The 115,343-nt window shown below is 54.7% G+C and carries 110 protein-coding genes and 1 pseudogene (1 of these 111 only partly in view); 65 read left to right on the plus strand and 46 right to left on the minus strand.

The annotated features are described in order from the left end of the window. The first annotated feature begins 61 nt into the window (after positions 1–61). Positions 62–604: an ECP biosynthesis operon DNA-binding transcriptional regulator EcpR gene (gene ecpR / locus KO1_RS04175; RefSeq protein ID WP_004099323.1), complete on the plus strand. Its 543-nt coding sequence runs from the start codon at positions 62–64 to the stop codon at positions 602–604. 191 nt (positions 605–795) lie between these two features. Here the strand turns inward: ecpR and KO1_RS04180 are convergent, their stop codons facing one another. The 4 genes from KO1_RS04180 to KO1_RS04195 are packed head-to-tail and all read right to left on the minus strand — an operon-like array spanning position 796 to position 3,859. Then, entirely contained in the window at positions 796–1,479 is a 684-nt protein-coding gene (locus KO1_RS04180; RefSeq protein WP_004099324.1) for an amino acid ABC transporter permease, read from the minus strand. Further along, positions 1,469–2,221: an amino acid ABC transporter permease gene (locus KO1_RS04185; RefSeq protein ID WP_004099326.1), complete on the minus strand. Its 753-nt coding sequence runs from the start codon at positions 2,219–2,221 to the stop codon at positions 1,469–1,471. Before KO1_RS04185 ends, KO1_RS04180 begins: the two co-directional genes overlap by 11 nt. Beyond that, entirely contained in the window at positions 2,218–3,036 is an 819-nt protein-coding gene (locus KO1_RS04190; RefSeq protein WP_024273814.1) for an amino acid ABC transporter ATP-binding protein, read from the minus strand. The genes KO1_RS04185 and KO1_RS04190 overlap by 4 nt, the downstream gene beginning before the upstream one ends. 13 nt (positions 3,037–3,049) lie before the next feature. Further along, a complete protein-coding gene (locus KO1_RS04195; RefSeq protein WP_004099328.1) occupies positions 3,050–3,859 on the minus strand; it encodes an ABC transporter substrate-binding protein in 810 nt (269 codons plus the stop codon). A 790-nt stretch (positions 3,860–4,649) separates the two neighbouring features. On the opposite strand from KO1_RS04195, the gene KO1_RS28010 reads away from it, so the two are divergent. Further along, positions 4,650–4,826: a hypothetical protein gene (locus KO1_RS28010; RefSeq protein WP_004099329.1), complete on the plus strand. Its 177-nt coding sequence runs from the start codon at positions 4,650–4,652 to the stop codon at positions 4,824–4,826. A gap of 107 nt (positions 4,827–4,933) precedes the next feature. On the opposite strand, the gene KO1_RS04200 is transcribed toward KO1_RS28010, so the two are convergent. The 5 genes from KO1_RS04200 to KO1_RS04220 form a co-directional block, all read right to left on the minus strand. Next, positions 4,934–5,629 (minus strand): ABC transporter ATP-binding protein, encoded by a 696-nt coding sequence (locus tag KO1_RS04200; protein ID WP_004099330.1) that lies wholly within the window; start codon positions 5,627–5,629, stop codon positions 4,934–4,936. Then, positions 5,622–6,404 (minus strand): ABC transporter ATP-binding protein, encoded by a 783-nt coding sequence (locus tag KO1_RS04205; protein WP_004099331.1) that lies wholly within the window; start codon positions 6,402–6,404, stop codon positions 5,622–5,624. The genes KO1_RS04200 and KO1_RS04205 overlap by 8 nt, the downstream gene beginning before the upstream one ends. After that, entirely contained in the window at positions 6,391–7,440 is a 1,050-nt protein-coding gene (locus KO1_RS04210; protein WP_017146540.1) for a branched-chain amino acid ABC transporter permease, read from the minus strand. Before KO1_RS04210 ends, KO1_RS04205 begins: the two co-directional genes overlap by 14 nt. After that, complete coding sequence (locus KO1_RS04215) at positions 7,440–8,339, minus strand: branched-chain amino acid ABC transporter permease (protein ID WP_016808619.1); 900 nt, start codon at positions 8,337–8,339, stop codon at positions 7,440–7,442. Before KO1_RS04215 ends, KO1_RS04210 begins: the two co-directional genes overlap by 1 nt. Before the next feature lie 153 nt (positions 8,340–8,492). Continuing rightward, complete coding sequence (locus tag KO1_RS04220; RefSeq protein WP_026055932.1) at positions 8,493–9,599, minus strand: ABC transporter substrate-binding protein; 1,107 nt, start codon at positions 9,597–9,599, stop codon at positions 8,493–8,495. A gap of 180 nt (positions 9,600–9,779) precedes the next feature. Between KO1_RS04220 and KO1_RS28685 the strand changes: the two are divergent. Then, positions 9,780–9,860, plus strand: a pseudogene (locus tag KO1_RS28685) (hypothetical protein); the annotation flags it as partial. 259 nt (positions 9,861–10,119) lie between these two features. Here the strand turns inward: KO1_RS28685 and eutC are convergent. From eutC to KO1_RS04240, 4 genes are all read right to left on the minus strand, one after another. Then, positions 10,120–10,896, minus strand: coding sequence for an ethanolamine ammonia-lyase subunit EutC (gene eutC / locus KO1_RS04225; RefSeq protein WP_049593469.1), 777 nt, complete (start codon positions 10,894–10,896; stop codon positions 10,120–10,122). Further along, the gene (locus KO1_RS04230) at positions 10,893–12,281 is read right to left on the minus strand and encodes an ethanolamine ammonia-lyase subunit EutB (protein WP_049593468.1); all 1,389 of its coding nucleotides are present in this window, start codon (positions 12,279–12,281) and stop codon (positions 10,893–10,895) included. The genes eutC and KO1_RS04230 overlap by 4 nt, the downstream gene beginning before the upstream one ends. 11 nt (positions 12,282–12,292) lie before the next feature. Beyond that, entirely contained in the window at positions 12,293–13,672 is a 1,380-nt protein-coding gene (gene eat / locus KO1_RS04235; protein WP_004099338.1) for an ethanolamine permease, read from the minus strand. A gap of 368 nt (positions 13,673–14,040) precedes the next feature. After that, positions 14,041–15,423, minus strand: a complete 1,383-nt coding sequence (locus KO1_RS04240; protein WP_004110925.1) for a glycoside hydrolase family 28 protein — start codon at positions 15,421–15,423, stop codon at positions 14,041–14,043. Positions 15,424–15,652: 229 nt separating this feature from the next. Here KO1_RS04240 and mmuP point away from each other — a divergent pair, with 229 nt between their 5' ends. After that, positions 15,653–17,059 carry an S-methylmethionine permease gene (gene mmuP, locus KO1_RS04245; RefSeq protein ID WP_024273818.1) on the plus strand — a complete coding sequence of 469 codons (1,407 nt, stop codon included), beginning with the start codon at positions 15,653–15,655 and terminating at the stop codon, positions 17,057–17,059. After that, the gene (mmuM, locus tag KO1_RS04250; RefSeq protein WP_024273819.1) at positions 17,046–17,978 is read left to right on the plus strand and encodes a homocysteine S-methyltransferase; all 933 of its coding nucleotides are present in this window, start codon (positions 17,046–17,048) and stop codon (positions 17,976–17,978) included. The genes mmuP and mmuM overlap by 14 nt, the downstream gene beginning before the upstream one ends. Positions 17,979–18,067: 89 nt before the next feature. Here the strand turns inward: mmuM and fbpC are convergent, their stop codons facing one another. From fbpC to KO1_RS04280, 6 genes are all read right to left on the minus strand, one after another. After that, complete coding sequence (gene fbpC, locus KO1_RS04255; protein WP_004099343.1) at positions 18,068–19,114, minus strand: ferric ABC transporter ATP-binding protein; 1,047 nt, start codon at positions 19,112–19,114, stop codon at positions 18,068–18,070. An 11-nt stretch (positions 19,115–19,125) separates the two neighbouring features. Continuing rightward, a complete protein-coding gene (locus tag KO1_RS04260) occupies positions 19,126–21,204 on the minus strand; it encodes an ABC transporter permease (protein WP_004099344.1) in 2,079 nt (692 codons plus the stop codon). Positions 21,205–21,273: 69 nt separating this feature from the next. Next, positions 21,274–22,305 (minus strand): ABC transporter substrate-binding protein, encoded by a 1,032-nt coding sequence (locus KO1_RS04265; protein WP_004099345.1) that lies wholly within the window; start codon positions 22,303–22,305, stop codon positions 21,274–21,276. After that, positions 22,305–23,624 (minus strand): MFS transporter family glucose-6-phosphate receptor UhpC, encoded by a 1,320-nt coding sequence (gene uhpC, locus KO1_RS04270; RefSeq protein ID WP_224226429.1) that lies wholly within the window; start codon positions 23,622–23,624, stop codon positions 22,305–22,307. The genes KO1_RS04265 and uhpC overlap by 1 nt, the downstream gene beginning before the upstream one ends. 60 nt (positions 23,625–23,684) lie before the next feature. Beyond that, a complete protein-coding gene (locus KO1_RS04275) occupies positions 23,685–25,226 on the minus strand; it encodes an MASE1 domain-containing sensor histidine kinase (protein WP_004099347.1) in 1,542 nt (513 codons plus the stop codon). Beyond that, positions 25,226–25,855, minus strand: a complete 630-nt coding sequence (locus tag KO1_RS04280; protein ID WP_004099348.1) for a response regulator transcription factor — start codon at positions 25,853–25,855, stop codon at positions 25,226–25,228. The genes KO1_RS04275 and KO1_RS04280 overlap by 1 nt, the downstream gene beginning before the upstream one ends. A 341-nt stretch (positions 25,856–26,196) precedes the next feature. Between KO1_RS04280 and tauA the strand changes: the two genes are divergently transcribed. Genes tauA through tauD form a run of 4 tightly spaced genes read left to right on the plus strand, consistent with a single transcriptional unit; the run spans position 26,197 to position 29,610 of the window. Beyond that, positions 26,197–27,159 carry a taurine ABC transporter substrate-binding protein gene (gene tauA / locus KO1_RS04285; RefSeq protein ID WP_004099349.1) on the plus strand — a complete coding sequence of 321 codons (963 nt, stop codon included), beginning with the start codon at positions 26,197–26,199 and terminating at the stop codon, positions 27,157–27,159. Positions 27,160–27,170: 11 nt separating this feature from the next. Then, the gene (gene tauB / locus KO1_RS04290) at positions 27,171–27,938 is read left to right on the plus strand and encodes a taurine ABC transporter ATP-binding subunit (protein WP_016808629.1); all 768 of its coding nucleotides are present in this window, start codon (positions 27,171–27,173) and stop codon (positions 27,936–27,938) included. Then, entirely contained in the window at positions 27,935–28,762 is an 828-nt protein-coding gene (gene tauC / locus KO1_RS04295; protein WP_004099351.1) for a taurine ABC transporter permease TauC, read from the plus strand. Before tauB ends, tauC begins: the two co-directional genes overlap by 4 nt. Then, complete coding sequence (gene tauD / locus KO1_RS04300) at positions 28,759–29,610, plus strand: taurine dioxygenase (protein ID WP_004099353.1); 852 nt, start codon at positions 28,759–28,761, stop codon at positions 29,608–29,610. The genes tauC and tauD overlap by 4 nt, the downstream gene beginning before the upstream one ends. A 233-nt stretch (positions 29,611–29,843) precedes the next feature. Here the strand turns inward: tauD and olsF are convergent, their stop codons facing one another. Further along, entirely contained in the window at positions 29,844–31,562 is a 1,719-nt protein-coding gene (gene olsF / locus KO1_RS04305) for a bifunctional ornithine lipid synthase OlsF (RefSeq protein WP_016808631.1), read from the minus strand. Positions 31,563–31,805: 243 nt separating this feature from the next. On the opposite strand from olsF, the gene KO1_RS04310 reads away from it, so the two are divergent. Continuing rightward, positions 31,806–32,297, plus strand: a complete 492-nt coding sequence (locus tag KO1_RS04310; RefSeq protein WP_004099357.1) for an REP-associated tyrosine transposase — start codon at positions 31,806–31,808, stop codon at positions 32,295–32,297. A gap of 112 nt (positions 32,298–32,409) precedes the next feature. On the opposite strand, the gene hemB is transcribed toward KO1_RS04310, so the two are convergent. Both hemB and ampH read right to left on the minus strand, forming a co-directional pair. Next, a complete protein-coding gene (gene hemB, locus KO1_RS04315; protein WP_004099358.1) occupies positions 32,410–33,384 on the minus strand; it encodes a porphobilinogen synthase in 975 nt (324 codons plus the stop codon). A 106-nt stretch (positions 33,385–33,490) separates the two neighbouring features. Next, entirely contained in the window at positions 33,491–34,651 is a 1,161-nt protein-coding gene (gene ampH / locus KO1_RS04320; protein ID WP_016808633.1) for a D-alanyl-D-alanine-carboxypeptidase/endopeptidase AmpH, read from the minus strand. Between the two features lie 221 nt (positions 34,652–34,872). Between ampH and KO1_RS04325 the strand changes: the two genes are divergently transcribed. The 3 genes from KO1_RS04325 (at position 34,873) to KO1_RS04335 (ending at position 37,848) form a co-directional block, all read left to right on the plus strand. Beyond that, on the plus strand, positions 34,873–35,385 hold the full coding sequence (locus KO1_RS04325; RefSeq protein WP_162098351.1) for an isochorismatase family protein: 513 nt from the start codon (positions 34,873–34,875) through the stop codon (positions 35,383–35,385). Positions 35,386–35,502: 117 nt separating this feature from the next. Next, positions 35,503–36,723, plus strand: a complete 1,221-nt coding sequence (gene sbmA / locus KO1_RS04330; protein WP_004099371.1) for a peptide antibiotic transporter SbmA — start codon at positions 35,503–35,505, stop codon at positions 36,721–36,723. An 18-nt stretch (positions 36,724–36,741) separates the two neighbouring features. Beyond that, positions 36,742–37,848: a DUF1615 domain-containing protein gene (locus KO1_RS04335; RefSeq protein ID WP_004099373.1), complete on the plus strand. Its 1,107-nt coding sequence runs from the start codon at positions 36,742–36,744 to the stop codon at positions 37,846–37,848. Here the strand turns inward: KO1_RS04335 and KO1_RS04340 are convergent. Continuing rightward, positions 37,845–38,147 (minus strand): DUF2755 family protein, encoded by a 303-nt coding sequence (locus tag KO1_RS04340; RefSeq protein ID WP_004099375.1) that lies wholly within the window; start codon positions 38,145–38,147, stop codon positions 37,845–37,847. The genes KO1_RS04335 and KO1_RS04340 overlap by 4 nt on opposite strands. Before the next feature lie 256 nt (positions 38,148–38,403). On the opposite strand from KO1_RS04340, the gene KO1_RS04345 reads away from it, so the two are divergent. Then, the gene (locus KO1_RS04345) at positions 38,404–38,607 is read left to right on the plus strand and encodes a DUF2754 family protein (RefSeq protein ID WP_004132489.1); all 204 of its coding nucleotides are present in this window, start codon (positions 38,404–38,406) and stop codon (positions 38,605–38,607) included. A 158-nt stretch (positions 38,608–38,765) separates the two neighbouring features. Here the strand turns inward: KO1_RS04345 and ddlA are convergent, their stop codons facing one another. Next, the gene (gene ddlA / locus KO1_RS04350) at positions 38,766–39,863 is read right to left on the minus strand and encodes a D-alanine--D-alanine ligase (protein WP_004110961.1); all 1,098 of its coding nucleotides are present in this window, start codon (positions 39,861–39,863) and stop codon (positions 38,766–38,768) included. A 101-nt stretch (positions 39,864–39,964) separates the two neighbouring features. Here ddlA and KO1_RS04355 point away from each other — a divergent pair, with 101 nt between their 5' ends. From KO1_RS04355 to psiF, 8 genes are all read left to right on the plus strand, one after another. Continuing rightward, positions 39,965–40,648, plus strand: a complete 684-nt coding sequence (locus KO1_RS04355; RefSeq protein WP_004099380.1) for an extensin-like domain-containing protein — start codon at positions 39,965–39,967, stop codon at positions 40,646–40,648. Positions 40,649–40,817: 169 nt separating this feature from the next. Further along, positions 40,818–42,017: a multidrug efflux MFS transporter gene (locus KO1_RS04360; RefSeq protein WP_004099381.1), complete on the plus strand. Its 1,200-nt coding sequence runs from the start codon at positions 40,818–40,820 to the stop codon at positions 42,015–42,017. 178 nt (positions 42,018–42,195) lie between these two features. Then, positions 42,196–42,960: a gluconate 5-dehydrogenase gene (gene idnO / locus KO1_RS04365; protein WP_004099382.1), complete on the plus strand. Its 765-nt coding sequence runs from the start codon at positions 42,196–42,198 to the stop codon at positions 42,958–42,960. Positions 42,961–43,056: 96 nt separating this feature from the next. Next, complete coding sequence (locus KO1_RS04370) at positions 43,057–44,346, plus strand: MFS transporter (RefSeq protein ID WP_004110963.1); 1,290 nt, start codon at positions 43,057–43,059, stop codon at positions 44,344–44,346. A 66-nt stretch (positions 44,347–44,412) separates the two neighbouring features. Then, the gene (gene idnR / locus KO1_RS04375) at positions 44,413–45,405 is read left to right on the plus strand and encodes a DNA-binding transcriptional regulator IdnR (protein WP_004099384.1); all 993 of its coding nucleotides are present in this window, start codon (positions 44,413–44,415) and stop codon (positions 45,403–45,405) included. A 229-nt stretch (positions 45,406–45,634) separates the two neighbouring features. Then, the gene (iraP, locus tag KO1_RS04380) at positions 45,635–45,895 is read left to right on the plus strand and encodes an anti-adapter protein IraP (protein ID WP_004099385.1); all 261 of its coding nucleotides are present in this window, start codon (positions 45,635–45,637) and stop codon (positions 45,893–45,895) included. 88 nt (positions 45,896–45,983) lie between these two features. Continuing rightward, positions 45,984–47,414 carry an alkaline phosphatase gene (phoA, locus tag KO1_RS04385; RefSeq protein WP_024273826.1) on the plus strand — a complete coding sequence of 477 codons (1,431 nt, stop codon included), beginning with the start codon at positions 45,984–45,986 and terminating at the stop codon, positions 47,412–47,414. A 90-nt stretch (positions 47,415–47,504) separates the two neighbouring features. Continuing rightward, positions 47,505–47,825: a phosphate starvation-inducible protein PsiF gene (gene psiF / locus KO1_RS04390; RefSeq protein ID WP_004099387.1), complete on the plus strand. Its 321-nt coding sequence runs from the start codon at positions 47,505–47,507 to the stop codon at positions 47,823–47,825. 46 nt (positions 47,826–47,871) lie between these two features. Here the strand turns inward: psiF and proC are convergent, their stop codons facing one another. Next, positions 47,872–48,681, minus strand: a complete 810-nt coding sequence (gene proC, locus KO1_RS04395; protein WP_004099389.1) for a pyrroline-5-carboxylate reductase — start codon at positions 48,679–48,681, stop codon at positions 47,872–47,874. A gap of 115 nt (positions 48,682–48,796) precedes the next feature. Between proC and KO1_RS04400 the strand changes: the two genes are divergently transcribed. Beyond that, entirely contained in the window at positions 48,797–49,255 is a 459-nt protein-coding gene (locus tag KO1_RS04400; protein ID WP_004099390.1) for a YaiI/YqxD family protein, read from the plus strand. On the opposite strand, the gene KO1_RS04405 is transcribed toward KO1_RS04400, so the two are convergent. Beyond that, positions 49,252–49,950, minus strand: a complete 699-nt coding sequence (locus KO1_RS04405) for a DUF2076 domain-containing protein (RefSeq protein WP_004099391.1) — start codon at positions 49,948–49,950, stop codon at positions 49,252–49,254. The genes KO1_RS04400 and KO1_RS04405 overlap by 4 nt on opposite strands. A 334-nt stretch (positions 49,951–50,284) precedes the next feature. Here KO1_RS04405 and aroL point away from each other — a divergent pair, with 334 nt between their 5' ends. From aroL to ppnP, 4 genes are all read left to right on the plus strand, one after another. After that, the gene (gene aroL, locus KO1_RS04410) at positions 50,285–50,812 is read left to right on the plus strand and encodes a shikimate kinase AroL (protein ID WP_023329350.1); all 528 of its coding nucleotides are present in this window, start codon (positions 50,285–50,287) and stop codon (positions 50,810–50,812) included. Between the two features lie 71 nt (positions 50,813–50,883). Further along, entirely contained in the window at positions 50,884–51,075 is a 192-nt protein-coding gene (gene yaiA / locus KO1_RS04415) for a protein YaiA (RefSeq protein WP_004099393.1), read from the plus strand. Between the two features lie 254 nt (positions 51,076–51,329). After that, positions 51,330–52,010, plus strand: coding sequence for an AroM family protein (locus KO1_RS04420; protein ID WP_168421984.1), 681 nt, complete (start codon positions 51,330–51,332; stop codon positions 52,008–52,010). Positions 52,011–52,097: 87 nt separating this feature from the next. Further along, positions 52,098–52,382, plus strand: coding sequence for a pyrimidine/purine nucleoside phosphorylase (ppnP, locus tag KO1_RS04425; RefSeq protein ID WP_004099395.1), 285 nt, complete (start codon positions 52,098–52,100; stop codon positions 52,380–52,382). A 42-nt stretch (positions 52,383–52,424) separates the two neighbouring features. On the opposite strand, the gene rdgC is transcribed toward ppnP, so the two are convergent. Further along, positions 52,425–53,336: a recombination-associated protein RdgC gene (rdgC, locus tag KO1_RS04430; protein ID WP_004099396.1), complete on the minus strand. Its 912-nt coding sequence runs from the start codon at positions 53,334–53,336 to the stop codon at positions 52,425–52,427. Positions 53,337–53,426: 90 nt separating this feature from the next. Between rdgC and mak the strand changes: the two genes are divergently transcribed. Then, the gene (gene mak / locus KO1_RS04435; RefSeq protein ID WP_016808638.1) at positions 53,427–54,332 is read left to right on the plus strand and encodes a fructokinase; all 906 of its coding nucleotides are present in this window, start codon (positions 53,427–53,429) and stop codon (positions 54,330–54,332) included. Positions 54,333–54,380: 48 nt separating this feature from the next. On the opposite strand, the gene KO1_RS04440 is transcribed toward mak, so the two are convergent. The 3 genes from KO1_RS04440 to sbcD form a co-directional block, all read right to left on the minus strand. Then, the gene (locus KO1_RS04440) at positions 54,381–54,743 is read right to left on the minus strand and encodes a TIR domain-containing protein (RefSeq protein ID WP_004110968.1); all 363 of its coding nucleotides are present in this window, start codon (positions 54,741–54,743) and stop codon (positions 54,381–54,383) included. Positions 54,744–55,030: 287 nt separating this feature from the next. Further along, a complete protein-coding gene (gene sbcC / locus KO1_RS04445; RefSeq protein ID WP_049095920.1) occupies positions 55,031–58,165 on the minus strand; it encodes an exonuclease subunit SbcC in 3,135 nt (1,044 codons plus the stop codon). Further along, on the minus strand, positions 58,162–59,364 hold the full coding sequence (gene sbcD / locus KO1_RS04450; protein ID WP_017146527.1) for an exonuclease subunit SbcD: 1,203 nt from the start codon (positions 59,362–59,364) through the stop codon (positions 58,162–58,164). The genes sbcC and sbcD overlap by 4 nt, the downstream gene beginning before the upstream one ends. A 304-nt stretch (positions 59,365–59,668) precedes the next feature. Between sbcD and phoB the strand changes: the two genes are divergently transcribed. From phoB to malZ, 5 genes are all read left to right on the plus strand, one after another. Continuing rightward, positions 59,669–60,358 carry a phosphate response regulator transcription factor PhoB gene (gene phoB / locus KO1_RS04455; RefSeq protein WP_004099401.1) on the plus strand — a complete coding sequence of 230 codons (690 nt, stop codon included), beginning with the start codon at positions 59,669–59,671 and terminating at the stop codon, positions 60,356–60,358. Positions 60,359–60,379: 21 nt separating this feature from the next. After that, entirely contained in the window at positions 60,380–61,669 is a 1,290-nt protein-coding gene (phoR, locus tag KO1_RS04460; RefSeq protein WP_016808643.1) for a phosphate regulon sensor histidine kinase PhoR, read from the plus strand. A 418-nt stretch (positions 61,670–62,087) separates the two neighbouring features. Continuing rightward, entirely contained in the window at positions 62,088–63,407 is a 1,320-nt protein-coding gene (brnQ, locus tag KO1_RS04465; protein WP_004099403.1) for a branched-chain amino acid transporter carrier protein BrnQ, read from the plus strand. Between the two features lie 123 nt (positions 63,408–63,530). After that, positions 63,531–64,901, plus strand: coding sequence for a proline-specific permease ProY (gene proY / locus KO1_RS04470; RefSeq protein ID WP_023320421.1), 1,371 nt, complete (start codon positions 63,531–63,533; stop codon positions 64,899–64,901). Between the two features lie 153 nt (positions 64,902–65,054). Beyond that, positions 65,055–66,872, plus strand: coding sequence for a maltodextrin glucosidase (gene malZ, locus KO1_RS04475; RefSeq protein ID WP_064406844.1), 1,818 nt, complete (start codon positions 65,055–65,057; stop codon positions 66,870–66,872). Here malZ and KO1_RS04480 read toward each other — a convergent pair. After that, positions 66,869–67,771 carry a LysR family transcriptional regulator gene (locus KO1_RS04480; protein ID WP_004099406.1) on the minus strand — a complete coding sequence of 301 codons (903 nt, stop codon included), beginning with the start codon at positions 67,769–67,771 and terminating at the stop codon, positions 66,869–66,871. The two genes, malZ and KO1_RS04480, sit on opposite strands and share 4 nt — an antisense overlap. A 291-nt stretch (positions 67,772–68,062) precedes the next feature. On the opposite strand from KO1_RS04480, the gene KO1_RS04485 reads away from it, so the two are divergent. The 3 genes from KO1_RS04485 (at position 68,063) to KO1_RS04495 (ending at position 71,327) form a co-directional block, all read left to right on the plus strand. Then, the gene (locus KO1_RS04485; protein ID WP_004099407.1) at positions 68,063–68,704 is read left to right on the plus strand and encodes a hydrolase; all 642 of its coding nucleotides are present in this window, start codon (positions 68,063–68,065) and stop codon (positions 68,702–68,704) included. Positions 68,705–68,888: 184 nt separating this feature from the next. Then, on the plus strand, positions 68,889–69,434 hold the full coding sequence (locus tag KO1_RS04490; RefSeq protein WP_004099408.1) for an antibiotic biosynthesis monooxygenase: 546 nt from the start codon (positions 68,889–68,891) through the stop codon (positions 69,432–69,434). Between the two features lie 24 nt (positions 69,435–69,458). Then, a complete protein-coding gene (locus KO1_RS04495; protein WP_004099409.1) occupies positions 69,459–71,327 on the plus strand; it encodes an amidohydrolase in 1,869 nt (622 codons plus the stop codon). A 74-nt stretch (positions 71,328–71,401) separates the two neighbouring features. Here the strand turns inward: KO1_RS04495 and fba are convergent, their stop codons facing one another. The 7 genes from fba to acpH all read right to left on the minus strand — a co-directional run bounded on the left by fba (position 71,402) and on the right by acpH (position 77,284). Beyond that, a complete protein-coding gene (fba, locus tag KO1_RS04500; RefSeq protein WP_024273829.1) occupies positions 71,402–72,262 on the minus strand; it encodes a class II fructose-1,6-bisphosphate aldolase in 861 nt (286 codons plus the stop codon). Between the two features lie 29 nt (positions 72,263–72,291). Next, positions 72,292–73,254, minus strand: coding sequence for a carbohydrate kinase family protein (locus tag KO1_RS04505; RefSeq protein WP_004099413.1), 963 nt, complete (start codon positions 73,252–73,254; stop codon positions 72,292–72,294). A gap of 68 nt (positions 73,255–73,322) precedes the next feature. Continuing rightward, positions 73,323–74,714: a PTS ascorbate transporter subunit IIC gene (gene ulaA / locus KO1_RS04510; RefSeq protein ID WP_004099414.1), complete on the minus strand. Its 1,392-nt coding sequence runs from the start codon at positions 74,712–74,714 to the stop codon at positions 73,323–73,325. Between the two features lie 20 nt (positions 74,715–74,734). Further along, positions 74,735–75,022 (minus strand): PTS sugar transporter subunit IIB, encoded by a 288-nt coding sequence (locus tag KO1_RS04515; protein ID WP_004099415.1) that lies wholly within the window; start codon positions 75,020–75,022, stop codon positions 74,735–74,737. 5 nt (positions 75,023–75,027) lie between these two features. After that, positions 75,028–75,471 carry a PTS sugar transporter subunit IIA gene (locus KO1_RS04520; protein ID WP_004099417.1) on the minus strand — a complete coding sequence of 148 codons (444 nt, stop codon included), beginning with the start codon at positions 75,469–75,471 and terminating at the stop codon, positions 75,028–75,030. Between the two features lie 458 nt (positions 75,472–75,929). Beyond that, the gene (locus tag KO1_RS04525) at positions 75,930–76,532 is read right to left on the minus strand and encodes a peroxiredoxin (RefSeq protein ID WP_004099418.1); all 603 of its coding nucleotides are present in this window, start codon (positions 76,530–76,532) and stop codon (positions 75,930–75,932) included. Between the two features lie 170 nt (positions 76,533–76,702). Continuing rightward, entirely contained in the window at positions 76,703–77,284 is a 582-nt protein-coding gene (acpH, locus tag KO1_RS04530; protein ID WP_004099419.1) for an ACP phosphodiesterase, read from the minus strand. Positions 77,285–77,542: 258 nt separating this feature from the next. On the opposite strand from acpH, the gene queA reads away from it, so the two are divergent. The 8 genes from queA (at position 77,543) to KO1_RS04570 (ending at position 85,785) form a co-directional block, all read left to right on the plus strand. Continuing rightward, positions 77,543–78,607: a tRNA preQ1(34) S-adenosylmethionine ribosyltransferase-isomerase QueA gene (queA, locus tag KO1_RS04535; RefSeq protein ID WP_004099420.1), complete on the plus strand. Its 1,065-nt coding sequence runs from the start codon at positions 77,543–77,545 to the stop codon at positions 78,605–78,607. 196 nt (positions 78,608–78,803) lie between these two features. Then, the gene (gene tgt / locus KO1_RS04540; protein ID WP_004099421.1) at positions 78,804–79,931 is read left to right on the plus strand and encodes a tRNA guanosine(34) transglycosylase Tgt; all 1,128 of its coding nucleotides are present in this window, start codon (positions 78,804–78,806) and stop codon (positions 79,929–79,931) included. A 22-nt stretch (positions 79,932–79,953) separates the two neighbouring features. Next, positions 79,954–80,286: a preprotein translocase subunit YajC gene (yajC, locus tag KO1_RS04545; protein WP_004099423.1), complete on the plus strand. Its 333-nt coding sequence runs from the start codon at positions 79,954–79,956 to the stop codon at positions 80,284–80,286. Between the two features lie 27 nt (positions 80,287–80,313). Continuing rightward, positions 80,314–82,161: a protein translocase subunit SecD gene (gene secD / locus KO1_RS04550; RefSeq protein ID WP_071530320.1), complete on the plus strand. Its 1,848-nt coding sequence runs from the start codon at positions 80,314–80,316 to the stop codon at positions 82,159–82,161. A 10-nt stretch (positions 82,162–82,171) separates the two neighbouring features. Further along, the gene (secF, locus tag KO1_RS04555) at positions 82,172–83,143 is read left to right on the plus strand and encodes a protein translocase subunit SecF (RefSeq protein WP_004099428.1); all 972 of its coding nucleotides are present in this window, start codon (positions 82,172–82,174) and stop codon (positions 83,141–83,143) included. 116 nt (positions 83,144–83,259) lie between these two features. After that, a complete protein-coding gene (locus tag KO1_RS04560; RefSeq protein WP_023320428.1) occupies positions 83,260–84,651 on the plus strand; it encodes a M24 family metallopeptidase in 1,392 nt (463 codons plus the stop codon). 64 nt (positions 84,652–84,715) lie between these two features. Continuing rightward, positions 84,716–85,081 carry a VOC family protein gene (locus tag KO1_RS04565; RefSeq protein WP_004099432.1) on the plus strand — a complete coding sequence of 122 codons (366 nt, stop codon included), beginning with the start codon at positions 84,716–84,718 and terminating at the stop codon, positions 85,079–85,081. 14 nt (positions 85,082–85,095) lie between these two features. After that, positions 85,096–85,785 (plus strand): helix-turn-helix transcriptional regulator, encoded by a 690-nt coding sequence (locus KO1_RS04570; RefSeq protein WP_004099434.1) that lies wholly within the window; start codon positions 85,096–85,098, stop codon positions 85,783–85,785. Between the two features lie 43 nt (positions 85,786–85,828). On the opposite strand, the gene KO1_RS04575 is transcribed toward KO1_RS04570, so the two are convergent. Together KO1_RS04575 and KO1_RS04580 are read right to left on the minus strand one after the other, a co-directional pair. Further along, entirely contained in the window at positions 85,829–86,713 is an 885-nt protein-coding gene (locus tag KO1_RS04575; RefSeq protein WP_004099436.1) for a nucleoside-specific channel-forming protein Tsx, read from the minus strand. A gap of 296 nt (positions 86,714–87,009) precedes the next feature. Continuing rightward, a complete protein-coding gene (locus KO1_RS04580; RefSeq protein WP_004099446.1) occupies positions 87,010–87,552 on the minus strand; it encodes a SadB/YajI family lipoprotein in 543 nt (180 codons plus the stop codon). A 147-nt stretch (positions 87,553–87,699) separates the two neighbouring features. On the opposite strand from KO1_RS04580, the gene nrdR reads away from it, so the two are divergent. From nrdR to pgpA, 6 genes are all read left to right on the plus strand, one after another. Then, positions 87,700–88,149 (plus strand): transcriptional regulator NrdR, encoded by a 450-nt coding sequence (gene nrdR / locus KO1_RS04585; protein WP_004099449.1) that lies wholly within the window; start codon positions 87,700–87,702, stop codon positions 88,147–88,149. 3 nt (positions 88,150–88,152) lie between these two features. Beyond that, positions 88,153–89,256 carry a bifunctional diaminohydroxyphosphoribosylaminopyrimidine deaminase/5-amino-6-(5-phosphoribosylamino)uracil reductase RibD gene (gene ribD / locus KO1_RS04590; RefSeq protein ID WP_064406845.1) on the plus strand — a complete coding sequence of 368 codons (1,104 nt, stop codon included), beginning with the start codon at positions 88,153–88,155 and terminating at the stop codon, positions 89,254–89,256. Between the two features lie 93 nt (positions 89,257–89,349). Beyond that, a complete protein-coding gene (ribH, locus tag KO1_RS04595) occupies positions 89,350–89,820 on the plus strand; it encodes a 6,7-dimethyl-8-ribityllumazine synthase (protein WP_003021575.1) in 471 nt (156 codons plus the stop codon). Between the two features lie 19 nt (positions 89,821–89,839). Next, positions 89,840–90,259, plus strand: a complete 420-nt coding sequence (nusB, locus tag KO1_RS04600) for a transcription antitermination factor NusB (protein ID WP_004099457.1) — start codon at positions 89,840–89,842, stop codon at positions 90,257–90,259. Positions 90,260–90,333: 74 nt separating this feature from the next. After that, complete coding sequence (gene thiL, locus KO1_RS04605) at positions 90,334–91,308, plus strand: thiamine-phosphate kinase (RefSeq protein WP_004099460.1); 975 nt, start codon at positions 90,334–90,336, stop codon at positions 91,306–91,308. Further along, positions 91,289–91,804: a phosphatidylglycerophosphatase A gene (pgpA, locus tag KO1_RS04610; protein ID WP_004099462.1), complete on the plus strand. Its 516-nt coding sequence runs from the start codon at positions 91,289–91,291 to the stop codon at positions 91,802–91,804. Before thiL ends, pgpA begins: the two co-directional genes overlap by 20 nt. 386 nt (positions 91,805–92,190) lie before the next feature. Here the strand turns inward: pgpA and KO1_RS04615 are convergent, their stop codons facing one another. The 4 genes from KO1_RS04615 to xseB are packed head-to-tail and all read right to left on the minus strand — an operon-like array spanning position 92,191 to position 96,248. After that, on the minus strand, positions 92,191–93,165 hold the full coding sequence (locus tag KO1_RS04615; protein ID WP_004110982.1) for an aldo/keto reductase: 975 nt from the start codon (positions 93,163–93,165) through the stop codon (positions 92,191–92,193). A gap of 59 nt (positions 93,166–93,224) precedes the next feature. After that, positions 93,225–95,087: a 1-deoxy-D-xylulose-5-phosphate synthase gene (dxs, locus tag KO1_RS04620; RefSeq protein WP_004099465.1), complete on the minus strand. Its 1,863-nt coding sequence runs from the start codon at positions 95,085–95,087 to the stop codon at positions 93,225–93,227. A gap of 18 nt (positions 95,088–95,105) precedes the next feature. Continuing rightward, positions 95,106–96,005: a (2E,6E)-farnesyl diphosphate synthase gene (gene ispA / locus KO1_RS04625; RefSeq protein WP_004099466.1), complete on the minus strand. Its 900-nt coding sequence runs from the start codon at positions 96,003–96,005 to the stop codon at positions 95,106–95,108. Beyond that, positions 96,006–96,248, minus strand: a complete 243-nt coding sequence (xseB, locus tag KO1_RS04630; protein ID WP_004099468.1) for an exodeoxyribonuclease VII small subunit — start codon at positions 96,246–96,248, stop codon at positions 96,006–96,008. It lies immediately after the preceding gene. A 198-nt stretch (positions 96,249–96,446) separates the two neighbouring features. On the opposite strand from xseB, the gene thiI reads away from it, so the two are divergent. Then, the gene (gene thiI, locus KO1_RS04635) at positions 96,447–97,895 is read left to right on the plus strand and encodes a tRNA uracil 4-sulfurtransferase ThiI (RefSeq protein WP_024273832.1); all 1,449 of its coding nucleotides are present in this window, start codon (positions 96,447–96,449) and stop codon (positions 97,893–97,895) included. 23 nt (positions 97,896–97,918) lie between these two features. After that, entirely contained in the window at positions 97,919–98,551 is a 633-nt protein-coding gene (locus KO1_RS04640; protein ID WP_004099473.1) for a hypothetical protein, read from the plus strand. 29 nt (positions 98,552–98,580) lie between these two features. Here KO1_RS04640 and yajL read toward each other — a convergent pair whose 3' ends face one another. Together yajL and panE are read right to left on the minus strand one after the other, a co-directional pair. Further along, positions 98,581–99,174 carry a protein deglycase YajL gene (yajL, locus tag KO1_RS04645; RefSeq protein WP_004099475.1) on the minus strand — a complete coding sequence of 198 codons (594 nt, stop codon included), beginning with the start codon at positions 99,172–99,174 and terminating at the stop codon, positions 98,581–98,583. Beyond that, complete coding sequence (panE, locus tag KO1_RS04650) at positions 99,137–100,048, minus strand: 2-dehydropantoate 2-reductase (protein ID WP_017146517.1); 912 nt, start codon at positions 100,046–100,048, stop codon at positions 99,137–99,139. The genes yajL and panE overlap by 38 nt, the downstream gene beginning before the upstream one ends. A 142-nt stretch (positions 100,049–100,190) precedes the next feature. Here panE and KO1_RS04655 point away from each other — a divergent pair, with 142 nt between their 5' ends. From KO1_RS04655 to KO1_RS04715, 13 genes are all read left to right on the plus strand, one after another. Next, positions 100,191–100,682, plus strand: a complete 492-nt coding sequence (locus tag KO1_RS04655; RefSeq protein ID WP_004099480.1) for a YajQ family cyclic di-GMP-binding protein — start codon at positions 100,191–100,193, stop codon at positions 100,680–100,682. A gap of 1,248 nt (positions 100,683–101,930) precedes the next feature. Beyond that, positions 101,931–104,588, plus strand: a complete 2,658-nt coding sequence (locus tag KO1_RS04665) for a two-partner secretion domain-containing protein (protein WP_064406846.1) — start codon at positions 101,931–101,933, stop codon at positions 104,586–104,588. 64 nt (positions 104,589–104,652) lie between these two features. After that, positions 104,653–106,299, plus strand: coding sequence for a ShlB/FhaC/HecB family hemolysin secretion/activation protein (locus tag KO1_RS04670; protein WP_024273835.1), 1,647 nt, complete (start codon positions 104,653–104,655; stop codon positions 106,297–106,299). A gap of 18 nt (positions 106,300–106,317) precedes the next feature. Then, complete coding sequence (gene acpS / locus KO1_RS26845; RefSeq protein WP_004099485.1) at positions 106,318–106,686, plus strand: holo-ACP synthase; 369 nt, start codon at positions 106,318–106,320, stop codon at positions 106,684–106,686. A gap of 18 nt (positions 106,687–106,704) precedes the next feature. Continuing rightward, positions 106,705–107,460, plus strand: a complete 756-nt coding sequence (locus KO1_RS04675; RefSeq protein WP_004110989.1) for a 3-oxoacyl-ACP reductase family protein — start codon at positions 106,705–106,707, stop codon at positions 107,458–107,460. A gap of 3 nt (positions 107,461–107,463) precedes the next feature. Beyond that, positions 107,464–108,012 (plus strand): hotdog family protein, encoded by a 549-nt coding sequence (locus KO1_RS04680; protein WP_024273836.1) that lies wholly within the window; start codon positions 107,464–107,466, stop codon positions 108,010–108,012. 19 nt (positions 108,013–108,031) lie between these two features. Beyond that, entirely contained in the window at positions 108,032–108,313 is a 282-nt protein-coding gene (locus tag KO1_RS04685; RefSeq protein ID WP_004099489.1) for an acyl carrier protein, read from the plus strand. A gap of 31 nt (positions 108,314–108,344) precedes the next feature. Further along, on the plus strand, positions 108,345–109,505 hold the full coding sequence (locus KO1_RS04690) for an aminomethyl transferase family protein (RefSeq protein ID WP_004099490.1): 1,161 nt from the start codon (positions 108,345–108,347) through the stop codon (positions 109,503–109,505). 81 nt (positions 109,506–109,586) lie between these two features. Further along, positions 109,587–112,148: a beta-ketoacyl-[acyl-carrier-protein] synthase family protein gene (locus tag KO1_RS04695; protein WP_073971796.1), complete on the plus strand. Its 2,562-nt coding sequence runs from the start codon at positions 109,587–109,589 to the stop codon at positions 112,146–112,148. Positions 112,149–112,152: 4 nt separating this feature from the next. Beyond that, positions 112,153–113,373, plus strand: coding sequence for a beta-ketoacyl synthase N-terminal-like domain-containing protein (locus KO1_RS04700; protein WP_024273838.1), 1,221 nt, complete (start codon positions 112,153–112,155; stop codon positions 113,371–113,373). After that, a complete protein-coding gene (locus tag KO1_RS04705) occupies positions 113,374–114,336 on the plus strand; it encodes a hypothetical protein (protein WP_004099493.1) in 963 nt (320 codons plus the stop codon). It begins immediately after the preceding gene. A 76-nt stretch (positions 114,337–114,412) separates the two neighbouring features. Further along, complete coding sequence (locus KO1_RS04710; RefSeq protein ID WP_373332936.1) at positions 114,413–115,057, plus strand: ABC transporter ATP-binding protein; 645 nt, start codon at positions 114,413–114,415, stop codon at positions 115,055–115,057. After that, positions 115,041–115,343, plus strand: partial view of a hypothetical protein gene (locus KO1_RS04715; RefSeq protein WP_016808669.1) — the 5' end (the start) only. It continues 342 nt past the right edge of the window; 303 of the gene's 645 nt are visible here — the first part of the coding sequence; the start codon lies at positions 115,041–115,043; its stop codon lies beyond the right edge, outside the window. The genes KO1_RS04710 and KO1_RS04715 overlap by 17 nt, the downstream gene beginning before the upstream one ends.

The raw sequence follows: 115,343 nt of genomic DNA on the forward strand, positions 1-115,343 counted from the left end.
CTTCCTTTGTACTCTTCCCGTTAAGGAAAGCGGCAAATCATGGATGAGGAGCGCGTGATATATGGACTATCTCACTGATTTACGGTCATGTATCTGGCCGAGAGAAGATCGCTACTTTGTTGACGGATTATCCACGATTATTTTTGATATCCGCGATTTGATCTACCCATCTCTGGATGAACTACGCGACGGGTTTATGTTTATTAATATTAGCCCTAAATTTATGAGCCACTTTATCAGCCATGAACACCAATGGCTGAAAATCGCCGAGAAAAAACAGGTGATATTAATTGCCGCAACCAGGCTGGAGGCGCTGGCCAATTACTGGTATTTCAATAGTCAGGCCAGAGGCGTGGTTTATACGGAATCCTTATACGCTATTCGCCATGAGCTGACCCGAGCCATAAACGGTCGTTTTCGCCGCAGTGATATAAAAAAAGGAAAAATGACCCGTAAAGAGATGCAAATCATTGGTCATCTTGCGCAGGGGATACAGCCGAAATCTATTGCCAAAATTGAGAACTGCAGCGTCAAAACGGTTTATACCCATCAGCGTAACGCGGAGGTGAAACTGGATTTTAAAATAAATAAATTAGCCATCTGAGATTTAAGCTCGGCGGGTCGTTTATCCCTTCGCCGGGCGAGCGTAAATGTTATGGGTCGTAAATAATATATTATATAAATCAATATATTACCTGAAATAGTATCAAGCAACCTTGCTCCGGCGCAGAAGAGACGCGTTGCTCAGGAAACGCAGCGTGGCGCGATAATCCTTCACCGCGCCACGGCCGATGGCTACCCGGTCGCTCTCCCATATCGGCGATTCGCCAGCAGACTCAGTCCGCAGCACAGCAGATAGTAAACCGCGCCGGTAAAAACAAAAATCGCCAGCGGGTAGATCTGCACCCGGTTATTGACCTGCCCGGCGACGGTAGTCAGCTCCGGTACATTGACGATAAAGGCCAGCGAGGTGTCTTTGAGCAGGCCGATAAATATCCCAACCAGCGACGGCTGAACGTTACGCAGGGCCTGCGGTAGCAGGATCAGGCGCAGCGTTTGCCCGGGAGCGAAACCCTGGGTCAGCGCTGCTTCGTATTGCCCACGGGGTAGCGATTGCAGGCCCGCCAGCACTGAATGCATCACCGAGGCGGCGGTAAACCACGCCAGCGCCACCGTGACGGTGACCGCGCCCGGGAGATCGCTGCCGGTGAGCATAGGAAGCAGATACCACAGCCAGAAAATCACGAAGATCAGCGGGATGCCGCGAATAATTTCCGCCCACAGAAATAGCAGCCGCCGCACGATCCCTTCGTAGCGCCAGGCGATAGCTGCCAGCAGAACGCCGCCCGGCAGCGCCAGCGCGGCGGCGCCGATAGCCATCAGCAGCGTCAGCACCACGCCGCCGGGGATACCGTCCGCCAGCCGCCCCCACAGCAGATAATCGAGGTTATCAACGATGACCGCCAGATTAGCGTTCATAACCGGCTCTCCTTTGCTGAGCTCTTCCCGGACCGAGACGCGTCAGCGCCACGCCCATCAGCACCCCAAGCGCCAGATACAGCGCGGTGCCGACGGCAAACGCCTCCAGCGCATGCGCGTTGTAGCTCTCGATTTGCCGCACCTGATAGGTCAGTTCGGCAAAGCCGATACCGCTCGCCAGCGAAGAGAGCTTCATCAGGTTGAGATACTGGCCGATAATCGGCTGCCAGGCGTTAGCCAGCCCCTGCGGCAGCAGAATGTGGCGCAGCTCCTGCCAGGGCGTAAACCCCTGCGACAGCGCTGCTTCCCGCTGACCGTGGCTAACGGCGCGCAGCCCGGAGGCGATCTCTTCAATCAGAAACGCCGAGGTAAAGACCCCGAGTCCCCACATTGAGCAGAGAAACTCCGGCGTCAGCCACCAGACGTTGCCCGGAAGAATCGACCAGCTGCGATCGTCATTAATAAAATCCCGCGCCCCCAGCGGCAGCAGATTCCAGGCGGCAAAATACCAGAACAGCAGCTGGACCAGCAGCGGCGTATTGCGGAACAGTGAAACCCAGGCCGCCACCAGCCAACGGCCGGGCCTGCCGCCCCCGAGACGCAGTGCCAGCAGCAGGATGGCCAGCACGGTCGCCAGAACCATCCCGGCGATGCTGACCCAGACGGTGGTGAGAAAACCGGAGATGATCCATTGCAGCGGCTGCCCGCTCAGCACGCCATGCCAGTCGAGATGCGGGATCACGCCTCACTCTCCTGGTGCAGCGGATCGAGCACCTTTTGCAGGAAACGGCGGGTGCGGGCGTGCTGCGGCCGGGCAAAAAACTCGGCCGGTGGCGCGACTTCGAGAATATCGCCGCCGTCGATAAACACCACCCGGTCAGCAATCTCGCGGGCGAACTGCATCTCATGCGTCACCACCACCATGGTGATCCCGCTATGGGCGAGGTTTTTCATGACCTGCAGTACTTCGCCGATCATCTCCGGATCGAGCGCCGACGTGGGTTCATCGAACAGAATAATCTGCGGCGAGGAGGCGAGGGCGCGGGCAATCGCCACCCTCTGCTGCTGGCCCCCCGAGAGCTGGGCCGGCATCTGCCGGGCTTTATCCGCAAGGCCGACCTGGTTGAGCAGCGCCAGCGAGCGTTCGCGGGCGGCGCTTTTGCCCCAGCCGTGAACGCGTTCCAGCGCGAGGGTGATATTCTCCTGCGCCGTCAGGTGGGCATAGAGATTAAACTGCTGAAAAACAAAGCCGACCCGGCTGCGCAGCTGGCGCAGAGCGCTGCCGGTGAGCTGCGCTGTCGGTTTACCGTCGATCAGTATTTCGCCGCCGCTGAGTGATTCAAGCTGGTTGATCAGACGGATCAGGGTTGATTTGCCCGATCCCGAAGGGCCGAGGATCGCCACCACTTCGCCGGGTTCAACCTGTAAGTTAACGCCGTTCAGCACCAGATGGTCGCCGTAGCTTTTGGCAACATCGCGAAACTCAATGCTGGCGCGCTGCAGATGCGAAAAATCCGCGGACGATGCCGCGGAGCGTGAAAATAGAGCCGATAACATCATCTTTCTCTGCTTATTTCGCTTCGATAGTAAAGGCGCGCGGCTGCGGGGTTTTGGTGCTCGGGCCAAACCAGACGTCGTAAATTTTGGCCGCCTCACCGGATTTCTCCAGCTTGACCAGCTCGTCATTGACCGCTTTCAGCAGGGCCGGTTCGCCTTTCTTCACGCCGACGCCAATCTCTTCTTTGCTCAGCAGGTCGGGGATGATTTTGAAGTTAGCTTTGTCCGGCGCTTCCGCCAGCAGTCCGGCCAGGATGGTGCTGTCCTGAGTGATGGCCTGCACGTTGCCGTTGCGCAGGGCGGTCAGCGCCAGCGGAATATCATCATAAGAGAGCACGCGCGATTGCGGGAAACGCTGATGCAGCGCCTGTTCGCCGGTGGTGCCTTTTACCGCGCCGATGCGCGCTTTGCTGTAATCATCGAGCTTATCCGGTGATTTTGCCGGAACGAGGAACTGCTGGCCGGTCACAAAGTAAGGTGTTGAGAAATCAATGACCTGTGCACGTTCCGGAGTGATGGTGATATCGGCGACGATCAGGTCGGCCTTGCCGGACTGCAGCAGCGGAATGCGGTTGGCCGGGTTAGTGGCGACCAGCTCCAGCTTAACGCCGAGAGATTTGGCCAGCGCTTCGGCGAAGTCCACGTCGTAACCGACGATTTTATGCGTTTTCGGATCTACCGAACCGAACGGCGGGTTGGCGTCGAAGGTGGCGACTTTGACCACGCCGGCGGCTTTGATATCGGCTAATTGATCGGCCTGAGCCTGCGCGGCGAGCACCAGCATGCCCAGCGCCAGCGCGATTTTTGTTTTTGCAATGCGCATTGTTATTCCCCTGAATCCCTGTTTTGTTTTGTGTTTATCACGCTCCCACAAATCGCCCATCGGCGGCAAAGAAGAAAAAGTTCTTATCTATAACAAAAAAGAACTTAACAAAACTGTGGGTATTGTTTAACCGGATGGGCTACTACGCTGGGGAAAAGTAGCCCGGACAGGTGCGTAGCACCGCCTCCGGGAGGGTGTAGAGGGGTTCCGTTCACCATCAAGTCGCAGAAAATGCCTCATCGAGGTACGTGAACGGGAAAAGGGGGAGAAAACCGTCTCCCCCTTTACAATCCCCGCGGTCCCGCAAAGAAATCGGTGCTGCGCACTGCGCTCACCTCCCGGACCTCAGCCTGCGGTCGGCTCAACTCGACCTTACTCGTCCCATCCCTGGGACTCGCCCCTACGGGGCCAGCGCAAGCGCTGTTCAAAATTGCTCCAGGCAATTTTGTCGTGTCTCGATTCGCCTCTGGCCGCCATCCCTGGCGGCCAGCCCTTGTCTTCGGTCCTCCGGTTCGCCGATTTCAGCGGGGGCCAGGGCATCGCTGCATAACACGTTGTTTCAGAGATATCTCCGCTGCTGTATGAAACTCTCCCGGAGGCGGCGCTTGACGCGCCTGTCCGGGCTACCAAACCGAGGAAAAGTAGCCCGGATAAGACGTTTACGTCGCAATCCGGGAAAGGCCCCAATATGCATCCCGCAGCATTACTAATCCGGAATTGATATTTCCCGCTCGCCGTCAACTGTGGTTGAAATAGACCCAGGCAAAAATGCTTCCTGACGGAGGAGAAAATGAAAGTGGCGCTGTGGCAACGCATAACGGGCTGGCTGGCTTCTTTATCTGACGGTGAAGCCGGGCAGCAGGATACCCAACGCATCATGGAGGCAATATTACCGGTCGCCAGTCTCTACGGAATTGAGCTCGGCAACGTTGAAACAAGGTGGTTTCGCCATGATAAAACATACTGAGCGGCGCAGGACGCGTGAAGCCTACTGGAACGAGGTGTGCTTTGTGTAGCGCGAGGCTGTTTGCGGTTGCGGCGACGCAGGAAGCGAAGCCGCAGCTCTGAACAGCTTTATCCCCCCAGATACATTCGCTTGATTTCCGGATTCGCCAGCACCTCCTGCGCAGGACCCGAGAGCATAATCTTCCCATTCTCCAGCACATAGGCGCGATCGGCGATGGTCAACGCCGCCGTGGCGTTCTGCTCTACCAGCAGCACGGTAATATTCTCCTCCCGTAGCTGCCTAATCGTGGCGAACAGCTCCCCGACAATTTTCGGCGCCAGCCCGAGACTTGGCTCATCGAGCATCAGCAGTACCGGTTCGCTCATCAGCGCTCTGGCGATAGCCAGCATCTGCTGCTCGCCGCCGCTCATGGTGCCCGCCATCTGAGCACGCCGCTCCTTGAGGCGGGGAAACAGGCTGTACATGCGATCGCGCAGGCGGGTAAAGCCGGCGAGATTATTGTAGGCCCCCATGCGCAGATTTTCTTCGATGGTCAGGTTGGTGAAGATGCGCCGTCCTTCGGGTACCAGCGCCAGCCCCTTACGCACAATCTGATGCGTCTGGCTGCGGGAGATATCCTCGTTGAGAAAATTGACCCGCCCCGTGGAACGCACCAGATTGACGATGCCGTTGAGGGTGGAGGTTTTCCCGGCACCGTTGCTGCCGATAAGGGTAACGATCTCCCGGTCGTAAATATCAATATCAACGCCTTTTAGTCCCTGAATCACGCCGTAAAACACGTTTAATTCGCGCGCGCTAAGCATAACGAACGTCCCCCAGGTAAGCGGAAATCACGCCCGGATCCTCAATGGCTTCCGACATCAGGCCGCTAAACAGCGGCTTGCCGTACTCCAGCACCATCACCCGCTCGCACAGCTTGTTGACGAACGGCATATCGTGCTCGATCAGCAGTACGCTGAGCTGATAGTCGTTACGCATGCGGAAGATCAGGTCTGCCAGATCTTCCGTCTCCTTTGGGTTCATCCCGGCGGCGGGTTCGTCGAGCAGCAGTAATTTTGGCGAGGTCGCCAGCGCGCGGGCGATCTCCACCTTGCGCTGGTTGCCGTAGCTAAGGTTGGTGGCCTGCACGTCGGCGAAATGGGCGATACCGATATCGTCCAGAATCGCCATCGCTTTGGCCTTTGCCGCCCGCTCGGCGGGGTAGTAGCGGCCGATATGCAGCGCCGCTTCCAGCAGCGAATAGCGGCTGGCGCTGTCGAGGCCAACCATCACGTTTTCTAATACCGTCATCGAGTTGAACAGGCGGATATTCTGAAAGGTGCGGGCAATCCCGGCGTTGACCACCCGGTTCGGCTTCAGCCCTTTTAGCGATTTTCCCGCGAGGGTCACGCTGCCGCTGGTCGGTTTATAGTTGGCGGTGATGACGTTGAACATCGTGGTTTTGCCCGCGCCGTTGGGGCCAATCAGGCCAAAAATTTCCGCCTCGTCGACGTGGAAACTGACGCTGTCGATAGCCCGCAGGCCACCGAACTGCATGGTCACGTCCTGCACCTGTAAAATGACCTTATTTTGCGCCATCGCCGCGTCTCCTTTTGCCCACCTGCCAAATCTCTTTTTTGCCCAACAGACCTTCGCGGGCGAACAGCATGATGATCAGCAGCAGCAGCGAGAACACCACCATCCGCAGGCCCGGATACGCGCCGAGATCGTGACCGAAGAACTGGAGCGGCTGGTCGAGAAAGCGCAGCCACTCGCCGCTGCCGACCACCAGTATGGTGCCGAGCAGCGCGCCGGTGGTGCTGCCCAGGCCGCCGAGCACGATAATAATCAGCAGCTGGAAGGTAAGCATAAAGTCGAACAGGCCCGGCGAGATGGTGGTCAGCAGCGAGGCCAGCAGGCCGCCGCCGATCCCTTCGAAGAAGGCGCTGGTGGCGAAGGCGCAGGTTTTAATGCGAAACGTGTTCACCCCCATGGCGATAGCGGCGTCTTCGTCGTCGCGCACCGCTTTCATCATTCGCCCGTACTTCGACCACACCAGCTGCAAAATCATCCCGGTCGCCAGCAGGGCGAACAGCCCGCACCAGAACAGCAGATGCGGCTGCTGCGGAATATCGTTGAGGCCAATCGCGCCGTTGGTGATCTGCGGATTGTTGATTGCGAGGATTTTAATGATAAAGCCGAAGCCGAGGGTCACAATCGCCAGGTAGTCGCCGCGCACGCGGAAGACCGGCAGGGCAAGGCAAACCGCCAGCGCCGCCGCGCACAGGCCGCTAATGAGCAGCGCGGGCAGGAACCCGGCGTGCAGCACGAGGATCCACGGGCTGGGCGCGGCCATCTCAAACATATCCAGCTTGCTGTCGCTGGGGAGGATCAGCAGGGCGGTGACGTAAGCGCCGACCGCCACAAAGCCGTTGGGCTCCAGCGACAGCTGGCCGGTCACGCCGTTGATCAGGTTATAGCTGACTGCGAGGATCATAAAGACGAAAATGGTGCTGATGACGCGAATAATGTAGTCGTTGAAGACGACGTTGATCCCGGCCAGCAGCGCGACGCAGAGAGCAATAATGACCAGGTTGCGCAGCTGCGCCCCGGCGGTAGTCGTAGCGTTGAGCATCAGAAACGGCTCCTTTCCAGACGTTCATCGCCCATAATGCCAACCGGGCGGAATAAGAGGACCAGAATCAAGAACATAAAGGCAAAGGCGTCTTTGTAGCCGCCCAGCTCGGGAAACAGGGCGACCGCCACCACCTCGGTAAAGCCGAGAATAAAGCCGCCGAGCACCGCGCCGGTGACGCTGCCGATTCCGCCGAGCACCGCGGCGGCGAAGGCCTTCAGGCCGATCAGCACGCCCATCAGCGGGTCGATGGTCGGGTAGCTGATGGAGTAGAACACCCCGCCCAGCGCCGCGAGGCTGCTGCCGAGGGCGAACACCAGCGAGATAATGCGGTTGGCGTCGATGCCCATCAGGCGGACGGTATTAACGTCGAAGGCCACCGCGCGGATCGCCATCCCGTAGCGGGTGCGGTACAGCAGCCAGAGGATCGCCAGCAGCAGCAGGACGGTGATCAGCGGCACGATCAACGCCACGTTGGTGATAATCACGTCACCAAAGGCGCGAGTGTTGTTGAAAAATTCCGGTGCGGAAAAGAAGCGCGAGCTGCCGCCAAACAGCACGTTGAACAGGTTTTCGAGGAAGAAGCTGACGCCGATGGCGGTGATCAGCATCGAGATTTTTGATGCCTGACGCAGCGGGCGATAGGCCACCCGGTCGATCAGCATGCCGAACAGGCCGCACAGCGCGAGGGTCAGGAAAACGGCTACCCCGAAGGGTAGCCCAATGGAAGAAAACAAAAACAGGGTGGTAAACGCCCCGACCATCATTACGTCCGCATGGGCGAAGTTGATCAGGCGCAGCACCCCATAAACCATCGTATAACCGATGGCAATCAGGGCGTACATGCCCCCAAGGCTCATTCCATTGACCACTTGCTGGAGAAAAATGGCACCATCCATCTGATATCTCTCTTATTTTCCCTAAATAATTCGAGTTGCAGGACAAAACGGTTAACCGTTTTGAACAGCGCTTGCGCTGGCCCCGTAGGGGCGATGCTCATGGATGAGCCGAGTAACACAGCCAGCGCACATGCAACTTGAAGTATGACGGGGTTAAGGATTAACCACGGTACGAAACGCCAGCTTGCCATCCTTCACTTCGTTGATGACCGCGCTGCGGATAGCGTCGCCGTTTTGTAACGTCAGCGTACCGGTTACGCCCTGGAAGTCCTTAGTAGCGCGAATTTTTTCGTTAACGCAAACCCGGTCGCGCGGGTCGCTGCACTGGTTCATGGCGTTGATAATGACGTTATAGGCGTCCGCCGCCATCGCGCCCCAGGTATGGGTCGGCTGCTGGTATTTGGCTTCCCAGGCTTTGATAAACACCTCGCCCGCCGGCGTTTGCTCTTTGGCGTTCGGCGAGTAGTAGTCGGTGGTCATATAGCCGTTGACCGCGTCTTTGCCGACGTCAAAAAAGACCTGATCCGCCGCCAGCCCGTCGCCGCCGACCACCGGCTTGCTCAGCCCCAGTTGCTTCGCCTGTACGGCGATCAGCGCCCCTTCGGTGTAGTAGATCGGCATATAGATCATGTCGACGTTCTTCGCCTTCACGCTGGCCAGCTGGGCCTTAAAGTCTTTGCTGCCGCCGGGAGCCTGAACTTCGATAGGAATGGTGCCGCCGTTTTTCAGGAACTGCGTGCGGAAGGCTTTCGCCAGGCCAACGGAGTAGTCGTTGCTGCTGTCGAAGACGATGGCGGCGGTTTTAGCCTTCAGATCGCGCGAGGCGAGGTTAGCGCCGACCACGCCCTGGAAGCTGTCGGAGAAGCAGACCCGACTGACGTAAGGGTGGTTGCGGGTGACGCGGTCGTTGGTGGCGGTTGAGGAGACCAGCGGCGTTTTACTGTCGTCGGCGATTTTGGTCATCGCCAGGGTATTGGAGGAGGTGACTTCGCCGATCACCGCGTCGACTTTATCGCTGGAGACCAGGCGCTGCATGGCGTTAGCGGCTTCGACCTTGTCGCTCTTATCGTCAATCACGATAAGCTTCACGGTGTCGCCATTTTTTAACGTCGGCGTAATGCTCTGGATGATATCCAGCCCTTTTTGCGAAGGTTGTCCGTAGCCGCTCAGCGCGCCGCTCAGCGGCAAGACCACGCCAATTTTAATTTCAGCCGCCTGCGCGCTGCTGGCACCGACCCACGCGGCAACCAGCGTGGCCATTAAAGACGCTTTCCCGGAAAACTTGTTCATTTTTACCTCACCGTCGGTCGATTATTTATACCCTTCATACTTCAAGTTGCATGTGCGTTGGCTTTCCTCGCTCACCCCAGTCACTTACTAGAGTAAGCTCCTGGGGATTCCCTGCGTCGCCGCCTTCCTGCAACTCGAATTATTTTGGGTATATCTTTAACCATCAATGACTGCATAACATTGAGAAATAATTCACCTGGATATCCGGCGAATTATTGGCTGTTATATTGAATAGATAACGAGATATATTTGGTATGCAGATTTACCTTACAACGTCCGTTTCGTTTTTACTCATGCAATATTCTTATTACCTGCAGGAAAGGGCATAAGGCTGATGACAACCCTGTTTTGGGTACGGTGAACGCATTATGCCGGGGGCGGCTGACGCCTTACCCGGCCTGCAAAATCCGCAATGCCAGCGCGCACCCGAAAATAATATCCAGGTGCGCCCGGTAATATTAAAAATCTATTCTGCTGTCCGCCTGGTTTATTATTTTAGCTGGCTCAACGGTTTTATTTTTCCATGCAGCGCAGGATTATCACTTTCGTCTTTCAGGCGCACTCCGGTAAGCCGCCGCAAAAAGGCCTGCTCCAGTAACCAGGCCAGCTTAAAAGCGGCGGCATCAAAGCTCAGCCCTTCCGGACGGATATTAGAAATACAGTTGCGCTCCGACTCCAGCCGCTGACGATGCGGCTGCCAGGTTAAATACACTCCGAGGCTGTCCGGCGAAGAGAGCCCGGGCCGTTCGCCAATCAATATCGCCACCGCTCTGGCCTTCAGCGTTTCGCCTATATCATCGCCCAGCGCGACCCGCGACTGGTGCGCCAGCACCACCGGGGCCAGGCTCAGGCCGAGGGTTTTCAGATAGGGCAGCAGGGCGCGAATCAGCGGCACTGCCTGGCGCTGCACGGCGTACGACGACAGCCCGTCGCCAATCACCAGCAGCAGGTCGGCGGGGCGCGCGCCGCTGGCGGCGAGGTCGGCGCGGCTCTCTTCGTTCAGCTGCCGCCCCAGATCCGGGCGATTCAGATAGACATGGCGATCGCTGGCGGCGCTGCGGACGGTCAGCGTCGACAGCCCCAGCTCCGCCAGCGGCTGAACAAGCTGGTCGCTGGCTAAAGGTTGGTGGATAGCATCGCGCGCCCGGGCGTGGGCGAGGCCGAAATTCAGCACTTCGCGGGTCGGCAGGCTGGCGCCGCTGCGCCCCAGCGCAATCCGCGCATCGGTAAACTCACGCAGCGGGTTCCAGGCGTCGGGAGGATTCATACCGGTTCTCCTTGCGGCAGGACGGAAAGCAGCGGATGGCGGGCATCGGTCAGACGCAGCGCGCCGTGGCGGTCAATAATCTGCATCTTCGTCAGCCAGTCGGCGAACTCAGGCGCATGCTGTAAACCCAGCAGTCGGCGGGCGTAAAGTGCATCGTGGAACGAGGTGCTTTGGTAGTTGAGCATAATATCGTCTGCCCCCGGTACGCCGATCAAAAAGGTCAGCCCGGCCGCGCAAAGCAGCGTCAGCAGGGTATCCATATCGTCCTGATCCGCTTCGGCGTGATTGGTGTAGCAAACGTCGCAGCCGATGGGCAGCCCCATCAGCTTGCCGCAGAAGTGATCTTCCAGTCCGGCGCGGATAATCTGCTTACCATCGTACAGATACTCCGGGCCGATAAAGCCCACCACCGTATTGACCAGCAGCGGCTCAAAATGGCGGGCGACGGCGTAGGCCCGGGCTTCGCAGGTCTGCTGGTCAACGCCGTGATGGGCGTTGGCGGAAAGACAGCTGCCCTGGCCGGTTTCAAAATACATCACGTTGTTGCCCAGCGTGCCGCGGTTCAGGCTAAGCGCCGCTTCCCGCGCTTCCTGCAGCAGCGCCAGATTAATGCCGAAACCGCTGTTGGCGGCTTCGGTACCGGCCACCGACTGGAACACCAGATCCACCGGCGCGCCGCGCTCAATCAGCTGCAGAGTGTTGGTGACGTGGGTCAAAATGCACGACTGGGTGGGGATGGCGAAGCGCTGAATAATATCGTCAAGCATATGGTTTAGCTGCGCCAGCACCGGCAGGCTGTCGCTGGCCGGATTGATGCCGATCACCGCGTCTCCTGCGCCGTACAGCAGGCCGTCGAGCATGCTGGCGGCGATGCCTTTGAGGTCATCGGTCGGGTGATTGGGCTGCAGGCGCACGCTCAGGCGCCCCGGCAGGCCGATAGTGTTGCGAAAACGGGTGACGACCCGGCATTTGCTGGCGGCGAGGATCAGATCCTGATTGCGCATCAGCTTGCTGACCGCGGCGGCCATCTCCGGGGTTATCGCGCGGGCGACCTGGCGCAGCGCCGCTTCATCGGTGGCGTCGTCGAGCAGCCAGTCGCGAAAATCGCCGACCGTAAGATGGCGAATCGCCGCGAAGCCCCGGGCGTCGTGGGTATCGAGGATCAGCCGGGTCACCTCATCCTGCTCGTAGGGAATCAGCGGATTATCGAGAATCTCGGTGAGCGGAACCTCCGCCAGCGCCATTTTTGCCGCCATCCGCTCTTCGGCGGAGCCGGCGATAACGCCCGCCAGCGCGTCGCCGGAACGCGCAGGGGAGGCCTTCGCCAGTAGGGTTTTCAGGCTCTCAAAGCGCCATACCTGGCCCGATAGCGTGGTTTTATACATGTGTCGCCTCCTCAGGAGACCGTACGCAGCTGCGGATCCACCGCCGCGCGCTGGCGAGCCGCTGCGGTCTTGCGAAACCACAGGTAGCCGCCGAGCATCATGGCGGCGAAAATCAGCGCCAGCAGCGTGTTGTACCAGACCATCGCCACCAGGCAGAGCACCGCCATGGCCAGCGCGAAGGCCGGCGCCCACGGATAGAGCGGCGCGCGGAACGGTCGAATCAGCTTCGGCTCGCTGCGGCGCAGCTTAAACAGCGCCGCCATCGAGGTGATATACATAACAATAGCGCCAAATACCGACATCGTGACGATACAGGCGGTCAGCGGCATCCCGCTAATGGTGATCAGCGAATCGGAGAAAATGGCGGCGATGCCGACCACGCCCCCGGCGAGGATCGCCAGATGCGGCGTGCGGGTGCGGCGGTTCAGCGTCGCCAGCCCGGCGGGGAGATAGCCCGCGCGCGCCAGAGAGTAAATCTGCCGCGAGTAGCCCATGATAATCCCGTGGAACGAGGCCACCAGGCCAAACAGCCCCAGCCACACCAGCATATGCAGCCAGCCGCTGCTGTTGCCGACCACCATTTTCATCGCCTGCGGTAGCGGGTCGTTGATATTGGCCAGGGTTCGCCAGTCGCCGACGCCGCCGGCAAAGACCATCACGCCTATCGCCAGTACGGTCAGGGTCAGAATGCCGCCGCCCAGCGCCCGGGGAATAGTGCGCTGCGGATCTTTAGCTTCTTCGGCGGCCATCGATGCGCCTTCAATCGCCAGAAAGAACCAGATCGCGAACGGGATGGCGGCAAACATGCCCGGCAGCGCCAGGCCGCTAAAGCTTTCCGCGCCCGCCCAGCCGTTAGCGGTAAAATGGCTCCAGGAGAAGCCCGGCGCGACCACGCCCATAAACACCAGCAGTTCGAAAATCGCTAATAACGTCACCACCAGCTCAAAGGTGGCGGCAATCCCCACGCCGAGAATATTCAGCGTCATAAAGATAATATAGGCGCCGCAGGCCACCCATTTGGGGTCGAGCGCCGGAAACTGCACGTTCAGATAGGCGCCGATGGCCATAGCGATGGCGGGCGGGGCGAAGACGAATTCAATCAGGGTCGCGAAGCCGGCGATAAACCCGCCGGTGGGGCCAAAGGCGCGGTAGGCGTAGGCAAAAGGTCCGCCCGCATGCGGAATGGCGGTGGTCAGCTCGGTGAAGCTAAAAATAAAGGCGCAGTACATCGCGGCGATGGCCAGCGCGACGATCAGAAAGCCCAGCGTCCCGGCCTGGGACCAGCCGTAGCTCCAGCCAAAATACTCCCCGGAAATAACCAGCCCAACGGCGATCCCCCATAAGCGGAAACTGCCGAGCGTTCTTTTAAGCGTTGTGGTTTGCTCTGTCATGTTCGTTGCCTCGCCAGATAAAGATATCGGGAGGGTTGCAAAGAGAATGCCAGGGCATACCACCGATAAACGCGGCGGTTTAAGAACCTATCCCATTAGGGCTATCTTATTTGCCAGTTTGGCCCTGGGCAGTGCTCAGACAATACTCACAGAGTGTTGAACGCCCTTCAGGGCGGCCCGCAGGGGGAGCGTAGCGAATCATCCTCACGTACTACGTGTACGCTCCGGTTCTTGCGCGCTGTCCGTGTGCAAACTGTCTGCAACGATTACGCCTGTTGGGCCAGGCTCTACGCCAACGAGGATCAAAAAAGGGGCAGACCGCGCCCGGCGGAAGAGTCGCCGTGGTGCAGCTGCCCGCAAATGTGGCGTTACTGGTGCACGATGGCGCCAGCGTCTTGTTGAATTACCGGACCTGCTTTCACCTGCAGGTTAAGTCCTTTACTCTCCAGCTCGGCATTGCGAATGCGCAGGCCGCGGTCGGCTTCAATATTGACGTTGCTAAAATGGAAACCGCTGAGCGGCGCTTCCGGGGTACCGATAATATAGGCCGCCGCTTTGCTGTCGCCGGTGGAGGTTAAATTCTCAACGGTGATGTTACTGAAGTGCGGAGTCTTGTATTTATCGAACGGCTGTTTCGGGTCGCTGTCCGGCGGATAGATCTGCTCGCCGAGGGTAAAGCCGCCTGCCTGCAACAGCTTATCGACCTCGGCCTGCACAATCGGCGCGGCTTTGTAATAGGCGGAGAACACCAGCGGCACCTCAACGTTATGCATTCTGGTATTGCGGTAGACGATATTTTTTACCTCGCCGCCTTTGCCGCGCGGGCTTTTAATCCGAATGCCGTACATCGAACCTTCGAAGGTATTGTTTTCCACCAGCACGTTATTCACGCCGCCTGCGCTCTCGCTGCCGATGGAGATCCCGCGCCCCTGCTTCAGAGTGTTGTTGGCGATATAGATGTTATCCACCACGCCGTCCGGGAAGCGCGGGTCGGCTTTCTCCGCCTTGATGGCAATATGGTCGTCGTTACAGTCGATATAGTTGTTGGTAATACGGATATTCTGGCTATCGATAGGATCGATGGCGTCGGTGTTCGGCGCATGCCACGGCGAAAGAATACGCGTGCCGTTGATATCGACATCGTGCGCGTAGCGGGTGACCACGTGGAAGCTGGGTGAATGGGTGAGGGTCACGCCGTCGATAAGCACGTTGCTGGCGCGGGTGATATAAATCAGCCGCGGCCGGTCGGTACCGCCTTTCTTGCCGGTGGCGCGGATATTTTCCCGCCAGCGTTCCCACCACACTGCGCCCTGGCCGTCGATAGTGCCTTCACCGACGATGGCCACGTTTTGCGCGTCGGCGATGCTAATAAACGGCAGCCAGCCGTTTTCCGCTTCGGCGTATCGCGTTTTATCATCGCCGCGATAGGCAGCCACTTCGGTTGAGGCCACCAGGGTGGCGTCTTTCTCCAGCTTAAGCTGAATATTATTCTTCAGAAACAGCGGGTTGGTGAGGAAATTACCTTTCGGCACCAGCACCGTTCCCCCTCCGGCGGCGGCGCAGTCATCAATCGCTTTTTGAATGGCATCGGTGTTGAGCGCGATTTGCAGCCGATGGCCTTCTGCGCCGTAGTGGGTGATATCACAGACTTTATCGGGAAACTTCACGGAACTCGCGGCCTGAGCGGCGTGCAGCGGTAGAAGGCCGACGGCGGCAGCGGCGGCCCACAGAGGCAAAGCGCGGGGTATCATGGCATTATCCTTTTTTGGTTTGTTGTTTTGTAAAATTAGCACCAATGTTTTGATTTAATGAGGGCGGCGATCACGGTTTCTCTTTTGTCGTTATTCTGCCCATAAGTGGCGATGATGATTTGGGCGAATGCATAGATGACAGGCCCGGCGGCTTTGCAATTTGGCGACAGGCGGGGTATAAGGAACCTCTTATCTGGATGTTTAGATGTCTATACGCCCGTGGGGTCAAATGCAAACAACACAACAACAAGGTGGGCAGCTTAAGCGCACCATGAAGACTCGCCACCTGATCATGCTGTCGCTGGGTGGCGTTATTGGCACAGGGCTATTTTTTAATACCGGCTATATCATCTCCACCACCGGAGCGGCGGGCACGCTGCTGGCCTATCTGATTGGCGCGCTGGTGGTCTGGCTGGTGATGCAGTGTCTGGGCGAACTTTCGGTGGCGATGCCGGAAACCGGGGCGTTTCACGTCTACGCCGCGCGCTATCTCGGCCCGGCGACCGGGTATACCGTCGCCTGGCTCTACTGGCTGACCTGGACCGTCGCGCTTGGCTCAAGCTTCACCGCCGCCGGATTCTGCATGCAGTACTGGTTCCCGCAGGTGCCGGTATGGGTCTGGTGCGTGGTGTTCTGCGCGGTGATTTTCGCGCTCAACGTTATCTCCACCCGCTTCTTTGCCGAAGGTGAATTCTGGTTCTCGCTGGTGAAGGTGGTCACCATTATCGCCTTTATTATTCTCGGCGGGGCGGCGATCTTTGGCATCATTCCGATGCAGGATGGCTCTCCGGCGCCGGGGCTGCGCAATATCACCGCCGAAGGCTGGTTCCCGCACGGCGGTCTGCCGATCCTGATGACCATGGTGGCGGTTAACTTCGCTTTCTCCGGCACCGAGCTTATCGGCATCGCGGCGGGGGAAACGGAGAATCCGCATAAAGTCATTCCGGTGGCCATTCGTACCACCATCGCCCGGCTGATTATCTTTTTCATCGGCACCGTCTTCGTGCTGGCGGCGCTGATCCCGATGCAGCAGGCGGGAGTCGAGAAAAGCCCGTTTGTGCTGGTGTTTGAAAAGGTCGGTATTCCCTACGCGGCGGATATCTTTAACTTTGTGATTCTGACGGCGATTCTGTCGGCGGCCAACTCTGGCCTTTACGCCTCCGGGCGGATGCTGTGGTCGCTCTCCAATGAAAAAACGCTGCCGTCCTGTTTTACCAAATTGACCAGAAACGGGGTGCCGCTGACGGCGATTTCGGTCAGCATGCTCGGCGGCGTGCTGGCGCTCTTCTCCAGCGTCGTGGCCCCGGATACGGTGTTTGTCGCGCTGTCGGCGATTTCCGGTTTTGCGGTGGTGGCGGTATGGCTGAGCATCTGCGCCTCGCACTTTATGTTCCGCCGTCGCCATCTGCAGCAGGGGAAGGCGCTAAGCGAACTGCACTATCGCGCGCCGTGGTATCCGCTGGTGCCGGTGCTGGGATTTGTGCTTTGCCTGGTAGCCTGCGTGGGTCTGGCGTTTGACCCGAGTCAGAGGATTGCGCTGTGGTGCGGGATCCCGTTCGTGGCACTGTGTTATGGTGCGTATTATCTGACTCGTTCACGGAAACTCACCCAGGAGCCTCAACATGTCGCAGAATAATCCGTTAACCGCCCTCATTGACGCAAAGCCCTTTATCCTGCTGGACGGCGCGATGGCGACGGAGCTGGAAGCGCGCGGCTGCAATCTTGCCGACAGCCTGTGGTCGGCGAAAGTGCTGGTCGACAACCCGGAGCTTATCCGCGAAGTTCACCTCGACTATTTCCGCGCCGGCGCGCAGGTGGCGATCACCGCCAGCTATCAGGCCACTCCGGCAGGTTTTGCTGCCCTCGGCCTTGATGAAGCGCAGTCGAAAGCGCTGATCGGCAAAAGCGTTGAGCTGGCCCGCAAGGCGCGGGAAGCGTATCTGGCGGAAAACCCGCGGGCGGGCGCGTTGCTGGTTGCCGGTTCGGTCGGGCCGTACGGCGCCTTCCTGGCGGACGGCTCGGAGTATCGCGGCGATTATGTCCGCAGCGATGAGGAATTTCAGGCATTTCATCGTCCGCGCGTGGAAGCGCTGCTCGACGCCGGGGCCGATCTGCTGGCCTGTGAAACGATGCCGAATTTCGCCGAGATGAAGGCGCTGGCGGAGCTGCTGACTGCCTATCCGCGCGCGCGGGCATGGTTCTCGTTTACCCTGCGCGATGTGCAGCATCTCAGCGACGGCACGCCGCTGCGGGAAGTGGTTGCCGTGCTGGCAAACTATCCGCAGGTGGTGGCGCTGGGCATTAACTGTATCGCGCTGGAAAACAGCACCGCCGCGCTGGCGCATCTGCATAGCCTGACAGCGCTGCCGCTGGTGGTTTATCCTAACTCCGGGGAGCACTATGACGCGGTATCCAAGACCTGGCATCGCCACGGCGAAGCCTGTGCAACGCTGGCGGAATATTTACCCCAGTGGCTGGCGGCGGGGGCGAAGCTGATTGGCGGCTGCTGCCGCACGACGCCGAAGGATATTGCCGAACTGAACGCGCGGCGTTGAGTTTGCGCCGGGTGGCGGCTGATGCCTTACCCGGCCTACAACGTGCACGAATCGTAGGCCGGGTAAGCGTAAGCGCTACCCGGCATCAATCACCCGGCATCCGCTAACACAAACATCCCGTACGGGTGGATTTCGAGATAATAGTGCTCGCCGACATCCGGCTGCAGCCGCGTCGCGTTCACCTGCAGCAAAATTTCCTGCCCGTGCCACTCTACCGTCACCTCGTACTGCGGTCCCATATAGGCCACGTGGCGAATCGTGCAGCGCTGGCTCTCCTCGCCGCGATCGCTCAGGGTGATCGCCTCCGGGCGCACGCCGACGCTGCCCTCGCCCTGGGCGGCAAAATGCGGCGGCCTCGGCAGCCGATAGCCATAAATATCGACAAAATCCTCGCTAAAGGCGGCCGGGAACAGGTTGGCATCGCCCATAAAGCTCGCCATAAAGCGCGACGCGGGCTGGCGGTAAAGATCCTGCGGCGAGCCGATCTGCATGATATGTCCCTTATTCATCACCAGCACGGTATCGGAAACCGCAAAGGCTTCGCTCTGATCGTGGGTCACGTACAGCGAGGTGATATCAAACTGCTTCTGTAACTCGCGGATCTTATCGCGCATGCTGCGCCGCAGGTTGGCATCGAGGTTGCTTAAGGGCTCATCAAACAGCAGCACCTTTGGCTTGAGGATCAGGGCGCGCGCCAGCGCCACGCGCTGCTGCTGACCGCCGGAGATCTGATCGACATAGCGATCTTCGAATCCTTCCAGATCCACCATCGCCAGCGCCTCCTTCACCCGCGCTTTCACGTCGCTGCGCGACACGCCGAGCATCTTCAGACCGTAGCCGACGTTGTCCCCCAGCGACATATGCGGAAACAGGGCGTAAGACTGAAATACCATACAGATGTCGCGCTGCTGAATGGAGCGATGAGTAACGTCTTCGCCATCGATGAAAATCTGTCCTTCGCTCGGTTTTTCCAGCCCGGCGACCAGGCGCAGAATGGTGGTCTTGCCGCAGCCGGAAGGGCCGAGCAGGGTCACCATTTGTCCCTGAGGGATGGTGAGATTGATATTGTCGATAACCGTGTTGCTGCCGAATCGCTTGGTGACGTTGCGCAGCTCAACAAAATTTTTCTGACTCATAGTGCGCTCCATTACGCCTGGTTTTTGGCTTTTGACCGGGAGATACGCGCTTCCCCGATCAGCCAGTCAAAGATAAAAATAATCGCCAGCATCACGACGATCAGAATCGATCCGTAGGCGATCGCCACGCCGTATTCGCCGTCTTCCACCCGGTTGAGGATATAGGCGGTAGCGACGCGGGTGTCCGGCGTCACGAGGAACACAATGGCGCTGACGGTGGTAATGGCGCGCACAAAGCTGTAGATCAGCGCCGAGAGGATCGCCGGGCGCAGCAGCGGCAGCAGGATATGCGTAATGGTGCGCAGGGAACCCGCGCGCAGGCTGAGCGACGCTTCGTCCAGCGATTTGTCGATCTGGCCTAAACCGGCAATACCTGCCCGAATGCCCACCGGCACGTTACGCATGACCATCGAGATAATCACAATCGCCGCCGTTCCGGTGAGGTACACCGGCGCGCTGTTAAAGGCGAGAATATAGGAGACGCCCGCCACGGTGCCCGGCACCGCGAAGCACAGCATGGTGGTGAACTCGATGGTCTTTTTGCCTTTAAACTGCTGTCGCACTACGATCCAGGCGATCAGCAGGCCGAAAGCGGCGGTGATGGGCGCGGCGATCCCGGCGTAAAGCAGAGTATCGAGCAGCGAAGGCCAGGCGCCGTCGCTCATCCCCTGGCCGAACAGCTTGATAAAGTTATCCAGCGTCAGGGTGTAGTCCACGCCCCAGTTAACGGTAAAGCTGCCGTAGAAAATACTGCCGTAGAGCAGGGCGTTGAAGGCGATCCACACCGCCAGAATGGCGATCACGCTCCACACCAGGGTCACCGGCAGCGGCTGCACGTCGCCACGGTAGGACTTGCCGGAAACCGTGACGTAAGAGCGCTTGCCGATCCACATATACTGAATGCAGAACACCAGCAGCGAGAACAGCAGCAGGAATGCGCCGAGAGTACTGGCGGCCTGATAATCGAGCTGCGAACCGGTGATATAGAAGTAGATTTGCGTCGCCAGTACGTCGAAGTTGCCGCCGAGCACCAGCGGGTTGCTGAAGTCGGCCAGCGACTGAACGATGACGATTAAAAACGCGTTCGCCAGCGCCGGTTTCAGCAGCGGGACGAAGACGCCGTTGAAGGTCTGCCAGCGGCTGGCGCGCAGGGTGTACGACGCCTCCTCCAGCGACGGATGAATGGTCTTAATCGCGCCGTCGAGGATCATAAACGCCATCGGGGTGAACGCCAGCACCTGCGCCAGCCAGATGCCGGTAAATCCGTACAGCCAGTTGGTGTTGGTTAAGCCAAACCAGTCGACCATCAGTTCGGTGACGTAGCCGGAACGGCCCATCATCAGGGTAACGCCGAGACCGACGACAAACGGCGGGGTGACGATCGGCAGAATCGAGAAAATGCGGCCAATAATCGCGCTGCGCTGGGCGATACGGGTGGTGTAAATCGCCAGCACCAGACCAAAGAAAGTGCAGCCGATGCCTACCGCAATCGACAGGGCGATGGAGTTGAGGATCACCTGGACAATATGCGCCTGCGACAGCACGGCCATAAACGCCAGCGGGGCAAACTCGCCGGCGTCGTTAGTGAACATCGGGATGAAAATAGCGATGCTCGGCCAGACGATAAAGACGCCGATTAACGCCACGATGGTGACCAGCGAACCAATGACAAAGCGGTCGCCCCCCAGCCATTCCAGGCGGGTGAGCGCCAGGGTCATGATGGCCCCCAGCGCGACAAACAGCACGATGGTGGCGTAGCCTAATCCGCGGCCTTCCACGGTGGCGCTGACGACGATAAACGCCATACAGCAGAACGCCCAGCCAGCATCGAGATAGTGGCGGCTGCGCTGCTCCCGCCTGGCTTCCTGAAAGGGACGAATCAGCAGCAGGCTCGGTAACAGATACCACAGCCAGCTGATATTGAACTGTGACCAGCCGTAGGCCGCGAGAATTTCATCGCTCGTGGACTCCAGCAGACCGTAATCCAGGCTCCAGCTCGGCAGCAGGGCAAACGCCAGCCAGCCGAATAAAACCCAAAGGAATATCGCATCCCGCTTTTTCACGGGATGGAGTGCAAGTGTGTGTGACATAAGTTTTCCGGTGTCGTAGGCCGGGTAGGGCAGTGATGCCGCCACCCGGCAAATGAACGCAATGCGGGCTTATTTACCCATCTTCACTTCGCTAACCCATTTATTGATTAGCGCTTTACGCACGTCCGTTGAGCCGTATTTATCCATGTCATAGTTGATGAGCTTCAGGTCGTCGAGCTTCAGCGAGTTCGGCGAGGTGTCGGCGGTAGTGTTGGTCAGGATCTGATAAGACTTGCCTTTCTTCCACGCCAGCTCTTGGGCATCTTTCGACAGCACCCAGTCGACAAACAGTTTGGCGTTGTCGAGGTTGCGCGCGCCCTTCAGGATACTGACGCCGCCAATTTCATAGCCGGTGCCTTCGCACGGCGAGATCAGCTCCAGCGGCGCGCCCTGTTCTTTTTCCAGCGAATAGTCGTGCAGGAAGCCGATGCCGATGGCCGTTTCACCGCGGGCGGCGTTGCGGGCCGGGGCGATACCGGACTTCGTGTACTGGGAGACGTTAGCGTTAAGCTGTTTGAGATAATCGAAAGCCTGATCGTCCCCCCACAGCTGGGCGAAGGTCGCCAGCGCGGTGTAGGCGGTGCCGGAACTCTGCGGGTCGGCAATCTGAATTTCGCCTTTATATTCCGGTTTAGTCAGATCTTTCCAGCATTTCGGCACCGGCAGATTTTTCTCTTTCAGGCGCTGGGTGTTCACGCCGAAGCCGAGTATGCCAACGTACACCGCCGAGGAGTAGTTGCCTTTCAGCTTCGCCGGATCGCGGAACTGCTCCATCACCTGCGCAAGATTGGGCGATTTATAGGGCTGCAGCAGGCCCATTTCACCGGCCTGGGACTGCGGGTCGAGGGTGCCGCCGTACCAGACATCCGCCTGCGGGTTTTTCTTCTCGGCATCGACCTTCGCCAGCGTGCTGCCGGAACCGTTGCGAATAAATGAGGTTTTTACGTCATATTTTTCGCCGAAGGCTTTGGTTTCCGCCTCACACATTTCGTTGGTGGCGCTGCAATAGACCACCAGACGACCTTTGGCGTGCGCCGCGCCGCTTAACGTCGCCAGCGCAATGCCGGAAGCAATCAGGGTAGTGACCAGCGTTTTTTTCATTATTTTATCCTTTGAGCAGCAGAGGTAGTAATGCTCGCCATCAGCAGCGGCATCAGCAATAAACCCATCAGAACTGCGGCGACCGAGAGTAAACTGAACATGCCCGACCAGCCGTAGCGTTCAATGACCAGCGACAGAGGCCAGCCCGCCAGCGCTGCCCCCAGATAGGCGAACAGGCCAAGAAATCCGGTAATTGAACCCGCCGCCGCTTTGTGTCCGCACTCCACCGCCGCGAGGCCAATCAGCATTTGTGGGCCAAAAACGAAGAAGCCCACCGTAAAGAAACACACCGCCAGCAGCGCGTAGTGATGGACCGGCGCCAGCCAAAGCGCGGCGACGGAGACCATCAACCCCAGCGTGAACAGTAAAATCATCGGCGCCCGCTGGCCGCTGAACAGCAGATCCGAGCCCCATCCGGCGAACAACGCCCCGAGCAGACCGCCCGCTTCAAACAGCATCACCGTGGCGTTGGCGCTGAGCAGATTGACGCCGTGGCTCTCCGTCAGCCAGATGTTGCCCCAGTCGTTGAGCGCGATGCGGATCAGATAGACCAGCACGTAAGAGACGCCCAGCAGCCAGATCATCGGATTCTTCAGCATCGTGGTGCGCAGCATCTGCCATAGCCCCATCGGCGGGCTTTGCTGCTCCTGGCGCAGCTCCAGCGGGTCGTTACGCCAGCGGCCTACTGACGGCAATCCCTCTTCGCGGGGCGTTCCTTTCAGGTGCAGCGTTAACCAGATGCCTGATGCCATGCTGATCGTCCCCGGTGCCAGCATCGCCGCCTGCCAGCCCCACCAGTGGGCGGCAAAGGCGCTAATCAGCGGGATAATCGCTCCGCCGATATTGATCGACATATTCCAGCAGCCCCACCAGAAGCCGCGTTCGTTGCGCGAGTACCAGTGGGTCAGCAGGCGGGCGCAGGGAGGCCAGCCCCAGCCCTGAAAAAATCCGTTCAGCGTCCAGACCGCCAGCAGCAGCGTCAGCGATTCGCCGAAGGCGAACACCACGTTCAGCAGACCGGTGGCGAACAGGCCCACGCCCATAAACCAGCGCTGCCCGTGGCTGTCGTGCCACAGTCCGGCGGTAAACTTCGACAGACCGTAGGTCAGGTAAAACAGCGATCCCAGCAGGCCGATATCGCCTTTATCCAGACCCAGATCCGTTTGCAGCGCCGGCAATACGTAGTTGACGCTTTTGCGCGTCAGGTAAAACGCCGCATATCCGATGACCATGTACATCAGCAGCTGCGGACGCAGCGTCCGGTAATGTTGATTAATGTCGGTTGCTGAGCGCATCGCCGTCTCCGTTTTGCTGACTATATGAAAGTGAAATCGAAAGGGGATGAGAGAAAGTCCGGAGTGACTAAGACTTTTTCCTGGTTAGCCGGCTGTTTGTTGCAAATTTGTGGGCAAGTTAACAATTACCCGCGTCCCATGCTGCGACTCCAGGGTCAGCTCTCCGCCCAGGGCGCTGACCCGTTCACGCATGCCCTGAATGCCGAAGCCGGCCATTTTGTCGGGGCTGATACCGATGCCGTTGTCCTTGACCTCCAGGCGCAGCAGCGTCCCCTGCTGATACAGAGCAATGGCAACCTCGCTGGCGTCGGCGTGTTTACAGACGTTGTTAAGCAGCTCCTGTAGCAGCCGATAGAGGGTAAAACGTACCGTTTCGCTCTCCGGCGTGGCGGTGAGCCGGTAGTCAAAGCGGCAGCGGATACCGCGCTCGGCAAAGGCAAACTCATTGAGCAAATGGTGCAGCGCCTCTTTAAACGACAGTTCATCAAGGGCCGGGGGGCGTAGCTGGCGCAGCAGCTGGCGGGTAGAGTGGTGAATACGCCGGGCGAGATCGTTAATCTGGCTGGCGGCGGCCTGGGTTTGCGCCGGATCGCGCGCTCGCTTCACCAGCTGCGACTGGATCTGAATGGCGGTAATATTCTGGCCGATTTCGTCGTGCAGCTCGCGCGCCAGGCTTTTGCGCGTATCCTCTTCGGTATGGATCAGCTTTTCGGTTAGCGCCCGCCGCGCCGCCAGCTCCGCCTCCAGCCGCTGGCGATAGTGGTGCAGGTTTTGCGCCAGGTGCTGCTGGCGACTGATGGCAATCCCCAGCCCGATACCGAGCAGCGCCTGGGTCGCCAGAAAAATCTCCAGCTCCACCAGGTTGCTGAATCCGACGCCAACCTGGCGGGCAATGGTGATCATCATGCTGCCCAGCAGACCGGAGAGAACGCCGCCCTGCCAGCCGAACTTCCACGCCATCACCACGTTGGGCAGAAACACCACAATTAACAGCAGACGCTCGATTTCCGGCGACAGAACCATTTGGGTGCCGATGCCGATAATAAAGAACAGGCTGCACCAGATGATCAATGAGGTGCGCAGCGGCGGATTATTGGTATCCAGCCCCAGCAGGTGGTAGCGGTGCTGCTGGCGCAGGAATTCAAAAATCAGATAGACAAACGGCGTCAGCAGCACCCCGCCGGTAAACGAGGCCAGACCGAGCATCATCGCCGGACTTTTCACAAACGGCGAGAGCAGGGCGGTGTTGAGCAGCGCGCTGGCGGTGACCGTGGCCAGCAGCAGCGTCAGCCGCTGCCAGTAAAGGGGGAAGCGGTGCCAGAACTGTTGGGCGATGCCGGCGGGAAGCAGGCCGATCAACGGCGCGGCCAGCAGAATATAGCCGTTCAGCAGCTGTTCGCCGTGCAGCCAGAACAGCATCAACACGGGAGGCAGCACCAGCGCGGGCCAGTAGCGGCGCGAAAGCAGGATCAGCAGCGCCAGATAGACGCCGTGAGGCAGGAACAGCGCCGCCTGCTGGCCGTTATGGGTCAGGTAAAACCCGAGCGTCCACAGCATCAGCCAGCCGCTTCCCCAGGCCAGCACGATGAACAGCGAGATGACGCTGTGGCGAAGGCTGCGCGACATTAATGACCCGCCAGCAGCTGGTGGTCGAGGGCGAAATGGACCAGATCAATGGTGCTGTGGCACTGCAGTTTGCCCAGCACGTTGGCGCGATGAACGTGCACCGTCTTGTGGCTGAGATCGAGCTTGAAGGCGATTTCCTTGACGCTGTCGCCTTTAACGAGCAAATCAAACACTTCGCGTTCACGCGGGGTGAGCACCTCGAGCACCTGCGCCGGTTGCTCTCCGCCGCGCAGCGCCCGCAGGGCATCGGCGCACAGGTAGTGTCCACCCATACCGACGGAACGCACCGCCTGCACGAGCTCTTCCGGGCCGCAGCGTTTGGTCAGATAGCCGCTGGCGCCGGCATCAAGGGCGCTCTGCACGAAGGCCGGGGTGTCGTAAATGCTGAGAATAATGGCGCGAAACTGCGGCTTTTGCGCGCGCAGGCGCTTTAGCAGGCTCAGGCCGTTCTCATCCGGCATGGCGATATCCATGACCGCCACGTTGACGTCGTCGCGCAATAATGCCGGCCAGGCTTCCGCCGCGCTGCTGAACTGGCCAACCACCTCGAGATCCTCTTCGAGGCTGAGTAACTGCGCAAAGCCTGAACGCACCACCACATGGTCATCGACCAGCACCACTCGAATCATGTTTCTTCTCTCTTAGCGCATCATGGTTCTATGATGCCTGCCGCCGCTGCGCTGGCAATCAATCAGGCGCAGTTATGCAATGAATGTAACAAAATCGCAATACACTTCATCCTTCAAGCTGCCTCTTTGTTGGCTTCGTTTGCCCGCCCCGGTCACTGACTTATGTCAGCTCCCGGGGACGAACAACCTTGCCGCCTCGATGCAGCATGAATGATTTTGTGTATAAGCATTGCCGATTTTTTTCTAAAAACGCTTTGTTCTTAGCAAGAATTTTTAATTACTTCATCAAACGCATCGCGCCGGAAATACTGCACCCATAACAACTATGGGAAGCAGACACTATGGCACTATCATCGCGTATCACACTCATTGCCGCGCTGGCGCTGGCGGCATTCCAGGCCCAGGCGGTGAACGTCACCGTGGCGTATCAGACCTCCGCCGAACCGGCGAAAGTCGCCCAGGCGGACAACACCTTCGCCAAAGCGAGCGGGGCGACCGTCGACTGGCGCAAGTTTGACAGCGGCGCGAGCATCGTGCGGGCGCTGGCTTCCGGCGACGTGCAGATCGGCAACCTCGGCTCCAGCCCGCTGGCAGTCGCCGCCACCCAGCAGGTGCCGATTGAAGTCTTTCTGCTGGCCTCAAAGCTCGGTAACTCCGAAGCGCTGGTGGTCAAAAAGAGCATCACCAAACCGCAGGATCTGATTGGCAAACGCATCGCCGTGCCATTTATCTCTACGACTCACTACAGCCTGCTGTCGGCGCTGAAGCACTGGGGGATTAAACCGGGGCAGGTGCAGATCCTCAACCTGCAGCCGCCGGCGATTATTGCCGCCTGGCAGCGCGGCGACATTGACGGCGCCTACGTATGGGCGCCGGCGGTCAACGCGCTGGAAAAAGACGGCACGGTTCTCACCGACTCGTCGCAGGTGGGGGAGTGGGGCGCGCCGACGCTGGACGTGTGGGTGGTACGCAAAGACTTTGCCGAAAAGCATCCTGATATTGTCAAAGCCTTCGCCAAAAGCGCCATTGACGCGCAGCAGCCCTATATCGCCAACCCGGATGAGTGGCTGAAGCAGCCGGAAAACATCAGCAAGCTGGCGCGCCTGAGCGGCGTACCGGAAGCCGACGTGCCGGGGCTGGTGAAAGGCAATACCTATCTGACCGCCGCCCAGCAGGCGCAGGAGCTGAACGGGCCGGTGAATAAAGCCATCATCGACACCGCTAAATTCCTGAAAGAGCAGGGTAAAGTCCCCGCAGCGGGAAGCGATTACAGCCAGTACGTTACCGACCGTTTTGTGAAGTAAAGGAGATCATGATGCTGCAAATCTCGCATCTTTCCGCCGACTACGGCGGTAAACCAGCGCTGGCGGATATCAACCTGACGCTGGACAGCGGTGAACTGCTGGTGGTCCTCGGGCCTTCCGGCTGCGGTAAAACCACGCTGCTGAACCTGATTGCCGGATTCGTGCCTTATCAGCACGGCAGCATCACTCTTGAAGGCAGGCGGGTTGAAGGGCCGGGAGCCGATCGCGGCGTGGTCTTTCAGAATGAAGGGCTGCTGCCGTGGCGCAACGTGCAGGATAACGTCGCGCTCGGGCTACAGCTGGCGGGCGTCGACAAAACGCAGCGCCGGGCAACCGCCGCGCGGATGCTGAAAAAAGTCGGCCTCGAAGGGGCGGAAAAGCGCTTTATCTGGCAGCTTTCCGGCGGCCAGCGTCAGCGGGTGGGCATTGCCCGCGCGCTGGCGGCCAATCCGCAGCTGCTGCTTCTCGACGAGCCGTTTGGTGCGCTGGATGCCTTTACCCGCGAGCAGATGCAAACCCTGCTGCTCAGCCTGTGGCATGAGACCGGCAAGAAGGTACTGCTGATCACCCACGATATAGAAGAGGCGGTGTTTATGGCCACCGAGCTGATACTGCTTTCGCCGGGGCCGGGCCGGGTGCTCGAACGGCTGCCGCTCGATTTTGGCCGCCGCTTTGTGGCCGGCGAATCCTGCCGCAGCATTAAATCGGACCCGCGGTTTATCGAACAGCGCGAGTACGTCCTCAGCCGGGTATTTGAACAACGGGAGGCTTTCTCATGAGCGTGGTCATCAATGATAAACCGCGTCAGCGGAGGCTGAAGTGGCGCTGGCCGTTCTCGCGTCAGCTCACTCTCAGCGCGGCGACCCTGGCGGTACTGCTGGCTATCTGGTGGGCCGTTGCCGCCCTGCAGCTGATTAGCCCGCTGTTTCTGCCGCCGCCGGGGCAGGTATTGCAGAAACTTATCACTATTGCCGGTCCGCAGGGTTTTATGGACGCCACCCTCTGGCAGCACCTGGCGGCGAGCCTGACGCGTATCGTTATCGCGCTGCTGGCGGCGGTACTGCTCGGCGTGCCGGTCGGGATCGCCATGGGGTTGAGCCCCACGGTACGCGGGATCCTCGACCCGCTGATCGAGCTTTATCGCCCGGTGCCGCCGCTGGCCTATTTACCGCTGATGGTGATCTGGTTCGGCATCGGCGAGACCTCGAAGATCCTGTTGATCTACCTGGCGATATTCGCGCCGGTGGCGATGTCGGCGCTGGCGGGCGTAAAGAGTGCCCAGCAGGTGCGCATTCGCGCCGCGCAATCTTTAGGGGCCAGCCGGGCGCAGGTGCTGTGGCTGGTGATCCTGCCCGGCGCGCTGCCGGAAATCCTCACCGGCCTGCGAATTGGGCTCGGCGTGGGTTGGTCGACGCTGGTGGCCGCGGAGCTGATTGCCGCCACCCGCGGGTTAGGTTTTATGGTGCAGTCCGCCGGTGAGTTCCTCGCCACCGACGTGGTGCTGGCCGGGATCGCGGTGATTGCCATCATCGCCTTTTTACTGGAACTGGGGCTGCGCGCGCTGCAGCGTCGACTGACGCCCTGGCATGGAGAAGTACAATGAGCGAACGTTTAAGCATTACCCCGCTGGGGCCGTATATTGGCGCGCAGGTATCCGGCGTCGATATTACCCGCCCGCTGAGCGACAACCAGTTTGAGCAGCTGTATCACGCGGTGCTGCGTCATCAGGTGGTGTTCCTGCGCGAGCAGAATATCACTCCCGAACAGCAGCGGGATCTCGCCCTGCGCTTTGGCGACCTGCATATTCATCCGGTCTATCCGCATGCGCCCGGCGTCGATGAGATTATCGTGCTTGATACCCACGACGATAACCCGCCGGATAACGATAACTGGCACACCGATGTCACCTTCATTGAGACGCCGCCCGCCGGGGCGATCCTCGCGGCAAAAGAGCTGCCGTCAACCGGCGGCGACACCCTGTGGACCAGCGGCATTGCGGCCTATGAGGCGCTCTCCGGGCCTTTACGCCAGCTGTTAAGCGGCCTGCACGCGGAGCATGATTTCCGCAAATCGTTTCAGGAGTATAAATATCGTAAAAGCGAAGAGGAGCATCAGCGCTGGCTGGAGGCGGTCGCGAAAAATCCGCCGCTGCTACATCCGGTAGTGCGCACCCATCCGGTGACCGGTAAACAGGCGCTGTTTGTCAATGAGGGCTTTACCACCCGCATCGTTGACGTCACGGAGAAAGAGAGCGAGGCGCTGCTCGGCTTCCTGTTTGCTCACGTCACTAAACCGGACTTTCAGGTGCGCTGGCGCTGGCAGCCGAACGACGTGGCGATTTGGGATAACCGCGTCACCCAGCACTACGCCAACGCCGATTACCTGCCGCAGCGGCGCATTATGCACCGGGCGACGATTCTCGGAGACAAGCCGTATTACCGGGCTGGTTAATTTCTATAGCCCGGCTAAGGCGTCAGCCGCGAGCCGAGGAGGAAAGTGGACGCTGCATTGTGCGCTGTTTCCCGGAGGCGGCGCTTAACGCGCCTTGTCCGGGCTACCGCTCCGCAGAACGCGGTTAACCCGTAGCCCGGCTAAGGCGCAATGTGCCACAAGCCGGGAAACAACCTACGATAAACGCACTGCAGCCCGGACAGGCGCAACGCGCCGCCTCCGGGAAAAGGCTTTTATGCCGATTTTTGCGCGTCCAGATGTACCCCAATATAGCGCTGATAGCGGTTGGCCTTCAGATAGGTCAAATCCACCAGCACCAGCCCATCCACGCAGTTGTTGAAATCCGGGTCGCTGCCGAAATCGATAAACTGCACGCCGCCCGGCTCGCAGACTTCTGAGTACTGTTTATACAGCGGCGGGATCGCGCAACCGAGGTTGCCGAGCAGGGACTTTAGCCGCGCCAGGTCGTCGTTGTAATCTTCTCCGCCAAACTGCGCCAGTACATCGGGCAGCGAGGCCGGATAAGGACGCCGCGACTCTGCCAGCGGATGCGTCGCCGGGAACCACAGCCGATAAAAAGCCACCAGCAGATCGCGCGCCGACGGCGGCAGCCCGCCGGAAATCGACACCGGGCCGAACAGATAGCGATAGTGCGGATAGCGCGCCAGATACGCGCCAATGCCGGACCACAGGTAGTCCAGCCCGCGGCGGCCCCAGTAACGCGGCTGGATAAAACTGCGACCCAGTTCAATGCCGTGTTGCAGAATATCGTCCATGCGCGCGTCGTAATGAAACAGGCTGTAGCTGTAGATGCCGTTCAGGCCGCGCTTTTCCAGCTGTATTGCGGTTGGCATAAAACGGTAAGCGCCGACGATCTCAAGATCTTCCTCATCCCACAGAATCAGCTGCAGATAGTCGTCGTCATAAACGTCAACGTCGCGACGTTTGCCGCTGCCTTCCCCCACCGCGCGGAAGGCGATTTCCCGCAGACGGCCCAGCTCGCGCAGTATCGGCGCATCTTCCTGGTCGCGGCGCTGCCAGAGATAGATGACTTTACCATCCGCCGTGCGTCCCAGCGTTTCAGCCTTCCCCAGCTCGCGCTTGAGCAGGGCGCGGTCTTCGGGACGGGCGATAGCGCTTTCGGTTTTGAATATACCCGGCAGCCCTTTGCCGAGTAGCTCCAGGTGGCGATAGCAGCGCTCGGTCAGTTCCCGAGAAGAGCTTTGCGGATTGAACCAGTTTGACCAGGTTATCTGTTGACCAATATTCACCGGCAGGCTGCTGTTGCGGCGACGGAACATTTGCTGCATCAGCAGCAGTAACGGCAGATTCTCGGACATCAGGGTACTGGCGTAAAACAGTGCGCTGTTGCGCGCGCGGATCCACGCTGGCAGCAGCGGGGCGCGGTATTTCGCCGCCAGCTTAATAAATCCGGAGTGCCATTTTTTATCACGAATACCGCGCCGGGTGAGGCGTGAAACTTCGCCGGCCGGGAAGAAAATCAGCACGCCGCCGTTTTGCAACTGCTGGTCCATCTGCTGCAACGCCGCTTTGGCGGTGCGGCCATTGATATTATCGACCGGAATAAACAGCGAGCTCAGCGGTTCAAGGTGAGTCAGCATGCGGTTGGTGACCACTTTGACGTCGCGGCGCACGCGGGACACCGCGTAGAGCAGGGCCAGGCCGTCAAGTGTACCGGTGGGGTGGTTGGCGATGATGACCAGCGGACCATGTTCGGGGATTTGTTCGAGATCGTGCGCCGGGATAGCGCAGCGGATATTAAGATGTTCGAGCACCTGTTCGACCGTATCCAGTCCTTTCAGGTGATGATGACGCGCGGCAAACTGCTGAAACTCTTCCTCATGCAGGAGCTTTTTCAGCACCTTTTTCTGCCAGAGCGCTGGCTTTGCCTGAGGCCACAGGTCATCGATGACATTGTCGAGACTAAACATAGCGGCACCTCCTCCGTCCTGCCCAGACAGTAGAAGGCGCAGATGTCGTTCAGATTACAGTTGAGTGAAGATTTGGGATTGGCGGGAGCGGGTAGCCCGGACAGGCGCGCAGCGCCGCCTCCGGGAAGGCCACAGGTGAAAAGTTGCGAACGCTTTTCCAGATTGATCTCCGGTTTCTTGCCTTTCGGTCTCCCCCTCTTTTAACCTGGGGAACAGGCAAATATCTTCGGCAGGGAGCATCCGATGGTCGATTATCGTCGTTATTACCTCAAGGGTGGGAGCTGGTTTTTCACCGTCAATTTACGCGACAGAGAGAGTCGATTTCTGGTTCAGCATATTGATGCGTTACGACAGGCGGTGGCAATAGTCCACAAACAGAAACCTTTTCATATTGATGCCTGGGTGGTGCTCCCCGAACACCTTCATTGCATCTGGACCTTACCTGACAACGACAGCGATTTTCCATCGCGCTGGAGAGCAATTAAAAAGCATTTTTCAGGTTTAACAGGCGCGCATAACGTGTGGCAACCGAGATATTGGGAACACGCCATTCGCAACCAGAAGGATTACCGAAGCCATGTTGATTATATTTATATCAATCCGATTAAGCACGGGTGGGTAAGGCAGGTACGGGATTGGCCCTATTCAACCTTTCATCGCGATGTAAGCCGTAGTTTGTATCCTGTTGATTGGGGTGGGGAAGTGAAGGAATTATTGTGCGGCGAGCGTTATTAAAATGACTTCCCGGAGGCGGCGCGCTGCGCCTGTCCGGGCTACCAACCCACAGATAGCTGTGAGCCTGTAGCCCGGTCGTACAGCCGCGACCGGGGAGGCAGTAATAGCCGAATTAACGCAGGATTTTCTTTTCGGCCAGATCGAGGGCGAAATAGCTGAAGATCAGATCTGCGCCGGCGCGCTTGATTGCGCCGAGACTTTCCAGCACCACTTTCTCTTCATCGATAGCGCCAGCCTGGGCGGCGAACTTAATCATCGCGTATTCACCGCTCACCTGGTACGCGCCGATCGGCAGGTTGGTGCGCTCGCGCAGATCGCGCAGGATATCAAGATAGGGACCCGCCGGTTTGACCATCAGGCAGTCGGCGCCCTGGGCTTCGTCCAGCAGCGATTCACGAATCGCTTCGCGGCGATTCATCGGGCTCATCTGATAGGTTTTACGATCGCCTTTCAGCGCGGTACCTGCGGCTTCGCGGAACGGGCCATAGAACGATGAAGCGAATTTGGTGGAGTAGGACATAATCGCCGTATCGGTAAATCCGGCGGCGTCCAGCGCCTGGCGAATAGCCTGCACCTGGCCATCCATCGCGGCGGAAGGCGCGATAAAATCCGCGCCTGCGGCAGCGGCGACCACCGCCTGCTTGCCGAGATTCTCAAGAGTTTTGTCGTTATCCACGCCGTGATCGCACAGCACGCCGCAGTGGCCGTGGGAGGTGTATTCGCAGAAACAGGTGTCGGACATGACGATCATCTCCGGCACCGCCTCTTTACAGATGCGGGACATGCGCGCCACCAGGCCGTTTTCGTTCCAGGTATCGCTGCCAACGGCATCGGTGTGATGGGAAATGCCGAAGGTCATCACCGAACGGATGCCGGCGTTGGCAATGCGCTCGATTTCGCGCGCCAGGTGTTTTTCCGGAATACGCATCACGCCGGGCATGGCTTCAATGGCCGTGTAATCGTCGATTTCTTCTTCAACAAAGATCGGCAACACCAGGTCGTTCAAACTCAGTGTTGTCTCTTCAAACATGGCACGTAGCGAAGCGGACTTGCGCAGGCGGCGTGGGCGAGTGATTAAATCTGTCATGGTTTGCCTGATTTTGTGAAATGAAAAAAGTGAGTTTACCTCAATTGGCGGCGGGATGTTTCGCCAAAACGATCCTTATCAATCGTCGGCAAAACATCCCCACAGGTTACTGGCTGGCGGTCTCAATCCCGGTGCGGACGCCGCTTAATTCACTGACCAGCTCGTTGATCCCGTCGCTCATGTTGTTGAAACGCGTCAATGAAGAACGGGTGACCACCACGAAGGCGCCGACGTTGGCCTGCGGGTTCATCGCCATGTAGGTAATAAAGCCGCCGCCGCCGCCGGTCTTCTGAATAATGCCCGGCTGGCCGTTTTTCGGCTTCATGTAGACCCAGCCGAGGCCCAGCGCATCGGCTTTACCCGGCACGTCCATACCGATCACCTTCGTCAGCTGGCTGCGTTGATAAATCAGCGTTTGCATCCGGTCCGCCTGCTGCCCACGGGCGAAGAAATCGGAAGAGAGGAACTGCTGCATCCAGCGCATCATATCGCCCGGCGTGGAATAGACGCCGCCGCTGCCGATAGCCGCCAGCGTATTGTTGCACGGGCTGGCTCCTTTCTCGGGAATCATCAGGCGCCGGCACTGATCCGGCGAAGGCGTAAAGGTGGTGTCTTTCATCCCCAGCGGACGGGTGATCTGCTCTTCAAACAGCTGCGGATAAGGCTTGCCTGCAGCGGTAGAGAGCGCATCGGCGAGTAAATCGAATGCCAGATTGGAGTAGGCGGCCTGGGTGCCGGGAGCGGTTTTCAGCGTTGCGGTGGATAACCAGTTCCAGCGCTGCTGGCGAGTTGGCCAGACAAATACCGGCCGGTGCGCCGCGCCGCCGGGCTGCTCGCGCGGCAGGGCGCTGGTATGGGTCGCCAGATTCACCAGCGTGATAGGCGCCCCCTGGTAAGTCGGCACCCGCGCACCCGGCGGAGCATATTTGCTTAGCGGATCGTTGAGCTTAACCACGCCCTGATCGAGAAGTTTGACCAGCATTTCGCTGGTCATCAATTTGCTGATAGAGGCAATGCGGATCACCGAATCGAGCTGCGGGTGCTCATTATTGCCCGGGCGCGTCTCGCCGAAGCTGCGGAATACGCGCTGGTTTCCGTCGATAACCACCAGCGCCATACCGACTGCGCCGCTGCCGTAGTAGATATGGTTAGCGTAACGATCGACCACATCAGCGGCGAATTCCGGGTCGACGCTCGGCTGTGCGGCCTGGACCGATGTCAACGACGCCGCGCACAGCGCAGCAAAAATGAGCAGACTACGTTTCAACGGGAGCATCCATCATGATGAAGAAAAAAGATAGAGCGTATTTATACTACGAAGCGCCGCCGTGCAAAGCGCTAATAGCACGATTCTGTGCGGAAAAACGTAACCTGGCGTAAAAAATCCTTTTTTTGCTTTCGGATAGCGGCATTCACCTGCGGGCGCGTATGATGATCGTTTTGGCTAAAGAGGGGGGGCAAGAGAAGATGGCGGCGAAACGGGTAGTGATGGTAGTGGATATGCAAAACGGCGTTTTCGCGACGCCGCGAGTTGAGCGCGAGCGCTGCGCGGCGCAAATTAACCGCCTGATTAACGCTGCGGACACCGTAATTTTCATTCAGCACTGCGAAGCGGGCGGCCTCGAAGAGGGGAGCGAAGGTTTTGCTTTGCTCCCCGAGCTGATCCAACCCGCAGGCTCCCTGTATGTGACTAAGACCGCCTGCGACGCCTTTTACCGTACCCGTCTGGAAGAGGTGCTGCGCGAACATCACATCACGCAGTTTGTGATTTGCGGCTGCGCCACCGACTACTGCGTGGATACCACCATCAAAAACGGCGCCAGCCGGGGCTACGCGATTACTGTCGCGGAAGATGCCCACACTACCGCCAACCGTCCAGCGGCGCCGGCCGTCACGCTGATCGCCCACTACAACGATGTGTGGCGTTCACTGACCGTTCCCGGCAATCCTTTACAGGTGAAACCGACAGAAACAATTCTTAGCGGATGGCAGGCGAACTAAGCTGCTGATATCCGGTCTCATCATCCGCCCACTTTGCTTCGCTGCGACGGCTTTGCGGCGGGCGCTTTTGTGGTACACAGCACAGCAAAACGAAAAAGAAGTTAGCAGGAGAGCAAGATGTTTAAATCCTTTTTCCCCAAACCGGGGCCGTTTTTTATTTCTGCCTTTATCTGGTCGCTGCTGGCGGTGATCTTTTGGCAGGCGGGCGGCGGCGACTGGCTGCTGCGGGTCACCGGCGCATCGCAGGATGTGGCGATTAGCGCGGCGCGCTTCTGGTCCCTCAACTACCTGGTGTTCTACGCCTTCTACATATTCTGCGTGGGCGTTTTCGCCCTTTTCTGGTTTATTTACAGCCCGCACCGCTGGCAGTACTGGTCGATCCTCGGTACCTCGCTGATTATTTTCGTTACCTGGTTTCTGGTCGAGGTTGGGGTGGCCATTAACGCCTGGTATGCTCCGTTCTACGATCTTATCCAGGCCGCGCTGGCAACGCCGCATAAGGTCAGCATTAACCAGTTCTATCATGAAATTGGCATCTTCCTCGGCATTGCGCTAATCGCAGTGGTGATCGGCGTGATGAACAACTTCTTCGTCAGCCACTACGTCTTCCGCTGGCGTACCGCGATGAACGAACACTATATGGCGCACTGGCAGCATTTGCGCCATATCGAAGGCGCCGCGCAGCGCGTGCAGGAAGATACCATGCGCTTTGCTTCCACGCTGGAGAGCATGGGCGTCAGCTTCCTTAACGCGGTGATGACCCTTATCGCCTTCCTGCCGGTGCTGGTAACGCTCTCCGCGCACGTCCCGGATTTACCGATTGTCGGTCATCTGCCTTACGGCCTGGTGATTGCCGCCATCGTCTGGTCGTTAATGGGTACCGGCCTGCTGGCGGTCGTTGGGATCAAGCTGCCCGGCCTGGAGTTCAAAAACCAGCGCGTTGAGGCCGCCTATCGTAAAGAGCTGGTTTACGGCGAAGATGACGCTAACCGCGCGACGCCGCCGACGGTGCGTGAACTCTTTGGCGCCGTGCGCCGCAACTATTTCCGCCTCTATTTCCACTATATGTATTTCAATATCGCCCGTATTCTTTATCTGCAGGTGGATAACGTTTTCGGTTTGTTCCTGCTGTTTCCGTCGATTGTTGCCGGTACGATTACGCTGGGCCTGATGACTCAGATAACCAACGTCTTTGGCCAGGTTCGCGGTTCGTTCCAGTACCTGATCAGCTCATGGACTACACTGGTTGAGCTGATGTCTATCTACAAACGTCTGCGCAGCTTCGAGCGCGAGCTGGATGGCAAAGAGCTGCAGACCGTGACGCAAACATTAAGTTAATCAACGCAAGGATGAACCATGCCGGTAGCGCAATCCAGAATCACTTCTCTCACCCTGACGCTACTGGCAGGGATTGTCCTCAGCGCCTGCTCCAGCAAACCGGAGCCGGAGCTGAAAAAGGGCGAAAAGGCGATTGATGTCGCCGCGGTAGTGCGGCAGAAAATGCCCGCCAGCGTGAAGGATCGCGAAGCCTGGGCGCAGGCCATCGCCAAAACCTTTGCCAGTCAGAAGCTGGCGCCGACGGAAGAGAACGTCTGTTCGGTGCTGGCGGTGGCGCAGCAGGAATCCAACTATCAATCTGACCCGGCGGTGCCGGGGCTGAATAAAATCGCCTGGCAGGAGATAGACCGCCGGGCGGAAAAAATGCACATCCCGGTTTTTCTGGTACATACCGCGCTGAAAATCAAATCACCCAACGGCAAAAGCTATAGCGAACGTCTGGATAGCGTGAAAACCGAAAAGCAGCTGAGCGCGATTTTCGATGATTTTATCGGCATGGTGCCGATGGGACAGAAGCTGTTCGGCTCGTTGAACCCGGTACATACCGGCGGCCCGATGCAGGTCAGCATTGCTTTCGCCGAGCAGCACACCGACGGCTATCCGTGGAAAATCGACGGTACCGTGCGCCAGGAGGTGTTCAGCCTGCGCGGCGGTCTGTGGTTTGGCACCTATCATCTGCTGAACTATCCGGCGAACTACAGCGTACCGCTGTACCGTTTTGCTGATTTTAACGCCGGATGGTACGCCAGCCGCAATGCCGCCTTCCAGAATGCCGTCTCTAAAGCAACGGGCGTGAAGCTGGCGCTGGATGGCGACTTAATTCGCTACGACAGCGACGAGGCGGGAACCACCGAACTGGCGGTGCGCCGCTTATCCTCCCAGCTGGCGATGAGCGACGACGAGATCCATCGTCAGTTAAAGAAAGGCGACACGCTGGCGTTTGAAGAGAGCGATCTTTATAAACAGGTATTTCGCATCGCCGATAAGAAAGCCGGTAAAACGCTTCCGCGGGAAGTCCTGCCGGGTATACAGCTTGAGAGCCCCAAAATCACCCGTAATCTGACCACCGCCTGGTTTGCCAAACGCGTTGACGACCGACGGGCCAGCTGTATGGCGCGCCGCTAACGGCGGCTGCGCCAGCGAAAAATCAGCCCTGATATGCCAATTAACAGGCTGGCCGCCACGAAGGGAATCAGGCCAAACAGGGTGCCGACCAGCAGGCCAATTTCGACCCGGGGGCGGCTACTGTCCTGCATCTGAATCAAGTGCTCAAGAACGCCCGGCGCGTGGATTAGCATGCTCAGCATTTGCGCGCCGGCCCAGAAGCAAAACAGCACAAACAGAGCATAGGCGATGTTGCTGCTGGTAATAGCGCTCCTCTTTTTGCCGCCGTTGACGGTCTTTGCAAAGGTGAACTCAGCCATATTGACCTCCGGACTTCGCTTTCTTGCCGATTTTTTACTTCGGCTACATACGAGTCATTCTGGCAACCCCGGGGGGATTCCAGTATCAGATTGCTGGTAATTTCCGCCCAGGAATATTCCTGATTTCATCGGCTTGTGAGTTTGCTACAAATTTGTGAAATTTAGACCGCTATCGCAATGTGCGACAATTCTCCACGCGGCTGCAGACCGGCGGTGATGGCTATGCGAAGATGCTTTTTTTGTTGTCGGAGTGGTTATGAAACTCACTGAAAAAATCCGCCGCGACTGGCACTACTATGCGGTTGCCCTGGGGTTAATTTTTATTATGAATGGCGTAGTCGGGCTGTTGGGGTATGAAACCGAAGGCTGGCGTTCTTACGCGGTTGGGCTGGTGACGTGGGTGATTAGCTTCTGGATCGCCGGTTTTATTATTCGCCGCCGCCCGGCAGAGGAAGCGTAAGGCGGAGGCGGTGAACCCGTAGCCCGGGCAGGCGCTTGCGCCGCCCCCGGGGAGATAACCTGAAGCCGTGTTGGATGTGGTTTCCCGGAGGCGATGCTGCGCATCTGTCCGGGCTACCGGCCCGGTAAGGCACCAGCCGCCACCGGGCGATACCTTGATTAATTCATCGATGTTTTCAGCGCCCGATCGGCGGCGTGACGCTCCAGCGCCAGTTCAATCAGGCGGCTAATCAGGCTGGTGTAATCCAGGCCGCTGGCCTGCCATAGCTTCGGATACATGCTGATGTTGGTGAAACCCGGCAGCGTATTGATTTCGTTAATCACCACGTCGTTATCGGCGGTCAGGAACACATCGACGCGCGCCATGCCGCTGCAGCCGAGGGTCTGATAGGCACGAACGGCGATCTCGCGAATTTTATCGTTTACATCGCTGTCGATGGCCGCCGGAACCACCACTTTCGCGCCCTGATCGTCAATGTACTTGGTGTCATAGGCGTAGAATTCGCTGTTGAGGACGATTTCACCGCAGGTGCTGGCCTCGGGATTATCGTTGCCCAATACCGCGCACTCGATCTCACGCCCTTTAATCCCCTGTTCAACCACCACTTTATGGTCAAATTCGAAGGCCAGGGCGACGGCCTGCTGATACTGTTCTTCGCTGTTGACCTTGCTGACGCCCACCGAGGAGCCCTGGTTCGCCGGTTTAACAAACAGCGGCAGGCCCAGCTTCGCCTGCACCTCGGCAAAGCTTACCTGATTCCTGTTAGCGCGGGTCAGGGTAATAAAAGGGGCAATCGACAGCCCGGCATCGCGCAGCAGACGTTTGGTGACGTCTTTGTCCATGCAGGCGGCGGAGCCGAGGACGTCGGAGCCGACGAAGGGCAGGTTGGCCATCCGCAGCATGCCCTGCAGAGAACCATCTTCGCCAAGAGTGCCGTGAACGATCGGGAAGATGACGTCGATGGCCGCCAGCGGCTGGCCGCTATCGGCGTTAATCAGCTGCTGCGCCTCGCGTCCGGGAATCTGCGCCAGCGTAATATCGGACGGGCGCAGGGCAATATGGGCAGGATCCTGCGGATTGAGCAGATAGTTACTGGCGTCGTTAATATGCCATTGCCCCTGCTTATCAATCCCCAGCAAAACTACGTCGAAGCGCGTTTTATCGATCGCTTCCACGATATTTTTCGCTGACTGAAGCGACACTTCATGTTCTGCCGACTTACCGCCGAAAACGATCCCAACCCTCATCTTAGCCATTTCAACTTCCATCATGATTACATCAAAGGGCATAACATAGCATGTGAAAGAGCCCCCTGGCTGCCATAATATTCACCGGGTAAAGCATTGGGAGGCGGCGCGTGAAAGGAAAAGGTCTTATCGTTCTGTTGGCGCTGCTGGCGGCCGGATATTACGGCTATCGTTATCTTCCCGCACAGTACAATCCATTCGCGCCGCTGCGCCTGGAAGACCCCCCGGGACTCCTCAGCCACTATAAACTGCGGCGATTAACGCCCGCCGAGTGCGCTGGCCTGCTTGAGGAGGCCAACCGGCGGAAGCTCATTTCCAGCCAGCCGGTGGCCGATAGCGGAGGAGCGTGTCCTCTGCAGAATGTGGTTCGGGTGCGTGATTTTGGCACGGTGAAGCTCAGCAGCAGCTTTCTTGCCAGTTGTCCGCTGGCGTTGAGCAGCGCGCTATATCTGCAACAGCAGGCGAAACCGTTGACTCGCCGGATGCTGGGGCAAGAGCTCCGCCAGATTGACCATTTTGGCAGCTATGCCTGCCGTAATATTTACCATCGCCAGAACGCGCGGCGCAGTGAGCACGCTACCGCGGAGGCGCTGGATGTCAGCGGCTTTCGTCTGTCCGATGGCCGACGAGTCAGCGTGCTGAAAGGGTGGCCCGATGCGCAGTATCACCCCTGGCTGCAGGCGTTACTGGCCGGCGGTTGCCGCTATTACGGCAACGCTTTAGGGCCGGACTATAACGCGGCCCATGCCAACCATTTTCACTTCGGGATGCGCGGCCAGGGTTTCTGTTTCTAAGCATAACTCACTGTACACCACGATTTTCACCACGAAATCATTCACAACAGGGCTATATGGTGTCATAAAACACTAAACTCACCTCTGGCGCATCTCTGGTAGTACGGCGGATCGGGGAAATTGCTAAGCTAGGTAATAATTGCCAAAAAATTAATGAATACGCGTAGTTATGGAATCCTGGAAGGTTAATCTTATCTCCGTCTGGTTTGGCTGTTTTTTTACCGGACTGGCTATCAGCCAAATTCTCCCCTTTTTGCCGCTGTACGTTTCTCAACTCGGCGTAACCTCGCACGAAGCGTTATCCATGTGGTCTGGGCTGACCTTCAGCGTCACCTTTCTGGTGTCAGCGATCGTCTCGCCGATGTGGGGCAGCCTGGCCGACCGCAAAGGGCGCAAGCTAATGCTGCTGCGCGCCTCGCTGGGGATGGCCATCGCCATTTTACTCCAGGCCTTTGCCACCAACGTCTGGCAACTGTTTATCCTGCGTGCGGTGATGGGGCTGACCTCCGGCTATATTCCTAACGCCATGGCGCTGGTGGCGTCTCAGGTTCCGCGCGAGCGTAGCGGCTGGGCGCTGAGTACGCTTTCAACGGCGCAAATCAGCGGCGTGATCGGTGGGCCGCTGCTCGGCGGTTTCCTGGCTGACCATGTCGGTTTGCGCGCGGTCTTTATCATCACTGCTGTTTTACTGACCGTGAGTTTCCTGGTGACGCTGTTTCTGATCAAAGAGGGCGTCCGCCCGCAGATGAGTAAAGCGGAGCGGCTGAGCGGTAAGGCGGTGTTTGCCTCGCTGCCTTATCCGGGTCTGGTAATCAGCCTGTTTTTCACCACCCTGGTGATCCAACTGTGCAATGGTTCAATTGGCCCGATTCTGGCGCTCTTTATTAAGTCGATGGCGCCGGATAGCAATAACATCGCCTTTCTTGCCGGCATGATCGCCGCCGTACCGGGCGTGTCGGCGCTGATTTCGGCTCCCCGTCTGGGGAAACTGGGCGACAGGATCGGCACCTCGCGGATCCTGCTGGCGACGCTATGCTGCGCGGTGGTGATGTTCTTTGCCATGTCGTTCGTCACAACCCCATTCCAGCTTGGCGTGCTGCGTTTTCTGCTCGGTTTTGCCGATGGGGCAATGCTGCCGGCGGTGCAAACGCTTCTGCTGAAATACTGCAGCGACAGCGTGACCGGGCGGATTTTTGGTTATAACCAGTCGTTTATGTATCTTGGCAACGTGGCCGGTCCGTTAATCGGCGCATCGGTCTCGGCCATGGCCGGCTTCCGCTGGGTGTTTATCGCGACGGCGGTTATTGTCCTGATCAATATCTGGCAGCTGGCCATCATGCTGCGTCGCAGCCGTCGTACAACGGCTTAATCCCTTCTCTTCTCCTTCGCCGGTATTAACATCACAGCGTCAATGCCGGTCGCCGACCGCCTTCAGCTTCAAATGTATCACCGATCACAAAACGATCATTTTCCCCTCTCATCCTCTTCTATTATTAACTGTTACGCGTATACAGTTACGCGTAACAGTTATCTGAAAAAGAGGTTTTATGCGAAATTTATTCGATTTGACAGGGAAGCGCGCGCTGATCACCGGGTCTGCTCAGGGGATAGGCAATTTGCTGGCCGGCGGCCTTGCGGAGTATGGGGCAGAAATCATCATCAACGATCGGACTCAGGCCCGCGCGGACCAGGCGGCGCAGGCGCTGGTGGCGCAGGGCTTCCGCGCGGTAGGGTACGCATTTGATGTCACTCAGGCGACGCAGGTCGAGCAGGCGATAGCCCGCATCGAAGCGGAGGTCGGCGCCATTGATATTTTAATTAACAACGCCGGGATTCAACGACGTTTCCCTTTTACCGAGTTTCCGGAGGAGGAGTGGGATAACGTTATTGAGGTCAACCAGAAGGGCGTTTTCCTGGTTTCGCAGCAGGTGGCGAAATATATGATCGGCCGCCGCGCCGGGAAGATAATTAATATTTGCTCAATGCAGAGCGAGCTGGGGCGTAAAACCATTACGCCTTATGCGGCCTCGAAAGGGGCGGTTAAAATGCTGACCCGCGGCATGTGCGTTGAGCTGGCGGAATACAATATTCAGGTTAACGGTATCGCACCGGGATATTTTGCCACCGAGATGACCACCGCCCTGGTCAACGATGAGGCGTTTTCCGCCTGGCTGTATCAGCGCACCCCGGCGGCACGCTGGGGCAAACCGGAAGAACTGATTGGCGCCGCGGTGTATCTGGCTTCTTCAGCGGCAAACTTTGTTAACGGTCATTTGTTATTCGTGGATGGCGGGATGCTTGCCGCCGTCTGAATCACTTCACGTCCTTCGAACCGCATGCGCGCACGCACTGCCTGAAGGACGGATTATTAAACCCGTGTGATGGTATTCAACACCTGAGGATGGCTTATGCAAATGCTCGCGAAATTACCCGTGCGTCGCTGGTGGTATTTAATGCCGATTATATTTATTACCTATAGTCTGGCCTACCTTGACCGCGCAAATTATGGTTTTGCCGCTGCGGCGGGAATTGAAAGTGATTTAGGGATTACGAAAGGAACGGCATCGCTTATTGGCGCACTATTTTTTCTCGGCTATTTCTTTTTCCAGGTGCCCGGTGCGATATATGCGGTAAAACGCAGCGTGCGAAAAATGATTTTCTTCAGTCTTATTTTATGGGGATTTTGCGCGGCGGCGACCGGGTTCGTCAGCAATATTCCGATGCTGATGGCGATTCGCTTTACGCTGGGCGTGGTCGAGGCGGCGGTGATGCCGGCAATGCTGATTTATATCAGTAACTGGTTTACCAAAACCGAACGTTCACGCGCCAATACTTTCCTGATCCTCGGAAATCCGGTGACGGTGCTGTGGATGTCGATCGTTTCGGGCTACCTCATTCAGGCGTGGGGCTGGCGCGAGATGTTTATTATCGAAGGCATTCCGGCGGTGCTGTGGGCGGTATGCTGGTGGATTCTGGTGCGCGATAAACCGTCCGAGGTTTCCTGGCTGAATGAGCAGGAAAAAGAGACCCTGCAGAAGGTGATGGACAGCGAGCAGAGTCATATCAAGCCAGTGCGCAACTACGGTGAAGCGCTGCGCTCGCGCAATGTCATTATGCTCTGCGCGGTCCATGCGCTGTGGAGCATCGGTGTGTACGGCTTCATGATGTGGATGCCGTCAATTCTGAAAAACGCCGCGCAGATGGATATCGTGGCGGTGGGCTGGCTGGCGGCGGTGCCGTACCTGGCGGCAATCATCCTGATGCTGACGGTCTCCTGGCTGTCGGATAAGTTTCAGAATCGAAAGCTGTTTATTTGGCCATTATTACTGATTGCCGCTATCGCTTTCTTTGGTTCGTGGATGGTGGGCAACCAGGCGTTCTGGCTCTCTTACCTGCTGCTGGTGATTGCCGCGGCGTGCATGTACGCGCCCTATGGCCCGTTCTTCGCGCTCATTCCTGAACTGTTGCCGCGTAACGTCTCCGGGGTATCGATGGGCCTGATCAACAGCTTCGGCGCGCTCGGCGCTTTCCTTGGCGCGTGGCTGGTGGGGTATCTGAACGGTATTACCGGCGGACCGGGGGTATCCTATACCTTTATGGCTATCGCGCTGTTGTCCTCCGTCGTGCTGATGTACAACGTGCGCGCTAACCCACAACCCGCCACCTCCTCGGTGACGGCAAAAAAGGTCGCCGGTTAACATAAACCGCCGCTGCTGTGGTAAGGTTCTCTGCAAGGACATAAGTCGTTTGTCGTAGAGAACCTGATGAAAAACAACCGGATGACATTGCAGGATATCGCCAACCTGGCGGGGTTGAATAAAATGACGGTCAGTCGTTATTTACGCGACCCCGGTCAGGTTTCCCAGCGCAGCCGTGAGCTGATTTCGAAGGTCATGGAAGAGAACAACTATATTCCTAATCGGGCGCCGGAAATCCTGCTTAATGCCCGCAGCAAAACGATTGGCGTGCTCATTCCCTCTTTTCGCAATCAGATTTTTGCCGATGTGCTGGCCGGAATCGAATCCGTCACTTCCGCTCACCAGTACCAGACCCTGATTGCCAACTACGAATACGATCCGCAGCGTGAAGAGCGCGAGGTGCTTAACCTGCTCTCTTATAACATTGACGGGCTGATTTTGACCGGAAAACAGCATAGCGATCGCATGGTGCAATACGTCCGCGCCAGCGGTATTCCTGTTGCTGAACTGATGGATTTTGGCGGTCAGCAACTGGATATCCAGGTAGGTTTCGATAACGAAAAGGCGGCGTGGGACATGACGAACGCCTTTCTTGAGAGCGGTAAACGGGCGATCGCCTTTTTTGGTTCAATGGACGATCCCCGCGATTTAAGCCGCTTTCACGGAACCGAACTGGCGCTGGCGGCCCACGGTTTGAAGCCCTATCATATGGCGCCGCGCACCATCTCCTCGGTTGCGCTTGGCCGGCAGATGTTTCTGCAAATGCAGCAGGTGCGGCCGGATATCGATGCAATCTTTTGTACCAACGACGATCTGGCGGTAGGCGTGCTGCTGGAGTGCCAGGCTCAGGGAAAAACCGTCCCGCAGGAGATGGCGATTGCCGGTTTTCACGGGCTGGAAATTGGCCGCGCCCGGCTGCAAAAAATCGCCAGCGTCATTACCCCACGTTATGAAATCGGTAAAACTGCGAGCGAAATACTTATTGCACGTCTGGCCGGAAAAGACGCGCCGGACAGCGTTAATCTTGCCTACCAGATATATTATGGCGATACGTTATAGTTATCGATAGAATAGCGATATTCCATTTTATTCTTATTTGTTAAATTTGGTTATGTCGCTTATTAATCCGTCATTGAGTCATTTCCTGGATGGCGGGGTGTAAAGAGCAAAACGTTTCGCTTGTTATTCATGGATGAGCCGATTCATTTTAAAAAAATAATTGTGGCAACCGACGGCTAATGTATGACATAAATAGCAGACTACGGACCTCGCATAAGGATAAAGCGCTGTGAAGAATCTCATTGCTGAGCTACTGGTAAAACTCGCCCAAAAGGAAGAAGAATCGAAGGAACTGACGGCCCAGGTCGAGGCGCTGGAAGTGGTGGTCACTGCTCTGCTGCGCCATATGGCGCAGGACGCCCAGCAGGCGCTCATCAGCGATATCGAGCAGGCGATCGACGAGGCCAGCCCCGGCCCGCTGGTCGATGACCGCGATACCCAGCTACTGCAGCAATATATAAAAAAGCTGTTACGGCATCCTCGTAGTTAGTTTCGTGACAAGGTATGGATGCTGTCATTTTACTGTCACATCGCTTTTATACAGTCTCCCTCGTTTTGTTTTTTAAAGTATTTTTTACATGGAGACGATAAAAGTGAAATTAAGCGCCCTGTTTATTGCCCTGCTACCTCTGCTGGGCTCCCCGATTATTCACGCAGAAACAACAACCGCACCGGTTCTGGAAAATCGCGCCGCCCAGGGCGATATCACCACGCCGGGCGGCGCGCGTCGTTTAAGCGGCGATCGGACCGAGGCGCTGCGCGCTTCGTTAATCAATAAACCGGCTAAAAATATTATTTTGCTGATTGGCGACGGGATGGGGGATTCTGAAATTACCGCCGCGCGAAATTATGCAGAAGGGGCGGGCGGATTTTTTAAAGGGATTGACGCGCTGCCGCTGACTGGCCAGTACACCCACTATTCGCTGGATAAGAAAACCGGCAAGCCGAATTATGTGACCGACTCCGCCGCTTCCGCTACCGCATGGACCACCGGCGTAAAAAGCTATAACGGCGCGCTGGGCGTCGATATCCATGAAAAAGATCATCAGACTATCCTTGAGCTGGCGAAAGCGGCGGGTTTAGCCACCGGTAACGTCTCAACGGCGGAACTGCAGGACGCGACGCCGGCTGCGCTGGTGGCGCACGTCACTTCGCGTAAATGCTACGGCCCGAGCGTGACCAGCGAAAAATGCGCCAGCAATGCGCTGGAAAAGGGCGGGAAAGGTTCCATTACCGAACAGCTGCTGAACGCGCGTCCCGACGTGACGCTGGGCGGCGGAGCGAAAACCTTCGCTGAAAGCGCGACGGCCGGCGAATGGCAGGGCAAAACGCTGCACGAGCAGGCGGTGGCCCGCGGCTACCAGATCGTTACCGATGCCAGCTCATTGGCCGCCATTAGCCAGGCAAATCAGGATAAACCGCTGCTCGGTCTCTTCGCGGAAGGCAATATGCCGGTGCGTTGGGAAGGCCCAAAGGCGTCTTACCACGGTAATATCGATAAGGCGGCAGTAACCTGTACTCCGAACCCAAAACGCGATGCATCGGTGCCGACGCTGGCGCAGATGACTGAAAAAGCCATCGATCTGCTGAGCAGCAATGAGAAAGGCTTCTTCCTGCAGGTGGAAGGCGCTTCCATCGATAAACAGGATCATGCGGCGAATCCGTGCGGCCAGATTGGCGAGACCGTCGATCTGGATGAAGCGGTACAGAAGGCGCTGGAATTTGCCAAAAAAGAGGGCAACACCCTGGTTATCGTCACCGCCGACCACGCTCACGCCAGCCAGATTATCCCCGCCGATACCAAAGCGCCGGGCCTGACGCAGGCGCTGAACACCAAAGATGGCTCGGTGATGGTGATGAGCTACGGCAACTCTGAAGAAGAGTCGATGGAGCATACCGGTACTCAGCTGCGTATCGCCGCCTATGGCCCGCATGCGGCTAACGTGGTGGGCTTAACCGATCAGACCGACCTGTTTTACACCATGAAAGCCGCACTTAATCTGAAATAACCGGACGCCGGTGATGAATTTTCGTTACCGGCTGGTTTTTTCTCCATCAGCGACCAGACTTACAGTGTTCCACTCATAGAGGATGGTGCGATGAAAATAACATTACTTGTGACCCTACTTTTTGGCCTGGTATTTATGACAGCGGTGAGTGCCGCGGAAAAAGAGTTGACCCCCCAGCAGCAAAAGATGAGCGTCTGCAATAAAGAAGCATCAGCGAAGTCGCTAAAAGGGGATGAGCGTAAAACGTTTATGAGCAGCTGCCTGAAGAAAGAGGGCGCGGCCCAGGACGGTAAGGGGTTAACGCCTCAGCAGCTAAAAATGCGCGAGTGCAACGGTCAGGCGACCCAGCAGTCGCTGAAAGGTGACGATCGCAGCAAATTTATGAGCGCGTGCCTGAAAAAACAGGTGTAGAAAATGAGCGGGTGAGGGATACCCCACCCGCTGTCCGATGTGGATATCAGGAACGGCTCAGCTGCTCTGATTTTTCCATGCATTTCGCCATGGCTTCGATAACGGCGGAACGGAAACCCTTCTCTTCCAGCACGCGCACGGCCTCGATCGTCGTGCCGCCCGGCGAGCACACCATATCCTTCAGCGCGCCCGGATGTTCCCCGCTTTCGAGCACCATTTTGGCCGAGCCCATCACCGCCTGGGCTGCGAATTTATATGCCTGAGCGCGCGGCATTCCGCCGAGTACGGCGGCATCAGCCATTGCTTCGATAAACATAAAGACGTAAGCCGGCGCGGAGCCGCTGACGCCTACCACCGGGTGGATCATCGGCTCAGCAATAATTTCCGCCTGGCCAAAGCAACGGAAGATGGTCAGGATATCCGCGGTCTCTTCGGCGCTAACCAGCGCGTTTGGCGTAACCGACGTCATGCCCGCATTAACCAGCGAAGGCGTATTGGGCATCGCGCGGACTATTTTACGATCGTGGCCCAGAGCGCGCGCCAGCTGGTCGAGGGTGACGCCAGCGGCAATGGAAACCACCAGAGAGTCTTTATTCAGGCTGGAGGCAACGTCGCTGAGAACTTTCACCATCACGCCCGGCTTAACGGCGCCAAAGATAATATCCGCTACCTGAGCCACTTCCTGCGCGCTTTGCGCCGCATTTATGCCGTACTGGTCGTGCAGGGCCGCCACTTTATCCGGCGACGGGGTGTAGACCCAGATTTGTCCCGGCTGAACCTGTCCGCTGGCGATCAGGCCGCCGAGAATGGCCTTGCCCATGTTGCCGCAGCCGATAAAGCCGATTTTCTTCTCCATCACCAATCCCCTTGTTTGTTTTATCGTTAGCGACATAGCTTATCATCTTGTTGCTTTCGCGGAAGGCCAAAGCAGGCGACAATACGTTATCTCTTTTTCATCGACAGGAGCCGCAATGGCTATTTGGGTTGATGCGGACGCGTGTCCGAACGTCATTAAAGATATTTTGTTCCGCGCCGCCGAGCGTACGCAAATCTCGCTGACGCTGGTCGCTAACCAGCCGCTGCGCGTCCCGCCGTCGCGCTTTATCCGCACGCTGCGCGTGGCGCAGGGTTTTGACGTGGCGGATAACGAAATCGTACGTTTATGTGAACCGGGGGATCTGGTGATTACCGCCGATATCCCGCTGGCGGCGGAAGTGCTGGCGAAGGGTGGGGCGGCGCTGAACCCGCGCGGCGAACGCTACAGTGAGGCGACGATACGCGAACGCCTCACGATGCGCGATTTTATGGAAACGATGCGGGCCAGCGGCGTGCAGACCGGCGGCCCGGATAGCTTATCCCAGCGCGATCGACAGCAGTTTGCCGCCGCGCTGGAGAAATGGCTGCTGGACGTCAAGCGCCAGCAGGGTTAAACCCAGCTGTCGTCGTCGCTGCCGAAATCATCGTTGCCAAAACCGGCGTCGAAGTCGGCATCATAGTCGTTGTTGTCGGCAAGGAACTGACTGTCATCCTGGCGGAAGGTATCGTCAGCGACGCTATTGTCCTGCGCCTGGCTGAGATCCGGCTGCGGTTTCTCTTCGATGATATTAACGATCTCCTGCGGATGCGAGCCGCTAAACATATTGGTGAGCATGTTTCCCAGCACCACCCCGCCCGCAACGCCCGCCGCCGTTTGCAGCGCACCGGCCATAAAACCGCCGCCGCTGCGGGCGCCCTGAGGCGCATAGCTCTGCTGTTGCGTCTGCGGAGCATACTGAGGCTGGACGCTGGCCTGAGGGCGACCATACTGCTCGGCCCCAGGAATGGGATCGGAACCGCGAGACTGACCGCCACCAAACAGACCAGAGAGAAAGCCACCGCTGCTCGGCTTCGCGGCCTGCAGCTGGCTGACCTGACTTTCCAGCGCCTGAATCCGCTCGTTGAGCTGCTTGATTGCCGCTTCCTGAATCAGAATCGTTTGCGCCATATAGTAAGGGGCGAACGGTTGTTCTTTAATGTGCCCGGCAATCCGCTCCTCGGCGCTGGAATCGCGCGATGCGCTGCGGCTCTCGGCCTCTTTTAACCGGGAAAACAGTCCATCGATAAGGCGTTGCTCTTCAGATTGCATACTACATACCTCTGTCATACTGATTGATTAGCCTCAGATTCGCTCCGAAGCACGGATGTTGTAAATATGTGGCTGCGTAAAGCTGTGCAGAAATGTGTTACTGTTTACGCCAGACTGCGAACAAAAAATAACTTTTGTACAAAAGTAAAGCTGGCATAACACCACGTGCAATGATAAGTTTACATTTAAAGTCCTTTCTATTACTAAGGTGAAAGGGTTTGCAGATGGTGTGTAACGTTTATTTTACGGTTATCGTCGGGTAAGTTTGCGGTACCATTGTTTCTCTTTTCGCTTTCATTTATCCGCAAAACGCGGAACCAAGGGGTCTTCGGTAATGACACAGCTAATTTTTCTTGTCGGGCCTCGCGGCTGCGGTAAAACGACGATCGGTCATGCGCTGGCGGAAGCTCGCGGTTTCCAGTTCGCCGATACGGATCATGAGCTTCAGGAGCATGAACAACGCAGCGTGGCGACTATCGTTCAGCAGGAAGGCTGGGAACGCTTTCGCGCTCTGGAAACGCAGGCGCTGGAACGCGTCGCTCAACCCGAAACGATCATCGCTACCGGCGGCGGCATTATTCTCAGCGAATACAATCGTCAGTTTATGCGGGAAAATGGCGTCGTGATCTATCTTGAGGCCACGGTTTCTGCCCTGATTGGTCGTCTTGAAGCCTATCCGAAGGCGGAACAGCGCCCTACGCTGACCGGAAAGCCGATCCGCGATGAAGTGGGGGAGGTGCTGGCACAGAGGGAAGCGCTGTATCGGGCCGCCGCGCATCATATTATCAACGCGACCGTCCCGCCGGATGAAGTCGTTGAACAGATTATGACGACCGTCTGCGGTGAGACCTATACCAGTTAAGACTTTACCTGGGGTAAACGGATCGGCAGCGCCTATACTTTAAATCTCTTAAGGTAAAAAAAGGAAATGCTATGCCGACCAGACCTCCATATCCAAGGGAAGCGCGCGTTGTCGCCGTTGAGAAAGGCCCCGAGGGGCAAACGGTGACCTGGTATGAACTGCGCGCTGACCATCCGACGCCTGACTCGCTTATCAGTGAGCACCCTACAGAACAGGAAGCGCTGGACGCTAAACGGCGTTACGAAGATCCTGATAAGTCATAATTCCCCAATAAATGTCCGGGATTCGCTCTGAAAAAGTCGTAACCGGGCATATATCACATTTTTAATTAATTAACAGTACTAATGATTAACTAAGATACGGATTTTCAGGAGCGTTTTAAGCGCTTCTGGAATCTTTACATTCCATATTAGCCGTAACCTGCTACGCTTCACGACGGTTGATTTTGGTCACCAGGGGGCAGAAGTCGTAAATAGAAGCCTGTTTTGAAACAGCGGTTGTGACAAAGGTAAATGATATGAGTAGTGCATCGATGGCAATTTTGACCATTGGGGTGGTACCGGTGGCGGAGATGTTGCCGCTTTTAACTGAACATATCAGGGAAGATCAGATCAATCATATTAGCCTGTTAGGCAAAATGGCGCGCGAAGATGTTATGCGCGATTACTGCGTGGAACCCGGCGATGAAGCGCTGTTAACCTTGCTCAATGATAATCAAATCGCGCAAGTCTCGCGGCAGAAAGTTGAACGTGATTTACATAGCATCATTGCGATGCTCGATAAACAAAATTACGACCTTATTTTACTGATGAGTACCCATCCTTTTAGCGGATTTATAGCAAATAATGCAATCCTGCTCGAGCCGCAAAGGATCATCCCGCCGCTGGTCGCGTCGATTGTTGACGGCCATCAGGTGGGAGTAATTGTTCCGGTGGAAGAGATGCTGCCGCTGCAGCGGGATAAATGGCAGGTGTTAACGCATACTCCTTTTTATGCTATCTGCAGTCCGGTTAACGGTAGTAAAGAACAGCTGCTGGCCGCGGGCAGGGAGTTGATTGAACAAGGCGCTGACGTATTAATGCTGGATTGTCTTTGTTACCACCAGCAGCATCGCGATATATTACAAAAAGCGCTGGATATTCCGGTTTTATTGTCAAATATACTGATTTCACGGCTGGCGGCAGAACTATTAGTTTAACCTGTTGTAACACGTTAATTTTACGTGACAGGGGCAAGGAGCGCCCCCTATATTGTGCCTTCAACACAAGATCATAAGGGCGAGTTTATGCTTCAAAGCAATGAATACTTTGACGGAAAAGTAAAATCCATTGGCTTCACCAGCAGCAGCACCGGTCGTGCGAGCGTGGGCGTTATGGCGGAAGGGGAATACACCTTCGGGACCGCGCAGCCGGAAGAGATGACCGTAGTCAGCGGCGCGCTGAACGTTCTTCTGCCGGGTGAAACCGAGTGGAAAGTCTATGCTGCCGGGGAAGTATTCAACGTTCCGGGGAATAGCGAGTTTAATTTGCAGGTGGCTGAACCCACGTCTTATCTGTGCCGCTATCTGTAACGTTCGTTTCCTTCCTGCGCAGGCAGGAAGGAATTTACCCGATTAGCGCTGCGCTTCGCCGCCTAACCCTTCTACCAGATTCTGAATTAGCGCGGCCAGTTCGCCGGTCATCAGAATAAAGTCCGCGTCAAAGCGCTGAGCGAAATCTTCCCGGTCGATATCTTCATTCTGGTCCCGCAGCTCGTCGCAGAACTTCAGACGTTTAATCGAACCATCATCGCACATTAAGAACTGAATGCGCTGCTGCCAGTCGAGCGCCAGCTTGGTGACGACCTTACCGGCTTCAATGTGCACGGCGATCTCGTCGCTGACCAGATCCTGTTTTTTCGCGCGGATCACGCCGCCATCTTCCAGCATCGCTTTCAGCTCGGCTTCATCCAGCAGCTGGAAGCCCTGAGCCACGGTACCGGAACGTACCCACTCGGTCAGCGTCAGTTCGATCGGGGTTTCCAGCGCCAGCGGAACAACCGGCAGCGAGCCCAGGGTTTTACGCAGCAGCGCCAGCGTATCTTCCGCTTTTTTGGCGCTGGCGCAGTCCACCATGATCAACCCGTTGACGGTATCGATCCACATCATGGTCTGGCTGAAGCGGCTAAAGGCGCGCGGCAGCAGGGAATGAAGCACTTCATCCTTCAGCGAATCTTTTTCCGTTTTTTTCAGCTTACGGCCCTGTTCGGCTTCCAGCTTGAAGATCTTTGCTTCCAGCGCCTGTTTGATCACCGGAGACGGCAGGATCTTCTCTTCTTTACGCGCGCAGATAACTATCTGGCCATTTGCCGTATGGGTCAGCGCATCACTGTGCGAGCCCATCGGCGGAACCCAACCGGTTTTGGCCATATCCTGGCTGCCGCATGGGGTAAATGTCAGCTCGGCCAGCTGTTTTTCCATCTCCTCGGCGCGCAGGGAAATGTCGCGGCTGAGACGATAAACCATTAAATTTTTGAACCACAGCATGATAATTTCCACGGCTTTGTCGTTAAATCCAGCGGGCATGATAGCGAATTGTCGCTATGCTTGCATTGTTAATCGGGAGAGGAATTCACAGTGCGCATTGGGATTGATTTAGGCGGGACCAAAACGGAAGTCATCGCGCTGAGCGACCAGGGAGAGCAGCTATTTCGCCACCGCCTGCCTACGCCAGGGGGGGATTATCGCCAGACGATAGAGACGATAGCCTCGCTGGTCGAGATGGCCGAGCAGGCTACCGGGCAGAGCGGCACGGTCGGCGTCGGCATCCCCGGTTCGATTTCGCCTTATACCGGCGTAGTTAAAAATGCCAACTCAACGTGGCTCAACGGCCAGCCGTTTGATAAAGACCTTTGCCAGCGCCTGCAACGTGAAGTGCGTCTGGCCAACGATGCCAACTGCCTCGCGGTGTCGGAAGCGGTCGACGGCGCGGCGGCCGGGGCGCAAACGGTATTCGCGGTGATCATTGGCACCGGCTGCGGTTCAGGCGTGGCGCTTAACGGACGCGCCCATATTGGCGGCAACGGCACGGCGGGCGAGTGGGGACACAATCCGCTGCCGTGGATGGATGAGGATGAACTGCGCTATCGCGCTGAAGTACCGTGCTACTGCGGTAAACAGGGCTGTATCGAAACCTTTATTTCCGGCACCGGCTTTGCTATCGATTACAAGCGGTTAAGCGGCCACCAGCTAAAGGGCAGCGAGATTATGCAGCGCGTCAGCGAGCAGGATCCGGTGGCGGAACTGGCGCTGAGCCGCTACGAGATGCGGCTGGCGAAGTCGTTGGCTCACGTGGTCAACATTCTCGATCCGGACGTCATTGTGCTTGGCGGGGGAATGAGCAACGTTGATCGTCTCTATCAAACGGTGCCGAATCTGCTAAAACCATGGGTATTCGGCGGTGAATGCGAGACGCCGATTCGCCGGGCGGTGCACGGGGACTCCAGCGGCGTGCGCGGCGCGGCCTGGCTGTGGCCGCTGTAATCTTCAACCCGCTGCGCGGCCTGAACGGTGCAGCGGGTACCCTGCGGATTATCGGTCCGGGATCTCCTCCAGGCTGTAGTAAATCGACAGCCCCATTTTTTTGCCTTCCTCAATATCCAGATCCGCGCCGCGAGATTCGCCCGGCAGGCGTAAAATAGCGTCACAGCGGCTAATTAAGCGGTGAGCGACGGGGTAGAGATATTCCTCGCTAATCGCATCGCCAATTTCCGTGGAGCCCGCGGCTTTGGCAATGGGGAGAGCCAGCCATTCGCCGACCACGGGGATATGTCCTTTCTGATAAACGCGTAGCGCAACCTGGGCCATATTGTTCAGGTTAGCGTCGATTAGTTCCGCGCGATTGTGAGTGCCGCTGCGTACCGGGCCGGCAATCAAAATTAGTAAATTTTTCATGGTTAAGACCTTCTTAATGGGCCAGAGGGGATGGGACGATGCTGCCGGAGGCCGCAGTTCGCCCGTCAGAAAAGTTATCGATGCACGTTTTTGCACGAAATGATGATATGACGATAATAAACGCGTTTTCATGCATGAATTAGCCTGATTTTCATCATTAAAGCAATTTAATTGAACTTATCATGCTCGTTCGTGCGATATCAAGATGTATCGTGAATTTCTGACCCGGACAACGGAGCGACCTCTCCCGTGGGAGAGGTCTTGAAGGCAGGTGCGGAGGGAGAACATTACTCGACGGCGAAGGTTTTATCCAGGCGGCTATAGCCCAGCCCGTTGATCTTTTTAACTTTAATTTGCACCGGAATGCGCTCTTTCATCGCCTCGACGTGGCTGATGACGCCGATAACCTTGCCGCTGGCGTTGAGCGCGTCCAGCGCATCCAGCGCGGTATCGAGGGTTTCGCTATCCAGCGTGCCGAAGCCCTCATCAAGAAACAACGAGTCTATCCGCGTCTTATGGCTCACCAGGTCGGAGAGCGCCAGCGCCAGCGCGAGGCTTACGAGGAAACTCTCGCCGCCGGAGAGGGTCCGGGTGTCGCGCACCGCGTCCGCTTGCCAGGTGTCGACCACTTCAAGCTCCAGGGCATCGCTGGCTTTACGTTGCAGCAGATAGCGACCGTGCAGGCGATTAAGCTGGTGGTTGGCCAGCCACACCAGATTATCCAGCGTCAGGCCCTGGGCAAATTTACGGAATTTATCGCCCTCCCTGGAGCCGATAAGCGAGTTCAGCCATCCCCAGTCTTCCACTTCCTGCGCAGTGCGCTCCATCTGCTGGCGTAAAGCGTGCTGACGCTGCTGGTTTTCTGCATTCTGTTTCAACTGCTGGCGAATCTCTCCCTGACGGGCGCTGTTTTCCCGCAGCAGCGTCGTTAGCTGCTGAAGCTGTTCCTGCACCTGCTCAAGAGACTGGCTGAAGTCCATTTCCGCCGGCGGCTGCCGGCTGTGGTTATCGAGCGCTTCGCGAGCCCGTAGCGCCAGCGCCTGATTCTGCTGTAGCCTGCTCTCCAGCGTCTGTTTCAGGTTTTCGAGACGCTGGCGCGTTTCCTCATCAAGCAGCGCGGCGAGAAATGCCTGCCGGTCCGCGAAGGGGCTGGCGGCCAGCGCTGCGCTGAACTGCGCTTCGCTCTCTTTCAACTGAACCTGCTGCTGGCTCTCCTGCTGCCCCAGAGTTTGCCACTGGCTCTGGAGCGCGAGGCAGTCATCGTGCACCTGACGCCAGCCGTCGAGCGGCGCGGGTTCTGCCGCTAAGTCCGTTTCCGGTAAGGCCTCCAGCAGCGGGGTCAGCTGCTGGAGCTGTTCCTGCAGGGCGAGCAGTTCATTCTGTTTGGCCTGCCAGCTGTGGGTCTCTTCTTCCCGCAGCGCCAGCCAGCTCGCGGTCTGCTCTGCAGCCGGTAGGCTCAGGCTAAAGGCGCTCAGTTCGGCCGCCAGCGCGGCGCTGCGCTGCTCTTGTTCCTGCTGTAGCTGCTGAAGCTGCTGCTGGCACTCCTGCTGCTGAGCCTGCCAGGCCAGACGCTGCTGATGCTGATAGAGCCGCTGTTCATGCTCCTGCTGCGCATTTATCCAGCCCGGAATATCATCCTTTGGCGTCAGGTCGATATTTAATCCGCCGATCGTCTCCTGCCAGCGTGATGTAAGCGCTTGCTCCTGCTGCAGAAGCGATGCTTTCTCAGCCGCCTCTTTTTGCTGGTGCTTAATCAGGGCGTCCAGCTCGCCGCGCACCAGGGCGCCAGCCTCCGCCAGCTGTTTAACTTCGCGCTCCAGCGCATCGCGCCGCGCCTGATTAACGCCGGGAACCAGCGCCTGATATTCGGCGACGGCCGGATGCTGCGCGGAACCGCAGAGCGGACATGGGGTACCGGGCTGCAGGCGAGCACGCTCGGCCTCAAGACCGGCAATGCGCGCTTCCATTTCGCACAGGGCTTTCACATCGCTCAGCTGCTGATTCTTCTCTTTATAAGCCTGACGGCGCTGAGCCAGCATCGCTTCCAGTTTTTCCTGCTCCTGCCTGGTGGCCTGCCCGGCGGCGTTGAGCTGCATCAGGCGCTGGCCCAGAGGCTGCAGTTGACTATGTAGCGCTGAGAGCTGCTGGCGCAGAGCGCGAGCCGCGGCGTGCTGCGCCAGCCCGGCGCTGACCTGTTCGGCATCCAGCGTCAGCCCGGCGGGCGGCAGGTCTGCCAGTCTGCGACGGGTTTCCGCCAGACGTTGCTGCAGGGCGGCTTGCTGCTGGGTATCGCGAGTCTGCTGCTGGAAAGCCGCCCGCCAGCCCGCCAGCGCATTGCCCCACCGCTGAAAACGGTCATGCTCTTTTAGCCATGCGGAGAGCGTTTGCTGGTGGCTCTGCAGGCGTTCAGACTGCTGGCGGGCGGCGAGGCGAATCCCCGCTCGCCGTCGCAGCCTTTCATGTAAGCGAGTATTTACTTCTTCTCTCAGGCGACGGGTTTGCGCCAGCGCGGTGGTTTGTTCCTGCTGACGCGTCCACTGTGGACGTAAGTGCTCTGCAGGCTGGGCATTCAGCAGCACGGTCAGCTGCGGCTGCGCCTGCTCCAGCGCAGATTGGGCTTCGCGTAGCGCGCTCTGCGCCTGCAGATCTTCTGCTGTCAGCTCTGCGCGGCGTACCAGCCACTGACGGGCATTTTGCAGACGGCTTTGTTCGCTAACCTTCTGTTTTTCTTCATCAGTAAGCGCTTGCAAACTTTGCTGTAGCGCCTGCTGCTGGTCGTCGCTTAGCAGCAGGACGCCGGAAGCCTGAGCCTGGATTTTCTCCAGCTCGACGCGGGCCTGCTTATGCTTTTCAAAGACCTGCGCGGAAATCTGGCCGTAAATTTCGGTACCGGTCAGCTCTTCCAGCAGCTCGGCGCGCTCTTTCGGTTTAGCATTCAGGAAGGCGGCGAACTGCCCCTGCGATAGCAGCATCGAGCGGGTGAAGCGGCCATAGTCCAGGCCGGTGAGCGAGGCGGTCATTTCCAGCTTGTCTTTGATCTTATCGGCGAGGATTTTGCCATCCTCGCAGCGCGCCAGCTCGACGCGCGGCACCTGCAGGTTGCCGTCCGGCTGGTTTCGCGCCCGGTTCTGACTCCAGAAGGCGCGATAGGCGATGCCTTTGACTTCGAACTCCACTTCCGCCAGACATTCGGCGGTGTCGCGAGTCATCAGATCGTTTTGTGATTGCGACACGCTGCTCAGGCGCGGGGTTTCGTGATAGAGCGCGAGGCAGATAGCATCCAGCAGCGTGGTTTTTCCGGCGCCGGTCGGCCCGGTAATCGCGAACAGACCGTTGCTGGCGAACGGCTCAGCGGTGAAATCAATTTTCCATTCACCTTTCAGTGAATTGAGGTTTTTCAGGCGTAAGCTGAGTATTTTCACAGGCGATCCTCACCGTTCAGGCTATGCAGCGTTTCATTAAAAAGCTGTTCCAGGCGCTGCTGCTGCGCGGCTTCCAGCGTTTCCAGCGCCAGACGGCGGGCGAAGACATCCTCCACCTGCAGTTCGCTGAGGGTCTCTCGCTGAGCGCCGGCCAGAATGCGGTTGCGCTGGGCGCGACTGCGGCGCACCAGCAGGACTTCCACCGGCAGCGTTTCGGTCTGCGCCTGAATTTTACGCTGGATATCATGCATATATTCGTCGCTGGTGATTTCGATATCCAGCCACACTGCGGGCTGCAGGGCGCTATCCTGCCATTGGTTTAGCTGCTCGCTAATGCTGGCGAAATCGCCCTTTAGCACCGCCAGCGGCTGGGTGACGGGAACGATAAGCGGCGTGACATCCGCCAGACGCCCGTGGGTAAAAGTGACCAGATTGACGCTTTTATTTTTCCCTGTTTCATCAAAGCTCAGCGGGATGGGGGAGCCGCTGTAGCGGATATGCTCGCAGCCGCCCACCACCTGCGCACGGTGAATATGGCCGAGCGCAATATAGTCGGCAGGCGGAAAACGGCTCGCCGGAAAGGCGTCCAGCGTACCGATATAGATTTCGCGCACCGCGTCGCTTTTGCTGGCGCCGACGGTGGTTAAATGGCCGCTGGCGATAATCGGTAGCGCCCGGTCGCCGCGCAGTTCGCAGGCCTGCTGGTACTGCTGCTGGTAATAGTCGCTGATGGCGCTCAGGAGCTGCTGCTGCTTTTCGCCGCTGGAGTGCCCGGCCTGGCTGGTTACCAGTTCACGCGGGCGCAGGAACGGCACCGGGCAAAAAATCGCCCCCGGCGAACCGTCGCGCAGTGGCAGAATAAAGGGGGCGTGGCCGGCATTGGCCACGACCGTGGTTTTCAGGAACGCAAGAATGTCTCGCGACTCGTTGAGGGTGGCGACCGAATCATGGTTGCCCGCCAGCACCACTAGCCGACAGCCGGTTTGCTGCAGCTGAACGACAAACCGGTTATACAGCTCGCGCGCGTAGCTCGGCGGGGAGCCGGTATCAAAAATATCGCCCGCGACAATAATGGCATCGACGTCATGTTCCTGCGCGCTGGCCAGCAGCCAGTCGAGAAACGCCTGATGTTCGGCGGCGCGACTTTTGCTGTAAAAATTTTGCCCAAGATGCCAGTCAGAGGTATGAAGGATGCGCATAGTTGTTCCATAGCGTAAAAGCGAAAGCGGCATTATATACCCGTCATCCTTCAAGTTGCTTATGCGTTGGCTACCCGCGCCCACCCAGTCGCATCGTTATCTCTTTTTTGGGACTTACGCCCTTGCTGCCTTTAAGCAAGCCGAATTATTACGGGGATAAGACTGCTCTCAGGCGCGATAAGTCCGTGTCACAATTCGAAATCCGCGTTCATCCGGCGGTCATTTTTTTCATAAATCTGTCATAAATCTGACGCATAATGGCCGCGCACTTCTATACTGATGGCTAAAAAATACAGGGTAAATAATGGCGAGAAGAATTCTGGTCGTTGAAGATGAAGCTCCAATCCGCGAGATGGTTTGCTTTGTTCTGGAGCAAAACGGCTTTCAGCCCGTCGAGGCGGAAGATTTTGACAGCGCGGTTAATCAGCTCAATGAACCCTGGCCGGATTTGATCCTCCTCGACTGGATGCTGCCGGGTGGGTCGGGTCTGCAGTTTATTAAACAGCTCAAGCGTGAAGCGATGACCCGCGATATTCCCGTGGTGATGCTCACCGCCCGCGGCGAAGAGGAAGATCGCGTCCGCGGTCTGGAGACCGGCGCCGATGACTACATCACTAAGCCGTTTTCCCCGAAAGAGCTGGTGGCGCGAATTAAAGCCGTGATGCGGCGCATTTCGCCGATGGCGGTGGAAGAGGTGATTGAAATGCAGGGGCTGAGCCTCGACCCCTCTTCGCATCGGGTCATGACCGGTGAAAATCCGCTGGATATGGGGCCGACGGAGTTTAAATTATTACACTTCTTTATGACCCACCCGGAACGGGTTTATAGCCGCGAACAGCTGCTGAATCACGTCTGGGGAACCAACGTTTATGTCGAAGACAGAACGGTAGACGTGCATATTCGCCGTCTGCGCAAAGCGCTGGAACATAGCGGCCATGACCGGATGGTACAAACGGTTCGCGGTACGGGATATCGTTTCTCCGCCCGATTCTGAATGTTGACAGGAGTGTGAACCGTGCTGGAACGGCTGTCATGGAAAAGGCTGGCGCTTGAGCTTTTCTTGTGTTGTATCCCGGCCCTGATCCTCGGGGCGTTTTTAGGTCATCTGCCGTGGTTTTTATTGGCGGCAGTGACCGGTCTTCTTATCTGGCATTTCTGGAATCTGATGCGCCTGTCATGGTGGCTGTGGGTTGACCGCAGCATGACGCCTCCGCCGGGTAGCGGCAGCTGGGAGCCGCTGCTGTACGGACTGCATCAAATGCAGATGCGTAATAAAAAGCGTCGCCGTGAGCTGGGCAACCTGATTAAGCGCTTTCGCAGCGGGGCGGAGTCTCTGCCGGATGCGGTAGTGCTGACCACCGAAGAAGGCGCGATGTTCTGGTGTAACGGCCTGGCGCAGCAGATCCTGAATCTGCGCTGGCCTGACGATAACGGGCAGAACATCCTTAACCTCTTGCGCTATCCTGAATTTGCCAATTACCTGAAATACAGGGATTTTTCTAAACCGCTCAACCTGGTACTGAATAACGGTCGCCATCTGGAGATTCGCGTGATGCCCTACAGCGATAAACAGCTGCTGATGGTTGCGCGCGATGTTACGCAGATGCACCAGCTGGAAGGGGCGCGGAGAAACTTTTTCGCTAACGTCAGCCATGAGCTGCGTACGCCGCTGACGGTGCTGCAGGGGTATCTGGAGATGATGCAGGAGCAGGTGCTGGAAGGGGGGACGCGCGAAAAAGCGTTGCACACCATGCGCGAGCAAACTCAGCGAATGGAAGGCCTGGTGAAACAATTGCTGACGCTGTCGCGAATCGAAGCCGCGCCGGTCCTGGCGATGAACGATAAAATCGATGTGCCGATGATGCTGCGGGTCGTTGAGCGCGAAGCGCAAACGCTAAGCCAGCAGAAGCATGCGCTGCATTTTTCGGTTGATGAATCGCTGAAAGTGCTGGGTAATGAAGAACAGTTGCGCAGCGCGATTTCCAACCTGGTGTATAACGCGGTCAATCATACGCCGCCGGGAACGGATATTACCGTGAGCTGGCAGCGAGCGCCGCACGGGGCATTGTTCAGCGTCGAAGATAACGGGCCGGGCATCGCGCCGGAACATATTCCGCGCCTGACCGAGCGTTTCTATCGGGTGGATAAAGCGCGCTCGAGACAGACCGGCGGCAGCGGTCTGGGGCTGGCGATTGTCAAACATGCGGTCAGCCATCACGATAGCCGCCTCGAAATTGAGAGTACGCTGGGTAAAGGCACCCGCTTTAGCTTCCTGCTACCGGAACGTTTAATTGCCAAAAATTGAACGCCTGCATGTGGGTGTCAGCATAACTTGCCAATGACCAGCTTCGGCTGGTCATTTTCGTTTGCAGTAAAATCGAAGTTGAGTAATTAACGAACGTTAGCTGCTTTTTTGTTCGCATGATAAGCCAGATGTTTTCCATCCATCAGGTAAATAATTCTACGCATTAAAATAGAGTCAGCATAATCATCTGCTTTTGCGATCCCTCCTTGCTTTAAAACGTTATAAGCGTTTAAATTGCCCCCCTACGGTCGCAGACAGACTGTTTTTGCGTGGTAATTCAAAAAACAATTCTTTTCCACGCCGCTTTGGGAGCATATCCCGCTGAGTTTACTGACAATGGCCGCTGTATCATCCCCAGGGGAAAGGCGCGGTATTTATCCGTTTTTACAACACCACATCCACAGGCTGTAATGAATTTATGACCCATCAGTTAAAATCTCGCGACATCATTGCGTTGGGCTTTATGACCTTCGCGCTGTTCGTCGGCGCAGGCAATATTATCTTTCCTCCGATGGTTGGCTTACAGGCCGGCGAACACGTCTGGACCGCGGCTATTGGCTTTCTGATTACCGCCGTGGGTCTGCCGGTGCTAACGGTTGTGGCGCTGGCGAAAGTCGGCGGCGGCGTAGAGAGCCTGAGCACGCCGATTGGTAAAGTTGCCGGTATCCTGCTGGCGGTGGTCTGCTACCTTGCCGTTGGGCCGCTGTTTGCGACTCCGCGTACCGCCACCGTCTCTTTTGAAGTGGGGATTGCTCCGCTGACCGGCGACGGCCCGCTGCCGCTGCTGATTTACAGCGTTATCTATTTTGCCCTGGTGATCCTCGTTTCGCTCTATCCGGGCAAGCTGCTGGACACCGTCGGGAATTTCCTCGCGCCGTTGAAAATCATCGCTCTGATTATTCTCGCCGTTGCGGCGATCGTCTGGCCAGCCGGTCCGCTGAGCCACGCGATGGAAGCCTACCGTACCGCGCCATTCTCCAACGGCTTCGTCAACGGCTATCTGACCATGGACACCCTTGGGGCGATGGTCTTTGGGATCGTGATTGTCAACGCGGCGCGTTCTCGCGGCGTGACCGAAGCCCGCCTGCTGACCCGTTACACCGTCTGGGCTGGCCTGATGGCCGGCGTGGGCCTGACGTTGCTGTATCTGGCGTTGTTCCGTTTAGGTTCCGATAGCGGCACGCTGGTGGAGCAGTCCGCTAACGGCGCGGCGATTCTGCACGCTTATGTCCAGCACACCTTCGGCGGCGCGGGGAGCTTCCTGCTGGCAGCGCTGATCTTCATCGCTTGCCTGGTGACGGCGGTAGGCCTGACCTGCGCCTGTGCGGAGTTTTTTGCCCAGTATCTGCCGTTCTCCTATCGTACGCTGGTCTTTATCCTTGGCCTGTTTTCGATGGCGGTTTCCAACCTTGGCCTGAGCCACCTGATTCAGATTTCGATTCCGGTGCTGACGGCTATCTATCCGCCGTGTATCGCACTCGTGGTATTAAGCTTTACCCGTAGTTGGTGGCATAATTCGTCCCGCGTTATTGCCCCGGCAATGTTTATCAGCCTGATGTTTGGTATCATTGACGGCATTAAAGCGTCGGCGTTTGCAGAGATTTTGCCATCCTGGACCGCGCGCCTGCCGCTGGCGGAGCAAGGGCTGGCGTGGCTGATGCCAACCGCCGTGATGGTGATTCTGGCCGTTATCTGGGATCGCGCAGCAGGGCGTCAGGTGGCCTCCAGCGCGCACTAACCGACGCTTTACATAGGTGTTTAACCACGGGACTTCAGGTCCCGTGGTTTTTTGTTTTTTTGGTCATCCTCCCCGGTGCTTTGCCCCCGCGAAGGCCAGAGGAGAAAAACGGCATGGAACATGATGGAAAGTAGTAACAAGCTTAAGCGCGGGCTAAGTACCCGGCATATTCGTTTTATGGCGCTGGGGTCGGCAATCGGTACCGGCCTTTTCTATGGTTCGGCTGACGCGATTAAAATGGCGGGGCCGAGCGTTCTGTTGGCTTATATTATCGGCGGCGTCGCGGCCTACATTATTATGCGCGCGCTGGGCGAAATGTCGGTACACAACCCGGCCGCCAGTTCGTTCTCGCGCTATGCCCAGGATTACCTTGGCCCGCTGGCGGGCTATATCACCGGCTGGACCTACTGTTTTGAAATCCTGATTGTCGCCATAGCCGACGTCACGGCCTTCGGCATCTATATGGGGGTCTGGTTCCCGGCGGTGCCGCACTGGATCTGGGTACTCAGCGTGGTGCTGATTATCTGCGCCGTCAACCTGATGAGCGTCAAGGTCTTCGGCGAGCTGGAGTTTTGGTTCTCCTTCTTCAAAGTCGCCACTATTATCATCATGATCCTCGCCGGTTTCGGCATCATTATCTGGGGGATCGGCAACGGCGGGCAGCCGACGGGTATCCACAACCTGTGGAGCAACGGCGGCTTCTTCAGCAACGGCTGGCTGGGGATGGTGATGTCGCTGCAGATGGTGATGTTCGCCTACGGTGGGATTGAAATCATCGGCATCACCGCCGGTGAAGCGAAAGATCCGGAGAAATCCATTCCGCGCGCCATTAACTCGGTGCCGATGCGTATCCTCGTGTTTTACGTCGGTACGCTATTCGTGATTATGTCTATCTATCCGTGGAACCAGGTCGGAACCAACGGCAGTCCTTTCGTTCTGACCTTCCAGCATCTGGGTATTACCTTTGCCGCCAGCATCCTGAACTTTGTGGTGCTGACCGCTTCGCTGTCGGCGATTAATTCCGATGTCTTTGGCGTGGGGCGTATGCTGCACGGTATGGCGGAGCAGGGCAGCGCGCCGAAGATGTTTACCAAAACGTCCCGTCGCGGGGTGCCGTGGGTAACCGTGATGGTAATGACTATCGCGCTGCTGTTCGCCGTTTACCTTAACTACATTATGCCGGAGAACGTCTTTCTGGTGATCGCCTCTCTGGCGACATTCGCCACCGTCTGGGTGTGGATTATGATCCTGCTGTCGCAGATCGCCTTCCGTCGCCGTCTGCCGCCGGAAGAGGCGAAGGCGCTGAAGTTTAAGGTGCCAGGTGGAGTAACGACCACGGTGATTGGCCTGCTATTCCTGGTCTTTATTATCGGTCTGATTGGCTACCATCCTGACACCCGCATCTCGCTGTACGTGGGCTTTGCGTGGATTATTCTGTTACTGATTGGCTGGCAGTTTAAAACTCGCCGCGAGCGTAAGCTGGCGAAAGCCTAGTCCTTTTTGTTCTCTACTTGCCGGATACGCACGGGCTATCCGGCAAGCCGTTCCTCCACCCCCGCCATCCTCCCCCAATAATTCTGCCGACGATGAGTCATACGCCAGTACGCTATGGCAAGGTGTGCCCATTCTGCAAAGAGAGGAATAATGATGTTGAAGGCATGGCACCTCCCGGTTGCTCCGTTTATTAAGGAGCAGCCGGAACGACTGATTATCACGCTATGGTTAAGCGGCGAGGATCTGCCGCCGCGGGTCACGCTACGCGCGGAAGAAGATAACGAGGAGCTGTCGCTGCCGATGCGCCGCCTGCGGCAGGAACCGCATCCGGGCGTGGTGGCGTGGCGCGGGGAAATCAGCCTCGTCAACGGGCTACCGCGTCGCCGCTACAGCTTCAAGCTGCTGTGGGCCGACCGCCAGCTGTGGTTCACTCCGCAGGGGTTCAATCGCTTTCCGCCGGCGCGGCTGGAGCAGTTTGCGGTTGATATGCCGGACAGCGGGCCGCAGTGGGTGGCCGATCAGGTGTTTTACCAAATCTTCCCTGACCGCTTCGCCCGCAGCCAGTCACGCGACGCCGGGCAGGATAACGTTTATTACCACCATGCCGCCGGTCACGATATTGTGCGCAAGGCGTGGGATGAGCCGCTAACCGGCGAGGCGGGCGGCTCTACCTTCTACGGCGGCGATCTCGATGGGATCAGCGAAAAACTGCCGTACCTGAAGCAGCTTGGCGTCACGGCGCTTTATCTGAACCCGGTATTTGTCGCTCCCAGCGTACATAAATACGATACCGAGGATTACCGTCGCGTTGACCCGCAGTTTGGCGGCGATGCGGCGCTGCTGCGCCTGCGTCACAACACGCAAAAAGAGGGGATGCGCCTGATCCTTGACGGCGTGTTCAACCACAGCGGCGATTCGCATGCCTGGTTCGACCGCCATCAGCGCGGTAGCGGCGGCGCCTGCCACAACGCCGATTCGCCGTGGCGCGACTGGTATAATTTTTCTCCCGAGGGCATTGCCCACGATTGGCTGGGATACGCCAGTCTGCCTAAGCTCGACTACCGGTCGGCGACGCTGATCGATGAGATCTATGGTGGAGAAGATAGCGTGGTGCGCCACTGGCTGAAAGCGCCGTGGAGCATGGACGGCTGGCGGCTGGATGTCGTGCATATGCTCGGTGAAGACGGCGGGGCGCGTAATAACCTGCGCCATATCGCCGGCATTACCCAGGCAGCGAAGCAGGAGCGGCCGGAAGCCTTCGTGTTCGGGGAGCATTTCGGCGACGCGCGCCAGTGGCTACAGGCCGACGTAGAAGACTCGGCGATGAACTACCGCGGCTTTACCTTCCCGCTATGGGGCTTTCTCGCCAATACCGATATCTCCTACGACCCGCAGAAAATCGATGCGCAAACCTGCATGGCGTGGATGGACAACTATCGTGCCGGACTGTCGCATCAGCAGCAGCTGCGGATGTTCAACCAGCTTGATAGCCACGATACCGCGCGCTTTAAGTCTCTGTTGGGTAAAGATGTTGCGCGTCTGCCGTTGGCGGTGGTGTGGCTGTTCAGCTGGCCTGGGGTACCGTGCATCTACTACGGCGATGAAGTGGGCGTGGATGGCAATAACGATCCGTTCTGCCGTAAACCCTTCCCGTGGGATCCGGCTTTGCAGGATGGCGAACTGCTCGACCTGTACAAGCGCATGAGCAAACTGCGTAAGGCTAATCAGGCGCTACGCTACGGCGGCTGTCAGGTGATCTATGCCGAAGAGAACGTGGTGGTGTTCGTGCGAGTCTATAAGCAACAGCGCGTGCTGGTGGCGATTAACCGCGGCGAAGCCTGCGAGGTGGTGGTGGAGGATTCGCCGCTGCTCGACGTCAACGGCTGGCAGTTGAAAGAGGGCGCCGGTGATCTGCACGAGAGCGTGCTGACGCTGCCAGCGATCTCCGCCAGCGTGTGGTTTAGCCGTTAGTCATAGAGCTGGCTCAGGCTCTCGCTCTGCAAAATGGCCTCGCGCCACCAGCGCTGGGCCAGTCCGTCATTACCGCTGCGCCAGGCCATATAGGTGATATCTTTCTCGCGGCACGAGATGACGGCCTTTTCGACCAGCTCGCCGCTTTCCAGCCACCGCCGGGCAATATGGCGCGGTAAAAAGCCGCAGCCCAGCCCGGCGCGCAAGAGTTCAACTTTACTGGCGAAATCATCCACGCGGATTTGCGGCTGTTCGTCGAGCAGGTTGCTGTTGAGCGGATGACAGTAGCGGGCGCTGTCGCTGATCACGACCGCGCGGTGCAGGCTGAGCTGCTTGTTGGTCAGCGGTTGGGTCGTTTGCGCCAGCGGGTGCCCCGGCGCGATGACGAAAATATTGTCCATGGCGCCGAGCATTTTCCACGACCACTCGGCGGAGGTTGGCGGTTCATTGATCGCCCCAAGAATAATATCCGCGCCGTTGTGGGTGAGCTCTTCCCACGAGCCCGCGAGGGTATGGTGGGTAAAGTTAAGCCGGGTTTGCGGGTGCTGGGCGTAGAAAGCATCGATCAGCGGCAGCAGCGCGCTAAACGGGAAAGAGTCATCCAGCGCGATAGCCAGATCCCGCTCCCAACCGGCGCTGAGCTGCACTGCCTGCTTTTCCAGATCCTTAGCGGCATTCAGCAGCAATCGACCCTTCTCCAGCATCATTCTGCCCGTATCGGTAAATTTAGCCCGGTGGCCGGAGCGATCCAGCAGAGTGATATTCAGATCGTTTTCCAGCTTTTGGATCATGTAGCTCAGCGCAGCTGGGGTCTTAAATAGCGATTCGGCGGCGGTGGCAAAAGAGCCATGTTTGTCCAGCGCGTCGAGAATTAACAGGACATCAAGATTCAGGCGCATGCGTCAGATTCCGGTAAAAATGAGTGCCTCCGTTTTACCGGAGCGCCCTGTTCAATTCCAGTGAATAATTTAGAACGGTTAACCGTAAAAATTTGATAAACATAATTTTGCTCGTTTTGTAATGGTTAATCTAATCGCCATAACTTTTCGCTTTGGAAATAAATTAGAAAAAAATCTTTAATAACTCGTTAGAAATTACTGACTATACTCACCATGCTTTATCAGTCAGGATCCAGACAGCTCAACGGCAACGGTAGTATCTTTTTAACTCATTGATTAACAGGATATGTTATGTCTATTCGTGAACTGATCGATCCCTCTAACTCGGCGCTTATTTTTATTGACCACCAGCCACAAATGGCTTTTGGTGTGGCAAATATTGACCGCCAGACCCTGAAAAATAATACGGTTGCTTTAGCCAAAGCAGGCAAAATTTTTAATGTCCCGGTAATTTATACTTCCGTCGAAACCAAAAGCTTCAGCGGCTATATCTGGCCGGAATTGCTGGCCGTACATCCTGATGTGAAACCCATTGAACGTACCTCGATGAACTCCTGGGAAGACGCGGCTTTTGTTGAAGCGGTAAAGGCGACCGGACGCAAGAAACTGATTATTTCTGCTCTGTGGACTGAAGTCTGCCTGACGTTCCCGGCGCTGATGGCGCTGGATGCGGGCTATGAAGTTTACGTGGTGACCGATACCTCCGGCGGCACCTCGGTTGATGCCCACGAACGCTCCATTGACCGTATGGTGCAGGCCGGTGCGGTGCCGGTGACCTGGCAGCAGGTGCTGCTTGAGTACCAGCGCGACTGGTCGCGTAAAGAGACCTATGACGCGGTGATGGATCTGGTGCGCGAGCATAGCGGCGCTTACGGCATGGGCGTGGATTACGCTTATACGATGGTGCATGGCGCGCCAGAGCGTAAAGCTTAAATACACTTCATCCTTCAAGCTGCCTCTTTGTTGGCTTCGTTTGCCCGCCCCGGTCACTGACTCATGTCAGCTCCCGGGGACGAACAACCTTGCCGCCTCGAGGCAGCATGAACGATTTTGTGCATTGTTGTTTATGGCTAATGGCGGGGATATCCCGCCATTCCCCTGAAGCAAGGAACTCTTAATGGCGCAGCAGAAATCGGTGACCCTGGTTATCAGTCATGTGCTCGACCCGGAGCATGGCCAACGGTATGAAGCGTGGCTGGGCAAAATTATGCCGATTGCGGCTGAATTTCCCGGTCATCTTGGCGCAAACGTGATTCGCCCGGCTCCCGGGCAGAATTTATGGAGCATTATCATTCGCTTCGACACCATTGAGCATCTTTACGCCTGGACCCAGTCGGAAACCCGGCGCGAACTGGTGGCGGAAATCGCACCGCTGCTGAGCGAAGGCGATCGTACCGAAGTCCGGACTGAACCGGCCTTCTGGTTTACGCCGCCTGCGGCGAATGTGCGCCAGCCGCGACGCTGGAAGCAATTTTTAATCACCCTGCTGGTGATTTTCCCCAGTACTAACCTGGTGCCGTCGATAACCGGAATGCTGTTGCCCTCGCTGAAGGGAAGCCTGCTGCTGCACCTCATCAATGATGCCTGTGTGGTCGCGCTGGTGGTCTGGTTCTGGATGCCCATCGTGACCCGTCTGTTTGCTGGCTGGTTAAAGAAAAACTGAGCCAGCCTCCTGAAGGAGAACGTTATGTCGCAAACTGCCACACTGATCCTGACTCACGGTCGGGTTCATACTCTCGATCGTCAAAATCCCCTGGCCGATGCGGTGGCGATCGCTGACGGTAAAATCCTCGCCGCCGGTAGTCACGATCGGATCATGAGTTTTGCCGCGGAAGGGACGCAAATTATCGATCTTAAAGGTCATACGGTGATCCCCGGTCTTAACGACTCCCACCTGCACCTGATCCGCGGCGGTCTGAACTACAACCTGGAGCTACGCTGGGAGGGGGTTCCCTCGCTGGCGGATGCGCTGCGGATGCTGAAAGATCAGGCCGATCGCACGCCGTCGCCGCAGTGGGTGCGGGTGGTCGGCGGCTGGAGCGAATTTCAGTTCGCCGAACGGCGGATGCCGACGCTCGAGGAGCTTAACGATGCGGCGCCGGATACCCCGGTATTTGTCCTGCACCTGTACGATCGCGCGCTGCTGAACCGCGCGGCGCTGAAGGCGGTGGGCTACACCAAAGAGACGCCGGATCCGGCGGGCGGCGAGATCGTTCGCGACGGCAACGGTAATCCTACCGGCATGTTGATTGCCAAACCCAACGCGATGATCCTCTACTCAACGCTGGCCAAAGGGCCGAAGCTACCGCTGGAACTGCAGGTCAACTCAACGCGCCAGTTTATGCGCGAGCTGAATCGTCTGGGGCTAACCAGCGCTATCGATGCCGGAGGCGGTTTCCAGAACTACCCGGAAGATTATGAAATTATTGAACAGCTGCACGCCAAAGAGCAGATGACCGTGCGGATCGCCTATAACCTGTTTACCCAGCGACCTAAGCAGGAGCTGGAAGATTTTGAGCGCTGGACCGATATGCTCAAGCCGGGACAGGGCACCGACTTTTACCGCGCCAACGGCGCCGGGGAGATGCTGGTTTTCTCGGCGGCGGATTTTGAAGATTTCCTGCAGCCGCGTCCGGACCTCCCGGAGGGAATGGAAGATGAGCTGGAGCGGGTGGTGCGCCACCTGGTAGAGCACCGCTGGCCGTTTCGCCTGCACGCCACCTACGATCAATCCATCAGCCGGATGCTCGACGTCTTCGAGAAGGTAAATCGCGAAATTCCGTTCAATGGTCTGCACTGGTTCTTCGATCATGCGGAAACCATCACCGAACGCAATATCGAACGCGTCAAAGCGCTGGGCGGCGGCATAGCGGTTCAGCACCGTATGGCTTTCCAGGGCGAATATTTTGTCGACCGCTACGGTAAAGATGCGGTCAAACATACGCCGCCGGTGGCGAAAATGCTCGAGCTGGACGTTCCGGTGGGACTGGGGACGGATGCTACCCGCGTGGCGAGCTACAATCCGTGGACCGCGCTCTACTGGCTGGTTTCCGGACGTACCGTCGGCGGAATGGCGATGTACGACGACAGCAACCGCCTGCCGCGCGACGTGGCGCTGGAGCTGTGGACGGCGGGAAGCGCGTGGTTCTCAAGCGAGCAGGGTAAGAAAGGGCGCATTGAACAAGGCCAGCTTGCCGATCTGGTGGTGCTGTCGAAAGACTATTTCAGCGTCGCGGAAGAGGAAATTAAGGGGATCGAGTCGGTACTGACGGTCGTTGACGGCAAGGTGGTGTACGCCGCCGGACACTTTTCGACGCTGGCGCCGCCGCCCATTCCGGTGCTGCCAGAGTGGTCACCGGTGGTGAAGGTGCCGGGTCATTACCGTTCCGCGCCGCCGACCGCCGCGAAAATCGGCGCGATAGTTCAGATGCACCAGTGCTGCGGCAGCTGCGGCGTACACGGGCATCAGCATGATATTGCGCGCCAGTCGGCGATTCCGGTTGCCGATGAGCAGGCGTTCTGGGGCGTACTCGGCTGCTCCTGCTTTGCGTTTTAGCACCAGCTCAACCCGCCCCGGTATTGTCCGGCGGCGGGTTCCCTTCCTGACGAAAGTGCTTGTCTTTCCGTTTTTTAATAGCGGTTCTGTGAACCAAAAAGCGCGATGCGCCGCGCAATCATTTCGCGTACCGGTTTCAGTCCCTGATTAATCACTTTGCGCGGGTCGTTCACGTCATGACCGGTATCGGCGGCAAACAGGGCTTTCACCTCCTGACACCAGGCGTACATATTTTCGGTATTGACGTTGATTTTGGCCGTACCGCAGGCGATGGCTTTACGCATGTCGTCATCGGCAATACCGGTACCGCCGTGCAGGACCAGCGGAACATTGACTCGCTCAGAAATGGCTTTCATCTCCGTAAAACCCAGTTTGGCTTTGCCTTTATACAGTCCATGGGTCGAACCCAGCGCCGCCGCCAGGCAGTCAACCTGAGTTTCTTTCACCAGGGTGTAGCACTCCTCAGGGTCGGCGTAGATGACCGCCGAATTGACGATGCCATCTTCGCTTCCGGCAATCGTCCCCAGCTCCGCCTCGACTGAGATGCCTTTGCTGTGCGCCAGCGTAACCAGATGGCGAGTGATGGCGAGGTTTTCGCTGAACGGCAGATGTGAGCCGTCAAACATAATGGAACTGAATCCGGCCTCGATAGCCGCCTCGCAGGCCTCGCGGGTGGTACCGTGGTCCAGATGCAAAGCCACCGGAATATCAATATGTAAATAATCCATGGCATTGACCACTATGTCATGAATACATTTTAATCCCAGCATATGTTTCACCGTACCGCCGGAAACGCCTAAAATAATGGGCGAGCGCAGTTGTTGTCCGGTACTTAATACAGCGCCGACCCACTCAAGATTATTAATATTGAATTGCCCTACGGCATAACCGTCCCGTAGGGCATGCTGAAGCATGTCCTTCATAGAAACTAACATAGTCACCTCGTGTTATTAATTAATAGCAATCATTCATCAAAATATTGCTTTAAGTTTCTTTCATAGCTATTTAAGGAATTGTGGACGACGGCAAGATCCGGCATCGATTCACGTACGCCTTTTTTCTCAATAGAAATAGCGGCGGTGAGGCTGGCGAATAAAATAATATTGTCAATGTGCCAGGAGTAGTGAACGCCGTAGGTAAAAGCGCCATGGAATACGTCTCCCGCGCCGGTGGTATCAACAGCATTGCACAGCCAGGAGGGAACTATTTGCAGCATCCCGCTCTTTAAAAATGCGCAGCCTTTTTCACCAAGGGTAATAAAGGCTTCGCCGCGGCAAATTTTATTAAGCTCAATGAGCGCCGCCTTAATTTCTGCTTCAGTACTCAGGGCTCGATATCCCATATAGTCCCGGGCAAAATGTTCACTGACCACAAAATAATCGGTCCAAGCCGCCAGTTTAATATTACTGGCGCGTAGTGAGCCGCCATCCATGACTACCCGGGCGTTTGGCAGTTTCTTAATTAAATACTCGCTGATCTCGGCTTCATGGCCATCCACTAATAGCGTTACGGGTTCTTCAGCGGCGATGAGCCGTTCGGCTAAATCATCGAGCTTGAGCTTCTGATCGTAGGTCAGCGACGGCGGCGTCTGCATTTTACGGGTGATGATCGTCCGCGAACCCGTCAGGCGATTGACCAGCACCGAAGCCAGGGGGGTGATCATTTCATCAGAAAAGACCACCTGACTGGTATCAACGCCCGCTTCGGCAAATTCAGCAATAATTCTCTGGCCGTAAAGATCCTGATTCAGATGGCCGATGTAATAGACATCCTCCCCCCATAGCCCCAACAGCCATGCCGCATTCGCTGCCGGCCCGCCGCCGCTTTCAATAAAATCGTGACAGAAATTTTTGGTATTCTCCTGCGGCCATTCATTTAAAAAGAAAAACTGATCAAAACATGAAAACCCGATGGACAAGATAGCCATAACCACTCCTGATTATTTTGTCAGCTGCGGGAAGAGAGGTTCCTTCCCGCAGGGAAAAATGAAACCGCTTATTCATTTTTCTTATCCGCAGTGAGCTCCTCATAGCTGAGCGTGTCACCGACCACGCGAACTGAACGAAAGCAGAATGGCACCAGCAGTGCGACGATCAGTGCCAGACAAATCAAATAGATAGTAATCTGGCCAAACTGGGTGAAAGCGTTGCCGATGATGATGCCCCAAACCGCGAAGTCGAAGTCGGCGAAGGTGCTATTTTCAAAGCCCAGATTACCCAGCGCCGGCAGCAGCATCGCCGGAAGGAAAGCAAGGAAGATACCGCCGATAAATGAGGCGATGATGCAGCCGCGTTTACCGCCCAGCTTATCGGCGAAAACACCGGAGGTGCCGCCGCAGAAGAAGTGCGGCACCATGCCCGGAATAATCAGCGCCATACCCAATCCGCCAAGAAAAAGCATGCCGACCAGTCCACCAATGAACGAGCTGATAAAGCCGACGACGACCGCGGTTGGGCTAAAGGTGAAGAATACCGCGCAGTCAACGGCGGGGATGGAGTTGGGGATCAGCTTCTGGCTAATTCCCTGGAACGCCGGTACCAGATCGCCGAGGATCAGCCGCACGCCGTTGTAGACGATAGCGACGCCAACCGCAAACTGCAGGCCGGTCAGGACAGAGAAGATCAGCATATTTTGATCCGTAATGGTGCTGAGATACTCGCTACCGGCGACGGCGCTGCATACAAAGTAGATGACGAACATGACGATCCCGGTGGTGACCGTGGTATCGCGCAGAAAGCCCCATTTCTCTGAGATTTCGGTATCGGCGAACGAGTTCGCCGGGTTGCCGGTTTTGGTGGCGATCCACGCTGAAATGTAGTAGCCCAGAGAACCAAAATGTCCCATCGCAATACCGCCATCTTCGGTGACCTGCTTGGTATAGCGTTGGCCAATGGCCGGAGATATCGCCGACCATGAGCCGAGCAGGAATCCGCCGATGAGCACCAGCATCCAGCCGCGGAATTCCGCCGCCTGTAGCACCGCTGAGAACAGACAGGCAAGGAAGAAAGAGTGATGGCCGGTAAGGAAGATATATTTATACTTAGTGCAGCGGGCAATAAGCAGGTTAAAAATAAAACCTAACAGTAGAATACTCATGGTTTCTACGCCCAGCACCTTCTGGGCGACGGAGACAATGGCCTCGTTGTTAGGAATAACGCCACGGATATTAAACCCGGCTTCGATAATCCCACCCAGCGGATTGAGGTTAGCAACGATAACCCCTGCGCCGGCGCTTAGCATTAAATAGCCCAGGATAGGCTTTAAGGTGCCGGTGAGTAATTTATTTCCGGGGGAGCGCAGCGCCACTAAACCGACAAATGCGATAATCCCCATCAGAAATGCGGGTTGACTAAATATTTCCGATAAGAAACTAAGAATAGCCTGCATGATCGTTCCCTCAATAATGATTAAGAGTGAGTCGCAGCAATTTTGGTGAGTGCTTCGGTAATATCCTCGGCGATTTTCGCTTTATGCACGTAGCTGCGAATAATGGCGACATTACAATGCGCAGGAAATTGGTTTGCCAGCTCTTTAATTGTGACGTAAAGGTCAGCTTTTTCTCCAACAGCGTTGGCAAAATCAACGGAGGCGACGTCGGCTTTAATACCCAATTCATCACAGATCTTTTTGACATTATTCGCAGCCATTAATGAACTGCCAATACCGTTACCACAAACTGTTCTGATAACTAACATAATGACTACTCCATTTGTTGTTGGATGAAATGTAATACTGAATCGATATCATTGGCCTGCTGAAGGAAGGTCACAATGTCAGACTCAATCAGCGAGGCTATTAGCTGAATCATTTTTATGTGGCTATCGGCATCCGCGCCGGCGATGGCGATGATGACGTTAACCGGATCAAACTCCTCATGGCCAAAGACGATTGGCTGCCTGCTGGTGACTAAAGAGAAGCCCGTGCGCAAGGCGCCTTTTTCTGGCCGGGCATGAGGCATCGCCAGGCCGTAGTCGATAACAATGGCGGGACCAAAATCCTGATAGACCTCGACCATTTCATTCACATATTCCGGATGACATATATTTTGTTGAGTCAGCAGCTTTCCGGCGAATTCGATACCCTGTACGGCGTTGGAAATATCCTGCTTAAGCGCAACCAGTTCAGCGTTAAAAATAATATCCATCATCCGATCCTTACTGGGTTCATATTCTTGAACTCGATCATGACCAAATATATCAATAAAAATTATGGGTTAGATCACAGATGGATTTTTAAATATTGAAGTCGATCACACTGACGGCAAAAGTGAATTACTTTATCGGTTCTGAGGTTTTTTATTATCTTGTTTAATATCAATCGGTTGTGTTTTTTCTTTTTGCCGGTAAGAAAATGGGAGCAGGAGCCAATGGTTAAATCGCTGAATTTAAAATGAAGAAATGTAATACTCATCACAAATATTGGGCGGTTTTTTTTACAAAGTTTGAACGAGATAGCAAAAAAAGCCCTGACGGAGGATCTTACTTATTCGTGACATCAATATTTGTATGCTGATGAGTAAAAAAGCTGTGGCGAGCGGGTAACTCCAGGCGGTAAAAACAAAAAAGGCCCGCATCTGCGAGCCTTTTGCTGAACGTTTGCCGATTACAGGCTGGAAACGTTCTCGGTCAGGTATTTAGCCACGCCTTCCGGAGAAGCGGCCATCCCTTCTTTTCCTTTTTCCCACTGCGCCGGGCAAACTTCGCCGTGCTCTTCGTGGAACTGCAGCGCGTCAACCATGCGCAGCATTTCGTCGATGTTACGGCCCAGCGGCAGGTCGTTAACGACCTGGTGGCGAACAACGCCGTTGGCATCGATCAGGAAGGAACCGCGCAGGGCAACGCCTTCGTCCGGGTGCTCGATACCGTACGCTTTCTGGATTTCGCGTTTGATGTCCGCAACCATCGCGTATTTCACCGGGCCGATGCCGCCCTGGTCCACTGGAGTGTTACGCCATGCGTTATGGACGAACTCGGAGTCAAAAGAAACGCCAACCACTTCGACGCCGCGTTTCTGGAATTCTTCGTAGCGTTTGTCAAAAGCGATCAGTTCGGACGGGCAAACGAAGGTGAAGTCCATCGGCCAGAAGAACAGAACGGTCGCTTTACCGCTGGTATGCTGTTTGAAGTTGAATTTCTCAACGATTTCGCCGTTACCTAAAACTGCCGCCGCGGTGAAGTCCGGAGCCTGACGAGTAACCAGAACCATATGATTCTCCTGTTAATACTAAGGTTAATTGGAACGCAACGCGGGCAAGTATAGGGAGAGGGGCGGGGGAACTCAACGCGACGCTGACAATCGCTGAGATAGTTTTTGCCTATCAATCGTTATTTAAAAACGCTTTTCAGAATAGCCTTTTCCGCCAAAAGCGCAATCATTTATAGTTCGCGTTTTTCCGCCTGCGTCATCATCTGCGGATAAAAGCGCCAGAACTGCCGCTCAAGGCGATCGTAGTGGGTATCCAGATCTTGCCAGGAGTCGCGCAGGGCATCGAGTCGCGGGCGGCGGCTGGCCATCCCGTTCAGCACGCGCTGAATAAAATCCATATCCCGGTAACGTTCAAGCCAGCGCTCCGACCACAGATATTCATTGAGATTGATAAAGCGCGGCGGGGAGGCTGGGAGGATCGGCGTGACCTGGGCGTGAGCGTAGCGGATAAACTCCGGCAGCGGCAGTTCCGGCGACAGCTGCGCCCAGTGGCGTGACAAAAAATGGTCCCACATCACATCCAGCGTAATGGGGGCAACCCGGCGCGTTTCGGCGCGGAACCACGCTTTGGCTTCGGTGACTTCCGGCAGGTTATCGGTCAGCACATCGATCCGGCGGTGCATAAAGATGCCCTCCACGACGTCAACCGGCCACTCATCAGCGGGGTTGCCGCGAACGAAATCGGCCAGCAAATTGCCGGAAAGGGAGCTATCGGCGAGATGAGCAAGATGCAGGTGCGCGAGAAAATTCATATAAACTTCATCCTTCAAACTGCCTCTTTGTTGGCTGCTGAGTTACTCGTCTCATCCATGAGACTGGCCCTTACGGGCCGCCGCTGCGCGGCGTTCAAATCTGTTCCTGGCAGATTTGTCACTCACTCAGTTGCTGTTTCGATGCATCTTGAATGATTTTGTGTATAGATTATGTTATTCATCCCGAGGGGTAAAGGTTGCAGGGATAACCTCCCGGCACTAGACTACCCGCCTCTTTATTAAGTCTGAGTTACCGTCATGCGCGTTGCCGATTTTTCCTTTGAATTACCTGAATCCCTGATTGCCCACTATCCGATGCCTGAGCGCAGCAGCTGCCGCTTGCTGTCATTAGACGGGCCGACAGGCGCGCTGACGCACGGTACTTTCACTGATTTACTCGATAAGCTCAACCCTGGCGATCTGCTGGTATTTAATAATACCCGCGTGATCCCAGCCCGTCTGTTTGGCCGTAAAGCCAGCGGCGGCAAGATTGAAGTGCTGGTTGAGCGGATGCTCGATGATAAGCGTATTCTGGCACATATTCGCGCTTCGAAAGCGCCGAAACCGGGCGCAGAACTGCTGCTCGGCGACGATGAAAGTATTAAAGCGACCATGGTTGCACGTCACGACGCGCTGTTTGAAGTTGAGTTCGATGACGCGCGCAGCGTGCTGAATATTCTCAACGCTATCGGCCATATGCCGCTGCCGCCGTATATCGATCGTCCTGACGAAGACGCCGACCGCGAGCTGTATCAGACCGTCTATAGCGAAAAACCGGGGGCCGTTGCCGCGCCAACCGCCGGCCTGCACTTTGATGAGCCGCTGCTGGCGAAGCTTCGTGAAAAAGGCGTGGAGATGGCCTTCGTCACGCTGCACGTTGGGGCCGGAACCTTCCAGCCGGTGCGCGTAGACAGCATTGAAGATCACATCATGCACTCTGAATATGCCGAAGTGCCGCAGGAGGTGGTCGATGCGGTGCTGGCGGCAAAAGCGCGCGGCAACCGGGTGATTGCCGTCGGGACGACGTCGGTGCGTTCGCTGGAAAGCGCGGCGCAGGCGGCAAAAAACGACCTGATTGAGCCTTTCTTCAACGATACGCAGATTTTCATCTACCCGGGCTATCAGTACAAAGTCATTGATGCGCTGGTGACCAACTTCCATCTGCCTGAATCGACGCTGATTATGCTGGTCTCTGCTTTTGCCGGCTATCAGCATACGATGAACGCCTATAAGGCTGCGGTAGAACAAAAATATCGCTTTTTTAGCTACGGGGACGCGATGTTTATCACGTACAATCCGCAGGCTATTTTTGAGCGTCCCTAAGAAGGCGATCTCACTCGCCATTTTGACGCCAGGCAGTAATCGCCATTCTCACGGACACGGCGTACGCTCCGGTGGCTGTGCGCTGAGCGATTGCAAACAGGCTGCGCCGGTGACGCCTTCAGGAATTTATTAGCTATGGAATCATTCCGTAGCGAATCGTTAAACGTCAGACTGTTTTTCTGACGCAGGAGTGATAATGAAATTTGAGTTAGATACTACCGATGGTCGCGCGCGTCGCGGCCGTCTTGTGTTTGAGCGCGGCGTCGTTGAAACGCCAGCCTTTATGCCGGTTGGCACCTACGGCACCGTAAAAGGGATGACGCCGGAGGAAGTCGAAGCGACAGGCGCGCAAATCATCCTCGGTAATACTTTCCATCTGTGGCTGCGTCCTGGTCAGGAGATCATGAAGCTGCACGGCGATCTGCACGACTTTATGCAGTGGAAAGGACCGATCCTCACCGACTCCGGCGGCTTCCAGGTCTTCAGCCTTGGCGATATTCGCAAAATCACCGAGCAGGGCGTGCACTTCCGTAACCCGATCAACGGCGATCCGATTTTCCTCGATCCGGAAAAATCAATGGAGATTCAGTACGATCTCGGCTCCGACATCGTGATGATCTTCGACGAATGTACGCCATATCCGGCGGACTGGGACTACGCTAAGCGCTCAATGGAAATGTCCCTGCGCTGGGCGAAGCGCAGCCGCGACCGTTTTGACGGCCTCGGCAACAAAAACGCGCTGTTTGGTATCATTCAGGGCAGCGTTTACGAAGATTTACGTGATATCTCTGTTAAAGGTCTGGTAGAGATAGGCTTTGATGGCTACGCTGTCGGCGGTTTGGCTGTCGGTGAGCCGAAGGCAGATATGCATCGTATTCTGGAGCACGTCTGCCCGCAAATCCCGGCCGACAAACCGCGATACCTGATGGGCGTCGGTAAGCCGGAAGATTTGGTCGAAGGGGTGCGCCGCGGGATCGATATGTTCGACTGCGTCATGCCGACGCGCAACGCGCGCAACGGCCACCTGTTCGTCACCGACGGCGTGGTGAAAATCCGCAACGCGAAGCATAAGAGCGATACTTCGCCGCTGGATGCGGAGTGCGATTGCTACACGTGTCGCAACTATTCACGCGCTTACTTGCATCATCTCGACCGTTGCAACGAAATATTGGGCGCGCGTCTCAATACCATTCATAACCTGCGATACTATCAGCGCTTAATGGCTGGTTTACGCAAGGCTATCGAAGAGGGTAAATTAGAGAGCTTCGTGACCGATTTTTACCAACGTCAGGGTCGAACCGTTCCACCTTTGAACGTTGACTAATTTTAATAATGAGGGAATTTCAATGAGCTTTTTTATTTCTGATGCGGTAGCAGCAACCGGTGGCGCGGCGCAGGGCAGCCCGATGTCTCTGATCCTGATGCTGGTGGTGTTTGGTCTGATTTTTTACTTCATGATCCTGCGTCCACAGCAGAAACGCACCAAAGAACATAAAAACCTGATGAACTCCATCGCTAAAGGCGATGAAGTGCTGACGAACGGTGGCCTGGTTGGGCGCGTCACTAAAGTTGCCGAAAGCGGATACATCGCTATCGCACTGAACGACACCACTGAAGTGGTTATCAAACGTGACTTCGTAGCTGCCGTTCTGCCGAAAGGCACCATGAAGGCGCTGTAATTACCCATTTTCCCTAAGGGAACTGCCGTGTTAAACCGTTATCCTTTGTGGAAGTACGTCATGCTGGTCGTCGTTATTGTCGTCGGCTTAGTGTATGCGCTTCCCAACCTGTATGGTGAGGATCCGGCCGTTCAAATCACTGGCGCGCGCGGCGTCGCCGCCAGTGAGCAAACGCTGATCCAGGTCCAGAAAACACTACAAGAAGAAAAAATTACCGCGAAGTCTGTGGCACTGGAAGAGGGCGCAATTCTTGCGCGCTTCGACACCACTGATATCCAGCTGCGCGCGCGCGAAGCGCTGATGGGCGTGCTGGGTGACAAATACGTCGTGGCGCTTAACCTTGCTCCGGCAACCCCGCGCTGGCTGGCGGCCCTGTATGCCGAGCCAATGAAGCTGGGTCTTGACCTGCGCGGCGGCGTGCACTTCCTGATGGAAGTCGACATGGATACCGCACTGAGCAAGCTGCAGGAACAAAACATCGACAGCCTGCGCAGCGAACTGCGTGATAAAGGCATTCCTTACGCGACCGTGCGTAAAGAAGACAACTACGGCCTGAGCATCGCCTTCCGCGATAGCGCCGCGCGCGACCAGGCTATCTCCTACCTTAGCCCTCGTCATCGCGATCTGGTTATTTCCGCTCAGGGCAGCACTGGCCTGAAAGCCGTGATGACCGACGACCGTCTGAAAGAAGCCCGCGAATACGCCGTACAGCAGAACATCAATATCCTGCGTAACCGTGTAAACCAGCTGGGCGTTGCCGAACCTCTGGTTCAGCGTCAGGGCGCCGACCGTATTGTGGTTGAACTGCCGGGTATCCAGGACACGGCGCGAGCCAAAGAGATTCTTGGCGCGACCGCGACGCTGGAGTTCCGTTTGGTTAACACTAACGTTGATAGCGCCGCAGCGGCTTCCGGTCGCGTTCCGGGCGACTCTGAAGTGAAATATACCCGCGAAGGCCAGCCGGTTGTGCTGTACAAGCGCGTGATCCTCACCGGTGACCACATCACCGACTCGACGTCGAGCATGGATGAGTACAACCAGGCGCAGGTTAACATCTCCCTCGATAGCGCTGGTGGCAACATCATGTCTAACTTCACCAAGGACAACATCGGTAAACCGATGGCGACCCTGTTCGTGGAGTACAAAGACAGCGGTAAGAAAGATGCCAACGGTCGTGCGATTCTGGCGAAAGAGGAAGAGGTGATTAACATCGCCAATATCCAGTCTCGTCTGGGTAACAGCTTCCGTATTACCGGCATCAGCAATGCGACCGAAGCGCGTCAGCTCTCTCTGCTGCTGCGTGCAGGTGCGCTGATTGCGCCGATTCAGATTGTTGAAGAACGGACTATCGGCCCAACCCTGGGGATGCAGAACATCAAACAGGGCCTGGAAGCCTGTCTGGCCGGTCTGGTGGTCTCTATCCTGTTCATGATCTTCTTCTACAAGAAGTTCGGCCTGATTGCGACCTCGGCGCTGATTGCCAACCTCGTGCTGATTGTCGGCATTATGTCCCTGATTCCGGGGGCGACGCTGACTATGCCGGGGATTGCGGGGATTGTGTTAACCCTTGCGGTAGCGGTCGATGCGAACGTTCTGATTAACGAACGTATTAAAGAAGAGCTGAGCAACGGGCGTTCCGTGCAGCAGGCGATTGACGAAGGTTATCGCGGCGCGTTTAGCTCCATCTTTGATGCCAACATTACGACGCTTATCAAAGTCATTATCCTGTACGCGGTCGGTACCGGTGCCATTAAAGGGTTTGCGATTACCACCGGTATCGGTATTGCGACCTCAATGTTTACCGCTATCGTCGGCACCCGTGCCATCGTGAACCTGCTGTACGGCGGCAAGCGCGTTAAAAAGCTGTCTATCTGAGGAGTGCGTTGTGGCACAGGAATATACTGTTGAACAATTGAACCACGGCCGTAAAGTCTGGGACTTTATGCGCTGGGACTACTGGGCCTTCGGCATTTCAGGTTTTTTGCTGATTCTGTCCATTATTATCATTGGCGTGCGCGGGTTTAACTGGGGTCTGGATTTCACCGGCGGTACGGTGATTGAGATCACCCTCGAAAAGCCTGTTGATATGGATCAGGTGCGCCAGTCGCTGCAGAAGGCGGGCTTCGAAGAGCCGCAGCTGCAAAACTTTGGCAGCAGCCGCGACATCATGGTGCGTATGCCGCCGGTACATGACGCCAACGGCAGCCAGGAGCTGGGCAGCAAGGTCGTTAACGTGATTAACGAATCGACCAGCCAGAATGCGACGGTCAAGCGTATTGAGTTTGTGGGGCCGAGCGTCGGCGCAGACCTGGCGCAGACCGGCGCGCTGGCGCTGATAGCCGCGCTGGTGTGTATCCTGATCTACGTAGGGTTCCGCTTTGAGTGGCGCCTGGCGGCAGGGGTTGTTATCGCGCTGGCGCACGACGTGGTGATCACCATGGGTGTGCTGTCGCTACTGCATATAGAGATCGACCTGACCATTGTGGCCTCGTTGATGTCGGTTATCGGCTACTCGCTGAACGACAGTATCGTGGTATCTGACCGTATTCGTGAAAACTTCCGCAAGATTCGCCGCGGTACGCCGTACGAAATCTTTAACGTGTCGTTGACGCAGACCCTGCACCGTACTTTGATCACCTCCGGGACGACCTTGATGGTTATCCTGATGCTGTATCTCTTCGGTGGCCCGATTCTGGAAGGCTTCTCGCTGACCATGCTGATCGGTGTCTCCATCGGTACGGCTTCTTCTATCTACGTTGCGTCCGCGCTGGCGCTCAAGCTGGGCATGAAGCGCGAGCACATGCTGCAGCAGAAAGTCGAGAAAGAAGGGGCGGATCAGCCGTCAATTCTGCCGTAAGGCAATCGTGCATTGATAAACGAATCCCGGTCGCAAGGCCGGGATTTTTTTTATTACAACCGGCCGGATTTTGGTTACTCTCCTGTATCAGCGCTAAATGACATGGAGAAATGCCGATGGCTGTCGTAACTCTTTCCACCGTTCCTCAACCCCCGCTCTGGTACGATGTGCCTTCCGTCACGCTTAACGACGACACGCTGCGCCAGCGCAAAGCGAAGGTGCTGGCGAATATGCGGCAGCAAGGGCTGGATACGCTTATCATCTATGCCGATAAAGAGCACGGCGGCAACTTTGAGTATCTCACCGGTTTTATTCCCCGTTTCGAAGAGGCGCTACTGGTAGTGCATCGGGACGGTGAGGCGGTGCTGGTACTGGGTAACGAGAACCTGAAGCTGGCAAGCTACGCGCGGCTGGAAAATCGTGTGATTCACGCCCCGTGGTTTTCGCTGCCCAATCAACCGATGGAACCCCGCAAAACGTTGGCTCAGCTGTTTCAGGAGGCGGGCGTTGCGGGGGGAAAAAGAGTTGGCCTCGCGGGCTGGAAGCTCTTTACCGGCGCGGTTGATGACCGCGCGCGGATGTTCGATCTGCCCGCCTTTATCGTTGACGCTATTCGCGAGGCAGCCGGGCCGCAGGCAAGTATAACCAACGCCACCGGCATTTTTATCGACCCGGCAAGCGGAGCGCGAATCACCAATAATGCCAACGAGCTGGCGCACTATGAGTACGGTGCTAATCTCGCCTCAACCGCGATTCTGACCGCGCTTAACGCCATTGCGCCGGGAAAAACGGAAAAGCAAATCGGCGCGCTGCTGGCGGCGGAAGGGCAAGCGAATAGCGTGGTGATGATTGCCGCCACCGGCGATCGCTTTGCCGGAGCGAATCTCTACCCCAGCGATAAAGCTATCCAGCGCGGAGATAAATTCTCGCTCACCACCAGTTTTAAAGGCGGCCTGAGCAGCCGCGCCGCCTACGTGGTGGCCGATGAGAGTGAACTGGCGCCTGAGGTGGCTGATTATCTGGACGTAGTGGCGAAGCCCTATTTCAACGCGGTGGTGAACTGGCTGGAAAATCTGCGCATCGGCATGCGCGGCGGCGATATGTATGCCCTGATCGAGCGAGTATTGCCGAAGGCGGAATATCACTGGCACCTGAATCCGGGGCATCTGGTCGCGGATGAAGAGTGGCTCTGCTCGCCCATTGGCCCCCATTCAGCCGCCTGTCTGCAAAGCGGAATGATATTGCAGATCGACATTATTCCTTCCCGAGCGGGCTACGGCGGCGCAAGCATTGAAGATACCGTGGCGCTTGCCGACAGCGCGCTGCGTCGGGAGCTGGCGCAAAGTTACCCCGAGCTCTGGCAGCGCATTGTCGCCAGACGATCGTATATCGGCAATCGGCTTGGCATTGCGCTTCCTGAAGAGGTGCTGCCTTTCTCCAGTACCGTCGGCTACCTGCGTCCGTGGCTGCTTAGCCCGGAGCGCGCGCTGGTCTGCGCACCATGCTGACACAATGCTGTCAGTAGGCCTGTCATACACTCCTCCTGAACCCAAACAATGGACAGGAGGAAGTATGAACAACGTCATTAACTGGTTTGAGATCCCGGTTGCCGATATGGATCGTGCCGTGGCGTTTTACGAGCCGGTGATGCAGGTCACGCTGAAACGGGAAAATATGGAGTGTGCCGAAATGGCCGTATTTCCTTATCAGGACCCGGCTCCCGGCGGCGCGCTGGCAAAGTTTGATAGCGTAAAGCCCTCCGATCAGGGATGCATTATCTATCTGCATACCGATAATCTGACGGCCACGCTAGAACGCGTCAACTCTGCGGGCGGAAGCTGCGTTTTTGGCCCCTTTGAGCTGGCGGACGATATCGGCACGATTGCCCTGTTTATCGATAGTGAGGGGAATCGGATTGGTTTGCATCAACCCGCATAAATGAGATAACAAAAATGAGCCGACGCGCCGACCGTCTTTTTCAAATCGTGCAGATCCTGCGGGGGAGGAGATTAACCACCGCCGGATTGTTGGCCGAGCGGCTTGGCGTGTCAGAGCGCACTATTTACCGCGACATTCGCGATCTCTCGCTTTCCGGGGTTCCGGTTGAGGGAGAGGCCGGAAGCGGCTATCGGCTGCTGGCGGGCTATGATCTACCGCCGTTAATGCTGACAACCCAGGAATCGGAAGCGCTGATAGCCGCTATTCGGCTACTGCAAACCTGGGGCGGCGCGTCGCTGTCCCGGGCGCTGGAATCGGCGCAGGAAAAGGTGCTGGCGATATTGCCCGCGGAGAGCCGACGTAAGGCCGAGCAGTCGCGGCTGTTCGCACCGGACTTTGGTTCCCAGGGCTATAGCAAAGATCAGTTTGATTTGGTGCATCGGGCGGTCTCCGCTCAGCAGGCGCTCGCGCTGCGCTATCGTGATGAAGCGGGAAATCAGTCGCAGCGAGAAGTGCTGCCGCTGGGGCTTTTTTTCTGGGGCGAGCGCTGGCTGCTGGTGACCTGGTGCGAGCTGCGTGAGGATTATCGCTGTTTCCGTCTCGACCGCTGTCTGGAGATTTCCGCCACCGGGCGTCATTTCAGCGAACGAGCCGATCGTTCATTGAGTGATTTCTTGCGTAAGGTGAGGTGCGAAGAGCGTTAGCTTTAATTATCCCCGGCGCATTTGCCGGGGATAATCGAGCCGATTAGAAGTTGTAACCGACCACGAAATAACCACCCCAGCCGGTAGAGCGGACGTTAAAGTCGCCGTCGCCGAAGTTCAGTTTCGCGTCATCCGCCCACTGGCCGCCGTTGTGGAAGTAACGCGCCACGACGGAGTAGTGCCAGTGATCGTAGTTCAGCGCCAGGATATGGCTGGAAGCGATGGAGTTGCTGGTGCGTGAATGCTTACCGTTCAAATCATAAGAGTTGTCATCGCCCAGATCGGAGCCCCAGTCAAAGTTGGTGAAGCCGATATAGCTCAGTGAACCGCCCCACAGATCGGTCAGCGGCACAAAGTATTTCACTTTGAAACGGTAACCGTCCCATTCGTTCTCGTTAGATGCGCCATAGTTTTGCCACTGATATTTCGCATAGACGTTCAGGGAGAGGCTCATCGGCAGGCCGGTATCGATATCGGTACCCAGACCCATATACCAGGTGCTCTGACGACCGGATTTGTTGCGGCCCATGTCGTAGATATAGTTGTTGGCGAAATACCACTCTTTGAACGGGCCGAAGCTGAGGTCGGTACCGGTCAGTTTATCGATAGAGAAGCGCGGCTCAATTTCCATAAACAGCGGAGAACCGTGGTTCCAGATACCTTTCGCGTCGGTGTTGCCGCCGAAGAATACCGGCGCATCCATATAGCCATAGAAATCAAACCAGTCTTTCTTAGCGAACGCTTCATATTCCAGATAAGTATCGTTACGAATCTGCGGCCCAAAACGAGTGTGGTAGCTGCCCACCACGTTCACACTCTGGTGCCACCAATCAGACAGATATTGCGGTTTGTCGTTTTCTGCCGCGCTGGCAGAGAAAGATGCGGAGAGCGCCAGAGCTGCGCCAGCTGCCAGTAATGTTTTTTTCATAATGATGCCACTGTTTAAATTAAGCCTGAAGGCGTTAAAAGAATCGCCGTAGCGTTTCTAAATATTTCGTATTTCTGTGGCGTCTATTATAGGAATCATTGCTCACAAAAATATGTGTTGTTTCACATAACGAAGACATAGGTAATCGATTGCGTTCACGATTTTATGCATTTCTTGACGAAATGCCACCGAAATTCATAATTCCTGTCAATTTTTAGTGAACCGATCGGGAAATCTGTAAGTGGATTTGCACAGCGGAAAAAAAGCCGGATGTTGAACGCATCCGGCAGACGGCATTACTGCATACTGGCGGGCTGAATATCGTGGATGCGAACGAAGCCAACCTGCTCTGGCGTCACGCCATTCAGGCGCAGCGGAATGTCGACATCGCTCGGCGCCAGGACGCTTGCCGGAGCGCTAATGAGCTGATTTTGTACATTAACCTCCTGGTAGCTATCGGTTGTGCCGCTGATCTGCCCGGAGGCGACCGTCGCGCTAAAGGCCGGCAGCGGATCGTTTGATTCCCCCTGAATGCGCAGGGTGAGGCGGGTACCGTCGCCATCCGGGGCGATATTGAGCAGCGACATGCGCAGGGTACCAATCTGGCTTTTCAGGCGAGCTGGCGTTTTCGCCTCCGGCAGCAGGTATACGCCGCTGTTTGATTTCGCGTTCAGAACGTTTTGCTGAGTAATTTTTACCGTTTGCTGATTGAGCTGGGTCATCTCTTTGCTCAGAGTGCTCACGCTCTGGTTCATCTGGCGAATTTCGCTTTGCTGCGCGCAGGCGCTAAGGGTGAAAATGCTACCCACAATGGCCAGCTTTAAATAACGTCTTGTCATAGTCGAGATTCCGTTAACAGAGGATGCTTAATGGTAGATCGTTCGGCTAAACGCACTATAGATCCTTTGTCTCAAAAGCTCTTTCTTTGTTGTCGGGTCACTTCGCGGTAAACTACCTGTTAGTTTAACTACTTGTCAGGACGCGCTATGCATTGCCCTTTCTGTTTCGCCGTAGATACCAAGGTTATCGACTCACGTCTGGTGGGCGAAGGCTCTTCCGTGCGTCGTCGCCGCCAGTGTCTGGTCTGCAACGAACGCTTTACGACGTTTGAAGTGGCGGAGCTGGTGATGCCGCGAGTCGTAAAAAGCAACGACGTGCGCGAGCCTTTTAATGAGGACAAACTGCGCAGCGGCATGCTTAAAGCACTGGAAAAGCGTCCGGTCAGCTCAGATGACGTCGAAATGGCGCTTAACCACATTAAAACCCACCTGCGCGGAACCGGCGAACGTGAAGTGCCGAGCAAAATGATCGGCAATCTGGTGATGGAACAGCTGAAAAAGCTCGATAAAGTGGCCTATATCCGCTTCGCTTCCGTCTATCGCAGTTTCGAAGATATCAAAGAGTTTGGCGAAGAGATCGCCCGCTTACAGGACTGATCCATGCAGGACGAAATATACATGGCGCGAGCGCTGAAGCTGGCTGCGCGCGGACGCTTCACGACTCACCCAAATCCGAATGTCGGCTGCGTGATTGTCAAAGATGGCGAGATCGTCGGCGAAGGTTTTCACTATCGCGCCGGTGAACCGCACGCGGAGGTGCATGCGCTGCGCATGGCGGGCGAAAAAGCCCAGGGCGCGACGGCGTACGTGACGCTGGAACCCTGCAGCCATCACGGGCGTACGCCGCCGTGCTGCGAAGCGCTAATTGCCGCAGGGGTAACCCGCGTCGTTGCCGCAATGCAGGACCCCAATCCCCAGGTCGCGGGGCGCGGTCTGTACCGCTTGCAGCAGGAGGGCGTTGACGTCAGCCACGGGCTGATGATGAATGAAGCCGAAGCGCTGAATAAAGGTTTTCTCAAGCGCATGCGCACCGGCTTCCCGTGGATCCAGCTAAAAATGGGCGCATCGCTGGACGGCCGCACGGCGATGGCCAGCGGAGAGAGCCAGTGGATCACCTCACCGCAGGCGCGGCGTGATGTCCAGCGCCTGCGCGCGCAAAGCCACGCTATTCTGACCAGCAGCGCGACGGTGCTGGCGGACGATCCGGCGCTGACCGTACGCTGGGACGAGCTCAACGCTGAAACCCAGGCGCTGTACCCGCAGGAAAATCTGCGCCAGCCTTTACGCATCGTTATTGATAGCCACAATCGCGTCACGCCGCAGCACCGTATCGTGCAGCAGGCGGGCGAAACGCTGTTTGCCCGCACCCGTGAAGATGAACGGCAGTGGCCGGAGAGCGTACGTACTCTGCTGGTGCCGGAGCATAATGGTCGGCTGGATCTGGTTTTATTGATGATGCAGCTGGGCAAACAGCAAATTAACTCGATCTGGGTGGAGGCCGGGCCAACGCTTGCCGGCGCGCTGTTGCAAGCCGGGCTGGTGGATGAGCTTATCGTCTATATTGCGCCTAAACTGTTAGGCAGCGATGCGCGCGGATTATGCGCGCTGCCGGGGCTTGAGAAACTAGTGCAAGCACCCCATTTCAAATTCAACGAGATACGTCATGTAGGCCCGGATATTTGCCTGCATTTAGTGAACGCTTGATTTCCCTGGTCAAAAGGGAAAGCAGTGCGCCGATTATTATGATAGAATCCGCCCCCCTTGCGGGGCCAAATGAACTGAACCCGAAGGAAGAGTATGAACATTATTGAAGCTAACGTTGCTACCCCGGACGCTCGCGTCGCCATCACCATTGCGCGTTTCAACAACTTTATCAACGACAGCCTGCTGGAAGGTGCGATTGACGCCCTGAAGCGTATTGGCCAGGTTAAAGATGAAAACATTACCGTTGTTTGGGTTCCAGGCGCGTACGAACTGCCGCTGGCGGCTGACGCACTGGCGAAAACCGGTAAGTATGACGCGGTGATTGCGCTGGGTACCGTTATCCGTGGCGGCACTGCGCATTTTGAATATGTGGCTGGCGGTGCAAGCAATGGCCTGGCGCACGTCGCTCAGGACAGCGGAATCCCGGTAGCCTTCGGTGTTCTGACCACAGAAAGTATTGAACAAGCCATCGAACGCGCTGGCACCAAAGCCGGTAACAAAGGCGCTGAAGCAGCGCTGACCGCGCTGGAAATGATTAACGTATTGAAAGCCATCAAGGCCTGATTTTTGTAAGGGGAATTCCGTGAAACCTGCTGCTCGTCGCCGCGCCCGTGAGTGTGCTGTCCAGGCGCTCTACTCCTGGCAGTTGTCCAAAAACGACATTGCTGATGTCGAATACCAGTTCCTGGCGGAACAGGATGTAAAAGATGTCGACGTTCTGTATTTCCGCGAGCTGCTGTCCGGAGTGGCGACTAACAGCGCGTATCTCGACGGCCTGATGAAGCCGTACCTTTCTCGTCTGCTGGATGAGCTGGGTCAGGTGGAAAAGGCGGTCCTGCGTATCGCGCTGTTTGAGCTGTCAAAGCGTAGCGATGTACCGTACAAAGTTGCGATTAACGAAGCCATTGAACTGGCGAAAACCTTTGGCGCTGAAGATAGCCACAAGTTTGTCAACGGCGTGCTGGACAAAGCTGCCCCGGTAATTCGTCCCAACAAAAAGTAAACTCCAGGGCCGGATTTGCAGAGTCTCACTTCTGCAAACCGGCCTTATTCTTTTCTTTTTCTGAGGCATAACGTATGGCATGCGGCGAATTTTCCCTGATTGCCCGTTATTTTGATCGCGTAAAAAGCGCACGTCTTGATGTTGAAACCGGCATTGGCGACGACTGCGCGCTCCTGAATATCCCCGAGAAAAAAACGCTGGCAATCAGCACCGACACCCTGGTGGCGGGAAACCATTTTTTACCTGACATCGACCCTGCCGACCTCGCCTATAAAGCGCTGGCGGTAAATTTAAGCGATCTGGCGGCGATGGGCGCCGAACCGGCATGGTTAACGCTGGCTCTGACCCTGCCGGAAGCGGACGAAGCCTGGCTTGAAGCCTTTAGCGACAGCCTGTTCGTACAGCTTAACTATTACGATATGCAGCTCATTGGCGGCGATACTACTCGCGGACCGCTGGCGATGACGCTGGGTATTCACGGCTATGTGCCAACGGGACGCGCGCTGAAGCGTTCCGGGGCAAAGCATGGCGACTGGATTTACGTCACCGGCACGCCGGGAGACAGCGCTGCTGGCCTGGCGATTTTGCAGGATCGGCTGCAGGTGGAAGATGCCACCGACGCGGATTACCTCCTGGCGCGTCATCTGCGCCCGCTGCCGCGGGTTCTGCAGGGTCAGGCGCTGCGCGATCTGGCGAATTCGGCCATCGATCTTTCCGACGGCCTGATTTCCGACCTGGGGCATATTCTCAACGCCAGCGGCTGCGGCGCGCGCATCGACCTTGATGCAATGCCGTTCTCGGATGCGATGCTGCGCCAGGTGGATAAGGAGCAGGCGCTGCGCTGGGCGCTCGCCGGCGGTGAAGATTATGAACTGTGCTTTACCGTACCTGAACTCAACCGCGGGGCGCTGGACGTGGCGCTTGCCAATCTCGGCGCGCGTTTTACCTGTATTGGACAGATCGTTCCTGAATCGGAAGGCCTGCAATTCACCCGTGAGGGCAAGCCGGTAACGCTGGACGTTAAGGGGTATGACCATTTTGGCGCGTAGTAGAGATGTGGCGAAAAGCCGGCTGAAGATGAGCAACCCCTGGCATCTGCTGGCAACGGGATTTGGCAGCGGTCTTAGCCCCGTGGTCCCCGGCACGATGGGGTCGCTGGCGTCGATTCCCTTCTGGTACTTGCTGACCTTTATTCCCTGGCAGCTCTATTCGCTGGTGGTGATGATGAGTATCTGCATCGGCGTCTATATTTGTCACCGTACGGCGAAAGATATGGGTACCCACGATCACGGCAGTATCGTCTGGGACGAGTTTGTCGGGATGTGGATTACGCTGATGGCTTTGCCGACGATGGACTGGCAGTGGGTTGCCGCCGGGTTCGTGATTTTTCGCATCTTTGATATGTGGAAGCCGTGGCCTATCCGCTGGTTCGACCGCAATATCCACGGCGGGATGGGGATCATGGTGGATGATATCGTCGCCGGGGTGATTTCCGCCGGGGTGCTGTACGTCATTGGCCACCACTGGCCAATTGGGCTTTTCTAAAGGTCGTCCGGCCCGCCTGACGTGTACCGCCCGTAGATCGTGCAAGCCGGCGTTTCCCGGAGGCGGTGCTGCGCACCTGTCCGGGCTACTGTCCCACAGACGGTGGAGAACTCGTAGCCCGGGCAAGGCGCTTTGCGCCGCCCCCGGGAGCAAAGCGCAGAGTGGCATAATTTCCCGGAGGCGGTGCTGCGCACCTGTCCGGGCTACTGTCCCGCAGACGGTGGAAAACTCGTAGCCCGGCAAGGCGCTTTGCGCCGCCCCCGGGAGCAAAGCGCAGAGTGGCATAATTTCCCGGAGGCGGTGGTCAACCCGTTGTCCGCAGATATTGGTGAATCTGTAGCCCGGCTAAGCGCAGCGCGAGCCGGGAATCTGGTAGGGACGGCGGGTTACTTGAACCCCACGATCGGGTGAGGTTTATACGGTGCTTCCAGCTTCTCAATCTGCTCTGGCGTCAGCGTTAAATCGACCGCATGCAGCAGTTCATCCAGCTGTTCCTGCCTTGACGCGCCGATAATCGGCGCGGCCACGCCGGGCTTGCTCAATAGCCAGGCCAGCGCGACCTGAGCGCGCTCGGCATCAAGCTCTTCCGCGACCTCCGCAAGGTTTGCGGCAATCTGCTCGTCATTCTCATCCATGGCATTATAGAGCGACTTACCGAATTCATCCGATACCAGGCGGGCGGTGGTTTCTCCCCAGGGACGCGTCAGACGACCGCGCGCAAGCGGGCTCCAGGGCATTACCGCGACCCCTGCGCGGCTGCACAGCGGTAGCATCTCATTCTCTTCTTCACGGTAAATCAAATTGTAATGATCCTGCATGGTGACGAAGCGAGCCCAGTTATTTTGCTCCTGCAATGCCAGCGCCTGCGCGAACTGGCGCGCATGCATCGACGATGCGCCGATATAGCGGGCTTTACCCGCCTTGACGACGTCGTTGAGCGCCTCGAGGGTTTCTTCAATGGGCGTGGTGTAATCCCAGCGATGGATCTGCAGCAGGTCGACATACTCCATACCGAGACGGCGCAGGCTGTCGTCAATAGATCGCAGGATCTGCGCCCGCGACAGTCCCTGCGGCAGATCGCCCACCTGATGATAAACCTTGGTCGCGACAATCACGGAATCGCGTCGGGCATATTCGCGCAGCGCGCGGCCGAGGATCTCTTCGCTGCTGCCGTCAGAGTAATTATTAGAGGTGTCGAAAAAGTTAATCCCGCCTTCGAGGGCGTATTTAATGAGCGGGCGGCTGCTCTCTTCCGGTAAGGTCCATGCATGGTTGCCGCGGTCCGGTTCGCCGAAGGTCATACAGCCAAGGCAGAGCCGAGAGACGCGGAGATCGGTATCGCCAAGAGGGATATAGTGCATAGTGCGCTCCTGCTACGGATAAAAGTATCCCTTAAGCATAGCAGGAGCGGTAACGGCAATTATGCTAGCCAGGCGTGGATTTTGGCTTCAATTCCTGCGGCGTCGAGGCCGAGATCGGCATACGCTTCTTCCTGGGTTCCCTGCGGAATGAAGAAATCAGGCAGGCCGAGATTCAGCACCGGCACCGCGCGACGGCGGGACATCAGCAGCTCATTCACGCCGCTGCCCGCGCCGCCCATAATGGCATTCTCTTCCAGCGTAACCAGCACCTCGTGTTCTGCGGCCAGCTGTAGCACCAGCGCTTCATCCAGCGGTTTGGCAAAGCGCATATCCACCAGAGTGGCGTTAAGCTTCTCCGCGACTTTGGCGGCCTGTGGCAGCAGCGTGCCGAAGTTAAGGATGGCGATCTTCTCGCCTTCGCGTTTCACCACGCCTTTACCGATAGGCAGCGATGCCAGCGGTTCAAAGGCAGCACCGGTACCGGAGCCACGCGGATAGCGCACTGCGCTCGGGCCGTCGTTGTAGTGATAGCCGGTATAGAGCATCTGGCGACATTCGTTCTCGTCGCTTGGCGTCATGATAACCATATCCGGGATGCAGCGCAGGAAGGAGATATCAAATGCGCCCTGATGGGTCTGACCGTCAGCGCCAACGATTCCTGCGCGGTCGATAGCGAACAGCACCGGCAGCTTCTGGATAGCGACATCGTGAATCACCTGGTCGTAGGCGCGCTGCAGGAAGGTTGAATAAATCGCCACCACCGGCTTATAGCCGCCAATCGCCAGGCCAGCGGCAAAGGTGACCGCATGCTGTTCGGCGATAGCCACGTCGAAATACTGGCCGGGATACTTTTTCGAAAACTCGACCATTCCTGAACCCTCGCGCATCGCGGGGGTAACGGCCATCAGCTTGTCATCCTTTGCGGCGGTTTCGCACAGCCAGTCGCCGAAGATTTTCGAGTAAGTTGGCAGGCCGCCGCTGCTTTTAGGTAGCACGCCGCTGGTGTGATCGAACTTCGGCACCGCGTGGAAGGTAATCGGGTCTTTTTCGGCGGGCTCATAGCCGCGGCCTTTTTTGGTCATGATATGCAGGAACTGCGGACCTTTCAGATCGCGCATGTTCTTCAACGTGTTAACCAGACCGATAACATCGTGGCCGTCCACCGGCCCAATGTAGTTAAAGCCCAGCTCTTCAAACAGCGTCCCCGGAACCACCATCCCTTTGATATGTTCCTCGGTGCGTTTGAGCAGCTCTTTAATCGGCGGTACGCCAGAGAAGACCTTTTTGCCGCCTTCGCGCAGCGTGGAGTAGAGTTTTCCGGAAAGCAGCTGCGCCAGATGATTGTTTAGCGCGCCGACGTTCTCAGAGATCGACATTTCGTTATCGTTGAGCACTACCAGCAGGTCGGGTTTGATATCACCAGCGTGGTTCATCGCTTCAAACGCCATCCCGGCGGTGATCGCCCCGTCGCCGATCACGCAGACCGCGCGACGCTGCTTATCTTCTTTGGCTGCGGCGATGGCTATGCCGATGCCGGCGGAGATAGAAGTGGACGAGTGGCCGACGCTAAGAACGTCATACTCGCTCTCCCCGCGCCAGGGAAAGGGGTGCAGTCCGCCTTTCTGACGGATAGTCCCGATTTGATCGCGGCGTCCGGTCAGAATTTTATGCGGGTAAGCCTGGTGGCCGACGTCCCAGATAAGGCGATCGAAAGGCGTGTTATAGACGTAGTGCAGCGCCACGGTTAGCTCTACCGTGCCGAGGCCGGAGGCAAAGTGCCCGCTGGAGCGGCTGACGCTGTCCAGCAGGTAGCGCCGCAGTTCGTCGCACAGTTTCGGCAGGCTATCTTTCGGCAACAAACGCAACTCCTGGGTGGAGTCCACCAGCGCCAGGGTCGGGTATTTGGCAATATCAAAACTCATCAGAGACTCATTTATTGTTTATTTATCACGCTGAATTATGTAATTCGCGAGCGCTTCCAGTGCCGTGGTATCCAGAGATTGCGCGGCCAGCTCGTTTAACGACCGGCGGGCGTCGGTAATCAGGTCATGGGCCTTTTTCCGGGCTTGCTCAAGTCCCAGAAGGGCGGGGTAGGTACTTTTGCCCAACTGCTGGTCGGCTCCCTGACGTTTGCCAAGGGTGGCAGTATCCCCTACCACGTCGAGAATGTCATCCTGGACCTGGAAGGCGAGACCGATATTTTCTGCGTATCGATCGAGAGCGGGCAACGCTCTGCGTCCGGCTTCACCTGCGCTCAGTGCGCCCATTCGTACCGCTGCGCGAATCAATGCACCGGTCTTATGGCGATGAATACGCTCCAGCGACGGCAGGTCAACCTGATGACCTTCCGCTTCCAGATCCAGCGCCTGACCGCCGCACATCCCGGCGATGCCGCTGGCCTGCGCCAGTTCAGAAATCATCGCCAGACGATCGCGATCCGGTACTTCCGGCATCGGCGCATCACTCAGTATAGAAAACGCCAGCGTTTGTAGAGCGTCTCCAGCAAGAATTGCGTTCGCCTCGCCGAATTTTATATGGCAGGTTGGCTGACCACGGCGCAAATCATCATCGTCCATTGCCGGAAGATCGTCGTGCATTAGCGAATAGGCATGGATGCATTCGACGGCGGCGGCGGGAGCGTCCAGCGTAGCGCGGCTAACGCCAAACATGTCGCCGGTCGCGTAAACCAGAAACGGGCGCAGGCGCTTGCCGCCCAATAGTGCGCCGTACTGCATGGCTTCGACCAGCGGAGTGTTCTGAAAGGGCTGCGGAGCGATAAAACGACGCAGCGCTTCGTTAGCCTGCTCAACGCACGACTGTAGCTGTTGCGGAAAATCCATTTATTCAGCGTCCGGCGTAAAAGGCGTCAGCGGCGCATCTTCGCTATCCGCCAGCAAAATTTGCACGCGCTGCTCGGCCTGCTGCAGCTTTGCCTGCCCCTGGCGCGCAAGCTGTATGCCGCGCTCGAATTCGCCGAGCGCTTCTTCTAGCGGCAGCGAGCCGCTTTCCAGACGATTAACAATCTGCTCCAGCTCGCCCAGGGCGGTCTCAAAGCTGGCCGGGGCCTCATTTTTCTTTGGCATAGTGAATATAGACTCTTGTTATGTCTCGATGGCTATCAATATGGTAACGAAGTCGCGCGGTTAATCAAATAACGCGCAATGCCAGGTGAAAAGCGTCCAATAGTGGTATACTCCGCGCCCTGGATGCAGACGCCGATCGCGCCTGTACAACTTTTTATGCTTAAAGCCCCGTCGGGCTTGCCAACGAATATTGTCGCCATGAAGTTTATCATTAAATTGTTCCCGGAAATCACCATCAAAAGCCAATCTGTGCGATTGCGCTTCATTAAAATTTTAACCGGGAACATTCGTAACGTTCTCAAAAACTATGATGAGACGCTTGCCGTCGTTCGTCATTGGGATCATATCGAGGTTCGGGCAAAGGATGAAAACCAGCGCCTGGCTATTCGCGATGCCCTGACCCGTATCCCCGGTATTCACCATATTCTTGAAGTCGAGGACGTTCCTTATACTTCCCTGCACGATATTTTCGAGCAGACGCTGCCGCTGTGGCGTGAAGCGCTGGAAGGTAAAACCTTTTGCGTGCGCGTTAAGCGCCGCGGTAAGCATGAGTTTACCTCAATCGAAGTCGAGCGCTACGTTGGCGGCGGTTTGAACCAACATATTGAAACGGCGCGCGTGAAGTTAACCGACCCCGATGTGACGGTGAACCTCGAGATTGAAAACGATCGCCTGCTGCTGGTTAAAGGGCGCTATGAAGGTATTGGCGGTTTCCCGATCGGCACCCAGGAAGACGTGTTGTCGCTTATTTCCGGCGGTTTCGACTCCGGCGTCTCCAGCTATATGCTGATGCGTCGCGGCTGTCGCGTGCACTACTGCTTCTTTAATCTCGGCGGCGCTGCGCATGAAATCGGCGTACGTCAGGTGGCGCACTACCTGTGGAACCGTTTCGGCAGTTCCCACCGGGTACGTTTCGTGGCGATTAACTTCGAACCCGTGGTTGGCGAGATTCTGGAAAAAGTCGATGATGGCCAGATGGGCGTGGTGCTCAAGCGTATGATGGTTCGCGCGGCGTCAAAAGTCGCCGAGCGCTACGGCGTGCAGGCGCTGGTTACCGGCGAAGCGCTGGGACAGGTCTCCAGCCAGACGCTGACCAACCTGCGTCTGATCGACAACGTCTCGGATACACTGATTCTGCGTCCGCTGATTTCACACGATAAAGAGCACATTATTAATCTGGCGCGTGAAATCGGTACCGAAGATTTTGCCCGTACCATGCCGGAATACTGCGGCGTTATCTCGAAGAGCCCGACCATTAAAGCGGTAAAGGCGAAGATCGAGGCGGAAGAAGAGCACTTCGATTTCGACATCCTGGAAAGAGTGGTAGCGGAAGCGACGAATATCGATATCCGCGATATTGCTCAGCAGACAGAACAGGACGTGGTGGAGGTGGAAACCGTCAGCGGCTTTGGCCCGAACGACGTAATCCTCGACATTCGTTCTGTCGACGAACAGGATGACAGGCCGTTAAAGGTGGAAGGCGTGGATGTGGTCTCTCTACCGTTCTATAAGCTCAGCACCAAATTTGGCGATCTCGACCAGAATAAAACCTGGCTGCTGTGGTGTGAACGCGGCGTGATGAGCCGCCTGCAGGCGCTGTATCTGCGCGAGCAGGGCTTCCAGAACGTGAAGGTGTATCGCCCATAACAAATTGATAACAAGGATGTTATATGATTCCTGAACAACCCGCAGGCCAGGATGGCGTGCCGTTGACGATTTATATTCCGGGACAGTGTTTGTCGTTTTCCCAATACCAGTGGGGAGCGAGGCTGGCCCGGCTCGCATTGCCAGAACGTCGCCGCCGTTTAGCTCCTGTACCCGCATTTCTTATTAGCACACTTATTATGTGGCTGATTTTTGCCTTTTTTGCGTCATTGAGCGATGGTCATTATCAGTTCAGATTAAGCGCCTGGTCCATTAGCGATGGGGCGGGCGAGTATCTTTTCAGGTTACGCAATTCAAAGGTGATAGCCGTTTTTCTGGGATGCTACATTGTCGGCGTGTTGACCATCCGGCTTCTTTATCGCCGATTTCAGAGATGTTGGTCCCGTCGCTTTTATGACGCCAATGAAGCTATTCGCAGCGGATATTGCCTTCAGCTGTGGGAGGAGGGCGTAAGCTGGATGGATCACTCTAATCAAAATTACCGGGCTTTTCTGGCGTGGAGACACGTTAAGGGGATCGTAACTCACGGAAAAATGGATTATTTAGATTTAGGGACCTTAGGATTTTTGTGGATCCCCGTTGATTTAGATGCGTATCCGCGAGCGCAGGTATTCAGGTTTATTGAACGTCATATGTGAAGGTAACGGCGGAAATTTCCGCCGTTGGCTCACGCTTCGTAGTAGTTATAAATTCCCGCCGCCATGACCAGCTGTGATGCGACTTCATGGGCTTTTTCACGCCCAACCAGCAGATCAATTATCTTTAAAGCGAAATCAATGGACGTCCCGGGTGCCTGGCTGGTAAGTAGCTTAACGCGAGCATCCCAGACGACGCGCCTGTCCTGCCACTGCCCGGCAGGAATGCGATCTTTCAACCCGGGAAATCCGGTCATATTGCCGATGGGGAACAGATTATGCGGCACCAGTACGGTGGCCGCCGCGGCGCAGATCGCTGCGACGATACGCCCGGAAAGGTGAAACTGACGCACGGTCTCAACCAGCAGAGGGCTGTCGCGGAAGCACTCGGCGCCCTTAATGCCGCCAGGAAGAATGATGATATCGAAGTCGCCATCGGCCACTTCCACCAGTGGCGCATCGGCCAGCAGCTTGACGCCGCGGGAGCAGACAATCGTCAGATCGCCATCGCTGGCGACGCTGGCGGTTGTGACCTTTATGCCGCCGCGAACGAGTAAATCTATGGTGGTGACCGCTTCGGTCTCTTCGCTACCAGGGGCGAGGCAAATCAGTGCCGACGCGCTCATATTCATTCTCCTTACGCTTAACCAGTTCAAACAGACGGGTATTTTCAGGTACGGCTATACCGTGGGCTCGAGCACGCTTTAGCAGAAAACCGGTAATATAGTCGATTTCCGTATGGCGCTGGGCGAGAATATCCTGCAGCATTGAAGAAGTATTTTCTGCCGTACTTTCAATAACCTGATGAACATAGAATAACAGGTTTTCCGGCGAGGTATGCATCCCCTCGCGCTCCATAACCGCCGCAACTTCATAGCAGATGTCAGCGACCTCCTGAGGATATTCGCGTAAGGCGCCGTTATGGCAGTTCTTCAACGCCGTCAGCGGGTTGATCACGCAGTTAACAGCCAGCTTACTCCAGATTGCGGGGTAGATATTATTATGCCAGGCAACGTCAGGTAGCACGCCCTGGAGCACATCGGCAAGATAACTGTAGTCCTGCGGATAATTTTTCGCTGGACCAATGTGGCTGGTGCCATTGGCAACATGGACAATGACGTTGCCGTCGCGGCGAGCAGCCTGGGTTGTCGAAGCCATCAGCAGCGGCTGTCTGATGCTTTTAAGCTCATCCACGGTTCCCATACCATTATGCATGAGCAAAACAGGCGATGATGAGGGCAAAATTGCGCTCAGATTTTTCACCGCGTTGGAGACCTGCCAGGCTTTCAGCGTGACCAGTAACAGGTCGCTACTGGCGAGAAAATCAGGATCGTTAGCGATAAATGATTCATTAAACACGCTACCGTCGGTATCAATGACATTGACGCTACAGAATGGCTGGGGGACGCGTAACCAGCCCTGGACTTCATGCCCGTGTTTGTACAGCGCAGTTAGCCATAACTGTCCCAGTGCACCGCATCCGAGTACGGTTACTTTCATTATTCCTCCTCACCTGTGAGTGCTGCATCAGGTGCTCATGGCTAAAGTATAGCGTTATCAGTTATCCTTTCGGGATAACAAGTTGAGTTATGTCGCGTTGCAGGTATTATGCAACGCAAAAGAAACTGAAGGAGAGGAAAAGATGCCATCTTTCGATATTGTCTCTGAAGTCGATCTTCAGGAAGTTCGAAACGCCGTAGAGAACGCGACCCGTGAAGTTGAATCGCGTTTTGATTTTCGTAACGTCGAAGCGAGCTTTGAACTGAACGAAAAGAACGAGTCCATCAAGGTCCTCAGTGAGTCTGATTTCCAGATTAATCAACTGCTGGATATTCTGCGCGCCAAGCTGCTTAAACGCGGAATTGAAGGCAGTTCTATTGAAGTTCCGGATGAGTTCGTGCACAGCGGTAAGACCTGGTTTGTCGATGCAAAGCTGAAGCAGGGAATTGAGAGCGCGACGCAGAAGAAAATCGTTAAGCTTATCAAGGACAGTAAGCTGAAGGTGCAGGCGCAGATCCAGGGTGAAGAAATTCGCGTTACTGGAAAATCTCGTGACGATCTGCAGGCGGTTATGGCTCTGGTACGCGGCGGTGATTTAGGTCAGCCGTTCCAGTTCAAAAATTTCCGCGATTAGCCAGTATGCTCAGATAGTACACGCTTATCCGGCCCATTAGAACGGTCGGATAAGCCGTCGCCCATTTTCACTCACGTTCTGAATCATGACATTTTAAATGTGAAATTAATGAGTTCAACTACACAATAATATTCCCTTTAGTTAATCAATCTCCTTTCAGCCTTGCAACAGCGGCTTGCTCTCAGACATTAAACCCGCATATCGATTATGACTGGTAAGCGGTACAGCACGCCAGTTGCATAATACTGGCGATAGCCGGCAAGGTTATGTCCTTGAGCTTGCATTCAAATATATTTCATGTTTTGCCATACTAATTCCTTAATAGACTATTCATTGACGTATTAGCGCTTTTACTCATCAAAGAGTCGGTTGAATTATTCGAATTTCACTATGTTGCCACCATATAAAATTTGTCTGGTAGGGGAATATGGAGATGTTTTTATTCATCGTACTTATTATTTACCTGCCTGGTATTTTTATAATTTAATGTTCAATAACACATCGCATAAGGTATCAGAAATTGATGAAAATAAAATTAAAGCGATTTCAGATAGGTAACACTAACATCCGGATGTTTACCAGAACCCTCACTTTATTAATGTTGTGAAATGAGTTTTCGAACGAATAGCGCCTGTCTGAATGGTGTGTTTATCTGAGGTTGCTGCTAAAATCCAATAAAATCAGATTGTTGAAGCCCGGATTTGAGCGGTGTTATTCTTTTTGATTTCGCATGAAACAATAGTAAACACAAAGTTGAGGATATTAGAAATCTTCCGATTTAATTTAAAGATAATATTCATTCTTGATCTTCATCATGAAGGTCTGGAAGTTGATATAATGGGTAATAATTCACTTTTGTTTATGAAACTATTCGAGGAAAGTATAGCGAAGTCAGTTAAGTGTTGTATGAAAGCTGTGGCCGGCAGGGATAATATCAGCGGCCTAAACCATAAGGTGCAGAACAGAGATAAGCTTACGCGGATACAACCTCTGCAGAGGGTAAAATTCGTAAATTAAAAATATAATCGACTAAATATTTTGCTTAAAAATACTAAAGTTTATGCTTCATATATTTCATAAATCATATTAGTTGCTGTATACAAGATGTTGATGAATTGGATGTGATTTATACACAAGGATCGGTGCACTAATTAGTGTGCTAAAAATGGCCTGATGTGAATGATGATGCTTGCACATTGTGTAATTCCATTAGGCTGTGCTCTATCAATACTATCTGAAAAGGTTTATATGAAACATTACGCGAATAAAAAAAGAATGCTAAAATTAAATCCTGTTGCTGCTTCAATATTACTGCTTTTACCGGTAATGGCCCAGGCTGATATCTCAATCATTAATGGGAACGTCACGTCAGCAAACGGTGTTCCTGTTGTGAATATTAAAGAAGCAAATAGCAAAGGACTTTCACATAACGTTTACGAAACACTGAACGTGGGCAAAGAAGGGGTGATTTTCAATAACTCCGCCAGCGCTGTGCAAACGACTCTGGCCGGGCAGATTGAAGGTAATGCTAATCTCGCGGGTGGAACCGCGAAAGTTATTCTGAATGAAGTAACTTCAAAAAATGCAAGTACCATCAACGGGATGATGGAAGTGGCCGGCGACTCTGCTCATCTGATCATTGCTAACCCAAATGGGATTACCACCCAAGGGGGTGGTTTCATCAATGCGGAAAAAGGGACGCTGACGACCGGTACGCCAAATGTAAAAGATGGTGCATTAACCGGTTATACCGTGAAGGGCGGCAATATTACTGTTGGTAACTTCCAAAGTGAATCACCCACAGAAATTTTAGCCCGCAGCGTCAAAGTGAACGGAAGTCTAAGAGTTGATGAGCTATCAGTCACCGCAGGCAACAACGTTATCGATGTCGATGGTTCTATCACCGGCACAGTGGAGGCCATCGATAAAGCTGCTTCCTATGGCGTGGATGTCTCTAAACTCGGCGGTATGTATGCCAACCGCATTAATTTGATAAGCACTGAAGGCGGCGTTGGGGTACGTAACGAAGGGACTATTGCCGGCGGTGCCAGTGGCCTTAATATCACTAGCAACGGTAAGCTAATAAATAACAGCGCTATGATTCAATCTAGTGGCGACATAGCTGTAAATACCAATGGTGCTCTGGATAATATAAACGGTAAAATTAACAGCGGTAGAAGTATTACAATTGATACTGCCAAAAGCAGCATCAATAATACCACTGGGGGAAATATTTCTGCTGCATCAGATATTAACATTCTAAGCGGTGCACTGGATAATGCCAATGGTAAGATTGCATCTGGAGGAATGTTAACGGTTAATACCAACAATAATAAGCTGAACAACTCCGGAAGAAGCAAAAACGCTGGTATCGAAGCGGCAATAGTACTTATCGAGAGCGGAGAACTCAGCAATAGTAATGGTCAAATACATGGCAATTATATTAATCTAAAGAATAGCTCTATGGCTAATAACTCTGGCGTTATTGATTCCGATGGAAACGTAGAGATTAATAGTACTGGTAATATAGAAAATATAACTGGCTTGATTCGCTCCAGTGCAGCTAATGTGAAAATAACAACTACTAAAGCTATTAAAAATAACAATAATAAATCACTCGATCCGGCCGGTGCTGAGGCCAAAGGTATAATTTCTGGAAGCGGCACAGACATCTCGGCAGATTATGTCTTTAATAATGCTGGAACAATCGCCTCAGCTGGTGATATTAAATTAAAGACCACTAGAGATATCGATAACTACCAGGGGAAAATTGAAAGTAGTCAGAATATTTCAATCGAAGGTCGTGAGCTGCGGACCAGCCAGGCAGGAATCAATGGTATAAAAGGTGTTAATATCGAGCTTAGCGACAAATTTGATAGCCGTCTTGCTATGGTAACGTCTACCGAGGGTGACGTATCGATTAAAGCTAACAAAATTATTAACGACAGCTCATTGATTCTCGCCAAAAATATCAACGTTGAATCAGGCTCATATCTGGACAGCAAGTATTCAATGATGGTCTCCGATGAAAACCTGACGTTAAAGGCGGAAGGCGACATTAATGTTAGTTCTAGTAACATGTTTGGAGCTTATGCTGGACAATATTTCGGTTATATCAACCAGGAAGGCGGTGTAATCGCCGGTAAAGATCTGAATATTACCGCAAAAAATGTCAACAATACTTCTGGACGTATTATCTCTCAGTCGGGAGATGCTAACATTAACCTTTCTGGTAACCTGGCAAACAACAAAGGGCAGGTGGTTGCTAATTCTGGCAACATGAACATCGCTGCCAAACATGTTGCTGCAGATTATTCAACCGTTTACAGTGCAGGCAACATGAATATTAATGTTGACTCGCTGTCTTTAGAAGGTAACGGTTCTATCGCTAAAAATACCGCAACTGGTATTATTTCCTCAGATAGAGATATTTTCATAAATGTTAATGGTGATTATTTCAATAATGGCTGGATTAGTGGCAAGGGGGATGTGACTGTAAAAAGCACCGGCTATTTAAGAAATTCTCATACCATTAATGCTGACGGGAATCTTAACGTTAGTGGATACACTATAGCTAACAATAAAGATATCGTTTCTGGGAAGGCATTGACAATTACTACCAATACTGACTTGACCAACAATGCTAATGGTAATATCACTGGGTATACGACCAGGGTCGATGCTAATAATGTCTCTAATATGGGTAACCTGGTTGCTTCATCCCAACTCAATCTGAATGTGGCAAATAATATCTATAATTATTTGAATATCTATACCGAAGGAAAAGCAGTAATCAATGCCAAAAAAGTTATCAATACTGGCTTTTGGGCTGTCTTTGGTGGGGCTCAAGGACTTCAGACAGCTGCAAATATAACAAATATATTTGGTACTGTGGTTGGTAAATAGATAGAACGCTAAATATAAGGTAAAGGCAGCAAGGGATTGCTGCTTTTACCTGTCAGGAAACGAAATGGATATTCGATATATTTTCAGCGCGGCCTTGATATTAATCAGTTTCAGCTCAAAGACGTTTGCAGACATGCCGCTCGGGCGTATGATAAAAGAACAGCAGAGTAATGATAATACATCAATCAAAGAACGGAAGATTGAAAAAAAAGATGTTTTTTCGCAAGCCGTACAGGAAATAGCGGAGGATAGCGATTTTCCGCAAGAGACGCCATGCTATGATATTGACGAGCTTATTCTCGAAAATGACTTCCTGAACGATCGCTGGATCCAAAAAATTAAAAAAAGAATCACCGGTAAGTGTTTGGGGGTCAAAGGATTACAAAAAGCAGCTGTCGTTTTGCAGGATCACTTTATAAATTCCGGGTACATAACAACCCGAGTCGAGATACCTTCTCAGGATCTTTTGACTAAAAAACTAAAGCTGCGAGTTATTCCTGGGCGAATATCACAAGTTATTATATCTGATAATGATATAAGTACATGGGGGTTGCCCTTTAAGGAAGGAGATATTCTGAATGTCAGGGATATTGAGCAGGGGCTGGAAAATATACAGAGGACGCCTTGGGTTGATGTTAAGATAAATATCATACCTGGCGTTAACAACGGTACCAGTGAAGTTGAGATTAAACCTCAGCGTACTAAAAGATGGAATTTAAGAACAACATATAACAATTTTGGTGATAAAAGTACTGGCAACCAACTCTTAGGGACAACCGGTTATCTTTATAATTTAACGAAATCTAGCGATCTTTTTTATTTGGCCGGTACCAGTAGTCAGACAGGAGGGTATAAAAATGTTAGCACCTACTATAGTATCCCTTTTGGATACTCTGAATTAAGCCTTTTTTATAGTAGTAGTAAATCAAAACAGAGTATTGATGTTGGCCCCTATGATTTTGACTATGTGGGGAAGACGCAGTACTTCAGCCTTAAGGGATCACGAATGCTGCATCGTGATGCGAGTTCAAAGCTTTCCGCCAATGCAGAACTTATCAGACGCAAGTATGATTATACATTAGGGGGGGAAGAATTAGTTTTACAAAAACGCGATATGAGTAATTTGAAGCTCGGGGTAAATTACAAGAAAAATTTCCCCGGGGCCGTGTTAGATTCCAGTTTAAGCTGGCTGCGTTTTATCAAGGCCTTAGGAAGTACAGAAACGCCGGATATGCGTAACGGAGATGTAAGTCGCCAGAGTCAGATCATGAATCTGAATGTGAATTATATGAAATGGCTAACTTCATTACCTGTTGATGCTTATTATGAACTTAATCTCGGTGTACAGTATACGCCGGATAATCTTACTCTACAGGATCAGCTTACTATAGGCGACCGTTGGAGTGTTCGTGGCTTTGATGATAGTGGAGGAATTTATGGTAATAAGGGATTCTATATACAGAACACGCTCAATCTTATTACAGGTTATAAAAACATAACTCCCTATTTTGGTCTGGATTATGGCCAAATCATCGGTAAGGTCCCGGTACAGGAGATTGAGAGTAAAAAAATAATGGGCGGCATAACCGGTTTAAAAGGAGTTGTTTATGGTTTGGAGTACGATTTATCCTTATCGAGCCCTTTTGTCTACCCCGATAATTTAAATGTAGATAAGTATAAAGTTAAGTTTAACTTTAATTACCAATTATAACTATCGTAGCGATAAATCATGCGTGTTGGTACGGATATTGTTGAAGTGGAAAGAATTATTCAGGCCTTGACGAACAGCAATTCTTGCTTTTTACAGAGAGTGTTTACTCATGCTGAGATTAATAAAATTAACCCGCACGACCCAAATTATGAGCGCGCTTCTGGGTTCTGGGCGGCAAAAGAATCAATTGTAAAAGCAGTAGGTTATGGGTTTAACAATAAAATCCGCTTTCATGATATTGAGGTTACGCATGATGAATATGGAAAGCCAGCGTTTTTGATAACCGGAAGACTGAAGGAAATCCTCGATGAGCAAGGAGTTGCTAATATCTCCTTAAGTATCTCTCATTGCCGTACTCATGCAATCGCAGTGACTATTCTTTGTTAATTAAGGTGATCAATAGATATGTATAATTATAATGACCTCGTTGATAAAACCGTATTAGTCACAGGTGCCAGCGGTGATATCGGTCACGCCATTTGCGGCAAATTTCTTGAGCAAGGATGCGTCGTTTATGCACTTTACTGCACCAATAAAGCGCAGTTGATGGAGCTTCAATCACATCATCCTGCTGGAAAAAAACTTCATCTCCTGCAGGGGGATCTATCGAATCAGGAAGATGTTGCGGCCATATGTGCACAATTATCCAGTGATAAAGGAAAACTGGATGTTTTAGTGAACAATGCAGGAATAGTGAAAGATAACCTCTTTGCTGCTATGACTTTTGATGATTTTAGCTCTGTTATTAATACTAATCTTCTGGGGCTTTTTCGCTTGACTAAAGAGGTCTTACTTTTGTTACGTTCGGCCCAGAACCCTGCAATCATTAATGTTGCATCTATTGCTGCTATTGTTCCGAGTATTGGTCAGGTTAATTATAGCGCTTCCAAAGGTGCCATTTTAAGTTTCACACGAACGCTGGCCGCTGAGCTTGCGCCACGGGGCGTACGAGTAAATGCCGTTGCGCCGGGAATGATCGAATCAAAAATGGTTAAAAAAGTGTCTCGTACGGTAGTGCGTGAAGTCACTAATTCAATTCCGCTTAAGCGCCTTGGGAAATGTGAAGAAGTTGCAAATACTATTGTTTATTTGAGCTCTTCTGCTTCAAGTTATATTGTCGGGCAAACCATCGTCATTGATGGTGGTATGGTTATGCGGTGATATATGTCAAAATTTAAGATCCCGACAAAAGTTTTTCTGGCTATGGGTGGGTGGCGCCAGCCATTGTTAATGGTAGATAGAATCGATGATTTTAAGTATGGCGAGAATGGGTATGTTAAAGTGATAAAGCATGTCACTTATAATGAACCGTATCTTCTTGGCCATTTTCCTGAAGATCCTATCATGCCAGGGGCTATTATTTCGGAGATATTTGGCCAAGCTAGTGAATATTTCTCTTTTTTGTGTGACATTTGCGATATTTATCAACTACGCACAGGGCGAGAATTTCTAACTCTGCGTGATATCCACACATATATAGATCAACCTGATATGCTTGAAGTTATACATAAGCGTCGGGCACAGGTACGTGGAGTACTGGCTGCGCAAAATTTGAAGTTTAAAGCCTCAGCTTATCCGGGGGATACTATTGAAGTGGTAAGTAAACTCGCGTTTTCTGACAATAATGGCTTTAAACATTACTCGGTTATTGCCAATGTAGGTAAGAAAATTATAAGCCAGGGCACCATTATCAATTTTCGGGAAGTTTTATAATTTATCGTAAGGGAATGTTATGACTGATATTAATGAGAAGATCGATCAAAGAAAATCAATACTTGTGACTATAAAAGCGGAGCTTATTCATCGGCTTAATATTCAACGTGAAGAGCATCAAATTGATGACGATACTCCTTTGTTTGGTAATGGACTGAAGTTGGACTCTGTTGATGCGACGGAGATTATCGTCATGCTTGATAAGGCTTTTAACATTCAAGTGCAAGAAGGGGATGATCCATCATATATGAGAAGTATTAATAGCCTTGCTTCATTTATTATTCAGAAAAAACATTCCTGATGTCAATCATGTTAATTTATAAAGGTGTTTTATGAGCTCGCTTTTCGATTTACATTTAGAAGATAATGCTGTGATGGGCAATTATAACAACCGGAGCATACCTTCATCCTATCATGATATTTTAGATGAATATAAAGCGGTGAGAGAGAATGCTTTGCTGGTCGACTACTCTCATATGGCCATTGTTAGCGTAACAGGTGAAGATGCATGGATTCTTGTAAATCACATTGCCTCTGCTGACATTTCAATTGTACGAGATGAACAAGGAATTTATTCACTCGTCTTGAATGACGACGGGACTATCCTTGGTGATATGTATGTGCTGTGTGCTATGGATGGTTATTATATATTGTCTGAAAATATTTCTGTTGCCAGGATTATAGAAGTCCTTAAGTTCGCAGCGGAAAAATATGATGATTTAGGTATTCAGGAGATCCCGGAAATAAAATCCATGGAAGACGATAACTGGGGGGCTATCATGCTTGAAGGGCCATATTCCTGGGAGTTGATGTCCGAGATCTATGGATATGATATCATCGGTCTTCCTTATTGCGAATACATGAATACTGAAGATGACTTAATTGTCTTCCGCTGCGGTAAGCATGGGGAGTTTGCCTATCAAGTAATTGGCCCTCAAAGTTTACTCGTTGAACTATGGGTTAAATTACAAAAGATAGGAGTTAAGTACTTACTTAAAACTGGCGGTTTGGATTACCAGCGTATAGTTCGCGTAGAAAATCCTGGCTGGGATCAAAGCATTTACGCAGAATATTCAACAAACCCTGTCGAATTACAATTGCAGTGGGCTATCCAGTATGACAAGGAAGATTTCATCGGCAAAGCTGCTGTTGAGCTGATGTCTGCCCAGAGTGCTGCTCGCAAAGTTGTTGGCATTGTTCCGTGCGTTAATTGCGCGTCGCTTAGCAAGGATGATAAAATCCTTGTTAATGGGCAGACCGTTGGGTTTATTATTAATGCTGTATATTCTCCGGCTGCGCAAAGTTGGATAGCGTTGGCGTTTATTAATACCCCTTATGCACTATCAGACATCGACGGTTACATAATAAAAACAGCGCACGGTGATATTGCGGCAAAAACTAAAACTTTACCATTTATATATAATTTCAGTTTGCTGGTTAACCCGACAACGCATAGCTATATTGATCCATCGAAAGCGAAAAGTGTTTTATAAAGCATAGAGTATTAAAGTTAACTTGCTAAACACGGTCGTTATTTTTTATTTGCTGTTTAAATCAAGGGTTTTCCGGATATTATGAAAACAAACAGGAAAAGAGTAGTTATTACAGGGATGGGCATCCTGTCATCTCTTTCGGATAATATTGAGGATTTCAGGCTAGCCCTGCTACAGAAGGAAAATGGTATTACTGATAGCGCACGTTTTTCAGAATGGTTTGAAAACGCACGGGCGGCCGAAGTACTACATGAAATCGATTGTCCTGAATTATCTGAGGAGATTATTGCCTCGCTCGATAACGCTGCGCTGTGGGCATATAAGGTTGGCAGGGACGCGTTGATACAGGCCGGCCTGGTTAACTGCCCTCGTTGCCTTGATGAGATGGGCTTAATAGTTGGCGTTTCCTCTGCGGGTACAGAAGCCTTCCTGCCGCTTTTTGAGCAGCGAATTCAGGATTTTTCCTTACGTAAGGCGATGTATTCCGGTGGCTTCTCTTCCTGCTGTTCCAGCGTTTCGACATTGTTAGGGCTGAAAGGTGGAGTCGAACTTGTTGCCACGGCCTGTACAGCAAGCCCTAATGCCGTAGGTATGGCATTCGATTATATTCAGAATGGCAAGAGTAGCGCTATGCTGGCAGTTGGGACGGAGCCGATCTATTTACCGACCTTTGCTGGCTTTTATGCTCTCAATGTCATGCATCCCGTATCCTGTTCACCTTTCTCTGGCCAATCCGGTATGTCAATTGGCGAGGGGGCGGGGGCTATTGTACTGGAAGAGTATGAACACGCCATTGCACGCGGCGCTACCTTCTATGGCGAGATTCTTTCTTATGCCACATCCTGCGACGCTTACCACGAAACAGGGCCCGATCCGCGAGCCAGCGGAGCAGTACAAGTTATGTTAAAGGCCATGGCTAATGCGGGGATTACACCCGATCAGGTTGATTATATTAATGCGCACGGAACAGGTACTGAAGCTAACGATCAAATCGAAACGTTGGCGATGAAAAAAGTGTTTCGCGACATTGAAAATATTCCGATCAGTTCTACGAAATCCTACTTTGGCCATAATATTGGCGCTGCCGGAATCGTTGAACTTATAGCTTGCCTGGTCACTTTGCCTGACCAACAGGTACTACCTACCCTTAATTTCACTGAGGCACGGCCTAACTGCGATCTGGATTACGTCCCGAATGAGTTCGTAAAAAAAGATATTAATATCTTTATGAAGAATAACTATGCATTCGGGGGTAACAACTGCTGCATGATTGTAAGCACCAGGCCGGGCTCGGTTCCGGTGACTTCATATGAGGCCAAAAGGGTAGCGATAACTGGCATAGGAGCTGTATCCGCTATTGGGCATCGTATCAATGAAATACTTACGAATATTAGTCAAATTGAAAGCAGCGCCGTCGAGCTTGAGGAGATCATTTTCCCTCAAGATGTATTAATTGAAGCTGAAGAGCTGCTGCATGTTTTAATAAAGAGCAGGCAGTTTGAGGAGCTTTTTGGGGCAAATTATGGCATTGCCAGCTGTGAAGCATCGCATGAACCATCCACCTTTAAAACTTTCCAGGTCAAAGGGATTGAGCCGCGTAAACACCTGCGTCGCTTCGATTCGCGTAAGGCTACTCGCGGCGGTACCTTCGCGCTAATTGCGCTTACGGAAGCGCTAAATATGGCTAAGCGACGTATTAAGCGCGATGGAGAAGAACTCGGTCTGGTTATGGGCATGGCGCGCGGGCCACAAGAGACAACTTATAAATATTTGCAGAGTCTGAAGCCAGACCCTGGAAAGGTACGTACGTCGGAGTTTCCTGGTTCACTGATGAATGCGATTGCAACTTTTTGCGGTATTTCTGAAGGGGTAAAAGGGTACACCACTACTCTTGCAACCGGTGAAAATGCGGCTCTTGGCGCATTAACTTATGGTTATGAGATCATTCGCCAGCAGCTTCAGCCGCAAGTTATTGTCGGGGGCGCTGATGAGTATTTCCCTTCCATGTCTCTATACATGGATGGGGTGACGCAGAAGATTCACGCGGCATCTGATGTCAGGGACTATCAGGTCTATGCTAAAGAAGCGAAGGGCTACGTACCTGGCGAAGGCGCCTGTATGTTAATGCTCGAAGATCCGCTTGCGGCCGCTGCGCGCGGCGCTGAGGTTTTAGCGGAAGTTGTCGGGTATGGTAAATCATGCAACAACAGCTATTTTGATGTTACTCAAATTGATGAAAAATCCAGCGCAATGGCCTTAGCCATCGAACGCGCGCTTAATGATGCAGGAATTTGTGCCAGAGATATCGATTTGGTGTGTGGCACCAGCAACGGAAGCATTGAGAATTCAACAATTGAGTTGAATGCCATATATGAATCATTTCGTCAGGTTAATCCAATAGTCCCGGTAGTCAACTACAACGCCTTTTTTGGCTTCGTGGCTTCGTGTGCAGGCTTGTTGAATCTGATCATACTTCTTGATTGTATTAAAAAGCAGGCAGTTCCTGCTATACCGTATACCAGTGACTTTGTTGATCAGCGTATAAATTTTGTGCGTCAGCCTCTGAATATCAAAATTAAATATGTATTGCTGGTAGGGGCGACGGAAGGCGGCAACTATTACGCAATTATTATCAAAGGATAATACGATGGACAGGAAGTCTATTATTTCTGGTTATAGCGTTCATTTACCATTTGCCGATGATGGTTCACAGCTCATTGCAAATCTGAAACAGGGAAAGCGTGTCAAAACCGCGCCTTGGTTCAAGTCGAATGATGAAGCTATTAAATGTGGGCTTCGTGGTAATGTCAATGTTGCAAAGATGAAATATAGTAATGATAGCATTCCTGAATTACTCTATCGCCTAATTGATGAGGCCTTAAGGCAGTCAATGCTGGATGAGAATTGTCTTCGAGAAGATAATATCAGAGTCTATATTACTGGTATAGGGCCTCGAGTTGATGCTATAGATTATCGTTCTTTCGCTACTTATAATGATATTGAAGATCTCGCGCTGACTCCTTCAATAACCAATTTATGCGCCAAAAATATGTCTCAGGATATAATTGCAGAGCTTTTGGCTAAAAAATATCGTTTGCGGTATCTACCACCGAATATTAATTGCACCAGTAACTCCGGGCTTACAGCCGTTCATCTGGCAAGCCATGCAATTGAGCGCGGTGGTATAGAGCTTGCTCTCATTATTAATATATCCCAGGTAAAATCTCAGGATATTTGGTTTCTCTCAACTCAATCAATGTTGAATACGGATCTTGTTCAACCGTTTGGTGTAAATAGCAAAGGGGTGATCTTTGCTGAAGGTTATAGCGTTCTGGTACTTGAAAGTGACCATCATCGCCTGGCTCGACAACTTGTTGATGGAGTGAGTATCAAGACGGCTTATAAACAGATTAATGCCAGTAGAAGTAACGATGTTTACTGGCAGAGTACCTGTATATTAAAACTAGTCAACCAACTCTTGAATGATACGAGAGTTAAAATTGAGGACGTGTGCGCTTTTATCCCTCATGGTAATGGTACAGCGTTCAGTGACAGCATTGAAGCGAAAGCTATTGCTATTCTGGCAGGGGAGAATATGCTACCAGTCCTCGCTTACAAAGGGCAAATAGGTTATACCGCTACTGGTTCTGGATTGGTAGATTTAATAATTGGTCATCATTCAGTAAGTTGTCATGAGTTAATAAAACCGGTAATTAATGAACCCATTGTTAATGGTATAGCTCACCACTTTCTTACCGGGCCGGGAGTAATAAAACATCACAAGAGTCATTTGCTTAAAACCGGCTTAGGGGTAGATGGTTCTATTATCGCAGCTTTGCTGTCCAATACCGCCAGGGAAGCTAGCTAAATGGATGATGCTATGCATTTATTATCGTTGTCTCTTATGGAGCCCGAGGCACCTTTATTTTTATACAGTCCCAGTTGGCTAAATGTTTGGGAAGCACATTCCTATGATATAGCTTTGAAAAATACCGATACAAATAGCTGGGCTTTTAAACGATTTGGTACTCGCGCAGATGCCTATGACAAAGAAGTAGTGAACAGAACTAATTACATGGCGTATATCTCTGCGTTAGAAAAAGTATCCGATGTCGCAATGCAGGCGTTGCCTCAGAAGGAACGTATGCTATTGATGAAATCACGAACTGCTTTTATCTATGTTGACTCATGGGGAGAAGCGGCTGGCTTTGAATATGATATAAGTACGCTGCATTTATCTACCATTGATACACTACCAAAAAATTTAGTAAAAAAGTTTTCTGTAGATAATGTGACATGCAAAATCCGCGGTGAAAAAAATGCGCTGATTCAGGCAATGCGCCTGGCGCAAGACTATTTAAGCTGGGATATCTTTGATTTTGTCATTGTTTGTGGTGGTTATCGTGCCATACCATTGTTAGCGTTTACCGCAACAAATATTAATCCTCGTAGTAAAATGAAAGAATCTCGAAAAATTCCTGGGATGAATTTATCAATCGAACGCGTAGGATGTTTTATTTTCAGTCAAACAACTGGTGATCTAAAAGTAAACTGCGGGCCCTATTTTAGCGCAGACTCATCACAGTATCAAAAAAATTATGCATCAGATATTGATCTGGTTGCATTTTCCGGCAGGGCCAGTTCGATAACGCCATTTTTTAACCATCCTGTAAAATTACTCGATCTTGAAAAGAAATATGGTTCTAGTGGTTGCATAACGCCTGCTTTGAGCTGGCATCATATTTTTCAGCACGCTTTTAAGGGTGGTCGCATGAGAACAATCTTGCCCGATTATAATGGCGGCTTAACTTATTTTGATACCTGGTATTAACCATGAGGCCACAGTGAGAGCTAATATTAAAGAATTGCCAGCTATTTCTTTGCATGGTATTTATAAAAATTATGGAATGGGCGAGAACGAGGTTGTTGCACTTAAAAATATCAATGTTGATATCGCTGCTGGCGAGTTTATGGCTTTATGTGGGCCTTCTGGGAGTGGTAAAAGCACATTGTTAAATATATTATCCGGAATTGATAAACCCTCCGCAGGGCATGTTTTCTTTCTCAATAAAAATATGAATGCATTGACAGAGAGAAATCTGGCAGCAATACGTAGTAAGCATCTGGGATTTATTTTCCAGTTCTTTAATTTAATCCCGGTACTTAACGTGTTTGATAATGTTTTTTATCCATTGATACTTAATGGCCATTTCGATGCCAGAACTGCAAAGGAGCGAACCCTCCATTTTCTGAATAGCGTGGGTTTATCCGGCCTGGAAGACCGGAAACCGGGGCAGCTATCTGGCGGGCAACAACAGCGTGTCGCCATAGCAAGAGCACTCGCACATGAACCTCAGATTGTCGTTGCAGATGAACCTACGGGAAATCTCGACCTGGCGACGGGAGACGCAATTCTGGATCTTTTACTAGATATCAATCATCAAACGGGCACCACTTTTATTATATCGACCCACTCCACCCAGCTAACGGAACGTGCGCGCCGAGTGGTGGAAATCCGTGATGGAGAATTAGCTTATGATTCATATGAATAATTTCTTCAGGTTACTATGCCTGAGCCTGTCTCTGGTTATTGTAGCCGCCACGGCGGCTCCCACTTATACGCCTGTAGTTGAAAGCATACTCCATAATGGGTTTCCAACTCAGCCTGACGTGTTAGCAAAAACGACTCAATCTCTATCCGATGAGTTCAAAAAGACCGGAAATATTGCTTCGCTGGTTTTTTATGCCTATGGGATGTTGAGGCAAGCAAACTATTTTTTGACCACTAATGATATTATTAGGGCTTCAGAGTATGCTAAAACAGGCTTCTTTTATCTC

It is taken from the genome of Klebsiella oxytoca NBRC 105695 (genome assembly GCF_001598695.1).
GTDB lineage: Bacteria > Pseudomonadota > Gammaproteobacteria > Enterobacterales > Enterobacteriaceae > Klebsiella > Klebsiella oxytoca.

Coding starts and splice junctions, on each gene's coding strand:
- panE (WP_017146517.1), bottom strand. CDS start 100,048: ATGAAAGTAACCGTACTCGGATGCGGTGCACTGGGACAGTTATGGCTA.
- tgt (WP_004099421.1), top strand. CDS start 78,804: ATGAAATTTGAGTTAGATACTACCGATGGTCGCGCGCGTCGCGGCCGT.
- KO1_RS04710 (WP_373332936.1), top strand. CDS start 114,413: ATGGGCGAGAACGAGGTTGTTGCACTTAAAAATATCAATGTTGATATC.
- ppnP (WP_004099395.1), top strand. CDS start 52,098: ATGCTTCAAAGCAATGAATACTTTGACGGAAAAGTAAAATCCATTGGC.
- KO1_RS04405 (WP_004099391.1), bottom strand. CDS start 49,950: ATGCAATCTGAAGAGCAACGCCTTATCGATGGACTGTTTTCCCGGTTA.
- KO1_RS04680 (WP_024273836.1), top strand. CDS start 107,464: ATGTCAAAATTTAAGATCCCGACAAAAGTTTTTCTGGCTATGGGTGGG.
- acpH (WP_004099419.1), bottom strand. CDS start 77,284: ATGAATTTTCTCGCGCACCTGCATCTTGCTCATCTCGCCGATAGCTCC.
- phoB (WP_004099401.1), top strand. CDS start 59,669: ATGGCGAGAAGAATTCTGGTCGTTGAAGATGAAGCTCCAATCCGCGAG.
- yajL (WP_004099475.1), bottom strand. CDS start 99,174: ATGAGCGCGTCGGCACTGATTTGCCTCGCCCCTGGTAGCGAAGAGACC.
- tauA (WP_004099349.1), top strand. CDS start 26,197: ATGGCACTATCATCGCGTATCACACTCATTGCCGCGCTGGCGCTGGCG.
- KO1_RS04335 (WP_004099373.1), top strand. CDS start 36,742: ATGCCGGTAGCGCAATCCAGAATCACTTCTCTCACCCTGACGCTACTG.
- nrdR (WP_004099449.1), top strand. CDS start 87,700: ATGCATTGCCCTTTCTGTTTCGCCGTAGATACCAAGGTTATCGACTCA.
- KO1_RS04495 (WP_004099409.1), top strand. CDS start 69,459: ATGTCGCAAACTGCCACACTGATCCTGACTCACGGTCGGGTTCATACT.
- KO1_RS04345 (WP_004132489.1), top strand. CDS start 38,404: ATGAAACTCACTGAAAAAATCCGCCGCGACTGGCACTACTATGCGGTT.
- KO1_RS04230 (WP_049593468.1), bottom strand. CDS start 12,281: ATGTATAAAACCACGCTATCGGGCCAGGTATGGCGCTTTGAGAGCCTG.
- fba (WP_024273829.1), bottom strand. CDS start 72,262: ATGTTAGTTTCTATGAAGGACATGCTTCAGCATGCCCTACGGGACGGT.
- queA (WP_004099420.1), top strand. CDS start 77,543: ATGCGCGTTGCCGATTTTTCCTTTGAATTACCTGAATCCCTGATTGCC.
- KO1_RS04705 (WP_004099493.1), top strand. CDS start 113,374: ATGGATGATGCTATGCATTTATTATCGTTGTCTCTTATGGAGCCCGAG.
- malZ (WP_064406844.1), top strand. CDS start 65,055: ATGTTGAAGGCATGGCACCTCCCGGTTGCTCCGTTTATTAAGGAGCAG.
- KO1_RS04565 (WP_004099432.1), top strand. CDS start 84,716: ATGAACAACGTCATTAACTGGTTTGAGATCCCGGTTGCCGATATGGAT.
- yajC (WP_004099423.1), top strand. CDS start 79,954: ATGAGCTTTTTTATTTCTGATGCGGTAGCAGCAACCGGTGGCGCGGCG.
- KO1_RS04220 (WP_026055932.1), bottom strand. CDS start 9,599: ATGGCCACGCTGGTTGCCGCGTGGGTCGGTGCCAGCAGCGCGCAGGCG.
- olsF (WP_016808631.1), bottom strand. CDS start 31,562: ATGTTTAGTCTCGACAATGTCATCGATGACCTGTGGCCTCAGGCAAAG.
- KO1_RS04440 (WP_004110968.1), bottom strand. CDS start 54,743: ATGAAAAATTTACTAATTTTGATTGCCGGCCCGGTACGCAGCGGCACT.
- mmuM (WP_024273819.1), top strand. CDS start 17,046: ATGTCGCAGAATAATCCGTTAACCGCCCTCATTGACGCAAAGCCCTTT.
- KO1_RS28010 (WP_004099329.1), top strand. CDS start 4,650: ATGAAAGTGGCGCTGTGGCAACGCATAACGGGCTGGCTGGCTTCTTTA.
- KO1_RS04280 (WP_004099348.1), bottom strand. CDS start 25,855: ATGATTCGAGTGGTGCTGGTCGATGACCATGTGGTGGTGCGTTCAGGC.
- KO1_RS04485 (WP_004099407.1), top strand. CDS start 68,063: ATGTCTATTCGTGAACTGATCGATCCCTCTAACTCGGCGCTTATTTTT.
- ispA (WP_004099466.1), bottom strand. CDS start 96,005: ATGGATTTTCCGCAACAGCTACAGTCGTGCGTTGAGCAGGCTAACGAA.
- KO1_RS04180 (WP_004099324.1), bottom strand. CDS start 1,479: ATGAACGCTAATCTGGCGGTCATCGTTGATAACCTCGATTATCTGCTG.
- dxs (WP_004099465.1), bottom strand. CDS start 95,087: ATGAGTTTTGATATTGCCAAATACCCGACCCTGGCGCTGGTGGACTCC.
- ribD (WP_064406845.1), top strand. CDS start 88,153: ATGCAGGACGAAATATACATGGCGCGAGCGCTGAAGCTGGCTGCGCGC.
- ecpR (WP_004099323.1), top strand. CDS start 62: ATGGACTATCTCACTGATTTACGGTCATGTATCTGGCCGAGAGAAGAT.
- KO1_RS04215 (WP_016808619.1), bottom strand. CDS start 8,339: ATGGATGGTGCCATTTTTCTCCAGCAAGTGGTCAATGGAATGAGCCTT.
- yaiA (WP_004099393.1), top strand. CDS start 50,884: ATGCCGACCAGACCTCCATATCCAAGGGAAGCGCGCGTTGTCGCCGTT.
- tauC (WP_004099351.1), top strand. CDS start 27,935: ATGAGCGTGGTCATCAATGATAAACCGCGTCAGCGGAGGCTGAAGTGG.
- xseB (WP_004099468.1), bottom strand. CDS start 96,248: ATGCCAAAGAAAAATGAGGCCCCGGCCAGCTTTGAGACCGCCCTGGGC.
- KO1_RS04615 (WP_004110982.1), bottom strand. CDS start 93,165: ATGCACTATATCCCTCTTGGCGATACCGATCTCCGCGTCTCTCGGCTC.
- pgpA (WP_004099462.1), top strand. CDS start 91,289: ATGACCATTTTGGCGCGTAGTAGAGATGTGGCGAAAAGCCGGCTGAAG.
- KO1_RS04310 (WP_004099357.1), top strand. CDS start 31,806: ATGGTCGATTATCGTCGTTATTACCTCAAGGGTGGGAGCTGGTTTTTC.
- aroL (WP_023329350.1), top strand. CDS start 50,285: ATGACACAGCTAATTTTTCTTGTCGGGCCTCGCGGCTGCGGTAAAACG.
- fbpC (WP_004099343.1), bottom strand. CDS start 19,114: ATGAGTCAGAAAAATTTTGTTGAGCTGCGCAACGTCACCAAGCGATTC.
- KO1_RS04190 (WP_024273814.1), bottom strand. CDS start 3,036: ATGTTATCGGCTCTATTTTCACGCTCCGCGGCATCGTCCGCGGATTTT.
- idnR (WP_004099384.1), top strand. CDS start 44,413: ATGAAAAACAACCGGATGACATTGCAGGATATCGCCAACCTGGCGGGG.
- KO1_RS04675 (WP_004110989.1), top strand. CDS start 106,705: ATGTATAATTATAATGACCTCGTTGATAAAACCGTATTAGTCACAGGT.
- ulaA (WP_004099414.1), bottom strand. CDS start 74,714: ATGCAGGCTATTCTTAGTTTCTTATCGGAAATATTTAGTCAACCCGCA.
- KO1_RS04505 (WP_004099413.1), bottom strand. CDS start 73,254: ATGGCTATCTTGTCCATCGGGTTTTCATGTTTTGATCAGTTTTTCTTT.
- KO1_RS04260 (WP_004099344.1), bottom strand. CDS start 21,204: ATGTCACACACACTTGCACTCCATCCCGTGAAAAAGCGGGATGCGATA.
- KO1_RS04570 (WP_004099434.1), top strand. CDS start 85,096: ATGAGCCGACGCGCCGACCGTCTTTTTCAAATCGTGCAGATCCTGCGG.
- proY (WP_023320421.1), top strand. CDS start 63,531: ATGGAAAGTAGTAACAAGCTTAAGCGCGGGCTAAGTACCCGGCATATT.
- KO1_RS04690 (WP_004099490.1), top strand. CDS start 108,345: ATGAGCTCGCTTTTCGATTTACATTTAGAAGATAATGCTGTGATGGGC.
- KO1_RS04520 (WP_004099417.1), bottom strand. CDS start 75,471: ATGGATATTATTTTTAACGCTGAACTGGTTGCGCTTAAGCAGGATATT.
- KO1_RS04360 (WP_004099381.1), top strand. CDS start 40,818: ATGGAATCCTGGAAGGTTAATCTTATCTCCGTCTGGTTTGGCTGTTTT.
- KO1_RS04240 (WP_004110925.1), bottom strand. CDS start 15,423: ATGATACCCCGCGCTTTGCCTCTGTGGGCCGCCGCTGCCGCCGTCGGC.
- sbcD (WP_017146527.1), bottom strand. CDS start 59,364: ATGCGCATCCTTCATACCTCTGACTGGCATCTTGGGCAAAATTTTTAC.
- phoA (WP_024273826.1), top strand. CDS start 45,984: ATGGAGACGATAAAAGTGAAATTAAGCGCCCTGTTTATTGCCCTGCTA.
- KO1_RS04655 (WP_004099480.1), top strand. CDS start 100,191: ATGCCATCTTTCGATATTGTCTCTGAAGTCGATCTTCAGGAAGTTCGA.
- KO1_RS04695 (WP_073971796.1), top strand. CDS start 109,587: ATGAAAACAAACAGGAAAAGAGTAGTTATTACAGGGATGGGCATCCTG.
- KO1_RS04525 (WP_004099418.1), bottom strand. CDS start 76,532: ATGGTTCTGGTTACTCGTCAGGCTCCGGACTTCACCGCGGCGGCAGTT.
- KO1_RS04480 (WP_004099406.1), bottom strand. CDS start 67,771: ATGCGCCTGAATCTTGATGTCCTGTTAATTCTCGACGCGCTGGACAAA.
- KO1_RS04670 (WP_024273835.1), top strand. CDS start 104,653: ATGGATATTCGATATATTTTCAGCGCGGCCTTGATATTAATCAGTTTC.
- psiF (WP_004099387.1), top strand. CDS start 47,505: ATGAAAATAACATTACTTGTGACCCTACTTTTTGGCCTGGTATTTATG.
- KO1_RS04325 (WP_162098351.1), top strand. CDS start 34,873: ATGGTAGTGGATATGCAAAACGGCGTTTTCGCGACGCCGCGAGTTGAG.
- idnO (WP_004099382.1), top strand. CDS start 42,196: ATGCGAAATTTATTCGATTTGACAGGGAAGCGCGCGCTGATCACCGGG.
- KO1_RS04575 (WP_004099436.1), bottom strand. CDS start 86,713: ATGAAAAAAACATTACTGGCAGCTGGCGCAGCTCTGGCGCTCTCCGCA.
- KO1_RS04580 (WP_004099446.1), bottom strand. CDS start 87,552: ATGACAAGACGTTATTTAAAGCTGGCCATTGTGGGTAGCATTTTCACC.
- KO1_RS04265 (WP_004099345.1), bottom strand. CDS start 22,305: ATGAAAAAAACGCTGGTCACTACCCTGATTGCTTCCGGCATTGCGCTG.
- KO1_RS04205 (WP_004099331.1), bottom strand. CDS start 6,404: ATGGCGCAAAATAAGGTCATTTTACAGGTGCAGGACGTGACCATGCAG.
- KO1_RS04700 (WP_024273838.1), top strand. CDS start 112,153: ATGGACAGGAAGTCTATTATTTCTGGTTATAGCGTTCATTTACCATTT.
- KO1_RS04370 (WP_004110963.1), top strand. CDS start 43,057: ATGCAAATGCTCGCGAAATTACCCGTGCGTCGCTGGTGGTATTTAATG.
- KO1_RS04400 (WP_004099390.1), top strand. CDS start 48,797: ATGGCTATTTGGGTTGATGCGGACGCGTGTCCGAACGTCATTAAAGAT.
- KO1_RS04490 (WP_004099408.1), top strand. CDS start 68,889: ATGGCGCAGCAGAAATCGGTGACCCTGGTTATCAGTCATGTGCTCGAC.
- tauD (WP_004099353.1), top strand. CDS start 28,759: ATGAGCGAACGTTTAAGCATTACCCCGCTGGGGCCGTATATTGGCGCG.
- proC (WP_004099389.1), bottom strand. CDS start 48,681: ATGGAGAAGAAAATCGGCTTTATCGGCTGCGGCAACATGGGCAAGGCC.
- mmuP (WP_024273818.1), top strand. CDS start 15,653: ATGCAAACAACACAACAACAAGGTGGGCAGCTTAAGCGCACCATGAAG.
- brnQ (WP_004099403.1), top strand. CDS start 62,088: ATGACCCATCAGTTAAAATCTCGCGACATCATTGCGTTGGGCTTTATG.
- KO1_RS04195 (WP_004099328.1), bottom strand. CDS start 3,859: ATGCGCATTGCAAAAACAAAAATCGCGCTGGCGCTGGGCATGCTGGTG.
- acpS (WP_004099485.1), top strand. CDS start 106,318: ATGCGTGTTGGTACGGATATTGTTGAAGTGGAAAGAATTATTCAGGCC.
- hemB (WP_004099358.1), bottom strand. CDS start 33,384: ATGACAGATTTAATCACTCGCCCACGCCGCCTGCGCAAGTCCGCTTCG.
- KO1_RS04515 (WP_004099415.1), bottom strand. CDS start 75,022: ATGTTAGTTATCAGAACAGTTTGTGGTAACGGTATTGGCAGTTCATTA.
- thiL (WP_004099460.1), top strand. CDS start 90,334: ATGGCATGCGGCGAATTTTCCCTGATTGCCCGTTATTTTGATCGCGTA.
- KO1_RS04685 (WP_004099489.1), top strand. CDS start 108,032: ATGACTGATATTAATGAGAAGATCGATCAAAGAAAATCAATACTTGTG.
- ribH (WP_003021575.1), top strand. CDS start 89,350: ATGAACATTATTGAAGCTAACGTTGCTACCCCGGACGCTCGCGTCGCC.
- sbmA (WP_004099371.1), top strand. CDS start 35,503: ATGTTTAAATCCTTTTTCCCCAAACCGGGGCCGTTTTTTATTTCTGCC.
- rdgC (WP_004099396.1), bottom strand. CDS start 53,336: ATGCTGTGGTTCAAAAATTTAATGGTTTATCGTCTCAGCCGCGACATT.
- KO1_RS04210 (WP_017146540.1), bottom strand. CDS start 7,440: ATGCTCAACGCTACGACTACCGCCGGGGCGCAGCTGCGCAACCTGGTC.
- thiI (WP_024273832.1), top strand. CDS start 96,447: ATGAAGTTTATCATTAAATTGTTCCCGGAAATCACCATCAAAAGCCAA.
- eutC (WP_049593469.1), bottom strand. CDS start 10,896: ATGAATCCTCCCGACGCCTGGAACCCGCTGCGTGAGTTTACCGATGCG.
- KO1_RS04275 (WP_004099347.1), bottom strand. CDS start 25,226: ATGTCGCGCAGCCTTCGCCACAGCGTCATCTCGCTGTTCATCGTGCTG.
- tauB (WP_016808629.1), top strand. CDS start 27,171: ATGCTGCAAATCTCGCATCTTTCCGCCGACTACGGCGGTAAACCAGCG.
- KO1_RS04640 (WP_004099473.1), top strand. CDS start 97,919: ATGATTCCTGAACAACCCGCAGGCCAGGATGGCGTGCCGTTGACGATT.
- ddlA (WP_004110961.1), bottom strand. CDS start 39,863: ATGGCTAAGATGAGGGTTGGGATCGTTTTCGGCGGTAAGTCGGCAGAA.
- KO1_RS04340 (WP_004099375.1), bottom strand. CDS start 38,147: ATGGCTGAGTTCACCTTTGCAAAGACCGTCAACGGCGGCAAAAAGAGG.
- KO1_RS04560 (WP_023320428.1), top strand. CDS start 83,260: ATGGCTGTCGTAACTCTTTCCACCGTTCCTCAACCCCCGCTCTGGTAC.
- KO1_RS04665 (WP_064406846.1), top strand. CDS start 101,931: ATGAAACATTACGCGAATAAAAAAAGAATGCTAAAATTAAATCCTGTT.
- eat (WP_004099338.1), bottom strand. CDS start 13,672: ATGACAGAGCAAACCACAACGCTTAAAAGAACGCTCGGCAGTTTCCGC.
- KO1_RS04200 (WP_004099330.1), bottom strand. CDS start 5,629: ATGCTTAGCGCGCGCGAATTAAACGTGTTTTACGGCGTGATTCAGGGA.
- KO1_RS04420 (WP_168421984.1), top strand. CDS start 51,330: ATGAGTAGTGCATCGATGGCAATTTTGACCATTGGGGTGGTACCGGTG.